Origin of the sequence: Burkholderia sp. Bp9016 (genome assembly GCF_003857765.1) — a bacterium.
Lineage (GTDB): Bacteria > Pseudomonadota > Gammaproteobacteria > Burkholderiales > Burkholderiaceae > Burkholderia.
Genome location: NZ_QTPY01000001.1, coordinates 115,029 through 228,743, shown reverse-complemented (window position 1 = coordinate 228,743; position 113,715 = coordinate 115,029). Strand labels below are relative to the sequence as shown.

Below are 113,715 nucleotides of genomic sequence, written 5' to 3'. Positions count from 1 at the left end.
GCGAGCAGCACGAACCGCATGGTCGCGTACACGAAGGACAAGAACCGCGTGCGGTTCCCGCTCGTGCCGCTGCAGCGCACGCCGCTCGAATATCGCGACATCCGCCAGCTGACGACGTACTTCGGCCGGCTCGGTGTCGTCGAAGTCGTGTATCCGGAAACGATCGGCTACCGCGACGGCGTATAAGGGGACATCATGTCGAAGACGAAGATCTACGTAGCGAAGGCGTTCAAGCTGCTCGGCGCCGACGGCAAGCACGCCGACTTCCCGGTCGGCATGCATACGGTCGACGAGGCCGTCGCCGAAAACTGGTACGTGAAGCATCACCTCGGCGACCCGGGTGATGCGCCGGCGGCGAGCGGCGGCGAGATGACCGCTGCGCTCGCGGCGGCGCGCGCCGAGCTCGAAGCCGAGGGCGGCCGGCTGGCCGAGCAGCGTGCCGAGCTCGATGCGATGTCGAAGGGCATCGATGCTCGTGCTGCTGAGCTCGACGCGCGGGAGGGCTCGATCGCCGCGCGCGAACTGGAGCACGCGTCGAACGTTGCGGCGTTCGAGGCTGCCCAGGCGGCTGCCGCCGAGGCTGCATCGCAGAAGGCGAGCGGCAGCCAGAAGCAGGGCGGCAAGCAGGCATAATGGCCTGAAGGCGGCGCGTCGCAGCTCGGGCGCTGCCGCTGTCTCCAACCGAAGGTGACCCGTGGACATTGCCGATTTCCGCCAGACGTTTCCCGAATTCTCGAATTCGACGTTGTATCCCGATGCGGTCATCCAGATCTGGCTGACCGTGTCCGTGTCGCTCGTGAATCCGGAGCGCTGGCAGGATCTGACCGACATCGGGATCGGGCTCTGCACCGCGCACCACGTCGCGCTGTCGATGCGCGACCAGAATGCGGCGGCCGTCGGCGCGGTGCCCGGGCAGGTGACTGGGCCGCAGTCGGCGAAGTCCGTCGACAAGGTCAGCGCCAGCTACGACACGGCGGCCGTCGCCATCAAAGACGGTGGGTTCTGGAACAGCACCATGTACGGAATTCGCTATCTAAGCCTCGCGATGATGATGGGCGCGGGCGGCATGCAGCTGTAGCGCCGCCGCTGCCCATCGGGAGAATCCCATGGGCAGCATGAAAATCGACCGCCTCGACGAGGTGTTGAAGTCGATCGCCGGTCTCGTGAAGCAGGAAGTGCTTGTCGGCGTGCCCGACAGCACGGCCGGCCGCAAAGATGACGGCGAGCCGCTCAGCAACGCTGAGATCGGCTACATCCAGGAGACTGGATCCCCCGCAAACAATATCCCCGCGCGCCCGCACCTCGTGCCCGGCGTGCAGGACGCGCAGCCGAAGTTCGAGCCGCAGTTGCAAAAGGGCGTCGAGGCGGCGCTTGACGGCGATCTCGAACAGGTCCAACGCCGGCTCAACATGGCCGGCATCGCGGCGCAGAACTCCGTGCGCGCGAAGGTCAACAGCAACATCACCCCCGAACTGGCTGAATCGACGCTCGAAGCGCGGCGCCGGCGCGGCGTCACGCGCGAGAACACGCTGGTCGACACCGGCCAATACCGCAATTCGATCACGTATGTAATTCGCCAGAAGGGGTAACGCATGGCATTCCTCGACGTCACCGACGTCCTGCTCGATCCCGATTTCATGGACACCGGCCTGATCTGCAACCGCATGGCGCAGGTCGTCGATGCGCATGGTCGCGGGCAGAACACGCCGACGGCAACCACGTTCTCCGCCGTCGTGACGAGCGACAAGGGCGACATCCTGCACCGGAATGCGGACGGCAGCCGGATCATCGGCTCGATCACCTTGCACACGATGTTTCGCCTGATGGATGGCAGTCCCGGGCAGGACGCCGACGAGGTGATCTGGTCCGGCCGCACATACACCGTCGTCAACGTGAACGACTACTCGCACTTCGGCCGCGGCTTCGTCTGCGCGACGTGCGACCTGAAACCCCTCTCGGGATGACCCCATGACCGACAGCTCGACCGGCGGATACCTGGCGCCAGCCGTCGATACGCCGCCGGACGAGGACGATGCCCTCGATGACCTGGTGCACGATCTGGTCGCAGGTGTCACGGCCCTGTCTCCCGACCTCGTGCGGCCGCGCTGGCAACCAGTGGTCGCGAAGCAGCCCGAGCCGGGCGTCAACTGGTGCGCATTCGGCATCCAGACGCAGACGCTAGACGCCAGCCCGGCGATCGTTCACAACGGCGCGAACGAGGGCAGCGACACATACATCCGCCATCAGGATCTCGACGTGCTCTGCACGTTCTACGGCCCGCAGGCCAAGGGATACGCGCAGCGGCTCGCGGACGGTCTCTCGCTCCCGCAGAACCGCGAGCAGCTCCAGCTGCTCGACATGGCGTTCGTAGGCGTCTCCGAGATCCGCGCTGCGCCGGACCTCGTCAACCAGCAATGGGTGCGGCGGTACGACATCACCGTGAAGCTACGCCGCAAGATCACGCGCACCTACGCGGTCCTGAACCTTGAATCGGTGCAGGCATCGACGACGACAGATTCGTCGCCGCCCGTCACTTCCACCATAAACGTCAACCTGTAGGGGATCAGCATGTCCAATGGACTGCCGGTATCGCGCCGCATCAACGTGACGCTCAGCCTCGCGGCGCTCGCGGCGCAGGGCGCGAACCTGAACGCCGCGCTGTTTCTGGGCGCATCCACCGTGATCGATACCAACGAACGGATGCGTGCATACACGGGGTCGGACCTTGCCACTCAGGTGGCAGCCGACTTTGGCACGAGTGCGCCGGAATATCTGGCTGCGGTCGAATATGCGAGTCAGTCGCCGCAGCCCACGCAGCTCTACATCGGCCGGTGGGCGAAGACCGCGACGTCTGGCTCGCTGAATGGTGGCGCGCTGTCCGCCGCGCAGCAGGCGCTCGCGCAGTGGCAGGCAATCACCAATGGCGGCTTCAACATCACGATCGACGGCACGGCGCGCAACGTTACCGCGCTGAATTTCTCGGGTGCCGCGAATTTGAACGGCGTGGCCGCGATCGTGCAGGCCGCTCTCGCGTCGTATGCGACGGTCGTGTGGACCGGCAGCCAGTTCCAGGTGACGAGCAAGTCGAGCGGGATCGGCGCTGCCGCGAGCGGCACGGTCACGCTGACGGCGAACCCGGCCGTGAACGATACGGTCACGATCAATGGTACGGCCGTGACGTTCGTCGCTTCCGCGCCGACCGGCAGCCAGGTACTGATCGGCGCCAATGCTGCGGCAACGGCCGCCAACCTGCAGGCGTTCCTCGCCGCGTCGACTGATGCCAATCTGTCGCAATGCAGCTATTCGACGACGGGTGCTGTTACGACGGTGACCGCGATCGCAGTCGGGAACGCCGGCAATGCGATCACGCTCGCGAAATCGAGCACCGCCATCACGCTGTCCGGTGCCACGCTCGCCGGCGGTGTCGCTGCATCGACGGTGAGCTATGCGACGGCGCCCGGCTCCGGCACCGATGTTTCGGCGATGCTCGGCCTGACCAGCTCGCTCGCATCGGCTCCGGTGAACGGCATTTCGGCCGAGCAACCGACCGACGCCGTCTCGATCTTCCTCGACCGCTTCGCGAATCAGTTCCTCGGGCTCGAGTTCGCGGACACCGCGGTGACGGACGACCAGCACGTAGCGGTTGCGGCAATGATCGAGGCCGATCAGGCGCACATCTATGGGATCACGACCCAGAACCCGCAGACGCTTGACCCGACCATCACAACGGATCTGGCTAGTCGGCTGAAGGCGCTCGGCTATAAGTATTCGGTGATCCAGTATTCGAGCGCGAGCCCGTATGCGATCAGCTCGTTCCTCGGCCGTCTGCTGACCGTCGATTTCAACGGCAACAGCACGACGATCACGATGGACTACAAGCAGGAGCCGGGCATCGTCGCCGAGACGCTGTCGACGTCGCAGGCCAACGCGCTGCAGGCGAAGAACTGCAACGTGTTCGTCCAGTACGACAACAACACCGCGATCGTGCAATACGGCGTCACGCCGAGCGGTATCTTCGTCGACTCGATCTACAACGCGATCTGGTTCAAGAACGCAATCCAGACGGCCGTCTACAACCTGCAGTACCAAAGCCCGACGAAAATCCCGCAGACGGATGCGGGCAATGCGCTGATCGCCGGCGCGATCTCGTCGGTGTGCGACGAGGGCGTGACGAACGGCTACCTCGCGCCGGGCATCTGGAACTCGGCCGGCTTCGGTGCCATCGTGCAAGGACAGACGTTGTCGAAGGGGTACTACGTCTACACGCCTCCGATCTCGTCGCAGTCGCAGGCGGACCGCGAGGCGCGCAAGTCCGTGTCGTTCCAGATCGCCGCGAAAGAAGCGGGCGCGATCGGCGATGTAGACATCGCGATCACCGTCAACCGGTAAAGGAAGAAAACCACTATGAGCACCTACAGCTTTGTGGACGTCACCGCGACGATCGTCGGGCCGACGGGCGCGTTCTCGCTCGGCTATGGCGAGGCGACCGCCGAGGAAGGCATCGTGATCGCGCGCGCCGGCGACAAGAACACGATGACCATCGGTTCGGACGGCGAGGGCATGCACAGCCTGCACGCCGACAAGTCCGGCCAGGTGACGCTGCGCTACCTGAAGACTGCGCCCGTCAACGCCAAGCTGATGGCGATGTATGACGCCCAGTCGCTGTCCAGCGCACTCTGGGGCAAGAATCTGATCGAGGTCTCGCAGACGGCGGCCGGTGACGTCATCACGGCGCGCAGCTGCGCGTTCAAGAAGGCACCTGACCTGCGCTACGCGAAGGACGGCGACATCGTCGAGTGGATCTTCGACTCGATCAAGATCGACAGCCTGCTCGGGACGTACTGATCATGGCGACGGAAATCGAACTGAGTGGTAAGCGGTACCAGATCGGCAAGTTGAACGCGATGCAGCAGTTCCATGTGAGCCGTCGCATCGCCCCGATCATCCCGTCCATGATCCCGGTGCTGATGAAGTTCTACGCCGAGGTCGAACGCTCGCGCAACGCTGCCGCGAACGCGGCGCTCGGCGCGCTCGCGGCCGGCGACAATGCGCAGACGGCCGAGCAGCGCGACGTGCTGGGCCTGGTCGACTCGATCGCGCCGGTGCTGCAGCCGTTCGCCGATGCGCTGGCCGGCCTGAAAGACGAGGACGCCGAATACGTGTTCGGCACCTGCCTGTCGGTGGTCGAGCGACAGCACATGAACGGGTGGGCAAAGGTCTGGGCGGCAGCGCAGAAGACGGCGATGTTCGACGACATGGATATCGGCTCCATGCTGCCGTTGGTCGTGCGCGTCGTGGTCGAGAACCTCGGCCCTTTTATCAGCGGGCTGCTTACCAGCCAAGCGAGCAGCCCGGCGGCGACTACGGCTGGTTGAAGTCGCTTCCCGGCGGCGAGGACTGGCTGCTCGCGCCCGTGCACGCGCAGATGTGCAGGTTCGAGTCGCTGAAGGACGGCACGCTCGACCTTGCCGATGTCGCGCTGATGAACGATTCACTCGCCGTCCGGGCGGACAACGAAGCGGCCGCGCGCCGCAGGCAGGAAAGAGAAAATGGCTGAATCGGTCGTCATCCGCGAGTTCCTGGTCGCTCTCGGCTTCAAGGTCGACGAGAAGGGCCTGAAGAACTTCACGGAAGGCGTCGAGGGGGCAACGAAGGGCGTCACGCGGCTGATCACGACGATCTCCGGCGCGGCTCTCACGCTCGGCGCCGGCGTGTCGGCGTTCGCGTCGAAGCTCGAGCGGCTGTACTTCGTATCGCAGCGCACCGGCGCTGCAGCGACAAGCCTGCGCGCGTTCGATTTCGCCGCGCGCAATCTCGGTGTGTCGACCGAAGCCGCATTCGGCACGATCGAGAACCTCGCACGATTCCTGCGTAACAACCCGTCAGGTGAACGCTATCTCGGCAGCCTGGGCGTACAGACGCGCAAGGCGAATGGCGAACTGCGCGACACCGTCGATATCATGTCGGACCTTGGCGGTGCGCTCGCCAAGATGCCGACGTGGCGCTCCAGCCAGTACGCGAGCATCTTCGGCATCGACGAGAACCTGATGCTCGCGATGCGCAACGGGGACTTCGAGAAGTTCCTGAAGCAGTACCGTGAGATGTCAGCGACGACAGGCCTCGACAAGGCGGCCGACGATTCCCATCAGTTCATGGTGCGGCTGCGCGAGCTCGGCACGTCGTTCGAGAACCTCGGCATCCGTGTCGAGGGGGTGATGCTGGAGAAGATCGGGCCGCAGCTCGATCATTTCCAGAAATGGATGGACGAACACGGTGATGAGATCGCACGTCGGATCGGTGACATTGCGAACGCATTCGTCAGTGCGGCCGCTGCCATGGGGCCGCCGTTGAAGTGGCTGGCCGATGAATTCCTCGAGCTCGACAAGGCGACGGATGGCTGGTCGACAAAACTGTTGTTCATGGTCGGCATATTCAAGGTGCTTGGCGGCTTCCAGATCATCGGCGGCATCTGGAAGATGGTTGCAGCGCTGCGCGCGATGGGAGCTGCTACGGCAGCCGCATCTACGGCAGGAGCGGCAGCCGGCGGCGCTGGGCTGCTCGGCCGGCTGCTTCCCTTCGCGATGCGCCTCGGCGGCGGACTCGGGCTGCTGCTGCACAGCGGCGATTTGAATAGCGGCGAGGACGAGGAACTGCGTCGCCGGCAGGCTCTCGGGCCAACGATCGACGGCCAGACGGGCTCAGGTGCGTCGACGCCGGCGCCTACATCGGCACCCAGTGCGCCGGCCGCGGCCGGCAGCAGCAATCTGGCTGCGCCGGGTTTCCTCGATCGAGTGCGCGCTGCGATCGCGGCCGCAAAGGAGTCGGAGCGCAAGTACGGCGTGCCGTGGCTGGTCACGTTCGCGCAGTGGGCGCTCGAAAGCGGCTTTGGTAGCAGCGGCCTGTCGAAGCGAAGCAACAACCCGTTCGGCATGCAGGCAGCGAAGGGCCAGGACTTCGTGTGGGGCCTTGATCACCGGGCCGACGGAACGCCGTACCAGGCGAAGTTCCGGCGCTTCAAGACGCTCGAGGATGCGTTCGATGCGCATGCCCAACTACTGGCGAAGGGCCGACCGTATGCCAACGCCCGGAAGGTGATGGGCAATGCGTTCTCATTCGCCGATGCACTGACCGGAATTTATGCCGAGGACCGCAACTACGGCACGAAGCTCAAGAAGATCATGTCGAACGCGCTGCAGAATCCCGACTGGCTGGCGCCGGCCACCGGCCAGAATGGTGCGTCGAACCGGATCGAACTGCATCAGGACGTCAAGATCCAGGTGAACGGGACCGGCGATCCTGACTCGACCGCGCGCTCGGTGGCGCGCGAGCAGAAGGGCGTGGCCGATTCGACGATCCGGACCATGAAGGGGGCGCTGACGTGAGCACGCTTTCTGACATCCTCGATGTCACGCTGGTCGGCAGCAAGAAGATCGGTAGCGTGACGATCTCGGCCGCCATTGAAGAGGTGTACAGCGACGAGGTCATCGTCACGGAGCATCCCGTCGAAGACGGTGCACCGGTGAACGATCACGCGTATATGCGTCCACGCGAGATCCTGATGAAGTGCGGGTGGAGCAATTCCGATTATCAGGCGTTGCTAGGATCGGCCGTCGTGTCGTTCGACGACACCGGCGCGAACACGATGGCGACTGGCACATACATCGATGCGATCTACAGCCAACTGCTGCAGATCCAGAGCGCCCGGAAGCCGATCGACGTCGTGTCGACGCGCCGAAAGTACTCGAACATGCTGATCACCGGAATCTCGGTCGTCACCGACCAGAAGTCCGGATCGGCGCTGATGCTGACAGCGTCGTTGAAGCAGGTGATCATCGTGAGCACGCAGGCAACGACGCTGCCGCCGCGCGCTAACCAGGCAAACCCGGCTGCTACTGCCGAGACACAGAACGCGGGCGCGAAGTCGGCAGTACCGGCTACGCCCGCGCCGGGAGGCTCGGTTCCTCTCGCGAGCATGTGATGACGACGTTCTACGAAATCCCGCTGACCCCAGATCCGCAGACGTTCACGCTTACGCTGAGCGGTGTCACTTATACGATGACCGTGCAGTACCGCGCGGCGGGCGGAACGGGGTGGATTCTCGATGTCGCTGACGCAAACGGCAATCCGCTTGTCGCCGGCATTCCGTTGGTGACTGGAATCGACCTGCTCGGCCAGTACGCGTATCTCGGCTTCGGTGGCCGCCTATGGGTGCAGGGCGCGGCCAATCCTGACGATGTACCGACGTTCGATGATCTGGGCGTCGGCTCTCACGTTTTCTGGGTAACGGACTGATGGGAACGCAACAATTCGGCCGCAAGGTATCGTTGATCATCGGGCCAGACGCCGGCGACGCGCTGGACCTGTCCAGCTTGCGCATTGTGTTCCGCGTGCAGCGCGGTGACACGCAGACGCCGAACTCATTGCGCGCGCGCATCTACAACGTATCGGACAACACGGCGCAACGGGCCGAGAGCAAAGAGTTCACGCGGATCGTGCTTCAGGCCGGCTACGAGGGCAACTTCGGGATCATCTTCGACGGCTCCATCATCCAGGTGCGCCGCGGGCGCGAGAGCCCGACCGACACGTATATGGACATCACCGCCGCCGACGGCGACATGGCGTACAACTTCGCCGTAGTGAACACAACGCTCGCGGCTGGAGCGACTCAGGCTGACGTTGTCGATGCATGCCTAAAGGCGATGGGGAAATTCGGCGTGACCGCCGGCTATATCGCGGATCTGCCGTCGAACCCGCTGCCACGTGGCAAGGTGCTATTCGGGATGGCGCGCGATCACCTGGAAACAGTCGCACGCACGACGCAGACCCTCTGGTCGATTCAGGACGGGCAACTGCAGATCGTTCCCGAAACGTCGTATGCGCCAGGCGAGATCCCGGTGATCAACGCTCGGTCGGGCATGGTCGGGCTGCCCGAGCAGACAGCGAACGGCATTACCGTGAAGATGCTGCTCAACCCGAGCGTGAAGATCGGCCGTCTGATCCAGCTCGATAACTCGAGCATCCAGCGTTACGAATTCAGTTTGAGTAGCGCCGACGCTGTCGCCAATCAAAACACATCGCTGCAAAACAAGATCAATGGCGATGGCTTCTATTACGTGATGACGAATGAATTCTGGGGCGATACACGCGGGAATGACTGGTACAACGAGGTGATCTGTCTGGCCGTCGACGCGACGGCGCAGGATTTGAGTCTCGTGAACAAAAGCGATCAGGGCGTCAGCGGCGTTGTTCCGCCTAAGCTCGGGGTGATTGATCCCTACGGCTGACGGAACTGCTGTTTGTAGGCCGCGATATTCTTCTGTCGTTCGTCTTCGGTCATAAGCGGCCCGAGGACGCGTCCGTCGCCATTATCGAGAACGTCAACACGATACAGATTCATGAGGTTGACGCTCGGGAGAAACGTTCCGTCGTTACCGACCACGACGGCTTCCGCTCCGGAAGGGTCGTTCGTTCTTGCCCAACATCCAATGACCGGCTTTTTGAATGCTGGATTGAAGATAAACGCGAGTCGCATGTTTGCGTGGTTCGCGATAGCAAGCGGGCATGCGATTTTCGGCTCGAGCATGTAGAGCATCGATGCGTTCTTGATCACGCCATCGATAGGCGGCTTCATCGGCATGACATAAGCCTCGCTAGTTCCAGCAATGGCGTTAGCGCCGGCGAATGCAAGCGCGACAAACGTTGCAGCTGAAATCTTTCTCATTATTCCCCCGATGGATCGAAAAGAACGACTCGACGACGAGCTGGCCTCGTTGCGCACGATGCTGCGTGGCTGGCAGGTCGGCGTGTGGACGGCGCTACCCGGCGTGATCGAGTCGTTCGACGCTGGCTCGCAGACCTGCGTCGTGCAGCTGGCGATCAAAATTCCGATCCGCGGCAGCGACGGCGCGGTCACGACTGTCGCGCTACCACCTATCGTCAACTGCCCCGTGCAGTTCCCGTCTGGCGGGAATTGTACGCTGACCTTCCCGGTCACCCAGGGAGACGAGTGCTTGGTGGTGTTCGCCTCGCGCTGCATCGATGCCTGGTGGCAGTCCGGGGGCGTGCAAGAGCAGGCCGACTGGCGCATGCATGACCTATCCGACGGTTTCGCTCTGCTCGGCTTCCGGTCGCAGCCGCGCGCGCTCGCTGGCGTCAGCACGTCGTCGACGCAGCTGCGTAGCGATGACGGCTCGACCTACATCGACCTGAATCCGACGCTGCAGAAGGTCAAGATCGTCGCCCCCGGCGGCTTCGACGTCGTCGCGCCGCTCTCGACCTTCTCGGCAGCCGTGACGATCACGGGCCTCCTGACGTTCGTCGGCGGCATGGTCGGCAGCGCGCTGAGTGGCGCAGCCGCAGTGTTCAACGGCATCCTCAACGTGATCGGCCAGATCACTGCGAACGGCAAGCGCGTCGATGACACGCACACGCACAACGGCGTACAGCCGGGCAGCGGCAACAGCGGCAACGTCAACTGAGACACCCATGCGATACCGAAAACTCGACGCTGACGGCGACTACGTCTTCGGCGGGTCGGCGAACGACTTCCTCGTGAATACGCCGGACGCCGTCGCACAGGCCGTGATCACGCGCCTGCGCCTGCTGCAGGGCGAGTGGTTCCTCGATACGACCGTCGGCATGCCGTGGGAATCTGCGGTGATTGGCAAGAACACGCAGGGCACTGCTGACGCCGCGATCCGCGCGTGCATCCTCGGCACGACCGGCGTCACTGAGATCACTGCGTACTCGAGCTCGATCGACAGCAACACCCGAACGCTGACCGTCACCGCGACGATCACGACGCTCTACGGCACCACCACCATCGAGACTACCCTGTGACGACGACGCTCACCACAGTCGCGCCGACCATCGACGCGAGCGGCATCACCGCGCCGACGTATGCGGATATCTACACGTACCTCCAGGCGCAATACCAGGCGATCTACGGGGCTGACGCATATATCGATCCTGACAGCCAGGACGGTCAGCTGCTCGCAGTATTCGCGAAGGCAATCGCCGACGTGAACTCGGTGTGCATCGGCGTGTACAACTCGTTCAGTCCGTCGACCGCAGTCGGCGCAGGTCTATCGAGCAATGTGAAGATCAACGGTATCGCGCGGCAGGTCGCGTCGTACTCGACGGCAGATCTGCTGATCGTCGGGCAGGCCGGGACGACGATCACGGACGGTATCGCGAAGGATGGGAACAGCAACCAGTGGGCGCTTCCGTCATCGGTCACCATCCCTCCGGCTGGCGAGATTACGGTGACGGCGACCTGCCAGACGATCGGTGCGATCGAGGCGCTGGCGGGCACGATCAACCAGATCGGTACGCCGACGCGCGGCTGGCAGACGGTTTCGAATGCCGCAGACGCCGCGGTCGGCGCTCCGGTAGAAACGGACGCGGCACTGCGCCAGCGCCAGACAGTATCGACTGCATTGCCGTCACAGACCGTACTCGAAGGCATCGTCGGCGCAGTCGAGAACATCAGTGGCGTCACGCGACTCGCTCCGTACGAAAACGACACGAACCTCACGGATTCGAATGGGCTGCCGCCCCATACGATTTCGCTCGTCGTCGAGGGCGGTGATGCGACGGCGATTGCAAATGCGATAGCGACCAAGAAGACGCCCGGCGGCGGGACGTACGGCACGACGGCCATTACGGTGCTCAATCGCTATGGCATGCCGATCACGATTCAGTTTTTCCGCCCGACAGATGCACCGATCGCCGCCGCGGTATCGCTTCGGGTGCTTCAGGGCTATACGACGTCGACAGGCGCTGCGATCCAGCAAGCGATTTCCGACTACATCAATGCGGTTGCAATCGGCGGCGGGGCTGCGCAGTCCGTCGAGTGGGATTCATGCATTGCAGCTGCGAAGGGAGTTGCTGGGGCCGCGACATTCAAGCTGTCGTCGCTCACGCTCACTGGTCCGCGTGGCGCGGGTACGCCCGATGTGTCGCTGGCATTCAACGAGGCCGCATCCTGCACGCCTGACCAGGTAACCATCACTCCGGTCTGAACATGGCTGAATTGGACGATTACTCCGGGCTGATCACGTCGGAGCACCAGCCGCGCCCGCGCTTCATGGCGGTGGTTGCCGCGTTGACGGCGCCCATCGTCGACCAGATCAACATTGCGCAAGGAATGACGGCGCTGTTCGATCTGGATGAAGCCGTCGGGGACCAGCTCGACACGGTCGCTGAATGGGTAGGTACGAGCCGGCAGGTGAGCACGCCTTTGACAGGCGTGTATTTCTCATTCGACCTTGACGGGCTTGGGTTCGATCAGGGCGTCTGGAAAGGCCCATTCGATCCTGACACGGGCTTGTCAGTTCTCGACGATGACACGTTCCGGATGGTAATCCGTGCGCAGATCGCCGCGAACCACTGGGACGGGACGCCCGGCGCTGCCGCCGACATCCTCGAGTCACTTGCCCCGGCCGGGTCTTTGGTGTTCATCCAAGACAACCAGGACATGTCGATGACGATCGGCGTTGCTGGTAAGCAGCCGTCGGCCCTGTTCATCGCGCTCCTGAATAACGGCCTGCTTGACCTGAAGCCCGAATCGGTACGGATGAATTACTCGATCACGACGATCGATGGTTCTCCGCTTTTCGGGTTCGACTGCGACAACGAATATTGCGCTGGCTTCGATACCGGAGCATGGGGCGCTCCCGTGATCCTCGCGCAGGATCTGCTCGATTACACATTTGTTCTAGACGTATCACTTCTGGGCTGAACAATTCCATGAAAAAGTTTTTCGCTCGCGAGTATCTCGCGCTGGTTGCGATCGCTTGGATCATCACGCTCGTTGGATTGTGCATATCCACGTCGTATGCGCAATTCGCTCCCGGACAACCGCTGACGGCATCGCAGCTGAATAGCCAACTCGGTCAGAAAGTTGATGCCGTTGGCCTTGCCGCGCCGACTGGTGCCGGATTGGTTGGTTTCAACCAGAATCTGACCGGGGCGGCACAGCGCACAGTTCAGCAGAAAGAACGTGAAACTGTATCCGTCACGGATTGGCCGGATACCAATCCGTCTGATCAAGGGGCGATGTTTGCTGCGGCGGTGCAAAATGCGCCGGCGGCGAACAATGTGTCTTCGACATATAGCGCCGTTCCGCTTCCGCTCACGACATACATCAGAGTTCCGGCGCGCTCGCAAGGCTATACGCTGACGAGTCAAGTCCCGCTAAACGGCCGCGATGTCACGTGGCTACTCGATCCGGGCGTGAATATCACGGGTATCCAGTACCTGTCAGGCACGATCGTTCGAGACGGTTTTCGCAAGACCAAGCAGCAGCCCTTCGGGATCATGGACCAGGCCACTGGTCAATATTTTGCGATCGGCAATTCCAATGCAGATAGCAGCCCGCCGGTAACTGGTGTAACAAACACTCAGGGAATGGCGAATTATGGCGAACGCGACGCAGTTGGTTTGGTCGCGGCAGCATATTCGCCGCCTGCGTTGCTCAATGTGGCGACAGCCACGTATACGGCGACGACCGCAACAGTCGGGCCACTTCCGGCGGCTACGGTTGCGCAGTTGCGCGTCGGGATGGTGATCCAAACGGCGCATGCGACGCCGGCATGGGGGATTCTGCAAAGTTGGACAAGCGATGGCTCGGTATTGACTGTCGCTGAGTGGGACGTGTCGGGCGGAACGTCGCCGATCATTCCGGCAGATGGCGTCGGTCTGAACATCGGATCGGACAAGATTTGGGCCATCAACGGCGTCATGAACCTGACGGCGACAGGATCGGCCAAGCAGGGTATCGGTCAGGAATTGTCGATCCGTAACGGATTAGGTGATTCCACGACGGACATCAGTGATCCAACGAACCGTGTATGGGGCTATTTGGCCGCGGCCCCAACACAAGGGACTGCCGGGTATTTTCGTTCGCAGTCCGCGTTTATGGCTCGGGGATATTGGTCCTACGGATTTACGTCTCAAGAACAAGACATAGGCTTTTACTATCGCTCGACAACGAACAAAGTCGGTTACCAGTATTACGGTACTGGCTACGGCATACAGTTCATTAATCCCACAAACGGGTACTTGTCTTTACGGGCGAACTACACGGGCGACCTTGAGCTCGGTACGCGCGAAGCCGCGTCCGCCGGAGGGCGGAAGATCGTTTTTCAGACGAGCGGAAATAGCAATAGTTACGACACGCAGATCCTTAGCCAAGGCGGCAGCACTTCAAACGGTGCTGGCACGCTGCAATTCTCAGCAAGCGGAGGTAGCAGCTTCACCGGACCCGTTTCTGCTACGGGCAGCATGACAATCAACGATGCGACTGGCGCGGCCAACGCATATGTCTCTTATCAAAGCAACGGCGCCACGAACTGGCGTACGTTGTATGGAGCGGGCCCTAGCGGAGCATTTTGTATCCAACGGCTGTCCAGCGGCACGCTCACGGACAGCCCTATGTGTGTGTCGTACACCACCGGCGTCGTGAGCTTCGTCGATGGCATCACGGTCAAGGGTACGGCCGTCAATGGAGATCTCGTCGGAACAACCGGAAGCATAGGTGGGAGCGCATTGGCGGCAGGGGCGTGTGCGACGGGAACTGCCACGGTTTCCGGCGCGACGACGGGGATGGCTATTGTGGCAACTCCGGTTACCTATCCAGGTGCTGGATTCGACTGGCAACGCTCCTATGTTTCATCCGCTAATACGGTGACGGTGCAAGTGTGCGCAGATGTAGCAGGCACTCCGACCGCAACCACCTACAACGTCCGCGTTCTTCAGTGACACTTCAGATGCAGAACATGCCGCCTTCGGGCGGCATTTTTTTGGCCGTTCGCTGGCGGCCGAGGAGAAACGATGTCCGGTACAAACGACTTTCAGCCGTTCGCAGCGGCTGCAGGCGCCAACGTGCTGTCGCAAGCCGACTATCTTGCGCTCGCCGCGCTGGCGAGCGGCTTCCAAGCCGGAACGGCACAGTCCGCGGCGCTCAACAAGGTCTGGCGGCAGTCGAGCATCATGTCGGCAGTCCTGGGGCAGCTGATTGTCGATCTGGTCAGTCAGAACGCAACGGACGACGGTACGACGGCCACGCTGCTTGCGAATCTCAAGCAGGCCATTTGGTCTACGAACGGCATCGCAAAGATCACGTCGACGACAAGCTTCACAGTACCTGCATGGGTTACGGCGTTGATTGTGACTGCCGTTGCTCCTGGTGGTGGCGGAGGCGCCGGTGGCCCTGGGACCGGTGGCGCATGGTCAGGCGGTGGCGGCGGTGGGGGCGCTGGTCAATCGATCGTCCGTCAATCGTATCCGGTCGCCCCGGGATCAGTTGTGACGGTGACGATTGGCTCGCCTGGCGTCGGTGCCCCTGCCGTTACATCCGGAGTTTCGAGCGGCACCGCAGGGGGCACCGTTGTGATCAGCGGCGCAGGTTTCAATGGTGGAGTATCCGTCACCCTGACAGGCGGCAGCGGCGGAGGCGGCGGCAATTCAACGAGTTATGCCGGCGGCAGCGCTGTTGGCGGGGGCGCTGGCGCCGGATCACCGAGCGGAAGTTTCGGAAGCGATACAACGAGTGCCGTTGCAACTGGATCAGGAGGGGTCGGGGCATCAGGGCCGTTTGGCGGTGGCGGCGGCGCTGGACGTTCCGGGACTGCCGGGGGTGTCGCAGGATCAAATGCATCTGGCTATGGGACTGGGGGCGGCGGAGGCGGCGGAGTGTATAGCGCTGGCGCAGGCAACGGAGGGGCGGGCGGCAATGGCTCACCTGGCCTCGTGATCTTTGAATGGTAAGGGGAGTCTATGAATCAGCTCTATGCAATCGTCGAGAAAGGCGTGATCACCAATGTGATCGTGTGGGACGGGAATACTGACGTCGCAACGGGCGGCTGGGAGCCTCCTGCAGATTCGCAGGCAGTTCCTATCCCGGCACAACCCCAGATCGGTTGGGTTGCCACGCAAGCCACCGGCGGTACCTGGTCGTTCGCGGCGCCGTCGCAACAATAAGCAGAACTCCATCGCGCCATCAAAGCCGCCTTCGGGCGGTTTTTTTATTTCCGGGGGATGAATGACTGATACCGCGACGACGCGCATCCGCGTCGAGGAACGGTTGCGCGCCGGCGAGCGACGCTTTTCGAAACTGGAGCAACGGATCGACGAAAGCGATGAGCAGGTCAAGGCTCATTTGCAGCAGCAGGACGAACACCTTCAGCGACAAGACGCGAAGATCGATTCGATCGTCGCCGCGGTGTCGACGATCCAGACGAACACGCAATCGATGGTCGATACGTGGGAGGGTGGGGCGCGTGCTGTGCGCGCGTTGTGTCGCCTCGCCGATGCATGGCGGTTCCTCATCAGGCATGTCGCCGGCCCGACGCTCGCGTTCGGCACGGTCGGCGTGATCGTCTTTCGCTACATGCGGCACGAACCCATTCCCGATTGGGCGAACGCAGTCGTGAAACTGCTTCTGGGATGACCATGACACCTCAAATTCTTTCCACCGCACTGCAGATTCCGCTCGCGCGCGCGACGCCGTGGGCGGATCCGCTGTCGGCCGTCATGGCTCTGTATGCGATCGACTCGCCGGCACGGCAGGCAGCGTTCCTTGCGCAGTGCAGTCACGAGACGGGTGGCTTTCAGTGGTTCCGCGAGATCTGGGGGCCGACGCCCGAGCAGCGCGCATATGAGCCGCCGGCGGCGAAGGCGGTCGAGCTCGGCAACACGCAGGTTGGTGATGGTTTTCGGTATCGCGGTGGCGGCCTGCTTCAGCTCACTGGTCGCTACAACTTCCGCGTGATGGGCCAAAAGATCGGAGTCGATCTGGAGAGCAATCCGGAGTTGATCACGCAGCCCTCAACGGCTGCGCATGCTTCCGCGCAATTCTGGGCCGATCACGCTCTGAGCGCGTTCGCCGATGCGGGAGACTTCCTCGCGATCAGTCGTGGGATCAACTTCGGCAATCCCCGGGCGAGTGCTACGCCGAACGGTATGTCGGATCGTCAGGCGCGCTGGGAAGCCTGCAAGAAGGCGCTCGGCGTCGCCTGACCTTTCAACTTTCGATTTTTCGAAATTTCGCAATCCAGCCCGGCCGCGCGCCGGGCCTTTTCATTTTCGGACCAAACATGACCCGATGCAGCCATGACGTCGCGCTCGAGCAGCGCTGCGAGAAGTGCACGGCCGAGGGCCTTGCCGGCTTGCCGAAGATCGCCGGCGAGCATGCAGTGCGCGTGACCGACGTCGAGATCGAGTACTACCCGGATCACGCTGAACCGCGCTCGGAATCAGCCACCTTTCGCCATACGAAGAAGACCGGGCATGCGGCCGGCCTGCGCTGCGCGATCAGCGGCCAGCCGGCGCCCGAGTATCACCACCTGTTCTGCGAATGGGCAGACTCCGATGCGATCGATTGGGCGGCTGTGCGCGGCATCGCGCTTGGCGAGATCAAGCAGATCCCGGTCCTCGATCCTGTCACTGACCAGCCGACGAAAGAGCTGTATCCGGTCGAGGAATCCTTCATCTGGCTTTTGTGCCGGCTCGTCGAGCTGCGCGGCTTCGATTGGCATGCGTTCGATCCGGCCAAGCCCGAAACCTTCGTCGACGCGATGGTGAACATGCTGCCGCTCTCGGCGAAGTTCCACCGATCGCCGACGCATGGCATCCATCACCGGTCGTTTCCGACCTTCGTGTTCCAGGCGTTCCCGCGCAAAGCCGGGTTCGTTTTCACCCCGGACGAGCTCGTCCAAGATCAGAAGGAGTAGCCATGGCAGCACCCACCTCGAGTATCGTGACCGGCGGCGTCACGATCAGCGCCGCAACGGTTGAGCCCGCCGTCCAATGGGCTCTGACCGCAGTTTTTCATGCGCCGGTCCCGGAGAGCGTCTCGGTCCTCGTCACCGGTCTGTTGTGCGCAGCTGCGCATGCGGTCATCAATCGCCTGATCGCGCGCAACGCCATTTCCGCATCGCCCCAGCAATAACGTTCCCGCCGCACGCCGCGGCACACCTCCGAAGGAATCACCCATGAAGAAGCTCATGCTGCTCGCGGCAGGCATTGTCGCGTCCGTTTCCATCCTCTCCGGCTGCCAGTCAGCGCCCACACTCACGTTCCAGCAGCAGGTCGCGATCGCGTGCGGCGCGGCGAACGGTGAGGTCGCCATCCTGACGTCAGACGGTGTGTTCACCGGTGGCGCGGCCGATACGCTGAGCAAGACCGTGCAGCCGGCGATCAAGAAGGTATGCGCGGCCGGCGCGACCGTGACCGCGCCGGACCTGCAGACGATTGTCGATACGGCGATGCCGGCGATCAAGGCGCTCGTCGACGCGTCGTCGCTCGAGAACAAGGGCGCGGCCGACGCGGCGATTGATTCGGCGGTCCTCGCGTTCAACATGGCGATCTCGATGCACCAGGCTGCTGCGGCTCCCCCGGCGGCCGTGTCGACGCCGCTCGCCGGGAGCGCGCTGCAATGAGCAAGCCGATCCGCGTCGCTCTGAGCGGCAGCGGCTTTCGCCTCGGCGCGCACCTCGGCGCGCTGCAGGCGATCGTCGACGCCGGGCACACGATCGTCGAGCTCGCCGGCACGTCCGGCGGTTCGATCATCGCGGCCCTGTTCGCGAGCGGGATGCCGCTCGACGTCATGCGACAGATCCTGATGGAGCTCGACTGGTCCCGCATGATGGGGTTCTCGCCGTGGGCGCTCATTCGGCGCCAGGCGCTGTGCTCGGGCGACGCGCTGCTGCAGTATCTGCTCAGCGTGACGAATGGAAAGACGTTCGCGCAGCTCGACGTCGATCTGAAGGTGATCGCGGCGAACCTGCTCACCGAGCGCGAGTTTCAGTTCTCGAAGGAGTCGACACCCGACGTGCCGGTCGCGCTCGCCGCGCGCGCGAGTGCATCGATCCCGATCGTGTTCGCGCCGGTCGCAGTGGCTGATGGCCTGATGGTCGACGGGGGTACGTGCGACAACATGCCGGTGAGCGACCTGACGGTCGACAGCGTGCCGCGCGTCGGGATCTATCTCGTGTCCGACGACGATCCGCTGCCGCCCGGCACGTACGGGCTACCGACACTCGCACCGCGCATCATTGACCTGATGCTGGCCGCGTGCGAGGCGACGCATGTCGCGCTTGACACGGTCAAAGGCGCGACGATCGTGCGCGTGCCGACCGGATACGCCAGCTCGTTTGACCGTCACATGGCCGTCGCGACTCGTCAGCGCCTTTACGACGACGGGTACAAGGTGACGGCTGCCGCGCTCGCGCCGTTGCTGGCGGCAGCATAGTCAGTCACATCATGCCGGCGCGCCGCAGTTCCTCGCGCAGCATATGGTAGAGCCGCTGGAAATGGCCGAACGGACCGCCAAGATCGCCCTTATCGCTCCCGGCATCGGACGCCGTTTTCCACCAGTCCATGACCTTCTGCAGCGACTTCCGGAGCATGACGATTTCGAGTATCAGGCGCCGGACCTCTGGGTCCCGACTGGTTCGCCATAGCTCGCGTAATTCGCTTTCTGACGGCGCAACGAAGTCGGGCATCTTGGGCGTCTTGTGCGGTTTGATCGTCGGACGCACCATATTGCGATCGACTTTCGTTTCCTCGATTGCACGTGCGTCCGACTCATCGAGGAATTGGTCCGTAAGGATGAAAAACTCGCCAGCCGTAACGGGAACGTACGTGCGCCGGCGCTCGCCCGACTCGAGGTGCGTGTATTCCCAGATATAGGCCCACTGCGGTTTCATAATGCGATATTATCCTGTATGGATATACAGTGTATCGCGGGGTAAGATGGGCACGTCAAGATCGAAAATTGGGGACGGTGATGTGCGCCACCGATGTCGCGCCCGGCGCGGATCCGGGCTTACGACGTGCTGATCCCATCCAAAACACTTCAGTAAGTGTTTGATTTTGTTACTGCATGGTTGTGTGTTTTAGTGTGGTTTGATTTGGTGCGGCAATCGCATATTCCGTATAAAAATCATTGCTGTAGGCGGATTCGGCTGTTGTTCCTGTACGGCATCCGTTTCAGCACGCGCAAGGATTCGGGCGTGAAGGACTTCGCGGACCTGGCGGGCAAGACGGTCGCGACGACGGCCGGCACGTCGGACGAGCGTCTGCTGCGCAAGCTCAACGAGGAAAAGGGGATGAACATGACGATCATCAGCGCGAAGGACCACGCCGAAGCGTTCATGAACGTCACGACCGGGCGCGCGGTGGCGTTTGTGATGGACGAGCCGCTGCTGTACGGCGAGATCGCGAAGGATCGCAACCCGGGCGCCTACACGGTGACGGGCACGCCGCTCGTTCACGAAAACTACGCGTGCATGATGCGCAAGGACGATCCGGCGTTCAAGCGCGTGGTCGACGACGTGATTGCGAAGATGCAGACGTCGGGCGCGGCCGAGAAGCTCTACGACCAGTGGTTCACGCAACCGATTCCGCCGAAGGGCGTGAGCCTGAACTATCCGCTGTCGCCGGAGATGAAACAGCTGTTCAGGAATCCGACGGATCAGGCGCAGTACTGATCGCGGTATCGTGCCCGCGTGCGGGCCGGCACGTTGAATGTGCCGGCCTGTACGACTGAATCCCGTGAGCGGATCTGCCGCTCCTGTCCGCTACGCAGCACGCAGCACGCAGCCGGCGGCCGGCGGCCATGAAGGTCTTCCGCGCCTTTCGCGCAGGATGTTGAAACCCTGTTCCTGATCTTCCTGCGGCCGCGCCGCATCTCGACGGGCCCCGGCCGGGGCCCCGTTTCCGTCATTCCGTTCCCTTGTTTGCCTGATTCGCTCGCGCATCGAACTGCGGTTTGCGCATGCGCGCCCGGTTCGCGTCCGGTGACGCCGTTTGCCGCGTAAACCCGAATTCAGATTTCAATTTGAACTGGTCAGAATCGGCCGAAATTGTTCAACAATTTTCGGCGAAAAATCCCGGAAAGCCGCGTAGGGCGGCGTGCGGGAGGCGTTGTGATGTTTCAGCGCGGCGCCGAATCACTCGGGAGCTTCGCCATGTCCGCTCGTTTTTCGCTTCGGCATTTCCTCTGCGGTGCGCTTGTGCCGCTGACCTTCGCATGCTCGCTCGCATCGGCGGCTCCGCTGCAGACCGTGCGGCCCGGCACGCTGCTGGTGGGCTCCGACCTCACGTATCCGCCATACGCCTACCTGGAAGCAGGCAAGCCCGCCGGCTTCGACGCCGAGTTCTCGCGAATGCTGGCGCGCCACCTGAAGCTCGAGCCGGTGTTCCTCGATACCCGCTTCCCGGACCTGATCCTGGGGATGAAGGCGCGCCGCTTCGATGTCGTCGCGTCCGCGCTCTACGTGACGCCCGATCGCGAGAAGCAGGTCGATTTCGTGCCGTACCTGAAGACGGGCGCAGCGCTGCTCGTCGCGAAGGGCAGCGCGTTCCTGCCGAAGACGCCGCAGGACCTGTGCGGCAAGCGGGTCGGCTCGATCAAGGGGGCATCGTGGACGCCGAAGTTGCGCACGGTGTCGCAGGACACGTGCAAGGCGGCCGGACGCGGAGAGATCGCGATCCTCGAGTTCCCGACCTCGCCGGAAGCGACGTCCGCGCTGATGTCGAAAGCGGTCGACGTCCAGATCGAGGATGCGGCCGTCGCGCAGGGGATTCCGAAGCAGACGAACGGGCGTGTCGAGATCAGTTCGACGACGCTGCTGTATCCGATCGTGATCGGTCTCGGCGTGGCGAAAGGCGACAGCGGGCTGCAGAGTGCGCTCGAGAGCGCACTGAACGACGCGAAGCGCAGCGGCGAATACGGCGGCCTCGTGAAGAAATACGGCCTGCAGGAGCCCACGCCGGCCGACGTCGCTGGCGCACTGGGTACTGCGAAGTAAGCCTGGAGCAAGCACGATCCGACCACCGCGTGCCGCGCAGGGCGGCCGCATCACCCTCCGGGGTTGAGGAGTCTTCGATGCAGTTCGATTGGCACTATGCATTTCAGCTGTTGTGGGACAAGGATTTCTGGCGTGCTTGCGTCGTGGTTGTCGAACTCAGTGTCGCCGCGTGGGTGCTCGGGGTGGTGCTCGGGTTTCCGGTAGCGCTCGCGAGGCAGTCGCACCAGCCGCTGCTGAAGCGGGCGGCGGCCGTGTACATCTGGTTTTTCCGCAGCCTGCCGTTGCTCGTGCTGCTGGTATTCATCTACAACCTCCCGCAGGTCTTCCCCGCGACCAGCGTGGTGCTGTCGGATCCGTTCACGGCCGGCCTCATCGCGATGGTGCTGAGCGAAACCGCATATTTCGCGGAAATCCATCGTGGCGGGATCCTGTCGGTGCCGCGCGGCCAACTCGAGGCGGGCCGCGCGCTCGGCATCCGTTTCACGGGCATCCAGCGGCTGATCGTGATGCCGCAGGCAATCCGCATTGCGCTGCCGGCGCTCGCAAACGAGTTCATCACGATCGTGAAGCTCACGTCGCTGGTATCGGTGATTTCACTTGCCGAGATCCTGCTCGTCGGGCAGCGGTTGTATACGCAGAACTTCCTCGTGTTCGAAACGATGCTGGCTGTCGCGTTCTATTACGTGCTGATCGTCACGGTGTTCAGCCGGCTGCTCGGCTATCTCGAGCGGCACCTCGACGTCAGTCGCCGCACGCCGGCGCAGGCCGGTCACGCGGCTCTCGAACTGCCGCTGTCGGTGCCCGCCGTCGCGCCGAGGCCGCGGGCGAGCGCCGAGTTCGCGCTGCGCCTGAAAGGGCTGCAGCAATGCTACGGCCGCCACGAGGTGCTGAAGGACATTCGCCTCGACGTCGCGCCAGGGCAGGTCGTGTCGATCATCGGCCCGTCCGGATCCGGCAAGACCTCGCTGATCCGCACCATCAACGGTCTCGCCCCGGTGAACGCGGGCGAGATCGACCTCTACGGCGAGTCGTTCATCCGTGCGTCCGGTGCGCACCCGCCGCGCGTGTCGAACGAGCGAATCCTGGATATCGGCATGGTGTTCCAGAGCTTCAACCTGTTCCCGCACCGCACCGCGTTGCAGAACGTGATGATGGCGCCGTGCTATCACCGGCAGGCCGATGCGGCTGCGATCCGGCTGCAGGCGTTGTCGCTGTTGTCGAAGGTCGGAATGCTCGAGCATGCGAACAAGTATCCGCATCAGTTATCGGGTGGTCAGCAGCAGCGTGTGGCGATCGCGCGCGCGCTCGCCACACGGCCGTCGATCATGCTGTTCGACGAGCCGACGTCGGCGCTCGATCCGGAGCTTGTCGGCGAAGTGCTGAAGGTAGTCGAAACGCTGGCCAAGGAAGGGATGACGATGATCATCGTGACGCACGAGATGAATTTCGCGTTCAAGGTGTCCGACCGGATCGTGTTCATGGAGAACGGACGCATCCTGTACGACGTGCCGCCAGACCGGATTCGCGGCAGCGCGGACGCGCGCGTGAAGGATTTCCTGAAGCACGTTCACTTCGCATGACGAATCACGGGATGGAAGCAGGAATGGATCCGATGGCTTTCCGGCTGGGCGACATGGATGCGCAGGCGTGCGCCGCCGAGCGGCTGCGTGCATGTCTTGAGCGCGCCGGCGCGTATCCCGGCGACATCGGTACGGCGTGGCTCGCGCGTCGCGACGAAGCGGCGGCCGCGGAGGCGCGGGCATGGGATGCGTCGTTGCGCGGCGGCACCGCCGCTGCGCCGCTGGCCGGCACCGTGCTGACGGTGAAGGCCTGTTTCGATTGCGAAGGCTGGGTCACGCACGCCGGTTCGCGCGTGCTGGCAGAAGATCCGCCGGCGAGCACCGACGCCGCACCGGTGTCGGCGCTGCGTCGGGCCGGTGCGGTGCTGATCGCGCAGACGGCGATGACCGAATTCGCCTACGGCGCGCTCGGCGTGAACCACGCTTACGGAACGCCGACGACCCCGCTCGATGCACGGCGCGAACGGGTGGCAGGCGGATCGAGTTCGGGCGCGGCGGTGTCGGTGGCGTTTGGCGCGGCCGACCTGGCGCTCGGCTCCGATACGAGCGGTTCCGCGCGCATTCCGGCGGCACTCTGCGGCGTGACCGGATTCAAGCCGTCACGTGGACGCTATGCGACCGACGGGATGCAGTTCCTGTCGCCCAGCTTCGACGTACCGGGCTTGCTGGCCGCGACGGTCGACCTGTGCCGGCGCGCGGACGCCGTGCTGCACGGCTGCGACGTGCAACGGCCGCGGCCCGCGACCTTGCGTGACCTCGATTTCATCGTGCCCGAGCCGTTCGCGACCGACGACCTGGACCCGGACGTCGGACGCGCGTTCGACGCATGGCTGTCGCGGCTCTCGGCGCATGGCGCCCGCATCCGGCGCCAGCGGCTCGATTGCGTGGCGGAGGCCGGTGTGGTCGCGCGCGCGGGCGGCGTCATCGCGGCGGAAGCGTTCATGCTGCATCGTGCGCGGCTGGCAACGGCGGCCGACCGCTACGATCCGTTCGTCGGCCGGCGCATCGCCGCGGGCGAGCAGGTGCGTGCGCACGACTATGTGGCGGCACTGCTGCGCCTGGCGGCGCTGGCCGATGCGTACCACACCGGGCTTGGCGACGCGGATGCGGTGCTGACGCCGACGGTGCCGATGCTGCCGCCGCGCGTGGCCGATCTGGCGGACGAAACCGTGTACCTCGCACAAAACACGCGTGCATTCCGCCTGACCGAGTTCGCGAACCGGCTCGATCTGCCGAGCATCAGCGTGCCGGGCGACCTGCGGCACCGGCAGCCCATCGGCTTGCTGATCACGGCGCGGCGCGGCGGGGACGCGCGGTTGCTCGATGTCGCTGCACTGGTCGAACGCGCACTGACCGACTCGGCGTGACCTGATTTACGAAGCAAGGGTCGCCTTGTCATTTTTCATCGTTACTATTAAGAGGTACTTATGATCGTCGTAAAATCGGCCGATATCGCCAATACCGAGCGTCACGCACGCGGCCCGGGCTGGGACAGCAAGCGCATGATCGTCCAGCAGGACGGCGTCGGTTATTCCGTCCACGAGACACGCGTGCATGAAGGCGCGGAACTGCATCTGCATTACAAGAACCACTTCGAAACCAACTACTGCGTGGCGGGAGAAGGGGAGGTCGTCGATACGGCGACCGGCGACGTACACCGGATCGCGCCCGGAACGATCTACGCGCTGAACCTCAACGATCCGCATATCCTGCGCGCGACGCGCGGCGACCTGCACCTGGTGTGCGTATTCAATCCGCCGCTCACGGGGCGCGAGACGCATCGGGAAGACGGCAGCTACGCGCTGCCGTCGGGGGAGCAAGCCTGACGATGCGTGATGCCGTACCGTTGCGTGCCGCGCCGTGCGACGCGCAACGGCGGCGCGGCGTCCGGATTCAGGCTGCCTCGCGATGGCTGCGCTTGATGGCCTCGACGAGCATGCGCTCGGAGTCGTCGAGATAGCGCGTGAGCGTGGTGACGGCTTCGCCGCGGCGGTTTTGCGTAAGCAGGTCGTAGATCTGGTATTCGCGCTGGATCCAGTCTGGCGTCTGCACGCGCTTCTCGTCGGGATCCGCGGCGAAGACGAGGCGCAACTGCGCCGAGATGGTTCGGAAGAATTCGTCGAGCAGCGCCGACTTCTGCAGCGCGACGATATGCTGGTGAAACCGCAGGCTGTGCGTGCCGACGGCTTGCCAGTTTTCCTTGGCGAGTTCGCGCTCGGCCGCCCGAATGGCGGTCTGCATCTTTTCGAGCAGTGCTGGCTGCGCGAGTTCGGCCGTGTTCAGCGCATGCAGTTCGAGCGTGCGGCGTGCAACGTAGAGATCTCGCACGTCCTGGCGGTTGAGCGTGCGCACGACGACGCCCTTGTGCCGCACGAACGTGACGAGCCCTTCACGGCCGAGCTGATGCAGGACTTCCCGAAGCGAGTTGCGCGACGTATCGTACTCGGCGGCGAGGTCCATCTCGATCAGTGCCGTGCCCGGCGGCAGCTTGCCGCTGATGATGTGCTCGCGCAATTGATGGCTGATCCGGTCGGCGACCGATTGTCCTCTCGCTTTTTCGCTTGCCATTCCGTTCGTTCGCTCCTCTCCTGATCGTGCGCCGCCAGCGTGACCGGCCGGCGGCGTTTCGCCATTCTACGGGCTGCGGGGCCGGTCAAGCCGTTTTGCCGGACTGCCAGTCAGCCTGTGGCGGCTGCATGCCGTGCATGCCGCGGTACGGTGCGACGGGGGGCGACGCCCAGCCTTCGAGCAGGCTCGGGTCGAGTCGGTACACCTCGACGCCGAGCGGCCGGCATACGTCGATCGGGTCGCGCGCGTCGGGGCCCCACATCGGCACCGACAGATCGCCGCCCGGGCAGGTGGACATCGCGCACAGCACGTCGATTTCCGCGAAGAACTCGAGATAGTCGCCGGGCTTCGCGGGGCAGGCCTTCATGAAGTATTTGTCGTCGTCGTTCAGGCCCGTGCACTGGAACACGTTGAGCACGTCGTGCACGTCGAATTCGGTCAGCCCATACGGCGCGACCGCGCGCACGAGGTTCGAGTGGCAATGGAAATGAAAGTCCTCGCCGGTCAGCAGCTTGTTCACGTAAGGATCGCAGCGCGTGCCGAGCAGATCGTGCACGCGGCCGCCGTCACCGTCGACGCCGTAGCCGGCGAGCGTGTCGTCGGTGATCGTGACCATCGGGCGCAGGTACGGCAGCGTCGACCAGAGCCGGTCGAACGTCGTCACGTGCGCGGCCTGCAACTGGCGCGTGCGCGATGCCCACATGCGCTCGCGCGGATTGTGCAGGTTCCACATGTTGAAATCGGCGACTTGTGGGCCTTCCAGCGTGACGATCCGGAATACGTGACCGGCCGGCACTGTCCACGCGAAACCGCTGCGGATCGGCACGATGTGCGATGCGATGCGCTCGCGCGCGTCCTGGCGCTGGGCAATCGCGGAATAAAAGACCTTGTCGACGTTCAGGACGGAGCCCTTGGTGACTTGGTACGCGGCGGGATAATTCGACATGACGCGGTGCTCTCGGGGAAAATTGGCAGATGCGGCAATCCGGCCGAAGCCCTTTGTGGTGGCCGGTCAGGCGTCAATTACAGTGATTGATTGTTCAACAATTTATTGGCGCTTCGGGGAGTATAGGATGAGGGCGGGGAGGTGTGTCAATGGGTGGAAAGTACCGAGGGCGGGCGGAGGCGGCGGGCTCGCGGGCCGGTGCGATGACGCGGGCAGCGGTCCGGTTGGCCCTACTGAAGGGGGCAGGTCACGTGTTCGCAAATCCCAGTGACAGAAGCACCTCGTAAGCAGCCAGTTAGATAGCAACGAACCGAGCGTCTCTGATGGGTCGTTAGCGGACGATCCTCAAAAGCCTGAGCGTAGGTCTTGGCGTAGCTTTGTGCGCCGAGCCTTGTCAGATAAGGTGCAGGTACTGAGCGGCCACTTCCCGTCGAACGAGGGCGCACTCAAACTGATCTGGCTGGCGCTGCGCAATGTGCTGGCCAAGACCGTACGGGCCGCCTTCGACTGGAAGTCAGCCATGAACCAGTTTGCTATCCTGTTCGGCGAGCGATTTATGCAGGCGCGCGGATAACGCGCTGTTCAACCGCCTCGCCCACAAAAATGCGGACAGGTTCCTCCGCGGCGGTCCGCAAACGAGCTGCGATCGCATATCGTCGAGCGCCGCAACCGCTATCAGGCGGACGCTGATCATGCAGCGGCGTGTCAGCGACAAACCCCTGTACCACTATTCCCCGGATGCCTCGAGCGCGCCTACCATCTCATGCGCAGCGTGCTGCAACTCCGGCAGAAAGCGCCGCACGGCCTCCGCCGGATTGATCGCCTGCTCGAGGTAGATCACGTTCAGTGCCGCGATCACGCGGTCATGCGCGCTGATCGCGACGGCGATCGAACCGATTTTGCGTTGGTCGGTCCAGTCGCCATGATTCGATCCGAAACCGTCGGCGCGCGTTTGCCGCATCAGATTGCGGATGAATGCGTTGTCCGACGCGAGTCGCTGCTGGTGTTCGCCGCCGGCGCCGGCGCGCAGCAGGTCGAGAATATCTTCGCGCTCCGCGTCCTGGCAAGACGCGAAGTAGATGCGGCCCGATGCCGTCAGCAGCATTGGGAGCCGGCGCCCGACCATCGAACGATGAAACGACAGCGGGCTGAACCGATGAGTCGTCTCGCGAATGATCATCGAATCGCCGTCCGGCGTCGTCAGGTCCGACGGCCAGACGATTCGCTGCAACAACCTGGCCATGATCGGCGGCGCGACGGTCGCAATGTGCTCGTCGTCGGTGAACCCTTCGCTCAGCGTGCGCACGCGCAGCGTCAACCGGAACGTGTCGTCGGACTCGCTGCGCCGCACGAATCCGCCCTCGATCAGCGTCTCGAGCAGCCGCCGCACGGTTGTGCGATGCAGCCCCGTGACTTCGCTCAATTGCTGACTCGTCGCACGTCCGTTTTCCAGCGCATTGAGCGCTTGCAGCACCTGCAGGCCGCGTGACAGCCCCCGGACATTTGCATACTTGTTCATTAAAAATATCTTAAAAATCAACGATGTGCATTCCTTGCACATTTGATTGAAATTGTTGAGCGCGCTTCTGCAGCTCCCTAGACTTGCCTTCATCCAAGCGCCACGCGACATGACGCAGCGAACCGCGAATTGTCCCGGCCGTAATCCACCCGAGTACGCAGCGACCGTCGAGTCGCGCGAGGAAGGAGACATATGAACGCCTCATTCACCCCGGCCGCGTCCGACGACCGGCATGACCCGCATACCACCGACGTCGCAATCATCGGCGCAGGTCCCGTCGGCTTGATGATCGCCAACATTCTGGGCCTTCAGGGGGTGCGTGTCACGCTGATCGAGAAGCTCGAACGGATCATCGATTACCCGCGCGCGATTGGTCTGGATGACGAAGCACTGCGCGTGTTCCAGTCCGTCGGCCTCGTCGACCGGCTCCTGCCGCACACGACGCCCGATCACTGGATGCGCTTCGTGACGAAGGATGGTCAGTGCTTCGCGTCGATCGAACCACGCACCAACGAATTCGGCTGGCCGCGTCGCAACGCGTTCATTCAGCCGCTCGCGGATCGCGTGCTGCATGAGGGTCTCGCGCGCTTCCCGCACGTGCAGGTGCTGCTGGGGCACGGCCTGGCGTCGTTCACGCAGGATACCGACGGGGTGAGCATCGAGATCGACGACACGCGCGGCGAACGTCGGACGGTTCGTGCCGCCTACATGGTCGGCGCGGACGGCGGCAACAGTTTCGTGCGCCGGATGCTCAACGTGCCGTTCGAAGGGCGCACGAAGCCGAACCAGTGGATCGTCGTGGACGTGCGCAACGATCCGATCGGCGCGCCGCACATCTATCTGCATTGCGATCACGATCGGCCGTATGTGTCGGCTGCGCTGCCGCACGGCATTCGCCGTTTCGAGTTCATGGTGATGCCCGGCGAGACCGAGGAGGAACTGTCGAAGCCGGACAACATGGCCGCGCTGATCCGCAAGGTGGTCGCGAATCCGGATGCGGTCGATTACATCCGCAAGCGTGTCTATACGCACAACGCACGCCTCGCATCGACGTTCCGCGCGGGCCGCATCCTGCTCGCAGGCGATGCTGCGCACATCATGCCGGTGTGGCAGGGGCAGGGCTACAACAGCGGCATCCGCGATGCGAACAACCTCGGCTGGAAGCTGGCAATCGTCGCGAAGGGGCTCGCGGACGATTGCCTGCTCGACACCTATACCGTCGAGCGCCGCGCGCATGCGCGCTCGATGATTCACCTGTCCGAAGTGGCGGGCGACATTTTTGCGCCGACCACGCGCTTCGGCGCGCGCTTTCGCGACACGTTCGTGCGCGCGCTGAATCTTCTCCCGTCGGTCAAGCGCTACTTCGTCGAAATGCGCTTCAAGCCGATGCCGCGCTACGAGGCGGGCGCAGTGTTGCTGCCTGCGCAAGCGCCGAAGCCGGGCTGGATTGCGCGCGTGCTCGAGCGTTCGGGTACTTCCGCGCCGGGGCGCCTGCTCGGTCTGATGAGCCAGAAACGAGACTCGCTGCTCGGCCGACTCGCATACGGTCGCGATCCGTTTGCGGCATCGCCTGTCGGACGCATGTTCATCCAGCCGCGCGTGCGGCAGGCAGACGGTCGCACGGTGCTGCTCGACGACGCGATCGGGAATGGTTTCATCGTGCTCGGTTGGGGCACGGACCCAACCTTCGGCATGACGTCGCAGGCACGCGCGTTGTGGGCGCGGATCGGTGGCCGCTTCGTTATTGCGAAGCCGGACGTCCAGCTCGCATACGCCGACGACGTACCGCCGGACGTGCTCGCGATCGGCGATGTGGCCGGCTGCCTGAAGGACTGGTTCAGCCGAGTGCCGGAGTCGGTCGTGCTGTTGCGCCCCGACCGGTTCGTCGCGGGCATGTGCTCGCCGCAGCAGGTTTCGGCGGCCATCGTCGAACTTGCCGAGAAACTCGGCGTGGCCGAACGCGAGTGGCACGAATGCGCCGACGCATCGCACATGTCACACGGCCACTCGTTCGATCGCGTCGGGGTCGCACAAACGGCGGGAGCATAAGCATGCCGATTCATCTCGAATGTCTGTCCCATACGCCGTTGCACGGCTATTTCGATCCGGCGCCGGAAGTGATTGCCGAAGTCGAGCGCGTCGGCCGCGCCGCGCGCGAACGGGTTGAGCGTTTCCGGCCTGACCTGATCGTTGTATTCGCGCCCGATCATTTCAACGGCTTCTTCTACGATGTGATGCCGCCGTTCTGCATCGGTGCGCGCGCCGACGCGATCGGGGACTTCCGGAGCCTGGCCGGCAGGCTGCCGGTACCCGGCGAACTCGCGCATGCGCTAGCGGAAAGCGTGCTGGCCGCCGACATCGACGTTGCGCTGTCGTACCGAATGCAGGTCGACCATGGCTGTGCGCAGGCGCTCGAAGTGCTCACCGGCGGACTCGATCGCCATCCGGTGATTCCGGTGTTCATCAACTCCGTCGCGCCGCCGATGGCGACGTTGCGCCGCGCACGCCTGCTGGGTGATGCGATCGGCCGCTATCTCGCACGCACTGAGCGCCGCGTGCTGGTGGTCGGCTCGGGGGGCATCTCCCACGAACCGCCGGTGCCGGAGCTGATCGGCGCGTCGCCCGAAGTGGCGGAGCGGTTGATCGCAGGACGCAATCCGTCGGCCGAGTCGCGCGCGGCACGCCAGGCGAGAACCGTGGCCGCCGCCCGTTCGTTCGCGGCCGGCGACAGTCGGCTGCATCCGCTGAATCCCGAGTGGGACCGTGCGTTCCTTGCGCAGCTCGCATCCGGCGAACTGAGCGCAGTGGACGGAATGACCAACAACGCAATCACGCGTGACGGCGGCAAGTCCGCGCACGAGATCCGCACATGGGTAGCCGCGTTCGGCACGCTCGCCGCATACGGTCCATATCGAGCATCACTTGACTACTACCGCGCGATTCCCGAGTGGATCGCGGGTTTCGCCACCATGCATGCCACACCGTCGACAGTCGTCGCGGCGGTGGCCTGACCGAACTCCAGGAGACCCCGATGTCAGATTCGAACCTCGTGGCGACACTCGCCGCGCGGCTGCGCGAAGCCGAGGCGTCGCGTAGCACGATCGCGCCGCTGCGCGACGCCGCCGCCTCGGGTGGCATTCCGCCCGACGACATGGCCACGGCCTACGCGGTGCAGCAGGCTAACGTCGACCGGCGTGTCGCGGGCGGCGAGCGCATCGTCGGCCGCAAGATCGGCCTGACTTCGCTTGCAGTGCAGAAACAGCTGGGTGTCGACCAGCCCGACTTCGGCGCGCTGTTCGCGTGCATGGCCTGCGGCGACGGCGAGCCGATTTCGCTCGCGCAACTGATCCAGCCGAAGGTCGAAGCCGAAATCGCGCTCGTGCTCGAGCGCGACCTCACGCACGACAAGCACACGTTCGTCGACATCCTGCGTGCGAGCGCTTATGCGCTCGCCGCGATCGAGGTGGTGGACAGCCGGATCCGGGATTGGGACATCCGTTTCGTCGATACGGTGGCGGACAACGCGTCGAGCGCGCGCTTCGTGGTCGGCAGCCGGCCGGTGCCGCTCTCGCAATTGGATCTGACGGGGTGCGCGATGACGCTGGCACGCGAAGGAGAAGTGCTGTCGAAAGGCAGCGGCGCAGCGTGCCTCGGCAATCCGCTCAACGCGGCTGTGTGGCTGGCCGATCGCATGGTGCAGCTCGGTACGCCGTTGTGCGCCGGCGACGTGGTGCTGACCGGTGCGCTCGGCCCGATGGTCGCCGTGCGGGAGCCCGGGACTTATGTCGCGCAGATCGACGGGCTCGGCGGCGTCCGGGCAACTTTCATCGCTTAACTCAGGAATTCGCATGGTTTCCGAAAAACTCAAGGTGGCGATCATCGGCTCCGGCAACATTGGCACCGACCTGATGATCAAGATCCTCCGTCACGGCAAGCATCTGGAAATGGCGGCGATGGTCGGCATCGACGCGAATTCGGACGGCCTCGCGCGCGCGGCGCGCCTTGGCGTCGCGACCACCTACGAAGGCGTCGACGGGTTGACGCGCCTGCCGGTCTTCGACCAGATCGATTTCGTGTTCGATGCGACGTCCGCCGCTGCGCACGTGCGCAACGACGCGCTGCTGCGTGCACTCAAGCCGTCGATTCGCATGATCGACCTGACGCCTGCCGCGATCGGTCCTTACTGCGTGCCGGTCGTGAATCTCGAAGCACACATCGATGCGCCGAACGTGAACATGGTCACCTGTGGCGGGCAGGCGACGATCCCGATCGTCGCGGCCGTGTCGCACGTCGCGAAGGTGCACTACGCGGAAATCGTCGCGTCGATCAGCAGCAAATCCGCCGGCCCCGGCACGCGCGCGAACATCGACGAATTCACCGAGACGACGTCGAAGGCGATCGAGGTGGTCGGCGGTGCCGCGAAGGGCAAGGCAATCATCGTGCTGAATCCCGCCGATCCGCCGCTGATGATGCGCGACACCGTCTATACGCTGTCCGATATCGCGTCTCGTGCCGAGATCGAGGCGTCGATCGAGGAAACCGTCGCGAGAGTGCATGCATACGTGCCCGGCTACCGGCTGAAGCAAAAGGTACAGTTCGACGAGATTCCGGCGAATGCGCCGATCCATATTCCGGGCCTCGGCAAGTTCAGCGGCCTGAAGACGTCCGTGTTCGTTGAAGTGGAGGGCGCGGCGCACTACCTGCCCGCTTACGCGGGCAATCTCGACATCATGACTTCCGCCGCGCTCGCGACCGCAGAGCGCATGGCGCAGGCGCGCGTGAGCGCGTAAGGAGACTTTCACCATGAGCAAGAAGCTGTATATCTCCGACGTGACGCTGCGCGACGGCAGCCATGCCATTCGGCACCAGTACTCGATAGCGAACGTGCAGGATATCGCACGCGCGCTGGATCGCGCGAACGTAGACAGCATCGAGGTCGCGCATGGCGACGGCCTGCAGGGCTCGAGCTTCAATTACGGCTTCGGCGCGCACAGCGATCTCGAATGGATCGAGGCGGTGGCCGACGTCGTCACGCGCGCGAAGATCGCGACGCTGCTGCTGCCAGGCATCGGCACGATTCACGACCTGAAGGCCGCGTACGACGCCGGCGCGCGCATCGTGCGTGTCGCGACGCACTGCACCGAGGCCGATATCTCAAAGCAGCACATCGAATATGCGCGCGAGCTCGGCATGGACACGGTCGGCTTCCTGATGATGAGCCACATGACGACGCCGGAGAATCTGGCCGTCGAGGCGAAGAAGATGGAAAGCTACGGCGCGACCTGCATCTACGTCGTCGATTCCGGCGGCGCGCTGACGATGTCGGACGTGCGCGACCGGTTCCGTGCGGTGAAGGCGGTGCTGAAGCCCGAAACGGAAACCGGCATGCACGCGCACCACAACCTGTCGCTCGGCGTCGCGAACTCGATCGTTGCCGTGGAGGAGGGCTGCGACCGGATCGATGCGTCGCTCGCGGGAATGGGGGCGGGCGCCGGCAATGCGCCGCTCGAAGTGTTCATCGCGGCGGCCGAGCGGATGGGCTGGAACCACGGCACCGATCTCTACGCGCTCATGGATGCCGCCGACGACATCGTGCGACCGTTGCAGGACCGTCCGGTGCGCGTCGACCGAGAAACGCTCGCGCTCGGCTATGCGGGGGTGTATTCGAGCTTCCTGCGTCATTCGGAAGCGGCCGCGAAAAAGTACGACATCAGGACCGTCGATATCCTCGTCGAACTGGGCAAGCGCCGCATGGTGGGCGGCCAGGAAGACATGATCGTTGATGTCGCGCTCGATCTGAAGAAGCGTGGCGAGGCCGCATAGGAACGGACGGCAGGACCGCGCACGCCGCGGTTCGCTACGTGACAGCCGCCGGCAAGAGCGGCCTGCATATCAATCATTGGAGACTCTGGATGAATACGTCAGGAAAGGAAGGCGATACCGCGCGACATGGACGCACGGGACGCGCGACGATCACGTTGTGCCTTGCGATTGCGTTGCTCGAAGGGCTGGACCTGCAATCGGCGGGTGTGGCCGGCCCGCGCATGGCAAAGGAGTTTTCGCTCACCGTCGCACAGATGGGCTGGGCGTTCAGCGCGGGCGCGCTTGGCCTGCTGCCGGGCGCCGCGCTCGGCGGTCGGTTGGCCGACCGGTTCGGCCGCAAGCGCGTGCTGATGTGGTCGGTCGCGATGTTCGGCCTGTTCTCGCTTGCGACGACGCAGGTCTGGAGCTTCGAGAGCCTGCTCATTGCGCGATTGATGACGGGCTGCGGGCTCGGCGCCGCGATGCCGAACCTGATTGCGCTGTGCTCGGAAGCGGCGGGCCCGCGGCAGCGCGGCACGGCGGTCGGCGCGATGTACTGCGGGATGCCGTTCGGCGCGGCGATCGCCGCGGTGATCGGCATCGCGAGCGCAGGCGATGCCAATTGGCGTCACGTGTTTTACGTCGGCGGATTCGGTCCGCTCGTCATGGTGCCGCTGCTCTGGATGTTACTGCACGAGTCACGGCAGTTCGAGGTGAGCCGATCGGCCGTGACTGGCCATGTCGCCGGCCTACCCGGCGTGAGTGACGCGCTGTGGCGACACGGCCGCGCGCGTACGACCATCGCGCTGTGGATCAGCTATCTCGGCACGCTGGTCGTGCTGTATTTCCTGATGAACTGGCTGCCGTCGATGGTGCTGTCGCGCGGACTGACGCGCGTGCAGGCCAACGTCGTGCTGATGATGTTCAACATCGGCGGTGGTATCGGGGCCGTCGCGATCGCGACGCTGATGGACCGCTTCGGACGGCGCGGCACGGTGATCGGCATGTATGTCGGCGTTGCTGTTGCACTGACCACGCTGGCGAGCGCGGGTGGCGCGACGTCGATGGCGATGGGCGGTTTGCTGTGCGGGTTGTTCCTCGTCGGCGGCCAGTCTGTGCTGTATGCGCTGGCCGGCCAGGCGTATCCGACCGAAGTGCGTGGCACGGGCGTGGGTGCGGCCGTCGCCGTGGGGCGGCTCGGTTCGATTTTGGGGCCGTTGGTGGCAGGGCAGTTGTTCGCGCTCGGTCAGAGCCCGTCGATGCTGGTGTCGGCGAGCATCCCGTTGATCGTGATCGCCGCGGTGGCGGCGTTGACGGTGGTGGGAGCGTTTGCGCGGCAGCGCACGAGCGAGCCGCAGCGTGTGTAGCGATTCGGGCGGACCACGCGTGCGTGGCTCGCGATCGACATCATTCATTTTTACGGAAAGGACATCATCATGACTGCCACTACTTCATCGATCACGGAAGCGTCGACGAGCCGGTTTGCGCGCGTGAAGGACGGTGAGCTCGAACTGCAGATCCATTACAACGACACGGGCGCCGGAGCGACGGGCGACACGGTCGTGATGCTGCACGGCTCGGGGCCCGGCGCGAGCGGCTGGGCGAACTTCAACCGCAACGTCGAACCGCTGGTCGCGGCAGGCTATCGCGTGATCCTGATGGACTGCCCGGGCTGGAGCAAGAGCGATCCGATCGTCTGCACGTCCTCGCGTTCCGAACTGAACGGCCGCGTGCTGAAGGGGCTGCTCGACGTGCTCGATATCGAGCATGTGCATATTCTCGGCAACTCGATGGGCGGGCATAGCGCGGTCGCGTTCGCGCTTGGCAATCCCGGGCGCGTGGGCAAACTCGTGCTGATGGGCGGCGGCACCGGCGGCCCGAGCAATTTCGCGCCGATGCCGACCGAAGGCATCAAGCTGTTGCAGGGGCTGTATCGGGACCCGACGATCGAGAACCTGAAACGGATGATGAACGTGTTCGTCTATGACCCGAGCGCGCTGACAGACGAGCTGATGCAGGCACGCCTCGACAACATGCTCGCGCGGCGCGATCACCTCGAAAACTTCGTGAAGAGCCTCGCGGCCAATCCGAAGCAGTTCACCGACTACGGCCCGCGGTTGGGCGAGATCGCGGCGCCGACGCTCGTGATCTGGGGGCGCGACGATCGGTTCGTGCCGATGGATACCGGCTTGCGGCTGATCGCCGGAATGCAGAACGCTCAACTGCATGTGTTCAACCGGTGCGGGCACTGGGCGCAGTGGGAGCATGCGGATGCATTCAACCGGATGGTGGTCGACTTTCTGCAGAATTGAGTGCCGCGATGCGGGTGTTGCCTGCGAAAGGCCTTTCACCGATTTAGGGCTTGCGCGTCGGCCGGATCGTCGCGCTGGCCTGGATTCGAATCGCAACGATCGTTTCCGGCCGCTTCCGCGGCGGGCCCGCCTCGTGGACTGCGTGGCCAGGTTCAACGGGATCATGCTGGATCGCCTTTCACGCGGCCGCCCATGATCCTGCGCGGCCGCGCACGGTCCGGCCACTTCGAATGCAGTGGGCGCGATCTTTGTCCGCCAGGGCTCCGTGTTCAGTCGTTGCGCCTGAAAGTTGCGCGGCGCATCAGGTCCACCAGGGCGCCGAGTTCCCGCGAATGCGGCTCCGCGCGCGTGACCATCAGCAGATCGATGTGGGGAGCTGGACTGGCGAGCGTGCGGCAGCACATCGATTCGCCAACCAGCGCCTCGACATACGCCGGCAGTAGGGCTACGCCGAGCCCCATCCCGACGAGGTTCAGGTTCAGCAGGATGTTCGTCGCGACCTGCACGACATCCGGGTGGATCCCGTTGTCGGTGAAGTACCGGTCTACGATGTCGTACAGCTGCCCCGCGTAGGCCGGGTTGGTCTGGATGAACGACTGGCCGTCGAGCATTGCGGGTTCGATGTTCGCATGCGCGGCGAGCGGGTGATCGGACCGCATCAGCACGATGAGCGGTTCGGTGAGCACCACTTCCGCATGCAGGTTCGGCGCTTGCACGGGTCTACGCATGAACGCGATGTCGATGTCACCGCGCAGCAGCGCGTCCTCCTGTTCCATCGTCGGCATGCTCCGCAGTTCGACGTGCACGCCGGGACACTGCATCCGCAGCTTTGGCAGGATCGCCGGAAAGATGGCCACCTCCGCTGCTGGCACAAATCCGATTCTCACAGTCAGTGCCTGTCGCCGGCCTGTTTGACGAGCCCGTTCGACAGCGCGATCCGCCTGCGCGAGCACGAGCCGCGCTTCCGCAAGGAACACGTGGCCCGCTTCGGTGAGCTCGACCTTACGCTTCGAGCGCTCGAGCAATTGCGTGCCGACCTCGTCCTCGAGATCGCGAATCTGTTGGCTCAGCGACGGCTGTGCCGTGTGCAGCCGTTGCGCGGCGCGCGTGAAGTTCAGCTCATCGGCGACCGCAACAAAATAACGTAGGTGTCGGAGTTCCATTCGGCTGTCATCGCCAAAACGTCTAACGGCAAACAAACAAACTATTTCACAACGAATGCACGGACGGCGATCATCGTCGCGTGCCTGTCCGTATGGAACGGATGGTGCCACGGAGGAGACGCAAATGACAGAGAAGCTTGACATCGACGCACTCGTCGACGCACGCAACGGCCGCGTGACGTCGTCGATCTATACCGATCCGGCGATCTATGCGCTGGAGCTAGAACGCATCTTCGGCCGTTGCTGGCTGTTCCTCGCGCATGTGAGCCAGATTCCGAGGGCCGGTGATTTCTTCAACACGTACATGGGCGAGGATCCCGTCGTCGTCGTGCGGCAGAAGGACGGCTCGGTGAAGGCATTCCTGAACCAGTGCCGGCATCGCTCGATGCGGGTGAGCTTCGCCGACTCCGGCAATGCGCGCTCATTTACGTGCCCGTATCACGGCTGGTCGTACGGCACGGATGGCACGCTGATCGACGTGCCGCTCGAGGCGCGCGCGTTTCCGCACGGGCTGTGCAAGCAGCATCTCGGGCTGCAGGAAGTCACGCGTGTTGCAATCTACAAGGGGCTGATTTTCGGCAACTGGGACCCCGATGCGCCAGATCTCGACGCCTATATGGGCGACATCGCGTGGTATCTCGATGGCGTGCTGGACCGCCGAGAAGGGGGCACCGAGATCGTCGGCGGCGTGCACAAGTGGGTGATCGACTGCAACTGGAAATTCCCGGCCGAGCAGTTCGCGAGCGACCAGTATCACGCGCTGTACTCGCATGCGTCGGCGATCGAGGTGCTCGGCGCGAAGGCCGGTGCCAGCGACAAGGCTCTCGGTGCGGGGCAGACCGCGCGGCCCGTGTGGGAGACTGCAAAGGACGCGCTGCAGTATGGTCAGGCCGGCCACGGCAGCGGCTTCTTCTTCACCGAGGAGCCGGACGCGAATGTGTGGGTGGACGGCGAAGTGTCCCAGTACTTCCGCGATACGTATGAAGAAGCAAAGGCGCGTCTGGGGGAAGTGCGCGCGCGCCGTCTCGCGGGCCACAACAACCTGTTCCCGACGATGTCCTGGCTGAATGGCACCGCGACGTTGCGTGTGTGGCATCCGCGCGGCCCGAATCAGGTCGAGGTGTGGGCGTTCTGCATCGCGGACAAGGATGCGTCGGACGAAGTGAAGTCGGCGTTCGAGCGCAGCGCGACACGCGCGTTCGGCCCGGCCGGCTTCCTTGAGCAGGACGATTCGGAGAACTGGGTCGAGGTGCAGAAAGTGCTGCGCGGCAGCCGCGCGCGCAAGACGCAGCTCTGCGTCGAAATGGGCCTGGGCGGCGAGCGTGTACGCGCAGACGGCATTCCGGGCATCACCAACTACATCTTCTCGGAAACGGCGGCGCGCGGGATGTACCGCCGTTGGGCCGACCTGTTGCTGTCGGACAGTTGGGACGAAGTCGAGCGCCGGACGCGCGACTATGAACGGGAGTTGCTGAAATGAACGACGCCGTCACGATCGAACGGGTGCCGGTGACACCGGCGCTGCATCACGCCATCACGCAGTTCTTGTATCGCGAGGCCGACTGCCTCGATACATGGCGCTTTCGCGACTGGCTCGCGCTGCTGAGCCACGATGTGCAGTACACGATGCGCACGACCGTCAACGCCCAGACGCGCGATCGCCGCAAGGGCGTGCAGCCGCCCACCACCTGGATCTTCAACGACACGAAGGCGCAGCTGGAGCGCCGCATCGCACGGCTCGAGACGGGCATGGCGTGGGCTGAGGAGCCGCCTTCGCGCACGCGGCATCTGCTCGCGAACGTTCGGGTCGAGCCGGCCGACGCCCACGGAGAATACGACGTGTACGTCAACTATCTGCTGTATCGCTCGCAGAAGGAGCGCGACGAGACGTTCTATGTCGGGGCACGCCGCGACCGCGTGCGTCGTGCGGACGACGTCGGTGGCTGGCACATATGCCGTCGCGAGATCGTTCTCGACCAGGCGGTGCTGTCTTCCCATAACCTCAGTGTGCTCTTTTGATCATGGCTCGAATTCTCGTAGGACCCATCGAAGCGCTCGCCGACGGCGACGCGACGCGCGTAAGCGGTGCACACGGCGCAATCGCGGTGTTTCGCGTGCAGGGTGCGTATTACGCGCTGTCCGATCGCTGCACGCACGGCAACGCGTCCATGTCAGACGGCTATGTCGAAGACGACGCGACAGTCGAATGCCCACTGCATGCCGCGCGCTTTTGCCTGAAGACCGGCGCGGCGCTGTGCCAGCCTGCGACCGACGCGCTGCGTACGTTCCCGATCGTCGTCGACGCAGGTGTGTTGTACGTCGACGAGCCGGAGCTCGCATGAGCTGGCTCGATGGAGAAGTCGCGCTGATCACCGGGGGTGGGTCGGGCCTCGGGCTTGCGCTCGTCGAGCGGTTTCTCGCTGAAGGAGCGCGCGTCGGCGTGCTGGAACGTTTGGCGGACAAGGTCGACGCATTGCACGCGCGCTTCGGTGCGGACATTGAGATCGTGCACGGAGACGTGCGTGTGTATGACGACAACCGTCGCGCGGTCGACGCGACCGTCGCGCGTTTCGGCAAGCTCGATACGTTCATCGGCAACGCCGCGCTGTGGGATCACGGTGCCAGCCTGCTAGGCTTGTCGCCGGAGCGGCTCGATAGCGGATTCGACGAACTGTTCGCGGTCAACGTGAAAGGGTACCTGCTCGGTGCGAAGGCGGCTGCCGGCGCGCTGGTTGCATCGCACGGCAGCATGATCTTCACGCTGTCGAACGCGGCGTTCTATCCGGGTGGCGGCGGTCCGTTGTACACGGCGAGCAAGCACGCGGCGGTCGGTCTGATTCGCGAGCTGGCATACGAGCTTGCGCCGCACGTGCGCGTGAACGGCGTGGGGCCGTGCGGGATGGCGAGCGACCTGCGCGGACCCGACGCACTGGGACAGTCGCAGCAGCGCATCATGGATACGCGGACCCCAGAGGCGATCGCCAGTATCCTGCCGCTGCAGTTCTTTCCGGCGCCTGCGGATTTCACCGGACCGTTCGTGCTGCTTGCATCGCGTGCGAACAATCGCACGCTATCCGGCGTGATGATCCAGGCCGACGCGGGGCTCGGCATTCGCGGGATCCGCCATGTCGCAGGGGGCCTCCATGTCTCACATACATGAAGCGGGTGGTGCGGTCAGGGGCGGCGCCTGCGTGATCGTGGGCGCCGGGCAGGCGGGCGCGACTGCGGCAGCCGAGTTGCGGCGGCGCGGCTTCGACGGGCCCGTCGTGCTGATCGGCGATGAACCGCATCTGCCGTACGAGCGACCACCGTTGTCGAAAGAGATGTTGCTGAAACCGGACGGCGCGCGCATTGCGCTTCATCCGGAGACGTTCTACGCTGAACAGCGGATCGAGCTGAGGCTCGGCACGCGCGTCACGGCGATCGATCCGGCGCAACGCACGCTGACGTTCGCCGATGGGACGTCGCTCGGGTTTGGCAAGTTGCTGCTGGCGACGGGTGCACGGGTCAGGAGGCTGCCGATGCTCGACCGGCTGGGTCCTGGTGTGCATACCTTGCGTACGCTTGACGACGCGAAAGCACTGCGTCGAGCGCTTCACGGCGGCATGCGGCTGTTGATCGTCGGCGGCGGCGTGATCGGGATGGAGCTCGCGTCGAGCGCGATCGAGCTTGGCGCGCGGGTGACGGTGATCGAGCAGGCGCCCGACGTGATGGTGCGCTGCGCGCCGCTGCCGGTGCGTTCACATCTGCTCGCGCTGCATCGTGCACGGGGCGTCGATGTGCGGACCGGCGTGAGGCTGCTCGACGCGGCGCGCGACGCCAATGGGTTCGTGTTGACGCTTGAAGATGGCACCGCCGTACGCGGCGATGCCGTTGTCTACGGGATCGGCGTCGAACCGGACGATGCGCTCGCGCGGGACGCCGGCCTGCGCACGGACGGCGCGATTCTCGTCGACCCCGCCTGCCGGACGTCGCATCCAGACATATTCGCAGCCGGCGACAACACAGCCGAAGTCGACCCCCGCGGCGGCCCGCATCTGCGTCAGGAAAGCTGGGACAACGCAAATCGACAGGCCGCGCGTGCGACCTCGGCGATGCTCGGTGAGCCGGACGACTCACCGTACGTGCGGTGGTTCTGGACCGATCAGTGCGGCGTGAACGTGCAGTTTGCTGGCGACATGACAGCGTCCGAATGGATCGAGCGAGGCGATCTCTCCAGATCCACCTGCGTATTGGTTGGGTTGCGCGACGGCGTGGTGACGGCGGGTGTGACGCTCAATCGTGGGCGCGACATGCGCTGCGTACGTACTCTGATCGAGCGACGCGCCGTGCTCCCGGCGGACGTCCTCGGCGATTGTGCGCATGATCTCCGCGCGCTAGCGAATAATGCGTGAAGTAGAACGCGCCCCCGGGCCGGTAGCCCAGCGGCAGTGGCGGCATTTGCCGCGCAGCTTACAGCAAGGTGCGCTCGCTTGCTTGACCTGCGCGACAAGCGGGATCCCGCAGTGAGGCGCGAAGTCAGGAAAGCGAGCTATAGCCTCTTGAATGTGGTCACGTATCTCAACAGTGACGTCGATTCGCTGTGAAGAAAGATGTGCCGCACGGCCTCTTACACAGATGATCTTCTGTTACTGCAAAGTCGTGTTCCCGTAGCCAGTGTGCGAGGTCGACCGACATTATCGGACGTGACCTTTGCGTAGCCTTCTTCGGTCCAGTTTGGAGGGTCGTACTGGCTCTCCAGCTCATGCTCCACTGAGTGAATTTTTAGAAAGCTCGGCAAAATCCGGTGCAACTTTCGGTGCTTTTTTACATTTGCGACGAATGCCCCAGGATTGGCCGCGCATCAAGCCAAATAGCCCGCGTCGTCTTTTATCCAAATATTCACGGTCATCTTTAGCCAATCTCGTTGTGTCAGCACCGCAGTCAAAAAGCGCAGAAGTAGGTCTTGGCGTAGCTTTGTTCGCCGAGCCTTGTCAGATAAGGCGCAGGTACTACTGCATCATTGGGGTGACGGGGCAGGTGCTGCGGTGGGTTGCATGCTCATGTGACCGGGAAAAGTTGCTTTGGCTGCCTGAGCAATACAGCGGTCGAAGTTCGCCGTACGGCCAGTTGTCGGCGATGGCGAGCGGCAGCTATCGGCTGCGGATTCAACCCGTCGATGCAACACACTTGAGGCTGCATAGCAGCAAGGAGTGGACGGTCGACTGCCCTAGTCGGATGTCCGCATCAGACTAACTATTGCCCTTCGATCTGAGCGTACCGAATAGCGCGTTTGGTATATATCGTAAACCCGTTGTTTATCGGCCGGCACGTCGAAATTTGACCGTTCTTAACGATCTGTCATGCCCCGCTGCGATAGTTTAGCAGTCACTAGTTCTCGGCGCGCATGACACGATCTGCAGCATCAGTGCGTGACTACTCGTCGATATCGGTGTGCGACGTTCGTTCGAAACTCTTGTTCTGGACTTCCGATGAATCAGAAAAGCATGCTTTCTCGCCTTGTTAGGGGGAGGCCGAGCGTTCGTGGCGAGGCGTTGGCGTGTTTGTCTCTCGCGCAAACGTTCCGAGTGGTGCCCGTTATGGGCAGCATGTTGTTTCTTACCGCATGCGCATCGGGGCCGGCTTATGTTGACGTCGCCGCATCGATTCCGCATCTAAACTCAAGTGTTGGTCGCATCTATTTCCTCAGGTCTGCGTCGCCGCTGGGTGCCGCGATCCAGCCGGATATACGGCTCAACGGCCGAGTGGTCGGGCAATCCAAGCCAGGGGGATTCTTCTTTGTCGATGAGTCACCTGGATCTTATACCGTGGTTACGACCACCGAGGTCGATCGCAAGATAACGTTCGATGTGGAGGCTGGCCAAACGCGGTATGTACGCACGTCTGTCGGCTTCGGACTGCTCGTCGGGCACGTGACGCCGTCGCTCGTACCCCCAGACGTTGCAGAGACGGAAATCCGGGAACTCCGATACACGGGCGCCCCGCTTTCGACCGCAATCGCTACAGCACACGCGTCCCAAGCGACCGTGGCCACTCCACCAGCGGCTTCGACGGCAATCGTGTCTTTATCGTCCGATAGCGTGTTGAAGCGAGTGACGACCAGCGGTAAGGAAGTCAGGCTTTCGAGGCACGCAACGTGGAACAGGCGATGCGTTAGCGGACAAGCACCCGACTTGATGTTTATTCGTCAACCGGAGCATGGGCGCATAGAAGTACGGGACGAGTCATTTCAGCTTGCCGGTACAGCATCAACATCTAACTCGTGCGACGGAGCCACGGTGCTTGGTAAGGTCGTTTACTACATACCCAGTCCCGACTATCGTGGGCCCGATCAAGTGGACTATCGAATTTCGTCTCAGTATCGCACTTATACACGGACCGTATCCATCGAAGTAAATTAAACGTACACAAGGATAGCCGAGCCGAATTTAGAAGGTGCGACTAAATGGACTACAGTGCATTCAAGGTGCTAGTATTGGACGCCATTGCCACGCGCGACGGTGACTTGAGCTGGTGCTAACTTGATCGGCTTCTTGTTTTGGTAAATCAAAAAATGTCGACATCATTGATGTCTGCTCTAGCTGAACTTGAGAAAGAGGGCAAAATCTGTCGCGTCGAAGATGCGAACCCGTCCCAGCCGCGTTATGCCCGTTCCCCGAATGAATAATGTTAGCCAAGACCAATGCCACGAGCGGGAGTGGTCGAAGTCCGCCATCCGACTAGTTGTCGGTGATGGCGAGCGGCAGCCATGAAGAGCCGTTCAACGCAGTTGTGTCGATCATCGATAATCACGGAGGCAGGGACCGTTCGGTTATTAAATTTTTCACGACAAGCGAAACAAAAGAGTCTGCGATGAAAAAAGTAACCTTGCTGATGTAAATTTTATTTTTTTCATATATGACTGCCGCTTCTGCAAATGCTTATATTACACCCAATTCAACTACACTCGATCGCAATCAACAAATCGACGGAGATCTGATCCAGAGAATGAGCGTGATGAATAAAAATCTGTCTATCATGGTTGGGAGGCGTGAGCGACTGGATCGAGTAATGGCGATGAATCACATGATAATTTACATGTACACACATCGTTAATGTAAATAAATCACTCGTAGGCACTCAGCAGTTTGCCGCGGAGTTGCGTCCGAAATTAATTGGCGCGGTATGTACAGGTGACCTGATGAAGGATGTTAGAGATAATAGCATTCCGGTCACTTACGACTATCGATGGGAAGATAGCACCTCGGTTACGACGATCACGATCAGGCCGGAAGACTGTAAACATTGATGACCGTGTACTTTTTGTTGACAACGCGTCGAACTGAGTCAATCAGCATGCAGCCAGTCGGCCAGTTGGAGATGTTCGATGGAAAGGCCGTTCGTCAGCTTTAGGAGAATCCACATGGCAGCAACGGGTCGGCAAGCGACATCCACGGAATTCCACGAAGAACCAATAAGAAACCGCCGGCGCATGCCGGCGGTTTCGGTTTTCGGCCCGGTCGCTCGCGCGACGGAGCCGGGTATCAGGCCTTGATTTCCGGCCCGCGTGCGGCCGGTCGGGCCGGCGCTGCCTGTGCCGGTGCCGGCCCGATCGACTGCGTGGGCGGCTGCGCCGGCACGATCACGACGACCGGTTCCGGCATTGCCCAGATCGGCATCGCGAAGCCGACCGGTTGCGGCATCGGCATTGCGAGCGCGTCGCCCAGCGTCGCGTGCTGCAACATCATCATCTGCTGCTGCATCGCGATCATCTGCGCCTGGGCTGCCTGGATCTGTCGCAGCGCGGCCGCCGGCGGCACGCCGCCCGACGACGACGTCTGCATCTCGAAGCTCGCGCCGCCATGCGGGCTGTGCCAGCTCCACGAGCTGACCTTCATCGGGCCGAGCGCCGTGTGGACGACGTGCGTTTCGGCTTTCACGGGCACGGCGTGCCCGTCGACATTGACGAACATCGGCTGTGCGGCCGGGGCGTTGGCGGCCTGCCCGGCCAGGGCGAGCACGGGCATCAGCGCCAGCGCGCCCGCTGCCATATACGAACGGAATCGCATAGATCGTATCTCCATCAAACGAAACTGATCGAATCAACAACGAACGAATCGTGCGGCTCACGGATGGAGCCATGAGTGAATATGCGGGCACAGGCTTAAGTCAGGATTAAAAGCGGCGCAGGCCCGCGGCAAGCACCTGTCCCGTGCAGTCGCGACCGATCCGATGCAGGGTGCATAGCCGGTTTCCGGCTGTGCCGCAATCGGCATTCAACCTCGCCCGCGCCATGGGATTCCTGTCGCGTCGCGCAACAACAGGCACAATGTGCGATTGGCCGCGCACCGCTGTTCGTGATTCGAACAAATTGGCGCGTGTTGCCGCCGTCCGAATCCTTCCCGGTTGTCATGAACGCCTCGCTCACTCCTGCGCGCGAATCGAACTCGCCGCGCTTCCTGCTGTTCCTGATCTGCCTGTTCGCCTCCGCCGGCCAGCTCGCGATCGACATCTACGTGCCCGCGCTGCCCGACATGGCGCGCTCGTTCGCGACGACGCCGCAGGCGATCCAGTCGAGCGTGTCCGGCTACATGGCCGCCTATGCGCTCGGCCAGCTGATCTTCGGCCCGATCGCCGATGCGTACGGGCGCAAGCGCGTGCTCGCGTTCGGGCTCGTGATCTACACGATCGGCTGCCTGCTGTCGCTCGGCGCGCCGAACCTCGAGACGTTCGTGCTGGCGCGCTGCCTGCAGGGCTTCGGGATCGCGACCACGAACCTGCTCGCGAAGGCGATCATCACCGATTCGTTCTCCGGCCAGGCGCTGATGCATGCGTTCACGTACATGTCGATCGCGTGGGGCCTCGCGCCGATCATCGCGCCAGTGATCGGCGCGCACCTGCAGGAATGGTTCGGCTGGCGCGCGTGCCTCGTGTTCCTGCTCGTGTATTCGCTCGTGATGTGGGCGTTGTTGTGGCACTACCGCGAAACCTTGCCGAAACCTGTGCATCTCGAGCCGCGCACGCTGATGACGAACGCGGGCAAGGTGCTCGCGAGCCCGGTGTTCCAGAGCTGCTTCCTCGCGCAGGGGCTGTGCTACAGCATCCTGCTGGTGTTCAACATCGTCGGGCCGTTCATGGTACAGACGACGCTGCACAAGCCGCCGACCTTCTTCGGCTATCTCGCGCTCGGGATCGGCCTGATGTATTTCCTCGGCGGGCTGTCGAACCGGATTCACGGGCACGGGCTGCCGAGCGCCGAACAGCGGTTGCGTATCGGCGCGCGCGTGATGGCGGGCGCCGCCGTCGCGATGCTCGTGCTGGCGTTGGTCGTCGGCCTGCGCGTGTGGACGCTCGCGATGCCGGTGCTCGTGATGGGCTTCTGCGCGGGCGCGATGTATCCGACGCTGATGGCCAAGGGCAACTCGCTGTTTCCTCACATCGCGGGGCTGACCAGTGCGATCCTGGGATGCGCGCTGCTGCTCGTGTCGTCCGCGATGATGGGCCTCGCCGGCTTCGTGTCGATCCAGGTGCTGACGCCGCTCGCGGTGTTCTTCGTCGCGCTGTCGTTCATCGTCGTGTGGATGGTGACGAAGCTGCTGCGCTACCTGACGCAGCAGCACGCCGCGACCGTCGCGTGCGGCAGCGGCGAGGCCGCATAAGCGCATCGCTCATGAATGGCGCGATCACGAACGGTGGGCGTTGCCGGCCGATACGGGCGCCGATGCCGACACGGCAATCGCAGCGGGCGCCTGACCGCCCGATTCTTGCCTCGCGGCAGTGCCGCCTATAGCGGCTGCGCCGCGCCCGCCTGAGTCAACAGCGAAACCGCGGTCGCATCCGGCATCCCGTTCGAATCGATCGCGCCGGCCTTCGCCAGCGCGGCGAGATCGCTGTCGACGCCCGGTTGCCCGACCACGAACGGCGTCGTCAGGAACGCGGGCGTCGACAGCGTGACTGCATAGCGCTGCTGCAGATTCGTCACCACCGCCGATTGCGCGGCCTGCACCGTATTCGCGTTGTTCATCACCTGCTGGAAGTGCGCATTGCCCTGGAAGTTGCCGATCAACCCGGCCGTGTTCGTGCCGAGCTGCGCGGCGAGATAGACGAGCAGCAGCTCGGTCTCGGGCGTCGTGTTGAAGGTGCCCCCCGCATACGCGAGCGAGTGCAGGCTCGTGCCCCCCGATGCGACGGTAATCACGCATGGAAGCGCGGCGTTGACGGTGATGCGGTAGTTGCCGCCGCCGTCGGTCAGCGTCGTCGCCGAGCCTTGCGCGCAACTGACCGTCACCGATGCGCTCGCGAGCGCGCCGCCGGTGGCGGCCGTGCCCGACAGCGCGACAGTCTGCGTGTTGTCGTTGAAGCAGACGTCCACGCCGAAGCACGCGTCGCCGTTGCAGGCTGCAACGGTTACGAGGGTTGCGGCGCAGACAGTGCCCAGCGCAGGGCGGATGAAGCGCGGATGACGAAGATTCATGGTCGCGGTCAGTCGCAGGAGGGGGCAACCGTTGGGCGGCACAGGTGCGGCGCCGTTCATATTCTATGTCCCGGATCCGGGCGATGCTTGCCCGTTTTCATGGCGGATCGCGCGCAGGATGCGTTTCCGACGGACACTTTTCGCCACGTTTGCTCACACGAACGGCGCCGCCGCACTGCAGCAACACGGCAACCGCCCGGCTCTGGAACCTTTCGATTCCCTTCACGATTGGTTATGCTGCGGGACGATTAAAAAACGACGAGAGAATGCGCCGTTCCCGACGGAACCGGCGCTTGGTTTCCGACATGAATCTGAAACGACTGACGGGCCGGCCAGGCTTTCCGGATTGCGAGGGCGATCCGGTTTCGATCGCATGTACTTCCCGCACTCCCGTGCGAACCGCACGCCTGCGCGGCAATGCCAGCGGCACGGCCTGGGCGGTGCTGGCTGCCGTGCTGCTGGCGGGCGCGGCGCTCCTTTGCGGCGCGGCTGTCGGCGGCGATGGCAGTGGCGCCACCCCGTTGGTGGCCGGCGCGCCGTCGGCCTGCACGGACGTGGCGGCCGCAGCTTCCTATCCCGTCGCGAACGATCCCGAAGCACCGCCGCCGCTGAAAGGCCGCGTGACCGACATGACGGGCGCGCTGAGCGCCGCGTGCGCGTCGGAGCTGACCGAGCGCCTCGCCGATCTCGAACGTCGCCTCGGCGTGCAGATGGCAATCCTGCTGGTCGGCTCGACCGGCCACTCGACGATCGAGCAATTCGCGACCGCGGTGTTCGAAAAATGGCGTCTCGGCGAGAGCAAAATCGACAACGGGCTGCTGCTCGTCGCCGCGCTCAACGATCACACAGTGCGGATCGAGGTCGGATACGGCCTCGAAGGCGCAATTCCGGACATCGTCGCGGGGCGCATCATCCGCGAGCGCATCGTGCCGGCGTTTCGCGAGAAGCGGATCGAAGCCGGCGTGAGCGACGCGGTCGATGCGCTGGCGCGCGAGATGACGCCGCCGGAAATGGCGGCATCGGACAGCGCGCCGGCCGGCGACGAAGCGGCGCTCGCGTCGTCCCGCGACACGAGGCGGCTGTCGAACGGCTTGCCTGACCAACCCCCGGCCGACACGGGCAGCTTCATGTTCTGGTTGCTGCTCGGGCTGATCGGCGTCGCGCTGGGCGCCGTCACCGAATGGCGCAAGCTGCGCTGGCAGGTGATGTTGCCGGTCAGTTACCTCGTCGCGACGATCGTGCCGGCCGCGATGCTGCCGGTCGGCGCGATCTTCAACGGCGATGTCGAAGCGATCCTGGGCGTGCTGGCGATCGTCCCGACGGGCGCCGGTGCGGGTGCGTGGCTGCTCGGCATCGGCGTCGTTCGTTCCGCACGCATTCGCAAGTACACGGCGATCGTCGGCGGGGCGCTGCTGGCGCTGATCGGGATCGGGCATCTGTTGGGATATTCGCCCGGCGAGGTCCTGGTGGCGGTTTTCTGCGTGGTGGTGGCGATCCTGTGGATCGCCGAAAAACTGACGGGCGGCGGCTCCTCGTCCAGTGGTTCCTCGTCGTCGGGCTTCAAATGGCCGTCGTCCGGCTCGCGTTCGTCCGGCTCCGGTTCGTCCGACTCCTTCAGCGGCGGTGGCGGCTCGAGCGGCGGCGGTGGTGCATCGGGCCGCTGGTAGCCGCCGTATGTGGCGTGGCCGCGCCAGTCCTTTTCATTTACCGCTCCGACTGGGGCATTCAACGGGAAACATCAAGCAATGAAATGGTTTCGAATCCTGCTCGTGTGCTGCGTGCTCGCGCCGCTCGCCGGTTGCGGCTATAACGCGATCCAGTCGTCGGACGAGGACGTCAACGCGGCGTGGTCCGAGGTGCTGAACCAGTATCAGCGACGTGCCGACCTCGTGCCGAACCTTGCCGCGGCAGTGAAGGGGTATGCGTCGCACGAGGAGCGCGTGCTGACCGAGGTCGCGTCGGCCCGCGCGCGCGTGGGCAGCGTGCAGATGACGCCGGAGATGGCGAAGGATCCTGCCGCGCTGGCGGCGTTCGATCAGCGGCAGGGTGAATTGTCGGGCGCGCTGAGCCGGTTGATGGTGGTGTCGGAGCGTTATCCGGAACTGAAGGCGAACGAGGCGTTTCGCGACCTGCAGACGCAGCTCGAAGGCACAGAAAACCGTATCGCGGTCGCGCGCGGCCGCTACATCAAGACGGTGCAGCAGTACAACGTGCAGATCCGCCAGTTCCCCGGTGTCGTGATCGCGCGGATCTTCGACTACCAGCCGCGCCCGAACTTCAGCGTCGGGAACGAAGCGGCGATCTCCACCGCACCCGTCATCGACTTCTCCGCGCCAGCGCCGAAGGCGAATGCAGCCGGCCAGTAAGGCCGGTAAGCGGCCGGCTCACGCGCTCAGGGTTTGCGCGCGGCGGGCTTCGCGAACGCGCCGCGCACCTCGAAGCCGATCGCATCCGCGACGTTGCCGCGTGCATCGACGAGTTCGAGCCGGTGCCGTCCCGGCCACGGCATCCATGCGACGCGGTCGGCATGGCCGATCACCTTGTCGTCGAGCCGCCATGCAAAGCGACCGGCGTGTCCGGACGAACGCTCGAACCAGATCCGCTGGTTTTTCGGCGGAATGTCCGGATCGATCGCGAAGATCGTGCCGTCGGTCGGCGTGCCGATCGTCAGCGGCGCACGTGCGCCGTCCTTGCCCGGCGTGACGGGCGCGGCGAGCCGGATCGTGTCGAGCGCCGTCCCTGCAAGGAACCACTCGTTGCGCGACGGCTCGAGGTCGCGCTCGAACGTGATGCGGCGCATTTCGACACCGGCAGGCGGGCGCGGCGCGCGGCTCGGCAGGTCGCGGTGCAGATAGCCGACGACGGCCGACCAGACCGGTGACGCGCCCGTCACGCCCGACACGTCCCACATCGGCGAGCCGTCCGCATTGCCGACCCACACGCCGACTGTATAGCGCGACGTGAAGCCGACGGTCCAGTTGTCGCGCATGTCCTTGCTCGTGCCGGTCTTGACCGCCGAGAAGAAGCGCGTCGCGAGCGGGTTGTCGAAGCCGAACGTGCGCACGCGCGCGTTGTTGTCCGAGATGATGTCGGTAACGATGAAGGTGGCCGCTTCGCTGAACACGCGCGTGCCGTCATTCGCGCGTGTCGTCGTTGCGGCCGGAGCCGGCGCCGGTGCGCCGGCGGCGGGTGCTGCCGCAGGCAGGTCGACGGTCTTGCGCGCGACGCCGCCGTTCGCGAGCGCGCGATACGCATTGGTCAGCGACAGCAGCGTGACGTCCGCGCTGCCGAGCGCGAGGCTGAAGCCGTAATAGTCGCCTTCCTGCGCGAGCGGCAGGCCGAGCGCGGTCAGCGTGCGCGCGAAGCGGTGCGGCGTGACGAGCACGAGCGTGCGCACGGCCGGCACGTTCAGCGAGCCGCCGAGCGCGCTGCGCACGCTCACCCAGCCCTTGAAGTCCTTGTCGTAGTTCTGCGGAATGTACAGGCCGCCGCCGGCGGCGAGGTTGATCGGCGCGTCGTCGAGCAGCGACGCGGCGGTCAGCCGCTTCTCGTCGATCGCCTGCGCATAGAGGAACGGCTTGAGCGTCGAGCCGGCCTGGCGCGGCGCGAGGACGGCGTCGACGTCGCGCGCGCTCGACAGCGCCCCCGACGAGCCGACCCATGCGCGAATCTCGCCGGTCGCGTTGTCGATCACGACCACCGCGCCATCCTGCACGTTGCGCCGGTGCGCGGGCGCGTTGAGCTCGGTCAGCGCGCGCGTCAGCGTGTCGCGCGCAAAGCGCTGCAGCGGCGCATCGAGCGTCGTGCGTACCTGTGCGCCGGCCTTCGGCCGGACCTCGGCCGCGATGCGCCGCGCGAAGTGCGGGGCGAGCGCGGCGCCGTCGTCGTGCACGGCGTTGGCCGGGCGCGCGGTCACGAGCTGCACGTAGCCGTCGAGCGACGCGCACGCCTGCTCCGCGTGCATGTCGCGCAGGATCCGGCACGCGCGCTCGGCGACTTTCGCGGGTGCCGCGTTGGGCGCGCGCACCAGCGCGGCGGCGATCGCGGCCTCGCGTGCGTCGAGGCCGGACGGCGCCTTGCCGAACAGCACCTGCGACAGCGCGGCGAGCCCGACCGTCTCGCCGCGAAACGGCACGAGATTCAGGTACGCCTCCAGGATCTGGTCCTTGCGCCAGCCGCGTTCGAGCAGCAGCGCGTTCATCGCCTGCGTGGCCTTCTGCGGCAGCGAGCGCTGGCCCGAGCGGCGCGGCGAATCGCTGAGCAGCCCGGCGAGCTGCATCGTCACGGTCGACGCGCCGCGCGTGCGCTCGTTCCACAAGTTGCCCCAGGCCGCGCCGGCAATCCCGCGCCAGTCGACGCCGCTGTGTTCGTAGAAGCGCTTGTCTTCCGACACGACGATCGCTTCGCGGAACGCGGGCGACACGTCGGTGAGCGACACCCATTCGCCGCGGCGTTCGGTCAGATCGACGCGCGTGCGCTGCAGCGGCGTGCCGTCGCGCGCGAGCAGCACCCAGTCGGAACTGCGCCAGTTGCGGCGCACGTCGTCGTAGCCGGGCAGCGCATGCGCGACGAGCGGCACGGAGAGCACGACGGCGACGAATACGCGGCCGGCGAAACGCGCCGGCCGCGGCAATACCTGATCGATCATCGCTTGCTCACGACTTGTTCGTGTCGGCCGGCTTCACGGTCATCGGCGGGTTCGGCCACAGGCCGTACACGGACGGCGCGTACAGCGCTTCGACACGCGTCGGCGGCAACCCGAACGTACCGACGTTGTTCAGCCGCACCGTGTATTCGACCGAGAATTTGCCTTTCGGCAAATAGTCGTAATACGCGCGGTAGCCGTCGAAATCGCGTTCGATGAACGACGGCCACGCGCCGTCCGGCGTTTTCTCGCCCTGGGTCGCGGCTTCCGAATCGCGGCCGAGGCCCGAACCGAGGATCGTCGCGCCGGACGGAATCGGATCGTTGACGACGACCCACGTCATGTCGCTCTGCGCATCGATGTCGAGATGCACGCGCACGACGTCGCCGCGCGTAAGCACACCCTTGACGGCGGGTGACACGGGCGTGATCGTCTTCGTGATCCGGTAGCCGGCCGCGAACGGCGAGCGCAGCGGCACGGCCGCGAGGCTCTCGACGGTCGCCCACGGGCGGCCCGTGCCGTCCTGCGTGACGGACAGCGTGGCCGGTGCCTGCGATGCGCGCGACCACGGCATCAGCACGCTGCGTGCCGTGGCGGCCCGCGTCGCGGCGGTGGCCGACGCGGAGGTATCGGCGGGCGCCTGCGACCACGGGATCGCGCGGTCGTTGCCGCCGAGCGCGATCTTCGTCGTGCCGGTGACGGGCGTGCTCTCGTAGGTGCGTGAGAAGCGCTCGACCGCGAGCAGGCCGAGTGCGTTCGACGTCGTCGTCTGCCATGCGCCCTGGCGCTGCAGCGCCAGCAGGCCGGTCGTCACGCGCGGCATCTCGTCCTTCCATGCCGGGTCGCCCGCGAATTCGAGCGCGAGACGTGCGGCGTTGGTCTCGTTGCTCGTCATCAGCCACCACAGGTCGTCGTCGCGCGCGGTCGAGAACACGAGCTGCGTGCCCTGGTACGTGAGGCGCGCCCGCAGGATCTGCTCGACCTGCGCGCGTTTCTCGTCGCGTTGCGGGATGTCCTTCACGCGCGTGAGGATCGCGTGATAGTCGATCAGCGCCGACGTCGGCCACTGGTTCGGCGCGATCTCGATCGAGCCGAGCATGCGGCCCTGGGCGGCGCCGTAACGCGACAGGGCCTCGATCGCGGCGAGCTTGCGCAGGTCGCGATCCTGGCGCGGCGCCCATGTGTTGCGCTCGATGCGGCCGTCGACGAAGCGTGCGAGCCCGGCTTCCAGCTGCGTGCGCATGTCTTCCGGCAACGCGAAGCGCGGGTCGAGGCGGCTCGCCTCGTCGGACACCACCAGCAGGTACGACGACAGCGTCGGGCTGCCATGGTGCGAATCGTCGGACGACGGCGGAAAGTAGCTCGCGAGCCCGTCGCTGTCGAGGTAGACGGGCATGCGTGCCACCAGCGCCTGCCATTGCGCGGGGTCGTGCAGGCCGATCGCGCGCGACGCCTGCTGCTCGAGGCAGCGGTACGGGTAGCGTTCGAACCAGCGCCGCACGCCGGGCAGGCCGTCCGCCAGCTTCGATTGCAGCGACACGGCGATGCCGCCGCGCGGTGTGCCCTGTGCGTTGTTGACGGCACCGGCCGGTGCCGACACGGGCACCGTCAGCGTGCCGTCGACCTGCGCGAGCGTGGCCTGCTGCACGGTCACCGGCAGCGCGGGCACGACCTTCTGCGTGACGGCCAGCGCATCGGAGGCGCGCTTGCCGCCTTGCTCGGCCGCCTCGATGCGCCAGTTCAGCGCGCCGGCCGCGTCGAGCGCCTGCTCGGGCACGGTGATCGTCCACGCTAGCTCGGTCGCCGCGTTGGCCGCGAGCGATACGGTTTGCGGTGCGACATCGAGGCCCGTCACGCGCGGCGTCACGACGACCTGCATCGCGCGGTCGGTCGTGTTGCGCAGCGTGACCTGCGCGCGGAACGCATCGCCTTCGCGCACGAGCGGCGGCAGGCCGGAGATCAGCTGCAGATCCTGCGTGCTGCGGATCGACGTACTGCCGGTGCCGAAGCGATCGGCGCCGACCGCCGCGATCGCGACGATCCGGAAACGCGTCAGCGCATCGTTCAGCGGCACGTCGACGGTCGCGCTGCCGTTCGCGTCGAGCGTCACACGCGGGTTCCACAGCAGCAGCGTGTCGAACAGCTCGCGCGTCGGCGCGCTGCCGCCACCGCCGCCGGCCGGCACGGCCTTGCGGCCGAAGTGGCGGCGGCCGACGATTTCCATCTGCGCGGTGGCCGTTTCGACGCCGTATGCGCGACGCTGCAACATCGCGTCGAGCAGATCCCAGCTGTTGTTCGGCATCAGTTCGAGCAGCGCCTCGTCGACGGCCGCGACCGCGATCTGCGTGCCGGCCGGTGCGGGCTGGCCGTTCGGCAGCGTCACCTTCACATGAGCCTGTGCCTTGCTGCGCACCGTGTAGCGCGTGGCGTCGGTCGTCACGGTCACGCCGAGACGATGCACGCCCGTGCCGACCTTGATCTCGCCCAGGCCATAGCGGAACGCGGGCTTCGACAGGTCGACGAACGCGGTCGGCGCTTCATAGTGACGGCCTTCGCGCCAGAAGGCGCGCGCCCATTCGACCGGCGCCTTCCAGCCCCACGTGAAGAACGAGTACCACGGCACTTCACGAATCCGGCCGCGCAGTGCGAGCACCGACACGTACACGTTCGGCCCCCACGATTCGCCGACCTTCAGGTCGATGGTCGGGTTCTTGCCGTTCAACTCCACGACGTGCGTTTCCATCACGCCGCCGCGCTCGACCGCGACGAGGGCGGTGGCGTAGCGGAACGGCATGCGCACCTGGAAGCGGGCGGTTTCGCCCGGTTCGTACGACGTCTTCTCCGGAATCACGTCGATCCGGTCGGTGTTGTCGCCGCCGAACCAGAGTTCGTCCTCGCGCGTGACCCACACCGACGTCGACGCGTTCGACGCGCGGCCGTCGCCGTCCTTCGCGACCGCGATCAGCTGCACGTTGCCGGCCTGCTCGAGCGTCGCGTCGCAGGCCATGCGGCCCTTGTCGTCGGTCTTGCCCGAACACAGCACGCCGAGGTCGCGCGTGTCGCTCTTGTTGTCGTATGCGTAGAAGCCGCCGACCATCCGCTTGCGCGACGACGTCGTGACGTGCGCGACGCCCTTGATCTCGATCGACACTGACGCACGCGGCTTGCCCTGCAGATCGACCGCCAGCGCCTGTACGGGCACGCGCTGGCCGACCGACACCCAATGGCCGGCCTTGATGCCGACCGCCACCGCGGCCGGCCACAGGATCGTGTCGCCGCGGATCGTCTGTACTTCACCGTTCGGATCGGCGAACGTCGCTTCGAGCGCGATGCGCTTCGGTGCGTCGACGTCGGGCAGCCCCTTGAGCGTAACGGAGCCCGAACCATTGCGATCGAGCGTCAGCGGCAGCTTGTCCGCGATCAGCTTCGTCGCATCGGGATCGCTGTTCGACGACGACGCGTTGTCGCCGTCCTGCGAATCGTCGTCGGCGTTGCCGTCGCTCGTGTCGGGACGATACGGCGAAAAGCTGAAGTCCTCGAAGCGATCCGCGAACGGCGGCGACGCCCACTTCATCAGCGCCGACACCTGCACGGGCAGGTTCGACGCGCCGCCGCCCGACACGTAGTCGATCTGCACGGCGAGCGGCGCTTCCTTCACGGCGACGAGCGGGCTCTTCTGCGCGTCGCGCGCGCTGATCGACCCTTTCAGCACCGGCAGGCGGAACGCCTCGACGCGGAAGCTGCCGCTGTAGTAGCTGGTGGTCGGCGCATCGTCCGGACCGCCTTCGAGCGACACGCTGTATTCGCCGAGCTTCGCTGCCGGCGGCAGCGTGAACTGCGTGTCGGCGCTATGGTCGGCCGTCCACGTGAGCGGCAGCTTGTACGTCTGGTCCGAGCCGAGATGGCGGATCGTCACGCGCGTCGGGTATTGCGACGGGAACGCGAGGCTCTGCAGCGTCTCGGTGCGCAGGAAATGCTTCATCGACACGGTTTCGCCGGCGCGCAGCAGCGTGCGGTCGAAGACGGTATGCGCGCGCATGGTCGGCGCGCTGTCGTTGTCGGTCGGCACGTTGAAGCGCCAGGATTCGATCCCGCGATTCCAGTTCGAGCTGACGAATGCCATGTCGGGGCCGGTCTTCGGGTCGTCGACGCGAGCGGACACGAAGTAGTCGTCGAAGCGCTGTTCCGACGAACTGCACTCGCGCTTCGGCTCGAACGGGCCGTCGATCTTCAGCAGACCCTGCGCGTCGGTCTTGCCGGCCGCGATCTCGTCGCCGTTGCAATCCGATACGCGAATTTGCGCGTTCGGCACGGGCTTGCCCTTGTCGAGCGTCGTGACCCACACGAGGTTGTTCTCGCGGCCCTGTTTCAGATGCACGCCGAGGTTCGTCACGAGCACCGTGGTGCGCACATACATGCTCGACGGTTTCGCGAGCAACGAGCGGCCGAGCGCGGGCGACGCGAGTTCCAGCACGTAGAAGCCGGGCTTGTCGATCGGCACGCCGACGATCTCGAACGGGCGCAGCGTCTTCGGATCGGCCTTCGGCAGCGTCAGCGCCTGCGCGCCCGGTTCGCCGTCGAGCAGCGACAGCGAGCGCACGTCGATGCGCCGGTCCTGCGGCGCGGGCATCTTTTCGCCGGCTTCGAGCGGCACGTAGACGGGATGCTGGCCCTTGCGCCGCAGCAAACCCGGCACGCGCCCGTCGATCGTGCCGGCCGTCATCGACCAGTTGTCGAAGCGGTCGACGGTTCGCATCCATTGACGAATCGCGGTGTCGTTTTCGACCTTCAGGTTCGCGAATTGCGCGCCGCCCGCGTTGAGCCCGGCGATATGGAGATCGGCTTCGACGTTGCGCAGCGTGACCGGCACGAGCGCAGGCGTATCGGGTTCGGCGAAGCGCTCGACGATGCCGAAGGTGCCCGACGAGAATTTCGCGAGCGGCGGCATCGGCGCGGTGCGCGTCGCGAGCGGGAACAGGTCGGCATTCGCGAGCGAGCGGTCGGTCACGTCTCGCAGCCCGGACGGCAGCTCGATCGTCAGGCTGGCCTGCGCGGGCAGCGGCGGGTTGAACGTGACGGTCGTCACCTCGTCGCCGTGATCGTCCGCGGCGAAGGTCGGCGAAAGCGAACCGTCAGGGCCGCGCAGCTTGATCGCTTCGGCGTTCTTGCGCGAGATCGGCGCGTTGAACGACAGCGTCAGCGGGCGCAGCGGAGTGCAGGGCGCCTTCGCGTTCTCGCGCTCGCACGAGAAGCTCGCGGCGAACGGCGCGCGCACGGTGAAGTCGAAGCGCCGCTCGGTTTCGTTCGCGATGCCGCTCGGGCTTGCCACGCCCTTGCCGTAGACGAGCTGCATCTTCGCGCTGGCCGGCAGCGCCTGCGCGCACGATAGCGTGAGCACGCGCGCGGCGTCCTTCTTGAGCCCGAAGTGGTCGAGCAGCACGTTGCGCGTGTCGTCGGCGGCGGCCGTGACGGGGATGCGATTGCCGATGCCGGCCGCTTCGCACCAGATGTTCGCGAGCGCGGAGCGCGGCTCGGCCGGGCCGTTCAGCTTCAACACGAAGACCTGGCGTTCCTCGATCTCGCGCGAGCCAGGGCGCACCGTCACAGGGAACGGGCCGCCCGTTTGAAACGTGAAGCGGCGCGGGCCGCTCACCGCATTGCCGGCGACCGAGCGCAGCGTGTCGTTGAGCGCGACCGAGCAGCGTACGCCCGGCGGCAGGTCGTTTTCGAAATCGTAGACCCACGTCTTGTCGTCGAGCCAGTGACCCTGGCCGCGCGCGGCAGCGGCATCGTTGCAGGTCATGCGCGCGGGATTCGGCGCGGACGCCGAACCGAACGCAACCATCGCTTCGTCGAACTTGACGACGCTTTGCCGGACCTCGGTGACGGTGCCTTGCGGCGACACGCTCACGGTGCGTGCGGCGAGCGCGTGCAGCGACAGTGCGGCCGCGGCGCCGAGCGCCGCAACCGGGCCGATGCGCAGGAGCAGCCGTGTGGTGTGATTGGAATTGGATTGATTCGTGTTGTTGTGTTTGTCGTGCTGCTTCATCGCTCGATGCCCTCGGAGGGAAGCTTTCTGTTTGATTGCAGGCGATTCTAACCGACGGGCATGTGAGCGGATGACGGAATGCTGCGTGTCGTCGGCTTGCGACACACGGCATCCCGATGCAGAATTGTCGCGTCGACGACACAAAGATGCAGCGAAATGTCGATTGTCTCGGAATGCGGAACATTTAATGGACTATAAAGCCATTGTCCGATCCGATTTGTGCGCGTACATTTCAGGGCCGCGCCAATGTTTGAGAATTATCAAGCGTGGTTTTCCCGAATCCGGTGTTCGAGAGAAGGAAACATGCACAACGACAACACTCCCCACTCGCGTCGCGATGACGACGCAGCCGCAAGCGGCATCACGCGGCGTCAATGGCTGCAGGGCGCACTGGCGCTGACGGCGGCGGGCCTCACCGGCTCACTGGCGTTGCGGGCCCTGGCCGACAATCCCGGCACTGCGCCGCTCGATACGTTCATGACGCTCTCCGAAGCGCTGACAGGCAAGAAAGGGCTGAGCCGCGTGCTCGGCGAACGCTTCCTGCAGGCGTTGCAGAAAGGCTCGTTCAAGACGACCGACGGTCTGTCGCAACTCGCCGGCGCACTCGCGTCCGGTTCGCTGAGTCCCGATCAGGAAGCCTCCGCGCTGACGATCCTCGAAGCGTGGTATCTCGGCATCATCGACAACGTCGTGATTACGTACGAAGAAGCATTAATGTTCAGCGTCGTGTCCGATACGCTCGTGATCCCTTCGTATTGCCCCAACAAACCCGGCTTCTGGGCCGAAAAACCGATCGAGAGGCAAGCCTGATGGCCGATACCGATACGCAAAAAGCCGACGTCGTCGTCGTCGGGTCCGGTGTCGCAGGCGCGATCGTTGCGCACCAGCTCGCGATGGCGGGCAAGTCGGTGATCCTGCTCGAAGCGGGGCCGCGCATGCCGCGTGGCGATATCGTCGAGCGCTTTCGGAACCAGCCCGACAAGACGGACTTCATGGCGCCGTACCCGTCGAGCCCGTGGGCCCCGCATCCGGAATACGGCCCGCCGAACGACTACCTGATCCTGAAGGGCGAGCACAAGTTCAACTCGCAGTACATCCGCGCGGTGGGCGGCACGACGTGGCACTGGGCCGCGTCGGCGTGGCGCTTCATCCCGAACGACTTCAAGATGAAGACGGTGTACGGCGTCGCGCGCGATTGGCCGATCCAGTACGACGATCTCGAACATTACTATCAGCGCGCCGAGGAAGAGCTCGGCGTGTGGGGCCCCGGTCCCGAGGAAGACCTGTACTCGCCGCGCAAGGAACCATACCCGATGCCGCCGCTGCCGTTGTCGTTCAACGAGCAGACGATCAAGAGCGCGCTGAACGGCTACGACCCGAAGTTCCACGTGGTGACCGAGCCGGTCGCGCGCAACAGCCGTCCGTACGACGGCCGGCCGACTTGTTGCGGGAACAACAATTGCATGCCGATCTGCCCGATCGGCGCGATGTACAACGGCATCGTGCACGTCGAGAAGGCCGAGCAGGCCGGCGCGAAGCTGATCGACAGCGCGGTCGTCTACAAGCTCGAGACGGGCCCGGACAAGCGCATCGTCGCCGCGATCTACAAGGACAAGACGGGCGCCGACCATCGCGTCGAAGGCAAGTACTTCGTGGTGGCTGCGAACGGCATCGAGACGCCGAAGATCCTGCTGATGTCGGCGAACCGCGATTTCCCGAACGGCGTCGCGAACAGCTCCGACATGGTCGGGCGCAACCTGATGGACCACCCGGGCACGGGCGTGTCGTTCTATGCGAGCGACAAGCTGTGGCCGGGCCGCGGCCCGCAGGAAATGACGTCGCTGATCGGTTTCCGCGACGGCACGTTCCGGGCGACCGAGGCCGCCAAGAAGATCCACCTGTCGAATATGTCGCGCATCAACCAGGAGACGCAGAAGATCTTCAAGGCCGGCAAGCTGATGAAGCCCGAGGAGCTCGACGCGCAGATTCGCGATCGCTCCGCACGCTACGTGCAGTTCGACTGCTTCCACGAAATCCTGCCGCAGCCCGAGAACCGCATCGTGCCGAGCAAGACGGCCACCGACGCGATCGGCATTCCGCGTCCGGAGATCACGTACGCGATCGACGACTACGTGAAGCGCGGCGCCGCGCACACGCGTGAAGTCTACGCGACGGCCGCGAAGGTGCTCGGCGGCACGGAAGTCGTGTTCAACGACGAGTTCGCGCCGAACAACCACATCACCGGTTCGACGATCATGGGCGCGGACGCACGCGACTCGGTCGTCGACAAGGACTGCCGGACGTTCGATCATCCGAACCTGTTCATCTCGAGCAGCTCGACGATGCCGACCGTCGGTACGGTGAACGTGACGCTGACGATCGCGGCGCTGGCGCTGCGGATGTCGGACACGCTGAAGAAGGAAGTCTGACCGTGCGGAAATCTACTCTCACCTTCCTCCTCGCCGGGTGCCTGACGCTGCCCGGTCTCGTGCGCGCGGCCGACTCGGCCGATCCCGCGCAAATCAAGCGCGGCGAATATCTGGCGATCGCGGGCGACTGCATGGCCTGCCACACCGCGAAGGGCGGCAAGCCGTTCGCAGGCGGTCTCGGGATGCCGGTGCCGATGCTCGGCAAGATCTATTCGAGCAACATCACGCCCGACCCGGACACCGGTATCGGCAACTGGACGTTCGAGGACTTCGAGCGTGCGGTGCGCCATGGCGTCGCGAAGAACGGCGACAACCTGTATCCGGCGATGCCGTACGTGTCGTACGCGAAGGTCGACGACGACGACGTGCAGGCGTTGTACGCGTACTTCATGCACGGCGTCGAGCCGGTCAAGCAGGCGCCGCCGAAGAACGAGATTCCCGCGCTGCTGAGCATGCGCTGGCCGCTGAAGATCTGGAACTGGCTGTTCCTGAAGGACGGCGCCTACCAGCCGAAGCCGGCGCAAAGCGCCGAGTGGAATCGCGGTGCGTACCTGGTGCAGGGCCTCGCGCACTGCAGCACGTGCCACACGCCGCGCGGTGTCGCGATGCAAGAGAAGTCGCTCGACGAGACGGGCGGCAGCTTCCTGTCGGGTTCGGTGCTCGCGGGCTGGGACGGCTACAACATCACGTCCGACCCGAACGCGGGGATCGGGGGCTGGACCCAGCAGCAGCTCGTCCAGTACCTGCGTACCGGCAGCGTGCCGGGCGTCGCGCAGGCGGCCGGACCGATGGCCGAGGCGGTCGAGCACAGCTTCTCGAAGATGACCGACGCCGACATCGGCGCGATCGCGACGTACATCCGCACGGTGCCGGCCGTGGCCGACGGCAGCACGAAGCAGTCGCGTTCGTCGTGGGGCAAGCCGGCCGAGGATGGGCTGAAGCTGCGCGGCGTGGCGCTCGCGTCGTCGGGCATCGATCCGGCGCGGCTGTATCTCGGCAACTGCGCGACGTGTCACCAGATGCAGGGCAAGGGCACGCCGGACGGTTACTACCCGTCGCTGTTCCACAACTCGACGGTGGGTGCGTCGAACCCGGCCAACCTGGTCCAGGTGATCCTGAATGGCGTGCAGCGCAAGGCCGGTAGCGAGGATGTCGCGATGCCTGCATTCCGTAACGAGCTGTCGGATGCACAGATCGCCGCGCTGACGAACTACCTGACCGCTCAGTTCGGCAATCCGGCCGTGAAGGTGACCGAGCAGGACGTCGCGAAGGCGCGCTGACGCCGGCAGCACGCGACACGAAGCAGGGCAACACTGACAAGAGGAGGAGCACAGCACATCGGGCGGGCCCCGATGCCGGTTGTTGCAGAGGAGGGCGGGCGGCGCAGGCGGCTGCCCGTCCTGGTTCGTTGGCAATCCGGTGCGCGCGCTTCGCGCATCGTTTTCGTTGATCACACCATGACACCGAATCAACCGTTTCTCGCGTCCCAGCGCGATGTGCTGCTGCTGCTGTCCCGAATCCTGCTCGTGATCCTGTTCGTGATGTTCGGCTGGAAGAAGATCGTCGACTTCTCCGGTACGATCGCGTTCATGGGAACCGAGGGTGCGCCGGCGCCGATCATTTCGGCCGCGATCGCCGTCGTGATGGAATTGTTCGTCGGCATCGCGCTCCTCGTCGGCTTCCAGACGCGGCCGCTCGCGCTGCTGCTTGCGCTGTACACGATCGGCACCGCGCTCATCGGCCACCGCTACTGGACGATGACGGGCGGCGAGCAGATCAACAACATGATTCATTTCTACAAGAACATCGCGATCTCGGGCGGCCTGCTCGCGCTTTGCGCGGCCGGCCCCGGACGTTTTTCGATCGATCGCGGGTGAACGGGCCGCCGGCGCGCGCATGGGGTGCGCGCCGGACGGTCGAGACTCCGAGGGGGCATCATTTTGCGACTCAAACATTTCGCATGGCTGATTGCGGCTGCCACGCCCGCAGCCGCATTCGCGCAGACCAGCGTGACGCTGTACGGCCGGATTGACGGCGGCGTCGAATACCTGAACCACATTGCCCAGCCGAACGGCGGTAGCGCGACACGCTGGAGTGCCGAAAGCGGCGACTGGGGTACCAGCATGTTCGGCCTGAAGGGTGTCGAGGATCTCGGCGGCGGCATGTCGACCGTCTTCAACCTCGAAACCGCATTCCAGGTGATGAACGGCCAGACGGGCGGCGGGCGCATGTGGTCGCGCCGCGCGTATGTCGGGTTGAAGAGTGACACGTGGGGCCAGCTGCAGGCCGGCCGCAACCTCTTCATCGACAGCGACGGCGTGTGGGAATTCGATCCGTTCGTCCAGCAGGCGTTTTCGTCGGCATCGCTCGTGCGCGGCCGGAACTGGCAGCAGAGCAGCAACAACATCGAATATCACAGCCCGGTGATCGGCGGCTTCGACGTGCAGGCGCAATACGCGTTCGGCAATCAGTCGCGCGGTTTCAACTACGGCGCGGCCGACGACTTCGGCCGCTCGGACGGGATCATGCTGTCGTATCACTCGGCGCTGCTCGACGTGCGCGGCATCTATGACGAACTGCGCGACAACAACGGCAAGTTCAGCAACATCTTCACCGCGTCGCGCGAGTATTTCGTCGGCGCGAACGTGAAGGTGGCGAAGTTCAAGATTCAGGGCGCCTATACGCACTACCAGGCGCCGGACAGTCCGGCCGGCGTCGCCGATCGTGCCGATCACTACTGGCTCGGTGCGACCTATGCGGCCAATCCGCAGTGGGCCGTGACGGGGGGCGGGTACTACGTGAAGGTGGGCGACGGCGGCGGCGATGCGTCGCACGATCCGTCGGGCCACGCGATCATGTACGTGCTCGGCACCACGTACAACCTGTCGAAACGCACGTTCCTGTATGGGACGGTTGCGTATGTGCGTAACGGCGGGAATTCGAACTTCTCGCTGCTCGCGTCGCCGCGGGATGCGACGTCGGGTACCAGTCCGATGACGGGCGAGTCGCAGACGGGCGCGTATGTGGGGATGATGCATACGTTCTGAGCGGGGTGGACAGCTGAGGGGAAAGGCACAGGCGGAGAGACCCGTGCCTTTTTGTGTTTACAGCGATTGCGAAGATCATCGCGGCAAACAAATGGGTGTCGGCGGGCGGATTCGGACGCGTCGTGCCAGCCGCGGCCGCTGTTATATCGCTGCCTGCATGTCGCTCGGTCGCCGGTTCGCCGCGGGAGGTGCAGGGCGTGCTCGAGCATTGCGTCGCGGGTAGTACGCGCTCGATGGATTCACATTCTCTGACGTTTATGGACTGGAAACCACCGTCATACGCGACGATCCGTGCGCGGGCGCTTTGCCGCGACATCGTTGTGCTCGACAGCATGATGTAAGCCACGCGGGAGTTCCGACGCGCTGAGGCACTGAATGTGACACATCATCGGTGTATGCCGGGATAGATCACGATTCGATATGGTGAATTCCGGCTGGGCGCGATTCAGCGGTTTGAACCGCGTCGAGGCTGAAGGCCCCAGCAGCGGCGGGAATTCTGGGCCTTTTATTGTTTTGATGAAAAATACCAATCTGCCGCCCGGCGCTGCCCGGCGGCTGTTTTTGTTACAACCCAGCACGGGGTAGCCCGATGGTTTCCGATCTCCTGAACAAGACACTGCGCGCACAGTACGTGGAACATGGACGCATTGTCCGCCTCGATACGCCGCTTGGTGAAGACTGGTTGGTCCCGCTTTATGTCTGGGGCGCGCATGTCTGGGGCGAGACTTCGAATTCACGATCGACGTAACGTCGACGCGGCTCGAAGCGATTCGGGCCAACGCGCTGATCCGGCAATCCGTGACGCTGTGGGTTCGGCAAACGGACGGCAGTGAAATGCCGATTCACGGTTATGTAACTGCGTTCAGTCGCTCGGGTGCGGACGGCGCGAACACCTACTACCAGCTTCGATTCAACTCGTTCCTCGCGCTGCTTCGACTCGGCAGCGACCGGCGCGACTGGATCGAGACCCCCGCGCAGCAAACCGTATCTGACGTGCTCGGAAAGTATCCGCAAGCATCCGGTAACGTGACGTGGCAAGTGCGCCAAGCGCTGCGCTCGTATTCTCAACGGATGCAATGGGAGTCCGACTGGAACTACGTTCACCGTACATTCGAAGAACTCGGCCTCTTTCCGCGGTTCGATATCGCGAAGGACGGCAAGTCGCACAAGGTCGTCATCATGGACGATCTGTTCTCGGTTCCCGAGTTGATGCGCAAGAACATTTCGTTCAGCGGTGCGGTGCAGGACGAGGAATTTGACGGCCTTGGGGAGTGGATCGATTCGCAAGAAATCCAGTCCGCCGAACTCGACACGGGCACATTCGATTACAAGCGCCCGGACCTTTCCAAGCACGTCACGATGCCCGCGTTCGATCTTGACGACGTTCCGGGCTTGGGCGAGCAGTATGAATACACCGGGTCACATACGTGGTCGGATCGCGATATGGGCGAGAATCAGGCAAACTTTATCGCAGAGGAATGGCGCTCGCGCGCGCAGCGCTTCTACGGGGTGGGTGCGCTGCGTTGCGCATGGCCGGGCCGCTATGGCGTGCTGACAGGGCACCCCGTGCACGATGCGCAGTCGGAGCAGGATCGAGAGATGGCGATTCTCTCGGTGAACTGGCTTATCCAAAACAATGTGCCGGGTATTGAGAACTTGACGCGCTTTCGCAAGAGCCTGCGCGCGGAGGTCGAGCAAGCGCGGGCGACTGGCACGGGTTCGGCCGTGCGCCACGACTGGTATCCCGGCAATGGGTATCGAGCGTCCGCTGTCGTCCGCTTCGACGAATGCGCCCCGGACACGCAGCAGGACCGTATCCAGCAGCGCCACGACTGTCTGGCGTTCTCCGGTGAAGTGGACGCGCAGCGCGTCGGGCGAAACCGCTTCGAGCGGCGCGGCGGCGCCGCTCGACTCAATCGTGATGGAGATGAAGCTGGTTGTGTTCGGCGGTAATGCGACGTATGCCGGTGCGACGGTACTGCTTGAGAATCGGGCGCTTGCGATGTGGACCGGCGCAAGCGTTACATCATAGGCGGTCCGAAAGCGAACCTCCCCGCCGCGCGACGTGAGTTCCATGCCACGCGGCAAGACGACCGGCTTGTTCGGTAAATCCTTGACCGGATCGAGGCGAGCGATCGAGCATGCCGGGAACGGCCGCAGGTAGTGCGGGTGCAAGACATGAAGCAACGCTTCGGTGAATTTCGGCGCGCCGTCGTCGACGGTTGACCCGGATTTCGGCTGCAATCAACGCGAACGCCTGCATCATTCGCTGGACATGTGGGTCGCCCGTCTGCCCGCTTGTAAAGCTCAGGCGAGCGGCAACGCGTGGATACTCGTTGGAGAAGGTTGCGAACTGATTTTTCAGCTTCGCCATTTCCTGTTCATAGTAGCCGCGCAGCTTGTCGTGCATATCCAACGTCGTAGGGTCTCTGCGGTTCACGACGAGCGCTGTATTGTCTTGCGGTCATCGTAGCCGATTCTTCATCCTCAGCGTTAGCCACCGCCCGATAGTCCGACGCTAAAATATGACGACGGATCAGGCTGCATAGAAATGCATGATTGCGCGGTTGGCGCTCGTGCCCGGGCCTGTCGATAGGAGGGAACAGGGCCGGAAAGTCGCGTGTGAGGCTGAAAAGCGTCCACGAGTGTTGCTGGCCGAGGTGATCCAAAAGTGATTGATATTCAGTGGTTCATATTGATGGATTCTGCGTAGGCCTTGGCTTCTTCGATCTCGACATGAATATGCTTCGCAATGTGAACATCGAGAGGAATCGGCCAAGGATCGCCATTCCGATCCCAGCTTGTGATGCCCGAATTTCCATATGCTTCGCGGACTCTCGGGCGGGCTGCTCGCACTTTGCGCGACCGGCCCTGGACGTCTTTCAATCGATATCGGGTGAACGGGCCGCCGGCGTGCGCCGAACGGTCGAGACTCCGAGGAGGTATTGTTTTTCGACTCAAACATTTCGCATGGCTGATTGAGGCGGTCACGCTGCATGACGCTACCGAGAGAGTGCTCGATATGTTCACACGTCTCTGACGTTCATCGACCGAAAAGTCTGCGGCGAAGGGCGGCTATGCGATTCATCACCATCGGACTGACGTGAATTGAGACGGGAACATGAAGGTTTGCATTGTAGGCCCATCGGGCGCTGGGAAAACGACGATCACCAGGGAATTGGCGCGCAAGTTCAATATCGCCAGGTACGAATTCGATGACGTGTATTGGGACAGGAGCGGCGAAGCGTTTTCGAAGAGATCGGATGAGTCGATGGCGGCAGCCATCGAAAGGATCATCGAGCAGGGCAACTGGTTTGTCGAAGGTGCGTACGACAAACGGATGTATCCGCTGCTCGCCGAATGTTCGCTGATCCTGAGGGTGGAGGTTTCGTTCAGTGTGAGAGCGATACGCTTGATCAAGCGCTTCATTTGGTCGACGGTGACAGGCAAACTGCCCAAGGAGACCTTCCGGAACACCGTCGATCTGATCAAGTTTTCATTTCGCTTCGAGAGACGGCTCAGCGAATTTTTATCCGCAAACGTGATGCTCTCGAAGAAGGTCGCTTCAGTTCGCGACACATCGTCGTGCATCGAAGCGATGCGCGCGGCCGGTCTTTGCTGACGCTGTTGCGAGGCGTGCCGTTATGCGCCGTAGTCTGAGCGGTGTCGTGCATCAGAACCCGCACGCTTCCGTCGTCGTCAACATCGCAAACGGCCCGCCAAGCGTCGCATTGTGATGCGCGACGATCCGCTCGGCCGGCAACTCCAGCGTGTCCATGCAGGTATGCGCATCAGCAACGAGCACCGCACGCAAGCCGAGATCGCCGGCCGCACGGCAGGTCGTATCGATGCAGTACTGCGTCTTCATCCCCGCAACCACGATTTCGCCGATCCCGGCCGCGTGCAGCCACTCCGCGAGCCGCGTGCCGGCGAAGCAGTTGGGCCGCGTCTTGTCGAACACGGTATCGCGTTGCACATCGATCTCGAGCGCCGGCAACAACGCGGCGAGCGGTGCGTCGGGCGCGATCGGCGAGCCGGCCGGGCCGATGTGACGCACCGCGTACACGGGTGCGCCGGCTTCATGTGCGCGGCGAATCAGCCGGTTGATGTTGGCCAGCACGCGTTCGCCGTCATGCGGACGGTCGGGGCCGTGAAACAACCCGACCTGCATGTCGACGACGAGCAGCGCACGTTTGGGCGAACGGACTTCGGACATTGCGTTTCTCCTGAATGACCGGTGCGGACGGAGAAACGAAGAGACCCCGTCCGGAACCGGCGGGGCCTGCGGGAATCGGTGACGCTACGATCTTGCGCGCACTCGCCGCACGGGCCCGCCGGAGGCGGTCGTGCGCGTGGTCGTCGAAAGCGTGGTCGTGGCGTCGTGCATGAAGCGATCATGCACGATGCGCGAGTGCCGCGTCAATGGCACGGGCCATGCACAACGCACCGCCCACCATTCAATCAAGCGCCTTCCCTGCCTTCTCATCCATGCAACGAATCGCAAGCAGCGTGAATACGCCGCAACCGATCGCATACCACGCGGGCGCATTCGGATTGCCGGTCGCGGCGATCAGCCACGTGACGAAGAATTGCGCGAAGCCGCCGAAGATCGCGACGCCCACGCTATAGACGAGCGCGCCGCCGGTGGCGCGCACCGCTCGCGGGAACAGTTCGCCGAGCATGGCGCCCGTCGCGCCGATGTTGATCGCGTGCACGATCGACAACGCGGCGATGATCGACAGCAGCGAGGTGGCGCCTGGCCAGCGGTTTAACGCGACGAACGCGGGATAAATCGCGGCCATCAGCGCGATGCGGGTCCACCAGACGATCCGGTTGCGCCCGAACACGTCGGACAGGTGGCCGCCGATCGGCGTCACGAGCATCAGGATCGCGCCGGCGATGCAGCCTGCCGTCATCGACAGCCAGGTCGGCAGGTGCAGCACCTGCACGCCGTAGATCGCCATGTAGAACACGATGATGTAGTGGATCGACGTGCCGCCGATCGTTACGCCTAGCCCCGCGAATACGGCCTTGCCGTGATGGCGCAGCACGTCGGCGAGCGGCAGCGACGCGACCGGTTCTTCATGCGCGGCGGCCGGCACTTCCTCGACGGTGCGGCGCAGCCAATAGCCGATCGGCACGAACAGCGTGCCGATCACGAACGGCACGCGCCAGCCCCAGCTTTCGAGTTGCGCGGCATTGAGCGTCGACGTCAGCGCGACCCCGGTCAGCGCGCCCGCGAGTGCGGCGAGCCCCTGGCTCGAGAACTGGAACGATGCATAGAAGCCGCGGCGATGCTGTGGTGCCTGTTCGAGCAGCAGCGTCGTCGATGCGCCGACTTCGCCGCCCGATGCGAACCCTTGCAGCAGGCGCGCGAGCACGAGCAGCAGCGGTGCGGCGATGCCGACCTGCGCGAAGGTCGGCGCGACCGCGATCGTCAGGGTGCCGAGCGCCATCAGCAGGAGCGTCAGGATCATTGCCTTCTTGCGGCCGGCGCGATCGGCGTATATGCCGATCACGAGACCGCCGAGCGGACGCGTGACGAAGCCGACACCGAAGCTCGCGACCGCGAGCATCAACTGCCCGAACGACGAATGCACGGGAAAGAACAGCTTGCCGATCAGGATCGCAAAGAAGCTGTAGACCGTGAAGTCGTAAAACTCGAGCGCGTTGCCGACGGCGGCGGCCGCGATCAGGCGGCGTTTCTTCGCGGCGGTGCGGGCATCGGCCGGCGAGCCGGCGAGCGAAAGAGCGGACGTTTCCATGGGGTTCCCCCGGTAAGCGCGGAACTGCGTGATGAAGAGCCGTAAGGAACGGCCGTCAGGCCGCGAGCCACGCTTCGGCGACGCGCACCCAGTAGCTCGCGCCGATCGCGAGGATGTCGTCGTTGAAGTCGTAGCCGGGGTTGTGCACCATGCAGCCGCCCTTGCTGCCGATCCCGTTGCCGATGAACGCATAGCAGCCGGGGCGCGCTTCGAGCATGAACGCGAAGTCCTCGCTGCCCATCAGCGGCGCGGCCTCGGTTTCGACGCGCTCGGCGCCGAGCATCTGGCGCGCGATGTCGGCCGCGAAGGCGGTCGGCTCCGGATGGTTGACGAGCACCGGGTAGCCGTAGTCGTAATCGACTTCCGCAGTGACGCCGAAGCTTTCCGCCTGACCTTTGGCAAGTGCTTCGATGCGGCGTGCGAGCAGCGCGCGCACGTCGGCGTTCAACGCGCGCACCGACAGCTTCATCACGACGGTTTCCGGAATGATGTTGAAGGTCTCGCCGGCCTGCACGCTGCCAACCGTGATCACGGCTGCATGCTGCGCGTCGACCTCGCGCGCGACGATCGTCTGTAGCGCGACCATGATGCTACCTGCGGCCGACATCGGATCGCGCGCGAAGTGCGGCATCGCGCCGTGGCCGCCGACGCCGCGCAGCGTGATCGTCACGCGGTCGGCCGACGCCATCGCGGCACCGGTGCGGAACGCCATGTCGCCGGCCGCACGGCCCGGCATGTTGTGGATCGCGAAGATCGCATCGCACGGGAAACGGTCGAACAGGCCGTCGTCCATCATCGACTTCGCGCCGCCGAAGTTTTCCTCGGCCGGCTGGAAGATCAGGTTCAGCGTGCCGGAGAACTGGCGCGTGGCCGCGAGGTGGCGCGCCGCGCACAGCAGCATTGCCGTATGGCCGTCGTGGCCGCAGGCATGCATTTTGTTCGCGTGACGGCTTGCGTACGGCAGGCCGGTGGTTTCCGCGAGCGGCAGTGCATCCATGTCGGCGCGCAGGCCGACGGTGCGCGTGCCTTGTCCTTCGCGCAGCACGCCGACGACGCCCGTCTTGCCGATGCCGCGATGCACGTCGTAACCCCAGCCCGTGAGCAGTTCGGCGACGAGGTCGCTCGTCAGCGTCTCCTCGAACGCGAGCTCCGGGTGCGCATGGATGCGGCGGCGCACCTCGATCAGGTCGGGGGCGATCGCGGCGATGCCGGGGATGACGGGGTTCACGGCTTGCAGCATGGTCTCTCCTGTGGGGGCGGTGGGCGTTTGACGCGCATATGACGTGCAAGCATATAAATTTCTTTTGCGCACCAGAAGCTGATAAATTGCTTTGGTGCACACCACTGGTTGCCGCTCGGGAATACCCTGATTCGGCATGCGTCGCGGCACACAGGGTTTCCACGAATCACGCATGCCGTCATGAAATACCATCAGTTGAAAGCGTTCGTCACCGTCGCGGAAGAAGGGAGCATTCGCGCGGCCGCGCGGCGCCTGAACGTGTCGCCGGCGGCGTTGACGAAGGCGGTGAAGGAGCTGGAGATCGCGCTTGGCGTCTCGCTCGTCGTGCGCACCGCGCGCGGCGTGCAGCTCACCGCGTTCGGCCAGCAATTGCAGGTGCGTGCGCGGCTGATCGTCGCCGAGATGCAGCGTGCACGCGACGACATCGAGCAGGCGCAGGGCGCGATGACGGGCTCGGTCGCGGCGGCGATCACGCCGGCCGCCGCCGTAACGATCCTGCCGGATGCATTCCGCGCGTTCCGGCGGCGCTTTCCGGTCGCGCGCGTCAACCTCATCGAAGGATTTCCGGGCGTTGCGCTGCCGCGGCTGCACGACGGCTCGCTCGATTTCGCGGTGGCCGTCGTCGTGCCGGAACTGCTCGCGGCCGAGTTCGATCACGCGGAACTCTATGCGAGCCGATCGCTGATCGTCGCGCGCAAGGGGCATCCGCTCGCGTCTGCCACGTCGCTCGCAGATCTCGTCGAAGCCGACTGGCTGATGAATCCGTCGCCGGAAAGCTCGACCCAGGTATTGTTCAATTCATTCGTCGCATACGGGCTGCCGGTGCCGCAGCGGGTCGTCGAATGTCCGAGCTTCGGGCTCGCCCACAGCCTGATGACGGGTTGCGACCTGATCGCGTCGATGCCCGAGCAACTGCTGCAAGGGGAGTGGGCGCGCGACCAGCTCGTGGTGCTGCCGATCCGCGAGCGGCTGCCGGGCGTATCCGTGCAGGTCGTCACGCGCCGCGACAGCCCGCTCACGCCGGCCGCGGCGATGCTGCTGGACTGCCTGCGCGATTCCGCGCGGCGCAAGGGATTGCGGTGAGCGGAGCGCATGCGGGATCGAGCAATCTATAACGTAGTGATCCTGATTATCGGTCGTGCGCCTTCGTCGTTTCCCGCGTGCGATTGCGGGTTTGCGGCAGGTGTACCGCGAGCCGGTATCATATCGGCCGGCCCGCCGACCCGGCCGGCTTCCAACAACACGCCATCCGGCATCCAGCAATCAGAGGCATCACATGACCAGTGCAACCCAATTCGACAACGTATCGGTCGTCAAGCGCGCGAACGTCTATTTCGACGGCAAGTGCGTGTCGCATACCGTGCTCTTCCCGGACGGCACGCGCAAGACGCTCGGCGTGATCCTGCCGTGCGCGCTCAACTTCGGCACGGACGCGGCTGAATTGATGGAAGTGCAGGCCGGCAAGTGCCGCGTGAAGCTCGACGGCAGCAGCGAATGGCAAACCTACGGCGCGGGCGAATCGTTCTCGGTGCCGGGCAAGAGTCGCTTCGACATCGAAGTGCTCGAGACGCTCGATTACGTCTGCAGCTACCTGTAAGCTCCTTCGCGCGGGTACGCTGAGGCGTGAAACACGCACGCACGGGCCTGGCGGCCGGTGCGCATAAAGCGACAAGCCCCGCCGAAGCGGGGCTTGTCGCATGCGGGCGGCGCGATGCCGCCCGGCACGGCGCTCACAGGCAGGCGCTGATGTCGCCCGCGGAAGCGGCGTCGCCGCGAACGCCGACCCACGTCTTCGCGCCCGGCTTCCACGACGGGCGGACCATCGCGGCGGCGCCGTTCGGCGGCTGCTGGCCCGGTGCGTAGACGTCGGTCGCGAGGCCGTTGGCGAGCACGTTCTGCGAGATCACCTGTTGCTGCGACTTGTCGGCCCAGGTCTTCGCGATACATGCGGAGACGTCCTGGGCGGGCTTCTGGCTTTGTCCCACATTCTGCACGGCCGGATCGGCGGCATGAGCAGAAATTGCCACGGTCAATGCGATGAGCGGTAAGTATTTCACGTTCACGTTTTATCTCCCTCGAGTCGTGATTGATTGAGTGGGATGCGCAGCATAACTGCGTGCCTGTGAGATTGCATCGAGCGAGCGCGGTTCCGGCGAATCGGAAACAAGTTGTTAATGCGCTTGCCGGACGACAGCTCGAGTGCTGTGCGTTTTATGGCGGTGCGACATGCGTCGTGCGCGGCCCGAACGAGCCGGGGGACGCGGGGACGACGTCATGCGCCGTGTGGTCTGCTCGCTGTCCGGCGGTGTGGCGAATCGACGATCGCGGCGTGCTGCATGTCTTCGCATGTTGCGCCGCGACGCTTCTTTATTGGCTGCCGAAGTGGAATGGCTGAATGGTGGCCCCGTCGCATGCATTCCATGATGACAAACTTTCGTCCGTTGAATTGTCAACGAAGTTTAAACACGGAGCGCGCGGAATGTAAAACGGCGCGCGGTGCGCGCCGTTTCGTGAGTCGGAGTGAAGGGGGGAGCGCGGTGCGCGACGCTGCACCGCGCACGCTGCCGGCGTCAGCCGGGCCTGCGGATGCCGATGTCGCGCAGGTTGGCCGGCACGACCGGACGGAAGCGTTCGCGCTTCTGCTCGTCGTCGAAGTGCTGGAGCGCGGGCTTGATGAGGTCGCTGCGCGACACGATGCCGGTGATGCGCAGCGATTGCGGATCGTCGACGACCGGCAGGCGTTCGAGGCCGAGCATCGCGAGGCGCGACGCGACGACGCGGCACGTTTCGTGTGCGAGCGCGACAGCAGGTGCGCGATCGGCGAACGCGCTCGCGAGCGTCGCGCCGGCACCGGCTTGCGCGCGCTGCGCATCGAGCGTCGCGCGATCGACGAGGCCGAGCAGGCGGCCGTTCTGCACAACCGGGTAGGCACGGTGCGTCTGCTTCGCGCCGAAGTACTGCGACTCGACCGCGTCGAGCGTCGTTGCGCCGTCGATCGCGACGAGCGCATCGGCGGATGTCATCACTTCCCCCACGTCATGTCGCTCGAGCGGATCGACGCCGTATTCGCGGTAAATGTGATAGCCGCGCCGCGCGATCTTTTCGGTCATGATCGAGCGCTTCATCACGACGGTCGCGAAGCCGTGCGCGACGAGCGTTGCCGCGAGCAGCGGCAGCAGCGCGTTCGCGTCGTGCGTGAGGCCGAACGCGAACACGATCGCGGTCAGCGGCGCGCCGAGCGTTGCGCCGAGCGTCGCGGCCATGCAGACGAGTGGCCATAGCGCCGGATCGCCGCCGGGCAGCACCGGCGACAGCACGGTGCCGAGGCCCGCGCCGAGCATCAGCAGCGGGGCGAGCACACCGCCCGACGTGCCCGAGCCGAGCGCGACCACCCACATCACGGCCTTCACGATCAGCAGCGCAAGCGCGATCCTCAGCGCGATGTGCTGGTGCAGCAGGTCGCCGATGACGTCATAGCCGACGCCGAGCGCGCGCGGCTCGAGCCAGCCGCCGACGCCGATCACGACTGCGCCTAGCGCGGGCCACCACATCCAGTGCACCGGCAGTTTCGCGAAGCCGTCTTCGACGCGGTACAGCGCAGCCGACAGGCCGCATGCGAGCATGCCCGACAGAAGGCCGGCGACAATGCACGACAGTAGCGCGACGGGCGTCGGCGCGGCAGTCGTCAGCGGAAACAGCGGGCCGGCCCCGAAGAACACGGCGCGCGCAAAACCAGCCACCGCACACGCGAGCGCGACGGGCAGGAAACTGCGCGGACGCCATTCGAACAGCAGCAACTCGACCGCGAGCAGGACGGCGGCGACAGGCGTGCCGAACACGGCCGTCATGCCGGCGGCCGCGCCGGCGACGAGCAGCGTCTTGCGCTCGGCGGCGGTCACGTGCACGCATTGCGCGATCAGCGAGCCCAGCGCGCCGCCCGTCATGATGATCGGGCCTTCGGCACCGAACGGGCCGCCGCTGCCGATCACGATGCCGGACGACAGCGGCTTGAGCACGGCGACCTTCGGCGACATGCGGCTCTTGCCGAACAGGATCGCCTCGATGGCTTCCGGAATGCCGTGGCCGCGGATCTTCTCCGAACCGAAGCGCGCCATCAGCCCGACGATCAACCCGCCGATCACCGGCACGACGATCACCCATGCGCCGAGCGTGTTGTCGGCAGGCGAGCGGTCGGCGAACGAGAGCTGCTGGAAGAAGAACAGGTTCGTGAACAGGTGAATCAGGCTCAACAGCAGGAACGCCGCCAGCGTGCCGAGCAAGCCGATCACGGCAGCGAGCAACGCGATCCTGGGCAGGCGTTCGTTGGTCGAGAAATCGCGTTTGTGTGGTGCGTTCATCGGAATTGAAAAGGTCGGTAAAGCTTGGGTCAGTAATCGATCTGCGGAACCTGGAAGGTGCCCTTGAGCGATGTCAGCTCGGCACGATGCATCGCCGCGAGGCGGGCCAGCAGCGTTTCACCGGCCTGCTCGAGGTGAACCTCGACCTGCCGGCGGTCCGCTTCGCTCGTCTTGCGCTTCACGAGGCCGAGCGCCTCGCAGCGGGTCACCAGTGCGACGACGCCGTGATGCTGCGCCTGCAGGCGTTCCGCGATTTCTCCGATGGTTGCCCATTCGCGGTGCGGGTAGCCCTTGATGTGCAACAGCAGCAGGTATTGCAGCGGCGTCACGCCTTCGCTTTGCGCGGCGCGTTCGGAGAAGCGCTCGAAACGGCGCATCTGGTAGCGGAACTCGGACAGTTGCTGAAAATCGCTTTTGGTCAGTGCACGTCGGGTGTCGGTCATTGCAGTCGGTCGGGCAGGCGGTTTCGGTAGCATTAAATATATCACAATATGATATAAATGGCCGAATTTTCGCGAAAAGATCTGCATTGTAGATTGCGCCGGCGTTACGCGGCGTCGAGCATCTGCGTCTGCCGATACAGGCCGGTGACGAGATCCGTCTGGGTAATGATTCCGACGAGCCGGCGCGATGCGTCGACGACCGGGATGTGGTGGTGGCCCGAATGCGTGAACAGCGGCACCATCGCGGTGATCGGCATGGTCTGCGGCACGGACGCGACGTCGCGCGTCATCACGGTCGCGACGCTGGCGGGTTGGCCGCCGAACGACTGCGGCAGCCGCGCGGACAGCCGCTGCCACAGCGGCGTCGGGCGGCGCAACTGGCGCGTGAGGTCGGCGCGCGTGACGATGCCGACCAGGCGATCCTCACCGTCGACGACCGGCAACGCCTTCACGCGATGGCGCTCGAGCAGCGCGAGCGCGGTCGGCACCGGCGTCGACGGCGCGACTTCGATCGCGTTTTTCGTCATCAGGTCGGCACACGTGAGCTGGCCGAAGGTGCGCGTATACGCTTGCATTTCGGTTTCGCGCAGCAACATTTCGAGGTCGTCCGGATCGACGTCGAGCCATTCGCCGCGGCGCTTCAACACCGCGTCGAGGTCGCCGCGCGTGAAGCTGCCGCGTGCCGGCGCAATTGTGCCCGCTTGCGGCTTCGCGTCGGGTCGCACGCCGCCGTGCGGGTAGCGGTGGCCGGTCAGCGCGTGGTACAGGAGCGCGGCCGACAGCAGGATCGCGGACTGCAACGCGATCGGTTCGACCACGAAGCCGAAGCCGAGCGAGTGGATCGCCGGGCCGCCCAGCACGGCGGTCAGCGCAACCGCGCCCGACGGCGGGTGCACGCAGCGCAGCGCGAACATGCCGCCGATCGCGAATGCGATCGCGACCGCGGCGGCCGTGATCGGATCCGCGATCCACTGCGCACACGCAACGCCGACCGTCGCCGCGACGAGATTGCCGCCGACGATCGACCACGGCTGAGCGAGCGGACTCGCGGGCACCGCGAACAGCAGCACGGCCGACGCGCCCATCGGTGCGACGAGCAGCGGCACGAGGCCCGGCACGCCGGGCAGCAGCCGCATCGTGACGCCGACCGTCGCGATGCCGACGAGCGCCCCCGCGCACGAACGCATGCGTTCGCGCCAGCCGAGCGTCATCGGATGGGGAATGAAGCTGTGCAGCCACTGCCGGAATGTGCGGCGCGATGGGGAGGGGCCTGACGACATGGACGGGTAAGCGGTAAGAATGACGGCGCGAGCTGGCGCATCGCGGACAAGCGCGGAATTATATCGCGTTGTGATACAAATTGTCGTGCCTCATCAAGACGGTGCAGGCGCGCGACGCACGTGTCTTGCGAGAACCTTTCGTCGGATGAAAGCCTGAAGGCCGCATGAGTGCGCAAATTTGTCTGCAGCGGCGTACAATTCGGCCCACCGAATCCCCCGATATGTCAGAACCACGTACGCGATGCCCGCTCTCACGCCTGTTTCACGGCACGGTGATCGCTTTGGCGTGGTTCGCGCGCGCGTCCCGTTTCTGCTCTGACGCGAACGCCGCCGCCTTTTCTCCACCGACACTCCCCAAGCCAATTCAATGGACATGCTCGAAAACATGCGCCTGTTCGTGCGCGTTGTCGAAGCCGGCAGTTTTACCGCGGTCGCCAAGGAAATCGACGCGACCACCGCGCAGGTGTCGCGCGCGGTATCGAATCTCGAGGCGCACGTGCAGACGCGTCTGCTGCATCGCACGACACGCCATCTGGGTCTCACCGAAAGCGGCGAACGCTATTTCGAGCGTGCGAAATCGATCCTCGCCGAAATCGACTACGCGAACGCGGAGGCGCGCAACGCGCTGCTGAGGCCGAGCGGCAAGATGCGCATCCATGCGATGACGGGGCTCGGGCAGAGTCACGTCGTGTCGTCGATCGTGCGTTACCAGGAAGACAACCCGGACGTGTCGGTCGAGCTGACGCTCGCGCAACGGATGCCGAATCTCGTCGAGGAAGGCTACGACGTGTCGATCGTGACCGCGTCGCAGTTGCCCGATTCGGGCTACGTCGCGCAGACTTGCGGCACGAGTTGCAGCGTGCTCGTCGCATCGCACGACTATCTGGCGCGCCACGGCACGCCGAAGACGCCGGAAGACCTGCCGAACCATGTATGCCTGCGCCTCGATACGCCCGCGTCGCCGGCCAGCGAGTGGCGGCTCGAGCGCAACGACGGCGAGGAGGCGGTGTATGAACTGCAGCCGGCGCCGTTCCAGGTCAACGTGCCGGACGCGCTGTGCGTCGCGGTGCGGGCCGGGCGCGGAATCGCGTGCGTCGCGCTGTACACCGTGCTCGACGACATCCGCGAGGGCCGGCTGATTCGCGTGTTGCCCGAGTACCGGCTGCAGACGGTCAGTGTGTATGCCGTCTATGCGACGCGCCGCTATCTCGACGCGAAGATCCGCACGTTCCTGGATCACCTGCGCACGACGCTCACGCCGGCGCTGGAAAACGATCTGCGCGAACTCGACCGGCTGGCGGTCGGGGAGGCGCCGGCCATGCACCGCGCATAACACGGTGCGCGATCGCCGCGCGAGCAGGATCGCGCGGCGTGCCGACGCTCATGCGTCCGGCGTCACGCTAATCCGCTCGAAGCGGCCCGCGAGCCACGCGTACGCGGCGATGCCGATCAGCCCGTGCGCGGCGACGAACCACAGTGCGCCCGCGAACGAGCCGGTGTGCGCGACGAAGTAGCCGATCACGAGCGGCGTGACGATTCCCGCGATGTTGCCGAGGCCGTTGAACACGCCGCCGCTCAGGCCGACCATGCCTTCCGGCGCGGTATCGGCGAGCACCGCCCAGCCGACCGCCGCAAGCCCCTTGCCGAAGAACGCGATCGTCATCAGCGCGATCACGACCGTGTTCGACGAGGCGCCGTTCGCGAGCACGAGCAGCGTCGCCATCGACATTCCCACGACGAACGGTGTCTTGCGCGCCTTCGACGGATGCACGCCGCGCCGGATCAGCCAGTCCGACAGCACGCCGCCCAGCACGCCGCCCGTGAACCCGCAGAGCGCGGGGAGCGCGGCGACCCAGCCCGCTTCCATGATCGTCATCCCGCGTCCCTTGATCAGGTAGATCGGGAACCAGGTGATGAAGAAGTAGGTGAGCGCCGTGATGCAGTACTGACCGATATAGATCGCCCACAGGTTGCGGTGGCGGAACAGTTGCGATGCATCGCGCCACGACACGCGTGCGCGGTGACGGACGCGATTCGCCTCCAGATCGACGAGCGCGCCGTGTGCACGCAGATAGTCGCGCTCGGCGTCGCTCACGCGCGAATGGCCGTGCGGCTCGCGATACCACGCAAACCACAGCGCCGCCAGCGCGACACCGAGCAGCCCCATCCACAGAAACACGTGCTCCCAGCCGAGCGTGTGCGTGAGCCACGCCATCGCTGGCGTGAACAGCACCACGGCCATGTATTGCGCGGAATTGAACAGTGCCGACGCGGTGCCGCGCTCGGCCGTCGGGAACCAGCACGCGACGATGCGCGAATTGGCCGGGAACGCCGGCGATTCGACGAGGCCGAGCATGAAGCGCATCGCGAACAACGCGAGCGTCGCCGCCACGCCCTGCACGGCGAACCATCCGACCGTGCCCTGCAGCATCGTGAAGACCGACCACAGCAGCAGGCTCAGGCCATACACGCGGCGCGCGCCGAAGCGGTCGAGCAGCCAGCCGCCCGGGATCTGGCCGATCGCATAGGCCCATGCGAACGCCGAGAAGACGATGCCGAGCTGCACGGGCGTCAGCCCGAGATCGTGCGCGACGCCGGTGCCGGCGATCGACATCGTCGCGCGGTCCGCATAGTTGACGACGGTGACCGCGAAGATCAACGCGAGCACCGTATAGCGGACACGGCCGATCGTGCGCGATGCGGCGGGGGAAGTGGGTGAGGCGGGCGACGCGGTGGCGGCTGCGCCGCCGCTGGATCGATTGGACATGCGTGTCTCCTGGCCTCCGTCGTGCGGAGGCATCCGGTTTGGTGTTCTCGTGCGGGCGGGCGTGTCGCGATCAGCGCGTGACGCTGGTCGGCGGCCGCTGGCCAGCGAAGCAGGCGGCGAGGTTGGCGAGCACGATGCGTCCCATTGCTTCGCGCGTCTCGTGCGTGGCGCTCGCGCGGTGTGGCTGCACGACGACGCGCTCGAGTTCGAGCAGCGCGGCCGGCACGTGCGGTTCGTTGGCGAACACGTCGAGACCGGCGCCGGCGATCGTGCCGTCGGCGAGCGCGCGCACGAGCGCGGCTTCGTCGACGAGCTTGCCGCGCGCGACGTTGATCAGGAATCCTTTTCTACCGAGTGCGGCGAGAACGTCGGCCGTCACCAGCACGTTGCCGTGATCCGCGGATGCCGCCAGCACCAGCACGTCGCTGTCCCGTGCGAGCGCGATCAGGTCGGGCTCGTAGCGATAGCCGCTGTCGCGATGCTCGCGTGGGCCGAAATAGCTGACGGGCATCCGGAACGCCTGCGCGCGTTGCGCGATCGCGCGCCCGACGCGGCCAAGGCCGACGATGCCGAGCCGCTTGCCGGTCACCTGCGTCGCGAGCGGCTGCGCGGCCTTGCCCCAGCGGCCGGCGCGCACGATGCGCTCGCCGGCGCCGAGGTCGCGCAGCGTCATCAGGATCAGTCCCATCGCCATGTCGGCGACGTCGTCGGTCAGCACGTCGGGCGTCGTCGTGACGTGGATGCCGCGCGTGCGGGCGCGCTCGAGGTCGACGGCGTCGGTGCCGATCCCGCTGATCGCGACGATTTCGAGTGCGCTCAGCCGGTCCATCAACGCGGTGGACAGCCCGTTCGCGCCGCCCGTGACGACGCCGCGGATGCGTGGCGCGACACGATCGAGCAGCGCGTCCGGCTGGTCGGCCGCATACAGGCGATGCACCGCGTAACGGGCGGACAGTTCGGCGTCGATGATGTCGGGAAGCGGCTGGGTGAGCAGGATATCGATGGTCATGAAAGTCTCGGTCGTCGTGCGCGGCGTGGGCCGCGCATCAGGTGCAACCGAGTATAGAAATCGTATCGATATCCGTCTAACATCAAACGACTATCGATTGATTCAATAATTGAATGATTGAACTGAACCAGCTTCGCTGTTTCGTCGCGGTGGCCGAGGAACTGCACTTCGGTCGCGCGGCGAAGCGGCTTTTCATGACGCAGCCGCCGCTCAGCCGGCAGATCCAGTTGCTCGAGCATGCGCTCGGCATCGCGCTGCTCGAACGCAGCAGCCGGCAGGTCAGGCTGACCGCGGCCGGCGAGCGCTTCCTGCGCGATGCGCGACACATCCTCGAATTTTCCGCGCGGGCGGAACAGGCCGCGCAGCGCGTCGCGCATGGCGGCGCGGGGCGCATCACGCTCGGCTTCACGGCCGTCAGCGCATACCGGATGATTCCGGTGCTGCTCGCGCATGCGGCGCACGCATTGCCTGACGTCGATGTCGAACTGCGCGAGATGGTGTCGACCGTGCAGATCGACGCGCTCGCGTCGCGCATGCTCGATGCGGGTTTCGTGCGCCAGCGTGCCGCGCGCCACCCGCTCGAATACCGGCTTGTGCAGCGCGAGCCGATGCTCGTCGCGGTCGCGCAGGGCGCACCGCTCGCCGCATATGAACGGATCGGCCCCGACGAACTCGACCGGCAGCCGTTCATCGCGTATTCGCCGAACGAGGGGAAGTACTTCCACGACATGATCTCGGGGATGTTCGCCGGCGCCGGGCGCCTGCCGAACTACCTGCATTACGTCGGGCAGACGCACACGATCCTCGGCCTCGTGCGTGCCGGGCTCGGCGCCGCGCTCGTGCCCGCATCGGCGCGCGAACTGCATGTCGACGGGGTGGTGTTCCGCCCGCTCGCGGGCGTCGACGTGGCGGCCGAACTGTACCTCGCCTGGCGCGCGGACAACGACAATCCGGCGCTGCCGGTGTTCAACGCGATGGTCGAGCGGTTTCTGACGGAGGGGGCGGACGGCGGAATCGTGTAACGCCCGAGTCTCAACCGAAAGTCAGTTGTCTGACGATATGGGCGGTGATTGGGCCGGACGCTGCGCCCGCGGCGCCAGAAGCCGCATGATCCTGCGTTCCATCCCGGGTTCGGGCCGGAAATAGCCCCGCATCCGTCGAATTTTCATCCGCAAACAGGGGAAACCCTCATTTTGTTCTCGTCGGTCGTCGTATTACTGTATCGATACACTAAATCGATACAGTGCGCCGGGAGGCGCAATCGCAAAGGAGACGTCCATGACTACCTTCACCCGGCGGCGCTTTCTGCAAACGGCGTCCGCAGCCACGCTCGCGGTCGCGGGCGGTTTGCCGAACCTCGCCCGCGCGGCACAGCCGACCGTGACGCTGCGCTGCTCGTCGTCGATGCCGGCCGACCAGAACGCCGCGCACTACGTGTGGTACGAGCGCCTCGTCGCGAACCTGAAGGCGAGCGTCGGCGATGCGATCCGGATCGACTACTTTCCGAACAGCCAGCTCGGCAAGGAGAGCGACGTCGCGCAGCAGGTGAAGATCGGGGCGATCGACATGATGATCGCGGGGTCGTCGATCTGGGCGACGGTCGCGCCGGAGCTCGGCATGCTCGATCTCGGCTACCTGTTCGACAGCTATGCGCACGTCGCGAAGGTGCTCGACGGTCCGGTCGGCGCCAGCCTGAACGCGCTCCTCCAAAAGCGCTCGGGCTGTTCGGTACTGACGTGGGGCTCGCACTTCGGCGGGCGCTGCGTATTCACGAAGCAACCCGTGACGGCGCTGCAGGGCGTGAAGGGCACGAAGCTGCGCGTGCTGCCGACGCCGGCGTTCATGGACACCTTCAAGGTGATGGGCGCGGTGCCGACGCCGATTCCGTTCGGCGAGTTGTACATGGCCGTGCAGACGGGCGTCGTCGACGGGCTCGAGCACGATCCGGCCACCGTGCTCGCGAGCCGCTTCGACGAGATCGTCAAATCGTGCTGGCAATCGCACCACGTGTTCGCGGCGATGACCGTGGTGATGGGGCGGCGCGCGCTCGACCGGATTCCCGCGAACCTGCGCCCGGCGTTCGACCGCGCGGTGGCCGATGCGACCGTGCAGCAGCGCGCGATTGCCACGCAGAAGGCCGCGCAGGCGGAGCAGGCGCTGAAGCAGCACGGGATGACGTTCCACCCGATGGCGGACGCCGAGCGCACGGCGCTGCGGCAGGCGATGCACGACCGGCTCTACGTCGCGTTCGCGAAGCAGTATCCGGCGACCGCGTCGCTGTTTCCGGCGATCGCCGCCGCGCGGAGTTGAGCGATGGATACCGGTTCCGTTTCGCGCGCCACGCCGGCTGCCGGCGCAAGCCGTCCGGCCCGCGTCGCGTCGCGCACGCTGGACGCGGCGATGCGCTGGATCGAATACGTGTCGGCGGCGGTGCTGGCCGCCGACGTGCTGGTCGTGTTCGTGTCGGTCATCTTCCGCTATTTCCTTCACGATCCGGTCGACTGGGCCGAGGAGGTCGCGAGCGCGCTGATGATCGTGCTGGTGTTCTTCGGCGCGGCGACGGTGCTGGGGCGCGGCCAGCATGTCGGCATCGACCTGTTCCGCGGCTGGCTGCCGGCAAGCTGGCAGGGCGCGCTCGTGCAGATCGGGCACTGGATCGTCGCGGCGGTTTCGCTGAACCTGCTGGTGTCGTCGTGGCAGTTGCTCGGCGACTCGTACGACCAGTTGACCACCGGTGGCCTGCCGGGCTGGATCAACGTGTATCCGATGATGTTCGGCGCGCTGTTCATGAGCGTGTTCGCGCTGGCGAACGCACTGAACGCGCCGCGCCGCCGCGTGATCGGCACGCTCGCGTGCTGCGCAATGCTTGCGGGTGCCGTGTACGGCTGGAATGCGCTGCAGCCCGAGCATGCGATCGCACCGGGGGCGCTGCTGATCGCCGGCTTCGTCGGCGGGCTCGTGCTGGGCGTGCCGATCGGCTTCGTGCTCGCCTTCTCGGCGCTGCTGTATTTCCTCGCCGATCCGACGTTGCCGCTGCTCGTCTACTCGCAGCAGGTGATGGCCGGCGCCGATCATTTCGTGCTGCTCGCGGTGCCGTTCTTCGTTCTCGCCGGCCTGCTGATGGAGTCGAACGGGATGTCCGCGCGGCTTGTCGAATTGCTGCTGCGGATGTTCGGCCGCGTGCGCGGCGGCCTCGGGCTGATCGTGATCTTCGCGACGGCGTGCTTTTCCGGCGTATCGGGTTCGAAGCTGGCCGACATCGCGGCGGTAGGCGGCGTCGTGATGCCCGCCGTGCGCCGCGCACGCCAGGACCCCGACGAAACCGCGGCGCTGCTCGCGTGCAGCGCGGTGATGGCCGAGACGATTCCGCCGTGCGTGAACATGATCATCATGGGCTTCGTCGCGAACATCTCGATCGCGGGGCTGTTTCTCGCGGGGATCGTGCCGGCGGCCGTGCTGGCTGCGTCGCTGGCCGTCGTGACCGTGATCTGCGGACGCCGGATCGACATCGACTCAGTGTTCACCGAGCGTCGCGCATGGCTGCCGCTCGCGGGCGGCGCGCTCGTCGCGCTGATCATGGTCGCGATGATCGGCAAGGGCGTGACGTCGGGCATCGCTACGTCGACGGAAGTGTCCGCGTTCGCGGTGGTCTATGCGCTCGTGGTCGGCTGGGCGGCGTTCCGCGAACTGACCTGGCGTTCGGTCGGCCGCGTGTTCGTGCGTGCGGCGTCGATGGCGAGCGGTATCCTGTTCATCGTCGCGGCGGCGTCGAGCGTGTCGTTCGCGCTGTCCATCGAGCAGATACCGGCGCTCGTCTCGGGCACAATGACCGCGTTCGCCCATCAGTACGGCTCGACGGCATTCCTGTTGCTGGCGGCGCTGTTGATGATCGTGTTCGGCGCGGTACTCGAAGGCGCGCCCGCGCTGATCATCTTCGGGCCGCTGCTCGCGCCGATCGCGCTGCAGCTCGGCATCAACCCGCTGCACTTCGGCACGGTCGTGGTGGTGGCGATGGGGCTCGGATTGTTCGCGCCGCCGGTCGGGCTCGGCCTGTTCACGACCTGCGCGATCACGGGAACCGAGGTCGGGCGCGTGGCGCGGCCGATGGTGAAATACCTGCTGGTGCTGTTCGCCGCCCTGGTGGCGCTGATCTTCGCACCGGCGTTTTCGTTGTGGCTGCCGGCCCATTTCGGCCTGTAGCCCGTTCAATGCAAGACGACATGAGTACGATTCAGGACGTGGCCCGTCATGCGGCCGTTTCGGTCAGCACGGTTTCGAACGTGCTCAACGGCCGCACCGATCAGATGAAGCCCGAGACGCTCGAACGCGTGAAGGCGTCGATGGACGCGCTGCAATACCGGCCGAGCACGCTCGCACGCCAGCTCAAGACGGGGCAGACGCCGCTCGTCGGGCTGCTGGTGCCGTCGATGGCGAATCCGATGTACGGCTACATCGCGCGCGAGATCGAGGCCTGTGCGCAGGAACAGTACGGTCATCGCGTACTGATCGGCAACACGTATCGAGATGCCGGCAAGGAGGCGTCGTTCTTCGAAGACCTGTTCGCGCACGGCGTGCGGCGCGTGATCGTGATCTCGTCGCTCGCCGACGAAAGCCACCTCGAGCGCGCGGCCGAACGCGGGATGACGGTCGTCAGCTACGACCGCCGCGCGACGCCCGGCGAGCAATCGCAGGTCGATCACGTGACGGCCGACAACGAGGCGGCCGCGCGGCTCGCGACCGGCTGCCTCGTGGCCGCCGGCCATACGCGGCTCGCGTTCGCGACGGTGGCCGGCATCACCTTGAGCCGCAGCGACAAGATTCGCGGCTTTCTGGCGGTGGCGCGCGATGCGGGCGTCGACGCGCACGTGCTCGACGGCGGCCCGGCGAACGAATACGGCGACGCGGTGATCGTCGACGTCGGGCGCGCGCTCGGCGCCGCGCTCGCGGCCGACCCGGCGCGGCCGACCGGCATCGTCGCGGTCAACGACCTGTTCGCGCTCGGCCTGATGGCCGGGCTGCGCGACGGCGGATTGCGGGTGCCCGACGATGTGTCGGTCGTGGGGATGGACGGTCATTTCCTGTCGGCGATTTCGTCGCCGGCGCTGACCACGGTGCAGTTGCCCGTCCCCGACATGGCCGCGGAAATGGTGCGACGCGTGATGCGGCACGACGGCGATGCGTCGTCGGTGCCCGGGCAGTGCGTGTTTCCGGGCGTCACGCTCGTGGAGCGCGCGTCGGTTGCGCCGCCGCCGCGTGCAGTGGACGCTGACGGAGGCCCGGCATGACCCGCGTCTATGTCACCCATCCGTCGGGGATGCTCGATCACTACTTCGGCGCGAAGGCGCTGCGCGCGCTGCAGGCGATCGCGGACGTCACGTGCAATCCGCTGGACCGCGAACTCGGCACGGACGAGCTGATCGCCGCCGCGCACGGATGCGACGCGATCATCGCGTACCGGCAGACGCCGGCGCCGCGCGCGCTGTTCGAGGGGTTGCCCGCGCTCGCCGCGTTCCTGCGCTGCGCCGTCGACATCCGCACCGTCGACGTCGGTGCGGCGAGCGCATCCGGCGTGCTGGTCACGCAGGCGAGCCCAGGCTTCGGACCGGCCGTCGCGGAGTGGGTGATCGGCGCGATGATCGACCTCGCGCGCGGCATCGGCGGCTATGCGAACGCGTACCACCGCGGCGCACCGCCGGTGCCGCTGATGGGCCGCGAATTGCGCGGCAGCACGCTGGGCGTGATCGGTTACGGACAGATCGCGCGCCGTCTCGCGCCGATCGCGACCGCACTCGGCATGCGTGTGCTGGTGAACGACCCGTACGCGCGGGTTGACGCGCCGTCGCTCGAACAGGTCGATTGGGCGACCTTGCTGCGCGATGCCGATTACGTCGTATGCCTCGCGCCGGCGACGCCGGCAACCGCGAACCTGTTCGATGCGCGTGCGTTCGCCGCGATGAAGCCCGGTGCGTGCTTCGTTAATGCGTCGCGCGGCGAGCTCGTCGACGAGCAGGCGCTCGCCGAGGCGCTCGACGGCGGCCGGCTGGCCGGTTGCGCGCTCGATGTCGGCCGTGCGGCGGACCAGATGCCGACTCCCGGACTTGCCGCGCATCCGCGCGTGATCGCCACACCGCATATCGGCGGGCTGACGCGGCCGGCGGTCGAGCATCAGGCGCTGGAGACGGTCGAGCAACTCGCCGCGCTGCTCGACGGGCGCGTGCCGAATGGCGCGGTCAACGCGGCACATGCGACGCGGCTCGAACGCTGGCGTTCGACCGACACGTCCGCCGTGCAGGGCGACGCACGATGACGCGCGACGACGACGACGGCCTGCAGCCGTCGCACGCGTGCGATTGCCATATCCACATCTACGACGATGCGTATCCGCTCGCGCCGACGGCGACGTTCCGGCCGCCGCACGCGCCGGTGGAGGCGTATCGGCGCGTGCGACGAGCGCTCGGTCTTGCGCGCGTAGTCGTGGTGCAGCCGACCGGCTATGGCTTCGACAACCGCTGCACGCTCGCTGCGCTGGCCGCGCTCGGCCCGCAGGCGCGGGGCGTGGCGACGGTGCCGGTCGACGTGCCGGACGTCGAACTCGAGCGGCTGCACGCGGCGGGCATCCGCGGCGTGCGGTTCATGATGCTGTCGGGCGGCACGTCGCGATGGGACGAACTGGAACGGATGGCCGCACGGATCGCGCCGCTAGGCTGGCACGTCGACCTGCAGCTCGACGGCCGCACGCTGCCGGACGTCGAGCCAACGTTGGCGTCGCTGCCCGCGCGCGTCGTGATCGATCATACGGGCAAGTTCCTGACGCCGGTTGCGCCGGATGCACCCGCGTTCGTCGCGCTGCGGCGCCTGCTCGATTGCGGCCACGTATGGGTGAAGCTGTCGGCGCCTTACGAGACGTCGCAATCCGGTGCGCCGGGTTATGACGACGTCGCACGCCTCGCGACCGTGCTCGCGCACGCGCATTCGGCGCGCTGCGTGTGGGGCAGCAACTGGCCGCACCCGAACGCCGTGCCGGTGCCCGACGATGCGCGCCTGCTCGACTGGTTGCACGCATGCACGGCGAACGATGCGGTCGGCCGCGCGATTCTCGTCGACAACCCGGCGGTGCTGTACGGATTCGATCCGAATGCCGCGAATGGCCGCGAATCCGATCGAGACGCCGGTTGACGCGCTCGCGCAAAAGTGCCGGGCGGAGCGGCAATGCGCGGATAGCATCGCCGCGTTGCGCGCCGAAGCAAAGAATCCGGAGCGCGAGACCGGGCTGTTCGAGAAGCCGCGTCCGGACGACGCGCCACGCTTTCGCTTGCGTCCCGGCACGATGAGGCCGCTGCTCGCATCCCTTGCGCTCGGCCTTGCTGGCGGCCGGCGCAAGCCCGTTATTGGCGTGCCGTGGTTTCCGCGTGAAGCGGGAAAGCGACGCAGGGGTAGGTGAAGCGATGCGCGGGGCTTCGGCGCGGCGCGTTCGCCGGGCCCCGCGCCGTTTTGCGTCAGTGGGTAATCGACAGGAACAGGTAGGCCGCGAACAGCGACAGGTGCACGACGCCGTGCAGCACCGTCGTGCGTCCCTGGCTGAGCGTCAGCGTGCTGACCAGCAGAGTCAGCGACAGCAGCACGGTTTCCATCGCGCCGATGCCGAGCGTGAGCGGCTGGCCGACCCAGATGAAGACGGCCGCGACGGTCGGAATCGTGAGCCCGATGCTCGCGAGCGCCGAGCCGAGCGCGAGGTTCATGCTGGTCTGCAGACGGTTCGCGCGCGCGGCGGTCACGGCCGCCAGCCCTTCGGGCAGCAGCACGAGCGCGGCGATCACGATGCCGACCGCGGCTTCGGGGGCGCCGAGCTTCATCACCGCGTGCTCGACGGCCGGCGACAGCAGCTTCGCGAGCAGCACGACCGCGACGAGGCTTGCGAACAGCAGCACCATGCTGATCACCGCTGTGCGGCTACTCGGCGGTGCCGCGTGGACCGATTCGTTCGCGCTGTCGTGCCCGGTGAGGAAGTAGTCGCGGTGGCGCACAGTCTGCACGAACACGAATGCGCCGTACAACACGAGCGACGACACGCCGGCGAAGGCAAGCTGCGATTTCGAAAAGAACGGGCCCGGCGCGGCGCTCAGGTAGTTCGGCATCACGAGCGACAGCACCGACAGCGACGCGAGCACCGCGAGCGCCTTGCTCGCGCCGCGCCCCTGGAAATCCTGTTCGCCGTGCTTCCACGCGCCGACCAGCAGGCAGAGGCCGACGATCCCGTTGCAGATGATCATCACGGCGGCGAACACGGTGTCGCGCGCGAGGCCCGACTTCTCGGGGCCGGCGCCGAGCATGACCGACACGATCAGCGCGACTTCGATAATGGTGACGGCCACCGCGAGCACGAGCGTGCCGAACGGCTCGCCGACGCGGTGCGCGACGACTTCGGCGTGATGGACCGCGGCGAACACGGCGCCGGCGAGGGCGGCGGCGAACAGCGCGATGACAAGGCCTTCGGCCGGCACGACGCGCGACAGCGCGAGTACCAGCCATGCGGCAAGCGGGGCCCAGAGGGTCCAGCGCGGGAGCTGGTTGGACGAGAGCGGCATGGACGGTTTCCTATGCGGGTGGCGGCGCGCGACGCGCCGTCACGGGTTGACGAAGCCCGGCCGGATGATCCGCCGAACGAGGACGATGAAACGAATGAGCGGGTGCTGCCTGGGGTTCGCCGCGATGAGGCGGCGAGGGGCGCGGGCGGGCCGAAGCCCGTCGCTGGATGAAACTGGAACGGTTCGATGCGGTCGGCCGCCGATGACGGGGGGCCGGTACGTGACGACCTGCAGGCCGAAGCCTGGATCCGACCCCGGACGGGCGGCGGGCCATGGACGACAGCGGTAGCTGTGACACGCGGTTTCCCCCTGAAATCCGGCGGTTTGTCGAATTTTATCAGGCGTTCGGGGGCTACTATCTCACATTAGATTGCTTTCATTGACCTTTCGGTTTGCAAAAAGTGCCCCGATCGTTCGATTTTTTGTTTTTGCAGTTTCCGTAACGGTCTATTGCACGACAAATTCGGGCTCACCCTGACATAAATCTACCGACCGGTCGGTTTATAATTGCTCGCACTTCCACTTCATGACGGATCGCAAGCGATGGCTGTTTCTTCTGCACATTCGGTGAATTCGGGCGCGCTGGCGCCGTCGGCGGTCGTCGGCGTGATCGGCGCGGGCGCGATGGGCGCGGGCATCGCGCAGGTCGCGGCGGCCGCAGGCCATACGGTGCTGCTGTACGACCTGAACGAAGCCGCCTGCGACAAGGCGCTCGCCGGGATCCGCGCGCAGTTCGCGCGGCTTGCGGAGAAGGGCCGGATGGCGCCGGCGCAGGCCGAGGCGGCCGGGAGCCGGATCCGTGCGGTGCGGGCGCTGGCCGATTTCGCGGGCGTCGCGCTGATCGTCGAGGCGGCGGCCGAGCGGCTCGACGTGAAGCGCGAGATCTTCGCGACGCTCGAACGTCACGTCGACGATACCTGCGTGCTGACGACCAACACGTCGTCGATCTCGATCACGTCGATCGCCGCCGGGCTGCGCGCGCCGCAGCGCGTGGCCGGCCTGCATTTCTTCAATCCGGCGCCGCTGATGGCGCTCGTCGAGGTGGTCAGCGGGCTTGCCACGGCGCCCGAGATTGCCCGGGCGCTGTACGACACCGCCGCCGCGTGGGGCAAGAAACCGGTGATGGCGAAATCGACGCCGGGCTTCATCGTGAACCGCGTCGCGCGCCCGTATTACGCGGAGGCGCTGCGTGTGCTGAACGAGCAGGGCGGCACGCCGGCATCGATCGACGCGGTGATGCGCGACGCGGGCGGCTTCCGGATGGGGCCGTTCGAGCTGATGGACCTGATCGGCCACGACGTGAACTTCGCGGTGACCGAGTCGGTGTTCCGCGCGTACTTCAACGATCCGCGCTTTACGCCGTCGCTGATCCAGCAGGAACTCGTCAACGCCGGTTTCCTCGGGCGCAAGTCGGGGCGCGGCTTCTATTCGTATGCGGACGGCGCGACGCCGCCCGCGCCCGATCTCGAACCGCCGCGCGATGCGCCGGCCGACGTCGCGCTGTTCACGCAGGACGGCCCGGCCGCCGCGCTGCAGGCGCGCTTCTCCGAGCGCATCGCCGGCGCGCGGCAGAGCGGCGCGCACGCCGACGAACTGCTCGCCGTGGCCGGCCGCGCATCGATCGCGCTGACCGACGGTCGCACCGCGACGGTGCGCGCCGCGCAAACCGGCGTGGCCGATCTCGTGCTCGTCGATCTCGCGCGCGATTACGCACAGGCCGGGCTCGTCGCGCTCACGCGCGCGCTGCAGTGCAGCGACGCGGCGTATGCGGATGCGGTCGGCCTGTTCCAGCAAGCGGGTTTCCGTGTCGTCGGCATCGCCGACGTGCCGGGAATGGTCGCGATGCGCACCGTCGCGATGCTCGCGAACGAGGCGGCCGACACGGTCAACCAGGGCGTGTGCTCGCCCGCCGATCTCGATCTCGCGATGGAAAAAGGCGTGAACTACCCGTGCGGCCCGCTCGCGTGGGCCGATGCGATCGGCATCGGCCGCGTGCATCGCGTGCTGTCGAACCTTGCGGCGAGCTACGGCGAGGACCGCTACCGCGTGTCGCCGCGCATGGCCGCGCTGCACGCAGCCGGCCGCACCTTCCGCTAGCCGCCGGCGCGCCACCCCGATTACGACAACGACATCACTCCACTGGAGGAGCACCCCGATGACTCACCCGACGCATCCTGCCGCCGCGCTCGACCCGATCGAGACCGCCAGCCGCGACGAACTGCAGGCGCTGCAGCTCGAGCGCCTCAAATGGTCGCTGCGCCACGCGTACGACAACGTTGCGCACTATCGCCGGACGTTCGACGCTGCGGGCGTGCATCCCGAGGATCTGAAGACGCTCGCCGATCTCGCGAAATTCCCGTTCTCGACCAAGAACGACCTGCGCGACAACTACCCGTTCGGGCTCTTCGCGGTGCCGCGCGAGCAGGTCGTGCGCGTGCATGCGTCGAGCGGCACGACGGGCAAGCCGACGGTGGTCGGCTACACGGCGCGCGACATCGACACGTGGGCGAACGTGACCGCGCGTTCGATCCGCGCGGCCGGCGGCCGCCCGGGCGACACGCTGCACAACGCGTTCGGCTACGGGCTCTTCACGGGCGGCCTCGGGATTCACTACGGTGCGGAACGGCTCGGCTGCATGGTCGTGCCGATGTCGGGCGGCCAGACCGAGAAGCAGGTGCAGCTGATCCGCGATTTCGAGCCGAAGATCATCCTCGTCACGCCGTCGTACATGCTGAACCTGATCGACGAGATGGTGCGGCAGGGGATGGACCCGGCAGCGTCGTCGCTGAAGATCGGCATCTTCGGCGCCGAGCCGTGGACGCAGGCGCTGCGCGAGGAGGTGGAGACGCGCGTGGGCATCGACGCGCTAGACATCTACGGGCTGTCGGAAGTGATGGGCCCGGGCGTCGCGTGCGAATGCGTCGAGACGAAGGACGGCCCGGTGATCTGGGAAGACCATTTCTATCCGGAGATCATCGATCCCGTGACCGGCGAAGTGCTGCCCGACGGCAGTGCAGGCGAGCTGGTGTTTACGTCCCTGACGAAGGAAGCGATGCCGGTGATCCGCTACCGCACGCGCGACCTCACCGCGCTGCTGCCGCCGACCGCGCGCGCGATGCGCCGGCTCGCGAAGATCACGGGGCGCTCCGACGACATGCTGATCGTGCGCGGCGTGAACGTGTTCCCGAGCCAGATCGAGGAGATCGTGGTCGCGCAACCGAAGCTGTCGGGGCAGTTCCAGATCACGATCTCGCGCGACGGCCACATGGACCGGCTCGATCTCGCGGTCGAACTGCGTTCCGAGGCCGTCGCATGCGTGACCGACGGCGAGCGTGCGGCAATCGCGCGTGAGTTGCAGCACCGGATCAAGACGATGATCGGCGTGTCGGCCGGCGTGACGGTGCTCGCGGCGGGCGGCATTCCGGCCAGCGCGACCGGCAAGGCGCGCCGCGTGATCGACCGCCGGCATGTGGCCTGAGCGCGTCCGTTCCCTGTTCTACCCCGAGGAAACCTGTTCGATGGATGGATTGAAGACCCTGGCCGTCGCCGTCGATGCGCGCGGCATTGCGACTGTCGCGCTGCAGCGCGGCGACGTGCTCAACGCGTTCGACGAGACGATGATTGCCGAGCTGACCGACGCGTTCACGACGCTCGGCCGGCGCGACGACGTGCGCGCGATCGTGCTGCGCTCGGACGGCCGCGCGTTCTGCGCGGGCGCCGACCTGCAATGGATGCAGCGTGCGAGCGCGAACGATGCGGCCGCGAACCTGCGCGACGCGGAACGGTTCGCCGCGATGATGCGCGCGATCCGGCAGTGCCCGAAGCCGACGGTTGCGCGCGTGCAGGGCCACGCGTTCGGCGGCGGCGTCGGCCTGTGTGCGGCCTGCGACATCGTGATCGCGAGCGATCACGCGCGCTTTTCGGTGAGCGAGGCGCGTTTCGGGATTCTGCCGTCGGTGATCGGCCCGTATCTGGTCGAGGCGGTCGGCCAGCGCCAGGCGCGCCGGCTCGCGCTGACCGCGACGCAGCTCGCGGCCGGCGAAGCCGTCGCGATCGGGCTGATTCATCAGGCCGTGCGGCTCGACGCACTCGACGAAGCGCTCGACAAGACGCTCGCCGAGCTGAGCCGCAACGGCCCGAACGCGCTGATGGAGATCAAGCGCTTTTTCGACGCGATCGGCGAGTATCCGCCGTCGGACGAACGCGCGGCCTTCACCGCACAAACGATCTCCCGCGTGCGGGCGACGCCGGAGGCGAAGGAGGGCTTCGCCGCGTTCTTCGCGAAGCGGCCGCCGGCATGGGAGCCGGGCGCGGAATAACGCGCGGCAGCGGCGTGCGGCGGGCGTGTTGCGCGCGGGCCGCGATTTGCGTCTCGGGCGCCGGCGCTTGCTCTACAATGCGTGACCCCCGGCGCCCCGCCGGCCCAGCCCTGACCGTTGCTTCGCTTCGATGATCGTCAACCGCCTTATCTCCGAGATCCTGTTCGGCTTCACCGGCCTGATCGGCATCATCAACCCGATCGGCATTGCGTTCCTGTTTCTCGAACGCACCGAGGCGTTGACCGAGCACGAGCGGAACCTGCTCGCGAAGAAGGTCGCGTTCAACGCGTTCATCGTGCTGCTGGTCGCATTCTTCGCCGGCACGCCGGTGCTGCATTTCTTCGGGATCTCGATGGAAGCGCTGCGGATCGGCGGCGGTTTCGCGGTTGCCGTGGCGGGCTGGCAGATGCTCAACGAGCCGGACGGCCCGGGCGGCGGCGACACGCCCGTGAAGCCGATCGACGCGAACGCGATCATGACGCGCGCGTTCTTCCCGCTGACCATGCCGCTGACGGTCGGCCCCGGCTCGATCGCGACCGCGATCGCGCTGAATGCGAACCGCACGCACAAGCTGTCGGAGTTCATGCTGTCGAGCATCGTATCGGTCACCGTCTCCGTACTGGTTGCGATCGTGATCTGGCAGGTCTACAGCCGCTCCGCGCTGCTGTCGCGCTACCTCGGCAGCGAAGGCACCAAGGTCGCGAAGCGCGTGTCGGCGTTCCTGCTGCTGTGCATCGGCGTGCAGATCATGCTGACCGGCTTCTCCGAATTCCTGCAGCCGCTCGCCGACCAGATCAAGTAACCGGTCGTCCTGCGATTCGCGGCCCGGCGCTACGCGTCGGGATAGTCGGCGCCGCGCGGCACGTCGGCCCAGCCGTCGAAGTCGTGCCTGAGCGCGTCGAGCTTGCTGTTCGCGTTGGTCAGCGCAACCTTGCCGAGCAGCAGGCCCAGCGGCAAGCCATACGCGTTGGCGCGCCGCGCGATACCATGCGACGTCTGGCGGATGCGTGCCGCACCGTTTATGCCCGGTGCGCCGAAGCGCGTCACGCATCCGGCCGCAAACCCAACTTCAATGACGAGGCGTGCAATGGAATACGTGAAATTCGGGTCGACCGGGATGGACGTGTCGAAGCTGGTGCTGGGTTGCATGACGTTCGGCGAGCCGACGCGCGGTACGCATCCGTGGACGCTGCCGGAAGCGGAAAGCCGCCCGATCATCCAGCGCGCGATCGAGGCCGGCATCAACTTCTTCGACACCGCGAACATGTATTCGGACGGCACGTCCGAAGAGATCGTCGGCCGTGCGCTGCGCGACTTCGCGAAGCGCGACGAGGTGGTGATCGCGACCAAGGTGTTCTACCGGATGCGCCCGGGGCCGAACGGCGCGGGGCTGTCGCGCAAGGCGATCATGACCGACATCGACCAGAGCCTGAAGCGGCTCGGCACCGACTACGTCGATCTGTACCAGATTCACCGCTGGGATTACGGCACGCCGATCGAGGAGACGCTCGAGGCGCTGCACGACGTCGTGAAGGCGGGCAAGGCGCGCTATATCGGCGCGTCGTCGATGTTCGCGTGGCAGTTCGCGAAGGCGCTGTATACATCGAAGCAGAACGGCTGGGCCCGCTTCGTCAGCATGCAGAACCACCTGAACCTGCTGTATCGCGAGGAGGAACGGGAAATGCTGCCGCTGTGCGAAGCCGAGGGTGTCGCGGTGATTCCGTGGAGCCCGCTCGCGCGCGGCCGGCTCACGCGCAACTGGGACGAATCGACGGGGCGGCAGCAGAGCGACGACGTTGGCCAGCGGCTGTACGATGCGACGGCCGATGCCGACCGGGCGGTCGTCGACGCGGTCGCGGCGATCGCCGCCGCGCGCAACGTGCCGCGTGCGCAGGTTGCGCTCGCGTGGGTCGCGCACAAGCGCGGCGTGACCGCGCCGATCGTCGGCATCTCGAAGCCGCACCACCTGGACGACGCGCTCGGCGCACTGCGGTTGAAGCTGACAGACGACGAAATCGCGGCGCTCGAAGGCCCGTACGTGCCGCACGCGGTGGCGGGGTTCAACTGAGCGACGCCGGCGGGAGTTGGCCGCTGCGCGCGGTGTTCAGCGCGCGGCGGCGAGCATCGGGTAGGTGAACAGCCCGAAGTGGATGACGTTCAGCCCCGCATGCGCGAGCGCGGCCGCGAGTAGGCCGCCGCGTCGCCACGCGAGGCCGTAGCCGACACCGGCCATCGTGCCGAGCACGATCCACGGCCAGCCGCCGGCTGCGTGCGCGGCGCCGAACAGCACCGCGCCGATCGCCAGCGCGGCCCACGGCCCCCACGCGAAACGGCTGAGGATGCGCGTCAGCCCGCCTTGCACGTAGCCGCGGAACAGCGCTTCTTCGGCGAGCGTCACGAGCAGCATATTGTTGACGAGCCATATCCAGCCCGACGCCGGCCATTTCGGTGCCCAGCCGACCATCCCGAACAGAAGCGCGCCGGCCAGGCAGGCCGCCGCGGTCCCTGCGGCCGCCACGGCGCCGGTGCGCAGCACGCGCGACAGCGGGACGTCGGGCGCGACCCACGGCAGCACCCACAGCAGCCACAGGCCGACGAGCGGCTTGTCGAAATTCAGGTACATCGTGAACGGCACCGCATCCGGCGTGAACCGCGTCGGTTCGATCACGCGCGGATTGTGGAAGCCGGGGATCAGGTGCAGGCTCAGCGCGATCACGAGCGCGGCAAACCCGAGGTGGGCGGCGATGCGAACCGCGAGCGGGCGGCCGGGCGCGACGCCCCAGGCGGCGGCCGCGAGCAGCGCGAGCGGTGCCAGCACGACGGGCGACAGCGAGCCGAACGCCAGCGCACCGGCATAGCCGAGCGCAGCGAGCGCGATGCCCGGCCCGTGCAGCGGACGATGCCACGCGAGCGCGGCGGCCGCGAACAGGGCGAGCCAGATCGTGGCGCTCGGGAGAAGCGAAAGGGACATGGGGCGGGGCATTCGTCGGACGAGACGCCGCGCATCATACCGTAGCGACCGCGACATACCGTCCGGCCGCGCACGCCGGGGCGGCGCTCAGCGGCCGACGATTTCGGTCGCGCCGTCGCGGGTCGGGATGTCGACGCTATTGCGCTCGCGTACCCGCCGCCGATACCAGAAGGTCCACAGCAGCAGGGCGCCGAACACCGTGTAGCCGATGATCGGCGACACGACGAGCACGCGCTCGACGGGCCAGGTGATGACCATCCACAGGCGCAGCAGCATTTCCAGCGTCATGCACCCGCCCCAGACGAACGTCATCAGCCGGAGCATCCGGCGCAGCTGGGGCTGCTCGGCCCAGACCGTCTCGAAACGCGCGGCGCCGCCGGCCATCTCGCGGGCCACCGTCGCGCGTGCGAGATAGAAGATCAGCGGACGGTCGCGGAACAGCGACAGCAGGAAGGCGACGCCGATCGAGCCGGACGCGAGCGATTCGCGCATCAGCAGCGTGCGCGCGCTGCCGCCAAGCGCCATCCCGGCGATCGACAGCGCGATGCCGAGCAGCACGACGGCAGCGACCGCGTCGATGCGGCGCGAGCGGATGAACTCGACGATGGACCAGACGATCGGCGGAACCGCCGACGCGTACAGCGCGCCGGTTTCGCCGACATACGGATGCGCGACCCGGTAGGCGACCCAGGGCAGCAGCAGGTTGACGACGAGTTCGAGAATCAGGCCGGCTCGTGGTTTCACGGGAGCGGGCGCGCGGGTGGCGCGCGTAGCGGTGATGTCGATTCGAGTATATCGAAGTCGGACCCCGAGTGTGGCGGAGCCTGCCGTTGCGCGCGCATCGACAACGGGCGCGGACGCACGCCGGCCGGGGCGGCCGGCGTACCCGTCACGCACGCGTCATGCGGTTGCGGGCTGGACGATGATCTTCACGTTCCGGTCCTTGTGGTTGACCAGCTCCTCGAAGCCGTGCGTGACGATGTCGCCGAGCGCGATGCGTCCGGTGATCAGCGGCTGCACGTCGATGCGGCCGTCCGCGATGAAGCGGATCACGTCCGCGAATTCGCCGTTGTACGCGAGCGAGCCGATCACTTCCTTCTCGGTCGACACGATGTCGAAGAAGTTGAACGACGTCGGCTCCTCGAAGATGCCGACCATCACCGACTTGCCGGCCTTGCGGATCACGTCGATCGCGAGCTTCGCGGTGGTCGTGTGCCCGATGCACTCGAACGACACGTCGGCGCCGTAGCCGCCCGTCAGTGCCTTGACCTCCGCGATCGCGTCGGACGACTTCGGGTCGATCACGGCCGTTGCGCCGACCTCGAGCGCCTTCTGCTTGCGCGCGGCCGACATTTCCAGCGCGATCACGCGTCCGGCACCCGCGGCCTTCGCGCACATGATCGTGCACAGGCCGATCGTGCCCGCGCCGACCACGACGACCGTCTGACCGACGATGTTGCCGGCTTTCTTCACGGCATGCAGCCCGACCGCGAGCGGCTCGATCAGCGCGCCGGCTTCGGTCGGGAAGTTCTCCGGCAACCGGTACAGCAGTTCGGCCGGCACGTTCACGTATTCGGCGAATGCGCCGTTGTTCATCAGGCCGGTGAACGCGAGGTTCTCGCAGATGTTGTACAGCCCGTGCGTGCAATACCAGCACTTGCCGCAATGCTGGCAGGCGTCGGCCGTCACGCGGTCGCCGGGCGCGAAGCCGGTCACGCCCGCGCCGAGCGCCGCGATTTCGCCGCTGAATTCGTGACCGAGGATGCACTGGCCCTTCAGGCCCGTCAGCGGATGCGGGGCGTCGACGGGAATGAACACGGGCCCCGCGACGTATTCGTGCAGATCCGAGCCACAGATCCCGCACCAGTGCACGCGGATCTGGACCCACCCGGCCGGCGGGTGCGCCGGAACGGGAACCTCTTCGACGCGGATGTCGCGGCGGCCGCGCCAGACGGCGGCCTTCATGCTCGGTGCGGTGTTCGGTGCCGGTGTACTCACGTTGCTGTCTCCGTCAGGTTGTCGTCGGGCGCGGGGCGAGGGGGCCGCTGCGTCCGTCGCGCGATTGCGCGAGCGACCGATATGCAGGAACGGGGCCAGCATGAATGCGGGGCCGGGCGGCAGCGAATCAAGGTGTTTCGTGTGCAATGCAGCGGGCTGGCTGACGGCTATCGTCGGCGGCCGGCGCGAAATTGCACATCGAATTTGCTGCGCTTGCGAAAACCCGGTTCCAGTGAGACGGCGGGACATTCGTCTCACCGATATGAGACGAATTGCGAGACGCATGGGGCGTGCGGCACGCGTGGGCGTACCGATCGATTGCCTCGATCGGCGAAACGCATTGTTGCGCAAGTTTCCCCTTTACTTGAAGTCAACTTCAATTTGTATCATTTGCGACGGTGCGATCGCGTTCGGCGCGCGGCGGTGGCAACGGAGGTGGGCGTGACTGGCTTGCCGGTTGTCGCCGGGCTTGTCGTGCCGCCGCCGCGAGCGTCGCATCCGCGTTGAACGTCGGAAGGGGATTGGCGCGAACGTCCGCGCGTTGAGTTGCCCGCTCGGCCCGCGCTGCTGCACGTACCGCGGGAACGGCGCCAGGCGCGGCGCCATTCACTTGAAACCACTCGTCAAGCATGCCTGACACCATGGATAGCCTGATCTGCGAAGAAGACCTGTCGTGTGTTGTGTCGGCATCCGGCGCGCACGACCCGATGCGACGGCCCGGAGACGATCCCGGATCTCCAGCGGCCTGCATGGCGTTCGACAGCGAACCCGCGCCCAAACACGCCGCAGCGGCACGGTCGCCGTTGCGTCCGCAACTGTTCGTCACGGTGCTCGAGGCGGGGGAAGAGGGCCTGCTCGTGCGCTGGGTCGAGAGCGGGCGCTGTCACTACGGCGAGCAGCGGTGGCGATTGCGCGTGGCGCTGATGCCCGGCCGCTGCGCGATCTCCGGACGGCCGATCGAGCCGGGCGAGCCGGTGTTCCGGCCGGTGCGGCGGCCCGTGCCGGCGAACGGCGACGAGATGATCTGCCCGGCGTCGGTGCCGGGCCTGGGCGGTGCCGCGCGGGCCGGCGTGCCGGAGCCGGACCACGACGCGACGGATCCCGCCGACGTGGCAGGCTGAACGCCGGCCGGCCGCGGTTGCGCGTTACTTGAGATCCTTCCGGTACTGGATGAACCCCGCGTTGTTCGCGAGCTTGTCGTACAGCGCGCGGGCGGTCGTGTTGGTGTCGTGCGTGAGCCAGTACACGCGGCTCGCGCCGGCTTCGCGGGCCCGCTCGTATACGGCCTCGATCAGTGCGCCGCCCGCGCCTTGTCCGCGTGCGTCGGCCGCCGTGAACAGGTCCTGCAGGTAGCAGTACGGCCCTTCCGTCCAGCACGAGCGGTGGTAGATCGCGTGCACGATTCCGATCAGCGTCCCCGACGCATCGAATGCACCGAGCACGAACATCGGCTCGGCGGGATCCATCAGCCGTGCCCACGTGGTCGCGAACACGGCGTCGCTCAGCGCGGTCTCGTAGAACTTCTGATAACCCTGCCACAGCGGGCGCCATGCGGCTTCGTCGGCGGCGACGAGCGGGCGGACCGTGACGCGCGTCGCGTCCTTCGCGCGGCCGGCCGCATCGCGGGCCTGCGCCTGCGCGTGACGGATCGCGACGAGCGACTCGCGCTGCACGCCTTGCGCATCGAAGTTCTCCGGTGCGAGCCAGGTTTCGAACGCGGCCCGCACGGCCGGCCATTCGCCGTCGATGATCGAGAACCACGCGGTGTCGCGGTTGCGGCCCTTGTAGATGATCGCCTGCCGGAACGTGCCTTCGTAACGGAAACCGAGCCGCGCGGCCGCCTTGCGCGACGGCTCGTTTAGGTCGTCGCACTTCCATTCGTAGCGCCGGTAGCCGAGCGTGTCGAACGCGTACTTCATCAGCAGGTACTGCGCTTCTGTCGAGATCGGCGTGCGCTTGAGCAGCGGCGAGAACGTGACGGAGCCGACCTCGATCACGCCGTTGGCCGGATCGATGCGCATCAGCGCGAGCGTGCCGACCGCGCGGTTCGTCGCACGGTCGATCACCGTGTAGTGCAGCGGATCGGTGCTCGCCGCCGCGCCGCGCGCGTAGTTGCGGTAGCCCGACTCGTCGGCGTACGGGCCGTGCGCGAGATAGGTCCAGTCGGCGCCGTCGGGCGCCTGCGCGTACGCGGCATACAGGTCGGACGCGTGGCGGTCGGCGTCGAGCGGTTCGAGCCGGCAGTAGCGGCCTTCGATCACGATGCGCTCGGGGCGCGGGCGGGCGGACCAGTCCGGAACAGGGTGGCCGATGGGCTGCTGGAAGGCGTTGGTGAGCGTGGACAAGGTCGATCTCGCTTCGGTTGGCGGCCGGCGACATGCCGGCATGCAGACGATCGTAGTCCTGGCGAGGTACCATGAGAAGCGCCAGACTGCGCTGAATTTATGGTGCCACGATGGGGCCATGATGGCGCCATGCCCGAGACTTTCACGCCGCGATATCCCGATGACGAATGCCTTTCCTTCCGGCGCCGCGCCGCTGTTGCCGCTCGACGCGCCACTCGCGCGCACGGCCGGTGCGCCTTCGCTGCAGCGCCAGTTGCTGCGCCGCGTGCGCGACGCGATTCTCGGCGGCGCGATGCCGGCCGGTACGCGATTGCCCGGCACGCGCGCGCTGGCCGAGACGCTCGGCGTGTCGCGCAACACGACGGCGGCCGTCTACGAGCAACTCGTCGCCGAAGGCTTCCTGCAATCCGATCGTCGCGGCACGCGGGTGGTCGGGCTGTCGCGGCCGGCCGCGCCGCGTCGCCGGGCGGCACCGCCGGCTGTCGCGCAGCGGCTCGGGCGGATCCGTCCGAGCCTGATCGGCACCGGCGAGTCGGAGGGTTTCCGGCCGGGCGTGCCCGCGTTGTCGCATTTCCCGGTGGACGCGTGGCGGCACGCGATCGACCGCGCGTTGCGCCGCGAGGGCCGCGACCTGCTGGCGTACGGCGATCCGCTCGGCGAGCGCGCGCTGCGCGAATCGATCGCGCGCCATCTGGCCGTGACGCGCGGCGTGCGCTGCGATCCCGAGCAGATCGTGATCACGGAAGGCGCGCAGGGCGCGATCGCGCTGTGCGCGCAGTTGCTGACGAACCCCGGCGACACGGTTTGGGTGGAGGAGCCCGGCTATCGCGGCGCGCGCAGCGCGATGCAGGCGGCCGACCTCGACGTCGTGCCGATGCCGGTCGACGCGGAGGGGCTGCGCGCGGAAGACGCCGACTGGCGAGAACGGACGCCGCGGCTCGTCTATACGACGCCGTCGAACCAGTTCCCGACCGGCGCGGTGCTGTCGATCTCGCGCCGTCTCGCGCTGATCGACGCCGCGCGCCGGCATCGCGCATGGATCATCGAAGACGATTACGACAGCGAGTTCCGCCACACCGGCGAGCCGATCGGCGCGCTGCACGGGCTCGCGGCCGATTCGCCGGTCGTCTATCTCGGCTCGTTCAGCAAGACGATGTTCCCGGCGCTGCGAATCGGCTTTCTGGTGCTGCCCGACGCGTTGCTGGCCGCGGTGCGGCCGGCACTGCCGGAGATGCTGCGCGGCGGCACGCGCCACGTGCAGCTTGCGCTTGCCGATTTCATCGAGACGGGGGAGTACGGGCGGCATCTCGGGCGGATGCGCCGGCTGTATCGCGACCGTCGGCGGTCGCTGCTCGCCGCGCTCGACGAAGCATTCAGCGTGCCGCATCAGGTCGAGGGCGGGCCGTGCGGCCTCCATCTGGCGCTGCGCTTGCCGGCGCGCTATCGCGACCGTGCGATCGTCGAGACGGCGTGCTCGCACGGCATCGGGCCGTTCCCGCTGTCGGGGTTTTCGATCCATGCGACGTCGGCGGCCAACGGGCTCGTGCTCGGGTTCGGCAATACGTCGGCCGATGCGTTCGCGCCGATGCTGCGGACGCTGTCGGCGATCGCGCACCGGGTCGCGGGAGATTGAGACGGGCGCAGCGTGCGTCGATCGCCGCTACCCGCTACTTCTTCAGCATCTCGAGCGCTTCATCGACCATCGGGTGATGCCGGTTCGTGTTCCATACCGCGGCGGCCGTCACGACCATTATCTTTTCCTTCAACGGCCGGACGACGACGTTCTCCGGCGCGAGCTTGCGCATCGAGGCCGGCACGAGCGCCACGCCCTGACCGCAGCCGACGTAGGCAACCTGCGACGTCACCGAACGCACTTCGTGAATCACGCGCGGCGTCAGTCCGTGCGTGCGGCAGACGGATGTCAGCATGTCGAAGTAGACCGGGCTGACTTGCCGCGACGACATGATCAGCGGCTCGTCCATCAACGCGCGCAGCCGCACTGTCGACATGGCGGCCAGCGGATGTTCCCGCGGCAGCGCGACGGCCAGCCGGTCCTCGGCCAGCGGCATCGTCGCGATGCCGTTCGCGACCTCGCCGTCGACGCGCGCGAACGCGAGATCGAGCTCGCCGGCCTCCAGCGCCGGAATCGCGTCGACGCTGTCGATCTCGTTGACGAACACGGTCAGGTTCGGATGCGCGCGCTTGAGTGCGTCCAGTAGCGGCGGAACGGTATCGAGCATCGCGGACGTGATCGCGCCGACATGCAGCACGCCGGACTGGCCGGCCGCGACCTCGCGCACGACGCGTTGCAGCCGTTCGGCCTGACCGGCGAATTGCCTGACAGCCGGCAGGATCGCGGCGCCCGCCGGGCTCAGTTGCGTCCCTTGTCGCGAGCGGTAGAACAACTGGATCTTCAGCGATTGCTCGAGCACCTTGATCTGTTCGGTCAACGGCGGCTGCGACATGTTCAGCCGCTTCGCCGCCCGCCCGAAATGCTGTTCCTCGGCGACGGCGAGAAACATCCACAGCTGCCGAATCAGCCGGTAGTCGATCGTGTTGTTCATGGCGGGGCACCCAGGACGAGATAGCACGCAAGCGGCGGCGGGGCGGGCGCTGCGGCGCGCCATGATGGGGGCTGGCCCTGCCGCGAGCCACGCTTTCAGTGATCCGTAAATCGTATCACGCAGATACGAAATACGAAATTTACATACCACGCTGCCGAGGCGACGATTGCCGCACTTGTCAACCGGGATCAGCGTGATGAACCAGCCTTCCATTCTCGAGCGCCTTGCATCGCTCGACACGAACACCTTATCCGATGCACTCGACTTTCTCGGCCTGCCCGGCGCGACGGTCGGCCTGCGTCCGCTGTGGAACTGCCCGAAGGTCGTCGGGCGTGCCAGCACCATCCAGCTCGGTCCGAAGACCGATGCCAAGCCGACGGTGCACCTGATTTCGCCGGTTGTCGATGCAGTCACGACGGACGACCGCGTACTGGTGATTGCCGGCGGTACCGACGGCATTTCCTGCTGGGGCGACATCCTGGCCAATGCGGCGACCGCGAAGCGGATTCGCGGCTCGGTGATCGACGGCTGGAGCCGCGACATCGAGGGCAGCGAAGCGGTCGGTTATCCGGTGTACGGGCGCGGCGTCACGATGATCAGCGCACGCAACCGCGTGGTGCAGATCCTGTCCGGCACGCCAGTGCAGATGGCCGGCGTGACGGTTAATCAGGATGACTACGTGATTGCCGACCGTTGCGGCACGGTGTTCGTGCCGGCCGCGCGTATCGACGACGTGCTCGATCTCGGCGAGCGGATCGGGACGCGGCAGGCCGGGATGGTCGCCGCCGTGCGCGCCGGCCGCCCGGTCGCCGACGTAATGCACGACAAGGAATTCGAAGCCATTGCGGTGCGCTGAACGCCGACCTCATACGGAGCATTTGACATGACGAATTCACACAAGGCCGCGGCCGACGACCAGGAGCTGGTCGCGCTGTTCGAAGGTCTCGATACGCCCGGCGTGTCGGACGCGATGGACAAGCTCGGGCTGCACGGACAGGCGCTCGGCATCATGCCGCTGGCCGATTACACGAAGGCCGTCGTCGGCCCCGCATTCACGGTCAAGTACGTACCGGCCAGCGTGCCGCCCGGCACCGTCGGCGACTTCATCGACGACGTCGCGTCAGGCGATGTCGTCGTGATCGACAACGACGGCCGCACCGACTGCACGGTGTGGGGCGACATCATGACCCAGTACGCGGGGCTGCACGGCATCGCGGGCACCGTGATCGACGGCGTGTGCCGCGACGTGAACAAGGCGCTGGGCGACAACTATCCGCTGTTCACCGCGGGTCGCTTCATGCGGACCGGCAAGGATCGCGTGCAGGTCGAAGCGGTGAACGCGACGGTCGGGATCGGCACCGTGCGCGTGGCGGCGCGCGACATCGTCGTCGCGGATGCGAACGGCGTCGTGATCGTGCCGCGCGGCCGTGCGCGGGAAGTGGCCCGGGTTGCTCGCCAGATCGAAGCAGTCGAATCGCGCATCCGTGAACAGATCGCGCAGGGCAAGACGCTGGGCGACGCGCGCGCGGCGCTGGGCTATCACACACTGCAAAGCAAGGCCTGAACGATGAACCCGACCCGGACGTATGATGCGGCGCTGCTCGAGCAGGCCTGCAAACTCGGCACGTCGACGCTTCACGAAGCGTCGGGTGTCGCCACCAGCTCGGTCGATCCGGCCATTCGCACGGTGTGGCCGGGCGCGTCGATCGCCGGCCCCGCGTATCCTCTCGAATGTTCGCCCGGCGACAACCTCGCGATCCACATCGCGATGGAGAGGGCACCGCGCGGCAGCGTGCTCGTCGTGTCGACCGGCGGCTTCGTGTCCGGCTATTGGGGCGAGGTGCTGACGGTGGCGGCGGAAGCGGCAGGCGTGGCCGGCCTGATCATCGACGGCGGCGTGCGCGACATCGCGGCGCTGGTGGCCCGCCGTTTCCCCGTGTTCACGCGTGGCGTGTCGATGCGCGGCACGATCAAGGCGAGCGCGCCGTCGGTCGGGCAGCCGATCAGCTTCGCGGGAACGCCGGTGGCGGCCGGCGATCTGGTCGTGGCCGACGACGACGGCGTGCTCATGATTCCCGCCGTATACGTCGAAGCGACGTTGGCCGACGGGCAGGCGCGCGCCGACAAGGAAGCGAAGATGATGGACGCATTGCGCGAAGGGCGCAGCACGCTCGAGCTGATGGGGCTGACGCACTGGAGGAACGGGCAATGAACGCGCCGATCGATACGCTGAACCGCTTCCTCGCCGCCGCTCGCCCGTCGGCGACCTACAAGGTGATGGATCGCGTGGCCGCCCGGCGCGCAAGCGGCGCCGAGGTGATTTCGCTGAGTGCCGGCGAGCCGGATTTCGACACGCCCGAGCACGTGCGTGAAGCCGGTATCGCCGCGATCCGCGCAGGCTACACGCGTTACACGCAGGTGGCCGGGCTGCGCGCGCTGCGCGAGGCGATCGCCGACAAGTTCCGCCGCGAGAACGGGCTGGACGTTGACTGGCACGACACGCTCGTATGCAGCGGCGGCAAGCAGGTGATCTTCAACGCGCTGGCCGCCACGCTGAACGAGGGCGACGAAGTGATCGTCCCGGCGCCGTACTGGGTCAGCTATCCGGAGATCGTGCAGCTGTGCGGCGGCCGGTCCGTCACGATCGCGAGCGGGGCGGAGAGCGGCTTCAAGCTCACGCCGGATGCGCTGCGTGCGGCGATCACGCCGCGCACGCGGTGGCTGATCCTCAACTCGCCATCCAATCCGACCGGCGCGGTGTACAGCCGTGCGGAACTGCAGGCGCTCGCCGACGTGCTGCTCGCGCATCCGCATGTGCTGGTGCTGTCCGACGACATCTACGAACACCTGATCTTCGACGGCATCGCGTTCTTCACGATCGCGCAGGTCGAACCGCGACTGCGCGAGCGCGTGCTGACGATGAACGGCGTGTCGAAGGCATATGCGATGACCGGCTGGCGCATCGGTTTCGGCACGGGCCCGCGGTGGCTGATCGATGCGATGGAGAAGCTGCAGGGGCAACAGACGTCCGGTGCTTCGACGATTTCGCAGCACGCGGCGCTGGCCGCGTTGACGGGCCCGCAGGATTTCATCGCGGATTCCCGCGCCGCGTTCGAGCGCCGCCGCGATCTGGTCGTCGGGCAACTCAATCGGGCGTCGGGTCTGCGATGCGACGTCCCGCAGGGCGCGTTCTATGTGTTCGCGTCGTGCGAGGCATTGATCGGCAAGACGACACGCGCGGGTACGCGCCTCGATAGCGACGAGGACGTGGTAAACGCGTTGCTCGACGAAGCGGGCGTGGCGACCGTGCATGGCAGCGCTTTCGGGCTGGGCCCGTACATCCGGATTGCCTACGCGCTGGACGACAAGTCGCTGCTGCGCGCGTGCGCCGCGGTCCAGGAATTCTGCCGGACGCTGGCGGGCTGAGCGCCGTTGTCCGGCATCTGCGTCCCGCCTCGGTCGCGCGTGTCGCGTCGAGGCCGGCGATTCCTTCAGTCGCACTGACGCAGAACGTGCCCGAAACGGGCGGCGATCGACGGATGACGCTGCACCATACTGGCGGGATCCGCTGGAGAAGCGCGCGAGGTGGCCACGATGGCTTGCCACCTCGAAAGATCGGATGTCAGCGTGCCGGGGAGCCCGATCGGGAGTCCATCGAACTTACCGCACCCGTTCGGCCCGAATGATCCGATGCGCGGCCACCAGGCTGAGCACGAGCAGTACCGCGACGAACACGACGACGGCGTTCCACGCACCGTGTTGCCAGAACGTGCCGCCGGCCGAGCCGAGCACGCTCGACCCGAGGTAATACGCGAGCAGGTAGAGCGACGCGGCGTGCCCCTTCGCGGAACCGGCAAGATGCCCGACCCAGCCGCTCGCGACCGCATGGGCGACGAAGAAGCCGATCGTGATCAGCACGATTCCGACGACGATTGTCACGAGCGAATGCGACAGCGTCAGCGCGAGGCCGGCCGCGAACACGAGAATGCCGCTCACGAGCACCGGTGCCCGTCCGAGGCGATCGGCGAGCGCGCCCGCGCTCGACGACGAAACCATCCCGAACAGGTATGCGCCGAAGATCAGCCCGCACGCCGTTGCGCTCAGGTTGAACGGTGCCGCCGTGAGCCGGAACCCCGCATAGTTGTAGACGGTCACGAACGAACCCATCACGAGAAAGCCGATCGCGAACACGAACGGCAACCGCGCGTGATGCAATTGCGCGCTCCACAGCCGCAAGTGGTGACGCAGCGTCAGGTCGGTGCGCTTCACGAAGCGTCGCGATTGCGGCAGCAGCATCACGAATGCGATCGCGGCGAGCAGATCGACGACGCCGATCGTCAGCATCGCGGTCCGCCACGAGAAATACTCTTCGAGCGCGCTCATCCCGATTCGCCCGATCATGCCGCCGAATGCGGTCCCGCCGACGTACAGCCCCATCGATAGCCCCAGCCCTTCGGACGCGATTTCTTCCGCAAGATAGGCCATCGCGACCGCCGGCACGCCGCCGAGCGCGAAGCCTTCGAGCGCGCGCCAGACCAGCAGCAGGTTCCAGCTCGGCGAAATCGCCGCGAGCAGGTTGAACAGCGCGGCGAGCGTCATCGACGCGAACATCAGCCCGCGTCGCCCGACGCGCTCGGACAATGCGCCGGCGCACAGGATCGAGAGGGCCAGCATCCCGGTCGACAGCGACAGGGACAGCGAACTCGACGCTGCGCCGATGTTGAATTCGCGCGCGAACGCGGGCAGCAACGGCTGGACGCAGTACAGCAGCGAGAAGGTGGAGAAGCCGGCAAGGAACAGCGCCAGCGCGATGCGCTTGTAAGCTGCCGAGCGCGGCGACACGCCGGCGGGCAGCGCATCGGCCGTCGCGTTCGGGATGCGCGCGGCGGCAGGCGAAATCGCAGGAGAGGACATGGTATGCACCCGATGTGCTAGGGAATACCCGGATTCTTGCGCATGGTCAAACATATGTCCAATATATGAAATGAACCGTTGCGATACGTTTCGCATCTGGCTGTGAAGCCGTTTCCGTTGACCCCGGGATCACATCGCGCATGGAACTCCGACATCTCCGCTACTTCCTGGCCGTGGCCGCCGCGTCGAACTTCACCAAGGCCGCGGAAGCGCTCGGCATGGGGCAGCCGCCGCTGAGCCAGCAGATCAAGGCGCTCGAGAGCGAGCTGGGCGTCGAGCTGTTCAAGCGGACCGCGCGCGGTGCCGAGCTGACTGTCGCGGGAGAGGTGTTCGCGGAAGAGGCGCGGCGCGTGCTCGACGATGCGGAGCGCGCGGCGCGGGCGGCCAGGCGGGCCGCACGCGGCGAAATCGGGCAACTGCGGGTCGGCTTCACCGGCACGGCGGCGTTCAATTCGAAAGTGGCCGACCTGATTCGCCGCTTTCGCGAAGCGTTTCCGGACACGGAACTGACGTTGCAGGAAGCGACTTCCGGCGTGCTGCTGGAGGCGCTGGAAGCCGGGCGGCTCGACGTGGCGATCGTGCGTCCGGAGCGTCGCATCGCCGACACGTTGCTGGCGGCGGACTGGGACGAGGAGCCGATGTTCGTCGCGCTGCCCGTCGCGCATCGGCTGGCGCAGCGGCGCCGGATCGATCTGGCGGAACTGGTCGACGAAGCGTTCGTCCAGGTGCCGCGCGAAGCGGGCAGCGCGCTGTTCGACGACATCGTCGCCGCATGCAATGCGGCCGGCTTCCAGCCGCGCATGGCGCAGCCGGCACCGCAAATCGCATCGGCGGTGACGCTCGTCGCGGCCGGCCTCGGCGTGTCGATCGTGCCGAAGGCGATCACGCAGGTGCAGGTCGCGGGCGTCGTGTATCGGCCGGTCGCGGGCCATGGCCTGCGCGCGCGGCTTGCGATTGCGTCGCGACGCGATGATCCGTCGGCGGTGGTGCGTAATTTTCTGACGCTGGCGTGGTAGTGCGGCTTGGCGATTTCCATCGACTCGCGTGAACGCCGAATGAGGCTGGCCGCTCGTTGCCCATTTCGTCGATGGACCGGATGCGACCCGCGGTGAATATTCGGATTGACGAATCGCCCACTTTGTCCGGAATGCCCGCTGTCGCGGCTTCCCGGTCGCGCGGCCACCCGGCATCCGGGTTTCGATTCGTATGTTCGGCGATGCGGCGTGGACTATAAATGGAGCGTGTACCGGTGCTTGTCGGGCGTCCGCGCGTCTCGCGCCGGGCGTCGCGCGACTGCCGGGGGAGGTGCACCGTGGTTCGCCAGACGCTTGCTCGCGCCGTGCTTCGCACCGCGTTGATCGGGGGCGTGTTCGCCGGCTTTTTGTCGTCCCTGCCGCCCACCGTTGCCGCGACCGCCGCGCCGCCCGCCACACCGCCCCTCGCGAAGGCTCGACCGGCCACGCCGCCTTACTCGATGCCGGTCGACTTCCCCGCGATCGTCGACCGCTACGGCCCGACGGTCGTGACCATCATGACCGCCGCTCCCGACCAGCAGGCGGCAGGCCCGTCGTTCGCGATCCTCGATCCCGACGATCCGATCGCCGCGTTCTTCCGGCGCGGCGCACCGCCGCCGTCGACCCAGGGGCCGCAGGCGCCGGCGCCCGACACGTCGCCGCGCGCGGTGTCCGGCAGCGGCTCGGGCTTCATCGTCAGCGCCGACGGGCTGATCCTGACATCCGCGCATGTGGTCGGCGATGCGAGCGACGTGACGGTGCGGCTCACCGACCGCCGCGAATTCAAGGCGACGGTGCTGGCCGTCGATCCGCAGAGCGACGTCGCTGTGCTGCACGCCGACGCGGCGAAGCTGCCTTTCGTGCGCATCGGCGATTCGTCGCGGGTGCGCGCGGGAGAGCCGGTGATGACGATCGGCGCGCCGGACGGCTCGGGCAACACGGTAACGGCCGGCATCGTCAGCGCGACGTCGCATGCGTTGCCCGATGGCGGCGTGTTTCCGTTCTTCGAGACCGATATCGCGGTGAATCCCGACAATTCCGGCGGCCCCGTGTTCAACCGGGCGGGCGACGTGATCGGCATCGCGGTGCAGGTGTACACGGGCGCCAACCGCTACGCGAGCATGACGTTCGCGATTCCGATCGCGCTCGCGGCGAAGGTGCGCGCGCAGGTCCAGGCGCAGATGCGGGCCGATGCGCAGGCCCAGCGCGCGTCGTCCGGCAACGCGCTGGGCGTCGACGTGCAGGACGTCGGCATCGGTCTGGCCGCCGCGTTCGGCCTGCCGCGTCCGGCAGGCGCGCTCGTCAACGGCGTCGATCCCGGTTCGCCGGCCGCCGCGGCCGGCGTGAAGCCCGGCGACGTGATCGTGCGGTTCGGCGACAAGCCGATCGGCCGGTCGGCCGAGCTCAACGACCTGGCCGCTGCGTTGCCGCCCGGCGGGAAGGTGCCGCTGCGGCTCGTCCGCAACCGCGTGCCGATGGTGCTGTCGGTCACGGCGGCGGGCGATGCGATCGGCAACGCCGCCGCCGCGGGCAGCGCTGGCGCGGCCGGCGCTGCGGGTGCTGCGGGTGCTGCCGGTGTGGCCGGTGTGGCCGGTGTGGCCGGTGTGGCCGGTGTAGCCGCGGCGGCCGCACGGCCGGCCGACGGCGGCGATCGCCTCGGGCTGACGATGCACCCGCTGAGCGACGATGAACGGCGCTCGACGGGGCTCGCGGTCGGAATGATGGTCGACGCGGTGCACGGCCCGGCGGCGAGTGCGGGGATCCGGCCGGGAGACGTCGTCCTCGAACTCAACGACACGCTGCTCGAAACGCCGGACGACGTGCAGACACTCGAAGCGAACGGCGGCAGCGTGATCGCGGTGCTGATCCAGCGCGACAACGCGCGCAAGTTCGTGTCGGTGCATGCGAGATAGGGCGTTGACGCGGGCTGCGTCATGCGCCTACCATCGTTCGACATCGTCGCCCGTGACTCGGGCATTCAGGAGCCATCCGGCATGAAAATGGACATGAAAACGGCAAGCTTCATCGTAGTAGTACACAGGCGCAGGGTCCGGTAGCGGCACCGCGCCGGCACCCATGCGCCCCCGACTGGTTCGGGGGTTTTTTTTGCGTTGCGCACGGCCATGCGGCGCGTGCGCGGAGGGCATCCGCTTGCAATCGAACCTGCCGATCGCTTCCGAACCGGCTGCGCCGCGACACGTGACGCTGCTTTTCTTGTGCGCGTTCTCGGTGCTGCCGTTGAGCCTGTTCCTGCCGTCGCTGCCGGCGATCGCGCGCGACCTGCGCGCCGGCTACGCGACGGTCGCGCTTTCGCTCGGCGGTTACGCGGCGGTGGCCGCGTCGCTGGAGTGCGTGATGGGGCCGCTGTCGGACCGGTTCGGGCGGCGGCCGGTCGTGCTGACGAGCGTCGGCGTGTTTACGATCGGCTCGCTCGGTTGCGCGATGGCGACCGATATCCGCGTGTTTCTCGGCTGCCGGCTGATGCAGGCGGCGATCACGTCGGTCTATCCGGTGTCGATGGCGACGATTCGCGATACCGGCGGCGGTGCGCGGGCGGCAAGCCGGATCGGCTATGCGGCGATGGCGGCCGCGTTCGCGCCGATGTTAGGCCCGACGCTCGGCGGCGCGCTCGATCAGACGGCCGGCTGGCGCGCGAGCTTCTGGCTGCTCGGCGCGGCCGGGATGGCGTTGCTCGGCTGGTGCGCGTTCGATCTCGTCGAAACCCATACGAACCGGTCGTCGTCGCTCGCGCGTCAGCTTCGCGCGTATCCGGCGTTGCTGCATGCGCGCCGCTTCTGGGCCTATGCGCTCTGCATGGCGTTTTCGACGGGGACGTTCTACGCGTTCCTGGCCGGCGCGCCGCTCGCCGCGAAAACGGTGTTCGGCCTTCCGCCGGCGGAGATCGGTGTCTGCATGGGGGCGGTCACGGCAGGGTTCGTGTGCGGCAGTTTCCTCGCCGCGCGGCGCGCGCGCGGTTATCCGCTCGCCACGACGATCCTGTGCGGGCGGGTCGTCGCGTGCCTGGGGCCGGTGATCGCGCTCGCGCTGTGGTTCGGCGGGGCGACGCACGCGATCGCGTGGTTCGGGCCGTGCGTGCTGATCGGCGTCGGCAACGGGCTGTCGAATCCGGGCGCGCATGCCGGCGCGATGTCGGTGCGGCCGGAACTGGCCGGGAGTGCGTCAGGGCTGGCAGGCGCGATGACGATCGCGGGCGGGGCCGCGTTGTCGGCGTTGACGGGCGCGGTGTTGACGACCGGCAACGCGGGTTATGCGCCGCTGGTCATGATGCTGCTGTCCGCCGCGCTCGCGCTCGCGGCCGCCATGTGCGTGCGCCGGTTCGATGCACGCGAAGACGACGTGTAATCGACGACGGCATGCGAAGGGCGTGCCGATCCGCAGCGCTTGGCGGCAGGCGGCGCAACGCGGCGGCCCTTGAATGGGCTGCCCGTCGCGCGCGCCTGCGGATGCGTTACGGCTTCGTGCCGACCACGAACTCGAACGAAGCCACGCCATCGACGCCGCCCGTCACGCGGTCGCCCGGCTGCAGCGCGCCGACGCCGGCCGGCGTGCCGGTGAAGATCAGGTCGCCGGCCTTCAGTTCGACCGAGCGCGATACATATGCGATCACGTCGGGCACGGCCCAGATCATGTCCGCGAGATCGCCTTGCTGGCGCGTTTCGCCGTTGACGTCGAGCCAGATCCGGCCGCTCGCCGGGTGGCCGGTCGCGGTGGCCGGACGCAGCGCGGTCACGGGACCCGACGCGTCGAAGCCCTTCGCCCAGTCCCACGGACGGCTCAGCTTCTTCGCTTCGG

105 protein-coding genes and 5 pseudogenes (2 of these 110 running past the window's edge) are annotated in these 113,715 nt (G+C 65.9%); 79 read left to right on the top strand and 31 right to left on the bottom strand.

Annotation, left to right across the window (positions count from 1 at the left end):
• The 14 genes from DIE13_RS01105 to DIE13_RS01040 form a co-directional block, all read left to right on the top strand.
• A protein-coding gene (locus tag DIE13_RS01105) for a DUF2184 domain-containing protein (RefSeq protein WP_124825416.1) crosses the window boundary here: on the top strand, positions 1-186 show its 3' portion. The gene continues 852 nt to the left of window position 1, outside the view; only the last 186 of its 1,038 coding nucleotides appear in the window; its start codon lies beyond the left edge, outside the window; the stop codon is at positions 184-186.
• A 9-nt stretch (positions 187-195) separates the two neighbouring features.
• Positions 196-633 (top strand): hypothetical protein, encoded by a 438-nt coding sequence (locus tag DIE13_RS01100; protein WP_124825415.1) that lies wholly within the window; start codon positions 196-198, stop codon positions 631-633.
• A 61-nt stretch (positions 634-694) separates the two neighbouring features.
• The gene (locus DIE13_RS01095; protein WP_124825414.1) at positions 695-1,078 is read left to right on the top strand and encodes a DUF4054 domain-containing protein; all 384 of its coding nucleotides are present in this window, start codon (positions 695-697) and stop codon (positions 1,076-1,078) included.
• Positions 1,079-1,106: 28 nt separating this feature from the next.
• A complete protein-coding gene (locus DIE13_RS01090) occupies positions 1,107-1,589 on the top strand; it encodes a hypothetical protein (RefSeq protein WP_124825413.1) in 483 nt (160 codons plus the stop codon).
• 3 nt (positions 1,590-1,592) lie between these two features.
• Complete coding sequence (locus DIE13_RS01085) at positions 1,593-1,964, top strand: hypothetical protein (RefSeq protein WP_124825412.1); 372 nt, start codon at positions 1,593-1,595, stop codon at positions 1,962-1,964.
• Between the two features lie 4 nt (positions 1,965-1,968).
• A complete protein-coding gene (locus tag DIE13_RS01080) occupies positions 1,969-2,559 on the top strand; it encodes an LIC_12616 family protein (RefSeq protein ID WP_124825411.1) in 591 nt (196 codons plus the stop codon).
• Positions 2,560-2,568: 9 nt separating this feature from the next.
• Positions 2,569-4,389 (top strand): DUF3383 domain-containing protein, encoded by a 1,821-nt coding sequence (locus DIE13_RS01075; RefSeq protein ID WP_124825410.1) that lies wholly within the window; start codon positions 2,569-2,571, stop codon positions 4,387-4,389.
• A 15-nt stretch (positions 4,390-4,404) separates the two neighbouring features.
• Positions 4,405-4,845 (top strand): phage protein, encoded by a 441-nt coding sequence (locus DIE13_RS01070; RefSeq protein WP_124825409.1) that lies wholly within the window; start codon positions 4,405-4,407, stop codon positions 4,843-4,845.
• 2 nt (positions 4,846-4,847) lie between these two features.
• Positions 4,848-5,375 (top strand): phage tail assembly chaperone, encoded by a 528-nt coding sequence (locus DIE13_RS01065; RefSeq protein WP_124825408.1) that lies wholly within the window; start codon positions 4,848-4,850, stop codon positions 5,373-5,375.
• A complete protein-coding gene (locus DIE13_RS01060; RefSeq protein WP_124825407.1) occupies positions 5,372-5,557 on the top strand; it encodes a DUF6889 family protein in 186 nt (61 codons plus the stop codon). The genes DIE13_RS01065 and DIE13_RS01060 overlap by 4 nt, the downstream gene beginning before the upstream one ends.
• The gene (locus tag DIE13_RS01055; RefSeq protein WP_124825406.1) at positions 5,550-7,382 is read left to right on the top strand and encodes a glucosaminidase domain-containing protein; all 1,833 of its coding nucleotides are present in this window, start codon (positions 5,550-5,552) and stop codon (positions 7,380-7,382) included. The genes DIE13_RS01060 and DIE13_RS01055 overlap by 8 nt, the downstream gene beginning before the upstream one ends.
• A complete protein-coding gene (locus tag DIE13_RS01050) occupies positions 7,379-7,978 on the top strand; it encodes a phage baseplate protein (RefSeq protein WP_124825405.1) in 600 nt (199 codons plus the stop codon). Before DIE13_RS01055 ends, DIE13_RS01050 begins: the two co-directional genes overlap by 4 nt.
• On the top strand, positions 7,978-8,292 hold the full coding sequence (locus DIE13_RS01045; protein ID WP_124825404.1) for a phage baseplate plug protein: 315 nt from the start codon (positions 7,978-7,980) through the stop codon (positions 8,290-8,292). Before DIE13_RS01050 ends, DIE13_RS01045 begins: the two co-directional genes overlap by 1 nt.
• Complete coding sequence (locus tag DIE13_RS01040) at positions 8,292-9,284, top strand: phage protein (protein WP_124825403.1); 993 nt, start codon at positions 8,292-8,294, stop codon at positions 9,282-9,284. Before DIE13_RS01045 ends, DIE13_RS01040 begins: the two co-directional genes overlap by 1 nt.
• Here DIE13_RS01040 and DIE13_RS01035 read toward each other — a convergent pair.
• Complete coding sequence (locus DIE13_RS01035) at positions 9,275-9,721, bottom strand: hypothetical protein (RefSeq protein WP_185731194.1); 447 nt, start codon at positions 9,719-9,721, stop codon at positions 9,275-9,277. The genes DIE13_RS01040 and DIE13_RS01035 overlap by 10 nt on opposite strands.
• A gap of 10 nt (positions 9,722-9,731) precedes the next feature.
• On the opposite strand from DIE13_RS01035, the gene DIE13_RS01030 reads away from it, so the two are divergent.
• The 12 genes from DIE13_RS01030 (at position 9,732) to DIE13_RS00970 (ending at position 19,255) form a co-directional block, all read left to right on the top strand.
• The gene (locus DIE13_RS01030) at positions 9,732-10,478 is read left to right on the top strand and encodes a Gp138 family membrane-puncturing spike protein (RefSeq protein WP_124825643.1); all 747 of its coding nucleotides are present in this window, start codon (positions 9,732-9,734) and stop codon (positions 10,476-10,478) included.
• A gap of 7 nt (positions 10,479-10,485) precedes the next feature.
• The gene (locus DIE13_RS01025; RefSeq protein ID WP_124825401.1) at positions 10,486-10,839 is read left to right on the top strand and encodes a hypothetical protein; all 354 of its coding nucleotides are present in this window, start codon (positions 10,486-10,488) and stop codon (positions 10,837-10,839) included.
• Positions 10,836-12,023, top strand: a complete 1,188-nt coding sequence (locus DIE13_RS01020; RefSeq protein WP_124825400.1) for a baseplate J/gp47 family protein — start codon at positions 10,836-10,838, stop codon at positions 12,021-12,023. Before DIE13_RS01025 ends, DIE13_RS01020 begins: the two co-directional genes overlap by 4 nt.
• Before the next feature lie 2 nt (positions 12,024-12,025).
• Positions 12,026-12,742, top strand: coding sequence for a DUF2612 domain-containing protein (locus DIE13_RS01015; RefSeq protein ID WP_124825399.1), 717 nt, complete (start codon positions 12,026-12,028; stop codon positions 12,740-12,742).
• Between the two features lie 8 nt (positions 12,743-12,750).
• The gene (locus tag DIE13_RS01010) at positions 12,751-14,763 is read left to right on the top strand and encodes a hypothetical protein (RefSeq protein ID WP_124825398.1); all 2,013 of its coding nucleotides are present in this window, start codon (positions 12,751-12,753) and stop codon (positions 14,761-14,763) included.
• Positions 14,764-15,780: 1,017 nt separating this feature from the next.
• The gene (locus tag DIE13_RS01000) at positions 15,781-15,984 is read left to right on the top strand and encodes a hypothetical protein (protein ID WP_124825397.1); all 204 of its coding nucleotides are present in this window, start codon (positions 15,781-15,783) and stop codon (positions 15,982-15,984) included.
• A 61-nt stretch (positions 15,985-16,045) separates the two neighbouring features.
• On the top strand, positions 16,046-16,453 hold the full coding sequence (locus tag DIE13_RS33205; RefSeq protein ID WP_244097684.1) for a hypothetical protein: 408 nt from the start codon (positions 16,046-16,048) through the stop codon (positions 16,451-16,453).
• On the top strand, positions 16,417-17,022 hold the full coding sequence (locus DIE13_RS00990; RefSeq protein WP_409333465.1) for a glycoside hydrolase family 19 protein: 606 nt from the start codon (positions 16,417-16,419) through the stop codon (positions 17,020-17,022). The genes DIE13_RS33205 and DIE13_RS00990 overlap by 37 nt, the downstream gene beginning before the upstream one ends.
• A 77-nt stretch (positions 17,023-17,099) precedes the next feature.
• A complete protein-coding gene (locus DIE13_RS00985; protein WP_124825395.1) occupies positions 17,100-17,735 on the top strand; it encodes a hypothetical protein in 636 nt (211 codons plus the stop codon).
• Between the two features lie 2 nt (positions 17,736-17,737).
• Positions 17,738-17,953 carry a hypothetical protein gene (locus tag DIE13_RS00980; RefSeq protein ID WP_124825394.1) on the top strand — a complete coding sequence of 72 codons (216 nt, stop codon included), beginning with the start codon at positions 17,738-17,740 and terminating at the stop codon, positions 17,951-17,953.
• Between the two features lie 43 nt (positions 17,954-17,996).
• Positions 17,997-18,443: a hypothetical protein gene (locus DIE13_RS00975; RefSeq protein ID WP_124825393.1), complete on the top strand. Its 447-nt coding sequence runs from the start codon at positions 17,997-17,999 to the stop codon at positions 18,441-18,443.
• Positions 18,440-19,255, top strand: a complete 816-nt coding sequence (locus DIE13_RS00970; RefSeq protein WP_124825392.1) for a patatin-like phospholipase family protein — start codon at positions 18,440-18,442, stop codon at positions 19,253-19,255. Before DIE13_RS00975 ends, DIE13_RS00970 begins: the two co-directional genes overlap by 4 nt.
• Positions 19,256-19,259: 4 nt before the next feature.
• Here DIE13_RS00970 and DIE13_RS32720 read toward each other — a convergent pair whose 3' ends face one another.
• Positions 19,260-19,712 (bottom strand): hypothetical protein, encoded by a 453-nt coding sequence (locus tag DIE13_RS32720; RefSeq protein WP_185731178.1) that lies wholly within the window; start codon positions 19,710-19,712, stop codon positions 19,260-19,262.
• Between the two features lie 261 nt (positions 19,713-19,973).
• On the opposite strand from DIE13_RS32720, the pseudogene DIE13_RS00960 reads away from it, so the two are divergent.
• From DIE13_RS00960 to DIE13_RS00940, 5 genes and pseudogenes are all read left to right on the top strand, one after another.
• Positions 19,974-20,495: pseudogene (locus DIE13_RS00960) on the top strand (transporter substrate-binding domain-containing protein); the annotation flags it as partial.
• Between the two features lie 480 nt (positions 20,496-20,975).
• On the top strand, positions 20,976-21,818 hold the full coding sequence (locus tag DIE13_RS00955; protein WP_124825391.1) for an ABC transporter substrate-binding protein: 843 nt from the start codon (positions 20,976-20,978) through the stop codon (positions 21,816-21,818).
• 77 nt (positions 21,819-21,895) lie between these two features.
• Positions 21,896-23,398, top strand: coding sequence for an amino acid ABC transporter permease/ATP-binding protein (locus tag DIE13_RS00950; protein WP_124825390.1), 1,503 nt, complete (start codon positions 21,896-21,898; stop codon positions 23,396-23,398).
• 23 nt (positions 23,399-23,421) lie between these two features.
• Positions 23,422-24,765 (top strand): amidase family protein, encoded by a 1,344-nt coding sequence (locus tag DIE13_RS00945; RefSeq protein WP_124825389.1) that lies wholly within the window; start codon positions 23,422-23,424, stop codon positions 24,763-24,765.
• 60 nt (positions 24,766-24,825) lie between these two features.
• Entirely contained in the window at positions 24,826-25,224 is a 399-nt protein-coding gene (locus DIE13_RS00940) for an ectoine synthase (RefSeq protein ID WP_124825388.1), read from the top strand.
• A gap of 67 nt (positions 25,225-25,291) precedes the next feature.
• On the opposite strand, the gene DIE13_RS00935 is transcribed toward DIE13_RS00940, so the two are convergent.
• Positions 25,292-25,966 (bottom strand): GntR family transcriptional regulator, encoded by a 675-nt coding sequence (locus DIE13_RS00935; RefSeq protein ID WP_124825387.1) that lies wholly within the window; start codon positions 25,964-25,966, stop codon positions 25,292-25,294.
• A gap of 85 nt (positions 25,967-26,051) precedes the next feature.
• The gene (locus DIE13_RS00930; protein ID WP_124825386.1) at positions 26,052-26,912 is read right to left on the bottom strand and encodes a DUF1989 domain-containing protein; all 861 of its coding nucleotides are present in this window, start codon (positions 26,910-26,912) and stop codon (positions 26,052-26,054) included.
• Positions 26,913-27,327: 415 nt separating this feature from the next.
• Between DIE13_RS00930 and DIE13_RS00925 the strand changes: the two are divergent.
• A pseudogene (locus DIE13_RS00925) lies at positions 27,328-27,486 on the top strand (IS256 family transposase); the annotation flags it as partial.
• A gap of 153 nt (positions 27,487-27,639) precedes the next feature.
• Here DIE13_RS00925 and DIE13_RS00920 read toward each other — a convergent pair.
• The gene (locus tag DIE13_RS00920) at positions 27,640-28,431 is read right to left on the bottom strand and encodes a DNA-binding transcriptional regulator (RefSeq protein WP_124825641.1); all 792 of its coding nucleotides are present in this window, start codon (positions 28,429-28,431) and stop codon (positions 27,640-27,642) included.
• 192 nt (positions 28,432-28,623) lie between these two features.
• Here DIE13_RS00920 and DIE13_RS00915 point away from each other — a divergent pair, with 192 nt between their 5' ends.
• From DIE13_RS00915 to DIE13_RS00885, 7 genes are all read left to right on the top strand, one after another.
• Positions 28,624-30,480 (top strand): bifunctional 3-(3-hydroxy-phenyl)propionate/3-hydroxycinnamic acid hydroxylase, encoded by a 1,857-nt coding sequence (locus DIE13_RS00915; RefSeq protein ID WP_124825385.1) that lies wholly within the window; start codon positions 28,624-28,626, stop codon positions 30,478-30,480.
• Positions 30,481-30,482: 2 nt separating this feature from the next.
• Positions 30,483-31,442, top strand: a complete 960-nt coding sequence (locus tag DIE13_RS00910) for a 3-carboxyethylcatechol 2,3-dioxygenase (protein WP_124825384.1) — start codon at positions 30,483-30,485, stop codon at positions 31,440-31,442.
• Between the two features lie 20 nt (positions 31,443-31,462).
• Complete coding sequence (locus DIE13_RS00905) at positions 31,463-32,266, top strand: 2-keto-4-pentenoate hydratase (protein WP_124825383.1); 804 nt, start codon at positions 31,463-31,465, stop codon at positions 32,264-32,266.
• Between the two features lie 13 nt (positions 32,267-32,279).
• The gene (locus tag DIE13_RS00900; protein ID WP_124825382.1) at positions 32,280-33,221 is read left to right on the top strand and encodes an acetaldehyde dehydrogenase (acetylating); all 942 of its coding nucleotides are present in this window, start codon (positions 32,280-32,282) and stop codon (positions 33,219-33,221) included.
• 13 nt (positions 33,222-33,234) lie between these two features.
• Positions 33,235-34,254 (top strand): 4-hydroxy-2-oxovalerate aldolase, encoded by a 1,020-nt coding sequence (gene dmpG / locus DIE13_RS00895; RefSeq protein WP_124825381.1) that lies wholly within the window; start codon positions 33,235-33,237, stop codon positions 34,252-34,254.
• An 89-nt stretch (positions 34,255-34,343) separates the two neighbouring features.
• Positions 34,344-35,600 (top strand): 3-(3-hydroxy-phenyl)propionate transporter MhpT, encoded by a 1,257-nt coding sequence (gene mhpT / locus DIE13_RS00890; RefSeq protein ID WP_124825380.1) that lies wholly within the window; start codon positions 34,344-34,346, stop codon positions 35,598-35,600.
• A 69-nt stretch (positions 35,601-35,669) separates the two neighbouring features.
• Positions 35,670-36,545, top strand: a complete 876-nt coding sequence (locus DIE13_RS00885; protein ID WP_124825379.1) for an alpha/beta fold hydrolase — start codon at positions 35,670-35,672, stop codon at positions 36,543-36,545.
• 269 nt (positions 36,546-36,814) lie between these two features.
• Here the strand turns inward: DIE13_RS00885 and hcaR are convergent, their stop codons facing one another.
• Positions 36,815-37,852 carry a DNA-binding transcriptional regulator HcaR gene (hcaR, locus tag DIE13_RS00880; protein WP_233410015.1) on the bottom strand — a complete coding sequence of 346 codons (1,038 nt, stop codon included), beginning with the start codon at positions 37,850-37,852 and terminating at the stop codon, positions 36,815-36,817.
• Between hcaR and hcaE the strand changes: the two genes are divergently transcribed.
• The 6 genes from hcaE (at position 37,833) to DIE13_RS33655 (ending at position 44,109) form a co-directional block, all read left to right on the top strand.
• Positions 37,833-39,188, top strand: a complete 1,356-nt coding sequence (gene hcaE / locus DIE13_RS00875) for a 3-phenylpropionate/cinnamic acid dioxygenase subunit alpha (protein ID WP_124825378.1) — start codon at positions 37,833-37,835, stop codon at positions 39,186-39,188. The genes hcaR and hcaE overlap by 20 nt on opposite strands.
• A complete protein-coding gene (hcaF, locus tag DIE13_RS00870; protein WP_124825377.1) occupies positions 39,185-39,727 on the top strand; it encodes a 3-phenylpropionate/cinnamic acid dioxygenase subunit beta in 543 nt (180 codons plus the stop codon). The genes hcaE and hcaF overlap by 4 nt, the downstream gene beginning before the upstream one ends.
• A 2-nt stretch (positions 39,728-39,729) precedes the next feature.
• Entirely contained in the window at positions 39,730-40,050 is a 321-nt protein-coding gene (gene hcaC / locus DIE13_RS00865) for a 3-phenylpropionate/cinnamic acid dioxygenase ferredoxin subunit (RefSeq protein ID WP_124825376.1), read from the top strand.
• Entirely contained in the window at positions 40,047-40,868 is an 822-nt protein-coding gene (gene hcaB, locus DIE13_RS00860) for a 3-phenylpropionate-dihydrodiol/cinnamic acid-dihydrodiol dehydrogenase (RefSeq protein ID WP_124825375.1), read from the top strand. The genes hcaC and hcaB overlap by 4 nt, the downstream gene beginning before the upstream one ends.
• A complete protein-coding gene (gene hcaD / locus DIE13_RS00855; protein WP_244097687.1) occupies positions 40,852-42,102 on the top strand; it encodes a 3-phenylpropionate/cinnamic acid dioxygenase ferredoxin--NAD(+) reductase subunit in 1,251 nt (416 codons plus the stop codon). Before hcaB ends, hcaD begins: the two co-directional genes overlap by 17 nt.
• Before the next feature lie 1,077 nt (positions 42,103-43,179).
• Positions 43,180-44,109 carry a DUF2846 domain-containing protein gene (locus DIE13_RS33655; RefSeq protein WP_311768309.1) on the top strand — a complete coding sequence of 310 codons (930 nt, stop codon included), beginning with the start codon at positions 43,180-43,182 and terminating at the stop codon, positions 44,107-44,109.
• A gap of 1,122 nt (positions 44,110-45,231) precedes the next feature.
• On the opposite strand, the gene DIE13_RS00845 is transcribed toward DIE13_RS33655, so the two are convergent.
• Positions 45,232-45,756 (bottom strand): hypothetical protein, encoded by a 525-nt coding sequence (locus DIE13_RS00845; RefSeq protein WP_124825374.1) that lies wholly within the window; start codon positions 45,754-45,756, stop codon positions 45,232-45,234.
• A gap of 342 nt (positions 45,757-46,098) precedes the next feature.
• On the opposite strand from DIE13_RS00845, the gene DIE13_RS00840 reads away from it, so the two are divergent.
• The gene (locus DIE13_RS00840) at positions 46,099-47,346 is read left to right on the top strand and encodes a multidrug effflux MFS transporter (RefSeq protein ID WP_124825373.1); all 1,248 of its coding nucleotides are present in this window, start codon (positions 46,099-46,101) and stop codon (positions 47,344-47,346) included.
• 125 nt (positions 47,347-47,471) lie between these two features.
• Here DIE13_RS00840 and DIE13_RS00835 read toward each other — a convergent pair whose 3' ends face one another.
• The gene (locus DIE13_RS00835) at positions 47,472-48,161 is read right to left on the bottom strand and encodes a hypothetical protein (protein ID WP_124825372.1); all 690 of its coding nucleotides are present in this window, start codon (positions 48,159-48,161) and stop codon (positions 47,472-47,474) included.
• A gap of 83 nt (positions 48,162-48,244) precedes the next feature.
• Between DIE13_RS00835 and DIE13_RS33195 the strand changes: the two genes are divergently transcribed.
• On the top strand, positions 48,245-49,828 hold the full coding sequence (locus DIE13_RS33195) for a YgcG family protein (RefSeq protein ID WP_175769916.1): 1,584 nt from the start codon (positions 48,245-48,247) through the stop codon (positions 49,826-49,828).
• Positions 49,829-49,906: 78 nt separating this feature from the next.
• Positions 49,907-50,527, top strand: coding sequence for a LemA family protein (locus tag DIE13_RS00825; protein ID WP_124825370.1), 621 nt, complete (start codon positions 49,907-49,909; stop codon positions 50,525-50,527).
• A gap of 26 nt (positions 50,528-50,553) precedes the next feature.
• On the opposite strand, the gene pbpC is transcribed toward DIE13_RS00825, so the two are convergent.
• The gene (pbpC, locus tag DIE13_RS00820; RefSeq protein WP_124825369.1) at positions 50,554-52,809 is read right to left on the bottom strand and encodes a penicillin-binding protein 1C; all 2,256 of its coding nucleotides are present in this window, start codon (positions 52,807-52,809) and stop codon (positions 50,554-50,556) included.
• Positions 52,810-52,816: 7 nt separating this feature from the next.
• Positions 52,817-58,855, bottom strand: a complete 6,039-nt coding sequence (locus tag DIE13_RS00815; protein ID WP_124825368.1) for an alpha-2-macroglobulin — start codon at positions 58,853-58,855, stop codon at positions 52,817-52,819.
• A gap of 303 nt (positions 58,856-59,158) precedes the next feature.
• On the opposite strand from DIE13_RS00815, the gene DIE13_RS00805 reads away from it, so the two are divergent.
• The 6 genes and pseudogenes from DIE13_RS00805 to DIE13_RS00780 form a co-directional block, all read left to right on the top strand.
• Entirely contained in the window at positions 59,159-59,665 is a 507-nt protein-coding gene (locus DIE13_RS00805) for a sugar dehydrogenase complex small subunit (RefSeq protein ID WP_124825367.1), read from the top strand.
• A complete protein-coding gene (locus tag DIE13_RS00800; RefSeq protein WP_124825366.1) occupies positions 59,665-61,284 on the top strand; it encodes a GMC family oxidoreductase in 1,620 nt (539 codons plus the stop codon). Before DIE13_RS00805 ends, DIE13_RS00800 begins: the two co-directional genes overlap by 1 nt.
• 2 nt (positions 61,285-61,286) lie before the next feature.
• Positions 61,287-62,564 carry a cytochrome c gene (locus DIE13_RS00795; protein WP_124825365.1) on the top strand — a complete coding sequence of 426 codons (1,278 nt, stop codon included), beginning with the start codon at positions 61,287-61,289 and terminating at the stop codon, positions 62,562-62,564.
• A gap of 177 nt (positions 62,565-62,741) precedes the next feature.
• On the top strand, positions 62,742-63,161 hold the full coding sequence (locus DIE13_RS00790; protein WP_096499770.1) for a DoxX family protein: 420 nt from the start codon (positions 62,742-62,744) through the stop codon (positions 63,159-63,161).
• A 63-nt stretch (positions 63,162-63,224) separates the two neighbouring features.
• On the top strand, positions 63,225-64,331 hold the full coding sequence (locus DIE13_RS00785) for a porin (RefSeq protein ID WP_124825364.1): 1,107 nt from the start codon (positions 63,225-63,227) through the stop codon (positions 64,329-64,331).
• A 678-nt stretch (positions 64,332-65,009) separates the two neighbouring features.
• A pseudogene (locus tag DIE13_RS00780) lies at positions 65,010-65,909 on the top strand (phage late control D family protein); the annotation flags it as partial.
• A 213-nt stretch (positions 65,910-66,122) separates the two neighbouring features.
• Here the strand turns inward: DIE13_RS00780 and DIE13_RS33760 are convergent.
• The 3 genes and pseudogenes from DIE13_RS33760 to DIE13_RS00770 all read right to left on the bottom strand — a co-directional run.
• Positions 66,123-66,506 (bottom strand): annotated as a pseudogene (locus tag DIE13_RS33760) (type VI secretion system baseplate subunit TssF); the annotation flags it as partial.
• A gap of 61 nt (positions 66,507-66,567) precedes the next feature.
• Positions 66,568-66,741 (bottom strand): annotated as a pseudogene (locus DIE13_RS33755) (type VI secretion system baseplate subunit TssF); the annotation flags it as partial.
• A 272-nt stretch (positions 66,742-67,013) separates the two neighbouring features.
• Entirely contained in the window at positions 67,014-67,217 is a 204-nt protein-coding gene (locus DIE13_RS00770; protein ID WP_124825362.1) for a hypothetical protein, read from the bottom strand.
• 235 nt (positions 67,218-67,452) lie between these two features.
• On the opposite strand from DIE13_RS00770, the gene DIE13_RS00765 reads away from it, so the two are divergent.
• Positions 67,453-67,953: an AAA family ATPase gene (locus tag DIE13_RS00765; RefSeq protein ID WP_124825361.1), complete on the top strand. Its 501-nt coding sequence runs from the start codon at positions 67,453-67,455 to the stop codon at positions 67,951-67,953.
• 51 nt (positions 67,954-68,004) lie between these two features.
• On the opposite strand, the gene DIE13_RS00760 is transcribed toward DIE13_RS00765, so the two are convergent.
• The 3 genes from DIE13_RS00760 to DIE13_RS00750 all read right to left on the bottom strand — a co-directional run bounded on the left by DIE13_RS00760 (position 68,005) and on the right by DIE13_RS00750 (position 71,336).
• Positions 68,005-68,547, bottom strand: a complete 543-nt coding sequence (locus DIE13_RS00760; RefSeq protein WP_124825360.1) for a cysteine hydrolase family protein — start codon at positions 68,545-68,547, stop codon at positions 68,005-68,007.
• Between the two features lie 241 nt (positions 68,548-68,788).
• Positions 68,789-70,096: an MFS transporter gene (locus DIE13_RS00755; RefSeq protein WP_124825359.1), complete on the bottom strand. Its 1,308-nt coding sequence runs from the start codon at positions 70,094-70,096 to the stop codon at positions 68,789-68,791.
• A 55-nt stretch (positions 70,097-70,151) separates the two neighbouring features.
• A complete protein-coding gene (locus DIE13_RS00750; protein WP_124825358.1) occupies positions 70,152-71,336 on the bottom strand; it encodes a M20 aminoacylase family protein in 1,185 nt (394 codons plus the stop codon).
• Between the two features lie 180 nt (positions 71,337-71,516).
• On the opposite strand from DIE13_RS00750, the gene DIE13_RS00745 reads away from it, so the two are divergent.
• Together DIE13_RS00745 and DIE13_RS00740 are read left to right on the top strand one after the other, a co-directional pair.
• The gene (locus tag DIE13_RS00745; RefSeq protein ID WP_124825357.1) at positions 71,517-72,419 is read left to right on the top strand and encodes a LysR substrate-binding domain-containing protein; all 903 of its coding nucleotides are present in this window, start codon (positions 71,517-71,519) and stop codon (positions 72,417-72,419) included.
• Between the two features lie 193 nt (positions 72,420-72,612).
• Positions 72,613-72,933, top strand: a complete 321-nt coding sequence (locus DIE13_RS00740) for a pyrimidine/purine nucleoside phosphorylase (RefSeq protein WP_012366195.1) — start codon at positions 72,613-72,615, stop codon at positions 72,931-72,933.
• A 133-nt stretch (positions 72,934-73,066) separates the two neighbouring features.
• Here DIE13_RS00740 and DIE13_RS00735 read toward each other — a convergent pair whose 3' ends face one another.
• The 4 genes from DIE13_RS00735 to DIE13_RS00720 form a co-directional block, all read right to left on the bottom strand.
• On the bottom strand, positions 73,067-73,399 hold the full coding sequence (locus DIE13_RS00735) for a hypothetical protein (RefSeq protein ID WP_175750440.1): 333 nt from the start codon (positions 73,397-73,399) through the stop codon (positions 73,067-73,069).
• Positions 73,400-73,906: 507 nt separating this feature from the next.
• Positions 73,907-75,694: a chloride channel protein gene (locus DIE13_RS00730; RefSeq protein WP_185731177.1), complete on the bottom strand. Its 1,788-nt coding sequence runs from the start codon at positions 75,692-75,694 to the stop codon at positions 73,907-73,909.
• A 29-nt stretch (positions 75,695-75,723) separates the two neighbouring features.
• Positions 75,724-76,137: a MarR family winged helix-turn-helix transcriptional regulator gene (locus DIE13_RS00725; protein ID WP_124825355.1), complete on the bottom strand. Its 414-nt coding sequence runs from the start codon at positions 76,135-76,137 to the stop codon at positions 75,724-75,726.
• A gap of 104 nt (positions 76,138-76,241) precedes the next feature.
• Positions 76,242-77,417 (bottom strand): HPP family protein, encoded by a 1,176-nt coding sequence (locus DIE13_RS00720; protein WP_124825354.1) that lies wholly within the window; start codon positions 77,415-77,417, stop codon positions 76,242-76,244.
• A gap of 367 nt (positions 77,418-77,784) precedes the next feature.
• Here DIE13_RS00720 and DIE13_RS00715 point away from each other — a divergent pair, with 367 nt between their 5' ends.
• Positions 77,785-78,750 carry a LysR family transcriptional regulator gene (locus tag DIE13_RS00715; RefSeq protein ID WP_124825353.1) on the top strand — a complete coding sequence of 322 codons (966 nt, stop codon included), beginning with the start codon at positions 77,785-77,787 and terminating at the stop codon, positions 78,748-78,750.
• Between the two features lie 48 nt (positions 78,751-78,798).
• Here DIE13_RS00715 and DIE13_RS00710 read toward each other — a convergent pair whose 3' ends face one another.
• Together DIE13_RS00710 and DIE13_RS00705 are read right to left on the bottom strand one after the other, a co-directional pair.
• Positions 78,799-80,184, bottom strand: coding sequence for an MFS transporter (locus DIE13_RS00710; RefSeq protein ID WP_124825352.1), 1,386 nt, complete (start codon positions 80,182-80,184; stop codon positions 78,799-78,801).
• A gap of 70 nt (positions 80,185-80,254) precedes the next feature.
• Positions 80,255-81,193 carry a 2-hydroxyacid dehydrogenase gene (locus DIE13_RS00705; RefSeq protein WP_124825351.1) on the bottom strand — a complete coding sequence of 313 codons (939 nt, stop codon included), beginning with the start codon at positions 81,191-81,193 and terminating at the stop codon, positions 80,255-80,257.
• Between the two features lie 113 nt (positions 81,194-81,306).
• Here DIE13_RS00705 and DIE13_RS00700 point away from each other — a divergent pair, with 113 nt between their 5' ends.
• The 7 genes from DIE13_RS00700 to DIE13_RS00670 all read left to right on the top strand — a co-directional run bounded on the left by DIE13_RS00700 (position 81,307) and on the right by DIE13_RS00670 (position 88,634).
• Positions 81,307-82,215, top strand: coding sequence for a LysR substrate-binding domain-containing protein (locus DIE13_RS00700; protein WP_124825350.1), 909 nt, complete (start codon positions 81,307-81,309; stop codon positions 82,213-82,215).
• Positions 82,216-82,471: 256 nt separating this feature from the next.
• Entirely contained in the window at positions 82,472-83,503 is a 1,032-nt protein-coding gene (locus tag DIE13_RS00695; protein ID WP_124825349.1) for a TRAP transporter substrate-binding protein, read from the top strand.
• 3 nt (positions 83,504-83,506) lie between these two features.
• Positions 83,507-85,393, top strand: coding sequence for a TRAP transporter large permease subunit (locus DIE13_RS00690; protein ID WP_124825348.1), 1,887 nt, complete (start codon positions 83,507-83,509; stop codon positions 85,391-85,393).
• Positions 85,394-85,401: 8 nt separating this feature from the next.
• A complete protein-coding gene (locus DIE13_RS00685; protein ID WP_124825347.1) occupies positions 85,402-86,478 on the top strand; it encodes a LacI family DNA-binding transcriptional regulator in 1,077 nt (358 codons plus the stop codon).
• On the top strand, positions 86,475-87,500 hold the full coding sequence (locus tag DIE13_RS00680; RefSeq protein WP_124825346.1) for an NAD(P)-dependent oxidoreductase: 1,026 nt from the start codon (positions 86,475-86,477) through the stop codon (positions 87,498-87,500). Before DIE13_RS00685 ends, DIE13_RS00680 begins: the two co-directional genes overlap by 4 nt.
• A complete protein-coding gene (locus tag DIE13_RS00675; RefSeq protein WP_124825345.1) occupies positions 87,497-88,369 on the top strand; it encodes an amidohydrolase in 873 nt (290 codons plus the stop codon). The genes DIE13_RS00680 and DIE13_RS00675 overlap by 4 nt, the downstream gene beginning before the upstream one ends.
• Positions 88,338-88,634 carry a hypothetical protein gene (locus DIE13_RS00670; protein WP_124825344.1) on the top strand — a complete coding sequence of 99 codons (297 nt, stop codon included), beginning with the start codon at positions 88,338-88,340 and terminating at the stop codon, positions 88,632-88,634. Before DIE13_RS00675 ends, DIE13_RS00670 begins: the two co-directional genes overlap by 32 nt.
• Before the next feature lie 55 nt (positions 88,635-88,689).
• Here the strand turns inward: DIE13_RS00670 and DIE13_RS00665 are convergent, their stop codons facing one another.
• Positions 88,690-89,778, bottom strand: coding sequence for a calcium:proton antiporter (locus DIE13_RS00665; RefSeq protein WP_124825343.1), 1,089 nt, complete (start codon positions 89,776-89,778; stop codon positions 88,690-88,692).
• Between the two features lie 543 nt (positions 89,779-90,321).
• Between DIE13_RS00665 and DIE13_RS00660 the strand changes: the two genes are divergently transcribed.
• The 4 genes from DIE13_RS00660 (at position 90,322) to DIE13_RS00645 (ending at position 94,899) form a co-directional block, all read left to right on the top strand.
• On the top strand, positions 90,322-91,875 hold the full coding sequence (locus DIE13_RS00660; RefSeq protein WP_124825342.1) for a 3-hydroxyacyl-CoA dehydrogenase: 1,554 nt from the start codon (positions 90,322-90,324) through the stop codon (positions 91,873-91,875).
• Positions 91,876-91,933: 58 nt separating this feature from the next.
• Complete coding sequence (gene paaK, locus DIE13_RS00655) at positions 91,934-93,256, top strand: phenylacetate--CoA ligase PaaK (RefSeq protein ID WP_124825341.1); 1,323 nt, start codon at positions 91,934-91,936, stop codon at positions 93,254-93,256.
• A gap of 40 nt (positions 93,257-93,296) precedes the next feature.
• Positions 93,297-94,097: an enoyl-CoA hydratase-related protein gene (locus DIE13_RS00650; protein WP_124825340.1), complete on the top strand. Its 801-nt coding sequence runs from the start codon at positions 93,297-93,299 to the stop codon at positions 94,095-94,097.
• A 130-nt stretch (positions 94,098-94,227) separates the two neighbouring features.
• Entirely contained in the window at positions 94,228-94,899 is a 672-nt protein-coding gene (locus DIE13_RS00645) for a MarC family protein (RefSeq protein WP_124825339.1), read from the top strand.
• Positions 94,900-94,928: 29 nt separating this feature from the next.
• Here DIE13_RS00645 and DIE13_RS00640 read toward each other — a convergent pair whose 3' ends face one another.
• Complete coding sequence (locus tag DIE13_RS00640; protein WP_124825338.1) at positions 94,929-95,144, bottom strand: hypothetical protein; 216 nt, start codon at positions 95,142-95,144, stop codon at positions 94,929-94,931.
• Between the two features lie 40 nt (positions 95,145-95,184).
• Here DIE13_RS00640 and DIE13_RS00635 point away from each other — a divergent pair, with 40 nt between their 5' ends.
• Positions 95,185-96,165 carry an aldo/keto reductase gene (locus DIE13_RS00635; RefSeq protein WP_124825337.1) on the top strand — a complete coding sequence of 327 codons (981 nt, stop codon included), beginning with the start codon at positions 95,185-95,187 and terminating at the stop codon, positions 96,163-96,165.
• Positions 96,166-96,201: 36 nt separating this feature from the next.
• Here DIE13_RS00635 and DIE13_RS00630 read toward each other — a convergent pair whose 3' ends face one another.
• The 3 genes from DIE13_RS00630 to DIE13_RS00620 form a co-directional block, all read right to left on the bottom strand.
• Positions 96,202-97,068: a CPBP family intramembrane glutamic endopeptidase gene (locus DIE13_RS00630; RefSeq protein WP_124825336.1), complete on the bottom strand. Its 867-nt coding sequence runs from the start codon at positions 97,066-97,068 to the stop codon at positions 96,202-96,204.
• A gap of 87 nt (positions 97,069-97,155) precedes the next feature.
• Entirely contained in the window at positions 97,156-97,812 is a 657-nt protein-coding gene (locus tag DIE13_RS00625; RefSeq protein ID WP_124825335.1) for a VC0807 family protein, read from the bottom strand.
• 156 nt (positions 97,813-97,968) lie between these two features.
• A complete protein-coding gene (locus DIE13_RS00620) occupies positions 97,969-99,033 on the bottom strand; it encodes a 2,3-butanediol dehydrogenase (protein WP_124825334.1) in 1,065 nt (354 codons plus the stop codon).
• 662 nt (positions 99,034-99,695) lie between these two features.
• Between DIE13_RS00620 and DIE13_RS00610 the strand changes: the two genes are divergently transcribed.
• Positions 99,696-100,187 (top strand): DUF3331 domain-containing protein, encoded by a 492-nt coding sequence (locus tag DIE13_RS00610; protein ID WP_124825333.1) that lies wholly within the window; start codon positions 99,696-99,698, stop codon positions 100,185-100,187.
• 24 nt (positions 100,188-100,211) lie between these two features.
• Here the strand turns inward: DIE13_RS00610 and DIE13_RS00605 are convergent, their stop codons facing one another.
• Positions 100,212-101,411 (bottom strand): GNAT family N-acetyltransferase, encoded by a 1,200-nt coding sequence (locus DIE13_RS00605; RefSeq protein WP_124825332.1) that lies wholly within the window; start codon positions 101,409-101,411, stop codon positions 100,212-100,214.
• 160 nt (positions 101,412-101,571) lie between these two features.
• Here DIE13_RS00605 and DIE13_RS00600 point away from each other — a divergent pair, with 160 nt between their 5' ends.
• A complete protein-coding gene (locus DIE13_RS00600) occupies positions 101,572-103,044 on the top strand; it encodes a PLP-dependent aminotransferase family protein (RefSeq protein ID WP_124825331.1) in 1,473 nt (490 codons plus the stop codon).
• Positions 103,045-103,078: 34 nt separating this feature from the next.
• Here DIE13_RS00600 and DIE13_RS00595 read toward each other — a convergent pair whose 3' ends face one another.
• A complete protein-coding gene (locus tag DIE13_RS00595; RefSeq protein WP_124825330.1) occupies positions 103,079-103,975 on the bottom strand; it encodes a LysR substrate-binding domain-containing protein in 897 nt (298 codons plus the stop codon).
• 196 nt (positions 103,976-104,171) lie between these two features.
• Here DIE13_RS00595 and DIE13_RS00590 point away from each other — a divergent pair, with 196 nt between their 5' ends.
• Genes DIE13_RS00590 through DIE13_RS00575 form a run of 4 tightly spaced genes read left to right on the top strand, consistent with a single transcriptional unit; the run spans position 104,172 to position 107,401 of the window.
• Complete coding sequence (locus DIE13_RS00590; protein WP_124825329.1) at positions 104,172-104,831, top strand: RraA family protein; 660 nt, start codon at positions 104,172-104,174, stop codon at positions 104,829-104,831.
• A gap of 27 nt (positions 104,832-104,858) precedes the next feature.
• Positions 104,859-105,539, top strand: coding sequence for an RraA family protein (locus tag DIE13_RS00585; RefSeq protein ID WP_124825328.1), 681 nt, complete (start codon positions 104,859-104,861; stop codon positions 105,537-105,539).
• Positions 105,540-105,542: 3 nt separating this feature from the next.
• The gene (locus DIE13_RS00580; protein WP_124825327.1) at positions 105,543-106,187 is read left to right on the top strand and encodes an RraA family protein; all 645 of its coding nucleotides are present in this window, start codon (positions 105,543-105,545) and stop codon (positions 106,185-106,187) included.
• Positions 106,184-107,401 (top strand): pyridoxal phosphate-dependent aminotransferase, encoded by a 1,218-nt coding sequence (locus tag DIE13_RS00575; protein WP_124825326.1) that lies wholly within the window; start codon positions 106,184-106,186, stop codon positions 107,399-107,401. The genes DIE13_RS00580 and DIE13_RS00575 overlap by 4 nt, the downstream gene beginning before the upstream one ends.
• A gap of 234 nt (positions 107,402-107,635) precedes the next feature.
• Here the strand turns inward: DIE13_RS00575 and DIE13_RS00570 are convergent, their stop codons facing one another.
• Positions 107,636-108,889, bottom strand: a complete 1,254-nt coding sequence (locus tag DIE13_RS00570; RefSeq protein ID WP_124825325.1) for an MFS transporter — start codon at positions 108,887-108,889, stop codon at positions 107,636-107,638.
• A 140-nt stretch (positions 108,890-109,029) separates the two neighbouring features.
• Here DIE13_RS00570 and DIE13_RS00565 point away from each other — a divergent pair, with 140 nt between their 5' ends.
• The 3 genes from DIE13_RS00565 to DIE13_RS00555 all read left to right on the top strand — a co-directional run bounded on the left by DIE13_RS00565 (position 109,030) and on the right by DIE13_RS00555 (position 113,265).
• Positions 109,030-109,905: a LysR family transcriptional regulator gene (locus tag DIE13_RS00565; RefSeq protein WP_124825324.1), complete on the top strand. Its 876-nt coding sequence runs from the start codon at positions 109,030-109,032 to the stop codon at positions 109,903-109,905.
• A 296-nt stretch (positions 109,906-110,201) separates the two neighbouring features.
• Positions 110,202-111,815: a trypsin-like peptidase domain-containing protein gene (locus DIE13_RS00560; RefSeq protein WP_124825323.1), complete on the top strand. Its 1,614-nt coding sequence runs from the start codon at positions 110,202-110,204 to the stop codon at positions 111,813-111,815.
• Between the two features lie 238 nt (positions 111,816-112,053).
• Entirely contained in the window at positions 112,054-113,265 is a 1,212-nt protein-coding gene (locus DIE13_RS00555) for an MFS transporter (RefSeq protein WP_124825322.1), read from the top strand.
• 106 nt (positions 113,266-113,371) lie between these two features.
• On the opposite strand, the gene DIE13_RS00550 is transcribed toward DIE13_RS00555, so the two are convergent.
• A protein-coding gene (locus DIE13_RS00550; RefSeq protein ID WP_124825321.1) for a fumarylacetoacetate hydrolase family protein crosses the window boundary here: on the bottom strand, positions 113,372-113,715 show its final stretch. 355 nt of this gene lie beyond the right edge of the window; only the last 344 of its 699 coding nucleotides appear in the window; its start codon lies off the right edge, out of view — the gene reads right to left on this strand; it ends in the stop codon at positions 113,372-113,374.

What these genes read in the sequence shown, in the direction of transcription:
- DIE13_RS00945 (WP_124825389.1), top strand. Translation starts at nt 23,422, where the DNA reads ATGGATCCGATGGCTTTCCGGCTGGGCGACATGGATGCGCAGGCGTGC.
- DIE13_RS01075 (WP_124825410.1), top strand. Translation starts at nt 2,569, where the DNA reads ATGTCCAATGGACTGCCGGTATCGCGCCGCATCAACGTGACGCTCAGC.
- DIE13_RS01035 (WP_185731194.1), bottom strand. Translation starts at nt 9,721, where the DNA reads ATGAGAAAGATTTCAGCTGCAACGTTTGTCGCGCTTGCATTCGCCGGC.
- DIE13_RS00620 (WP_124825334.1), bottom strand. Translation starts at nt 99,033, where the DNA reads ATGAAGGCCGCCGTCTGGCGCGGCCGCCGCGACATCCGCGTCGAAGAG.
- DIE13_RS00745 (WP_124825357.1), top strand. Translation starts at nt 71,517, where the DNA reads ATGAAATACCATCAGTTGAAAGCGTTCGTCACCGTCGCGGAAGAAGGG.
- DIE13_RS00565 (WP_124825324.1), top strand. Translation starts at nt 109,030, where the DNA reads ATGGAACTCCGACATCTCCGCTACTTCCTGGCCGTGGCCGCCGCGTCG.
- DIE13_RS00985 (WP_124825395.1), top strand. Translation starts at nt 17,100, where the DNA reads ATGACCCGATGCAGCCATGACGTCGCGCTCGAGCAGCGCTGCGAGAAG.
- DIE13_RS00790 (WP_096499770.1), top strand. Translation starts at nt 62,742, where the DNA reads ATGACACCGAATCAACCGTTTCTCGCGTCCCAGCGCGATGTGCTGCTG.
- DIE13_RS00670 (WP_124825344.1), top strand. Translation starts at nt 88,338, where the DNA reads ATGGCCGCGAATCCGATCGAGACGCCGGTTGACGCGCTCGCGCAAAAG.
- DIE13_RS00900 (WP_124825382.1), top strand. Translation starts at nt 32,280, where the DNA reads ATGGTTTCCGAAAAACTCAAGGTGGCGATCATCGGCTCCGGCAACATT.
- DIE13_RS01100 (WP_124825415.1), top strand. Translation starts at nt 196, where the DNA reads ATGTCGAAGACGAAGATCTACGTAGCGAAGGCGTTCAAGCTGCTCGGC.
- DIE13_RS00935 (WP_124825387.1), bottom strand. Translation starts at nt 25,966, where the DNA reads ATGGCAAGCGAAAAAGCGAGAGGACAATCGGTCGCCGACCGGATCAGC.
- DIE13_RS00805 (WP_124825367.1), top strand. Translation starts at nt 59,159, where the DNA reads ATGCACAACGACAACACTCCCCACTCGCGTCGCGATGACGACGCAGCC.
- DIE13_RS00705 (WP_124825351.1), bottom strand. Translation starts at nt 81,193, where the DNA reads ATGACCATCGATATCCTGCTCACCCAGCCGCTTCCCGACATCATCGAC.
- DIE13_RS01080 (WP_124825411.1), top strand. Translation starts at nt 1,969, where the DNA reads ATGACCGACAGCTCGACCGGCGGATACCTGGCGCCAGCCGTCGATACG.
- DIE13_RS00665 (WP_124825343.1), bottom strand. Translation starts at nt 89,778, where the DNA reads ATGCCGCTCTCGTCCAACCAGCTCCCGCGCTGGACCCTCTGGGCCCCG.
- DIE13_RS33205 (WP_244097684.1), top strand. Translation starts at nt 16,046, where the DNA reads ATGACTGATACCGCGACGACGCGCATCCGCGTCGAGGAACGGTTGCGC.
- DIE13_RS00650 (WP_124825340.1), top strand. Translation starts at nt 93,297, where the DNA reads ATGGATGGATTGAAGACCCTGGCCGTCGCCGTCGATGCGCGCGGCATT.
- DIE13_RS01040 (WP_124825403.1), top strand. Translation starts at nt 8,292, where the DNA reads ATGGGAACGCAACAATTCGGCCGCAAGGTATCGTTGATCATCGGGCCA.
- DIE13_RS00700 (WP_124825350.1), top strand. Translation starts at nt 81,307, where the DNA reads ATGATTGAACTGAACCAGCTTCGCTGTTTCGTCGCGGTGGCCGAGGAA.
- DIE13_RS00715 (WP_124825353.1), top strand. Translation starts at nt 77,785, where the DNA reads ATGGACATGCTCGAAAACATGCGCCTGTTCGTGCGCGTTGTCGAAGCC.
- dmpG (WP_124825381.1), top strand. Translation starts at nt 33,235, where the DNA reads ATGAGCAAGAAGCTGTATATCTCCGACGTGACGCTGCGCGACGGCAGC.
- DIE13_RS00675 (WP_124825345.1), top strand. Translation starts at nt 87,497, where the DNA reads ATGACGCGCGACGACGACGACGGCCTGCAGCCGTCGCACGCGTGCGAT.
- DIE13_RS00720 (WP_124825354.1), bottom strand. Translation starts at nt 77,417, where the DNA reads ATGTCGTCAGGCCCCTCCCCATCGCGCCGCACATTCCGGCAGTGGCTG.
- DIE13_RS00835 (WP_124825372.1), bottom strand. Translation starts at nt 48,161, where the DNA reads ATGAATCTTCGTCATCCGCGCTTCATCCGCCCTGCGCTGGGCACTGTC.
- DIE13_RS01030 (WP_124825643.1), top strand. Translation starts at nt 9,732, where the DNA reads ATGGATCGAAAAGAACGACTCGACGACGAGCTGGCCTCGTTGCGCACG.
- DIE13_RS00940 (WP_124825388.1), top strand. Translation starts at nt 24,826, where the DNA reads ATGATCGTCGTAAAATCGGCCGATATCGCCAATACCGAGCGTCACGCA.
- DIE13_RS00970 (WP_124825392.1), top strand. Translation starts at nt 18,440, where the DNA reads ATGAGCAAGCCGATCCGCGTCGCTCTGAGCGGCAGCGGCTTTCGCCTC.
- DIE13_RS00825 (WP_124825370.1), top strand. Translation starts at nt 49,907, where the DNA reads ATGAAATGGTTTCGAATCCTGCTCGTGTGCTGCGTGCTCGCGCCGCTC.
- DIE13_RS01000 (WP_124825397.1), top strand. Translation starts at nt 15,781, where the DNA reads ATGAATCAGCTCTATGCAATCGTCGAGAAAGGCGTGATCACCAATGTG.
- DIE13_RS33655 (WP_311768309.1), top strand. Translation starts at nt 43,180, where the DNA reads ATGAATCAGAAAAGCATGCTTTCTCGCCTTGTTAGGGGGAGGCCGAGC.
- mhpT (WP_124825380.1), top strand. Translation starts at nt 34,344, where the DNA reads ATGAATACGTCAGGAAAGGAAGGCGATACCGCGCGACATGGACGCACG.
- DIE13_RS00920 (WP_124825641.1), bottom strand. Translation starts at nt 28,431, where the DNA reads ATGAACAAGTATGCAAATGTCCGGGGGCTGTCACGCGGCCTGCAGGTG.
- DIE13_RS01025 (WP_124825401.1), top strand. Translation starts at nt 10,486, where the DNA reads ATGCGATACCGAAAACTCGACGCTGACGGCGACTACGTCTTCGGCGGG.
- DIE13_RS00740 (WP_012366195.1), top strand. Translation starts at nt 72,613, where the DNA reads ATGACCAGTGCAACCCAATTCGACAACGTATCGGTCGTCAAGCGCGCG.
- DIE13_RS33195 (WP_175769916.1), top strand. Translation starts at nt 48,245, where the DNA reads ATGCTTGCCCGTTTTCATGGCGGATCGCGCGCAGGATGCGTTTCCGAC.
- DIE13_RS00730 (WP_185731177.1), bottom strand. Translation starts at nt 75,694, where the DNA reads ATGAACGCACCACACAAACGCGATTTCTCGACCAACGAACGCCTGCCC.
- DIE13_RS00680 (WP_124825346.1), top strand. Translation starts at nt 86,475, where the DNA reads ATGACCCGCGTCTATGTCACCCATCCGTCGGGGATGCTCGATCACTAC.
- DIE13_RS00570 (WP_124825325.1), bottom strand. Translation starts at nt 108,889, where the DNA reads ATGTCCTCTCCTGCGATTTCGCCTGCCGCCGCGCGCATCCCGAACGCG.
- DIE13_RS01070 (WP_124825409.1), top strand. Translation starts at nt 4,405, where the DNA reads ATGAGCACCTACAGCTTTGTGGACGTCACCGCGACGATCGTCGGGCCG.
- DIE13_RS00660 (WP_124825342.1), top strand. Translation starts at nt 90,322, where the DNA reads ATGGCTGTTTCTTCTGCACATTCGGTGAATTCGGGCGCGCTGGCGCCG.
- DIE13_RS00575 (WP_124825326.1), top strand. Translation starts at nt 106,184, where the DNA reads ATGAACGCGCCGATCGATACGCTGAACCGCTTCCTCGCCGCCGCTCGC.
- hcaC (WP_124825376.1), top strand. Translation starts at nt 39,730, where the DNA reads ATGGCTCGAATTCTCGTAGGACCCATCGAAGCGCTCGCCGACGGCGAC.
- hcaR (WP_233410015.1), bottom strand. Translation starts at nt 37,852, where the DNA reads ATGTCAAGCTTCTCTGTCATTTGCGTCTCCTCCGTGGCACCATCCGTT.
- DIE13_RS00600 (WP_124825331.1), top strand. Translation starts at nt 101,572, where the DNA reads ATGACGAATGCCTTTCCTTCCGGCGCCGCGCCGCTGTTGCCGCTCGAC.
- DIE13_RS00635 (WP_124825337.1), top strand. Translation starts at nt 95,185, where the DNA reads ATGGAATACGTGAAATTCGGGTCGACCGGGATGGACGTGTCGAAGCTG.
- DIE13_RS00760 (WP_124825360.1), bottom strand. Translation starts at nt 68,547, where the DNA reads ATGTCCGAAGTCCGTTCGCCCAAACGTGCGCTGCTCGTCGTCGACATG.
- hcaE (WP_124825378.1), top strand. Translation starts at nt 37,833, where the DNA reads ATGACAGAGAAGCTTGACATCGACGCACTCGTCGACGCACGCAACGGC.
- DIE13_RS00725 (WP_124825355.1), bottom strand. Translation starts at nt 76,137, where the DNA reads ATGACCGACACCCGACGTGCACTGACCAAAAGCGATTTTCAGCAACTG.
- DIE13_RS00800 (WP_124825366.1), top strand. Translation starts at nt 59,665, where the DNA reads ATGGCCGATACCGATACGCAAAAAGCCGACGTCGTCGTCGTCGGGTCC.
- DIE13_RS00595 (WP_124825330.1), bottom strand. Translation starts at nt 103,975, where the DNA reads ATGAACAACACGATCGACTACCGGCTGATTCGGCAGCTGTGGATGTTT.
- DIE13_RS00710 (WP_124825352.1), bottom strand. Translation starts at nt 80,184, where the DNA reads ATGTCCAATCGATCCAGCGGCGGCGCAGCCGCCACCGCGTCGCCCGCC.
- DIE13_RS00690 (WP_124825348.1), top strand. Translation starts at nt 83,507, where the DNA reads ATGGATACCGGTTCCGTTTCGCGCGCCACGCCGGCTGCCGGCGCAAGC.
- DIE13_RS32720 (WP_185731178.1), bottom strand. Translation starts at nt 19,712, where the DNA reads ATGAAACCGCAGTGGGCCTATATCTGGGAATACACGCACCTCGAGTCG.
- DIE13_RS00885 (WP_124825379.1), top strand. Translation starts at nt 35,670, where the DNA reads ATGACTGCCACTACTTCATCGATCACGGAAGCGTCGACGAGCCGGTTT.
- DIE13_RS00905 (WP_124825383.1), top strand. Translation starts at nt 31,463, where the DNA reads ATGTCAGATTCGAACCTCGTGGCGACACTCGCCGCGCGGCTGCGCGAA.
- hcaD (WP_244097687.1), top strand. Translation starts at nt 40,852, where the DNA reads ATGTCTCACATACATGAAGCGGGTGGTGCGGTCAGGGGCGGCGCCTGC.
- DIE13_RS00840 (WP_124825373.1), top strand. Translation starts at nt 46,099, where the DNA reads ATGAACGCCTCGCTCACTCCTGCGCGCGAATCGAACTCGCCGCGCTTC.
- DIE13_RS01010 (WP_124825398.1), top strand. Translation starts at nt 12,751, where the DNA reads ATGAAAAAGTTTTTCGCTCGCGAGTATCTCGCGCTGGTTGCGATCGCT.
- DIE13_RS01090 (WP_124825413.1), top strand. Translation starts at nt 1,107, where the DNA reads ATGGGCAGCATGAAAATCGACCGCCTCGACGAGGTGTTGAAGTCGATC.
- DIE13_RS00955 (WP_124825391.1), top strand. Translation starts at nt 20,976, where the DNA reads ATGTCCGCTCGTTTTTCGCTTCGGCATTTCCTCTGCGGTGCGCTTGTG.
- DIE13_RS00750 (WP_124825358.1), bottom strand. Translation starts at nt 71,336, where the DNA reads ATGCTGCAAGCCGTGAACCCCGTCATCCCCGGCATCGCCGCGATCGCC.
- hcaB (WP_124825375.1), top strand. Translation starts at nt 40,047, where the DNA reads ATGAGCTGGCTCGATGGAGAAGTCGCGCTGATCACCGGGGGTGGGTCG.
- DIE13_RS00950 (WP_124825390.1), top strand. Translation starts at nt 21,896, where the DNA reads ATGCAGTTCGATTGGCACTATGCATTTCAGCTGTTGTGGGACAAGGAT.
- DIE13_RS00590 (WP_124825329.1), top strand. Translation starts at nt 104,172, where the DNA reads ATGAACCAGCCTTCCATTCTCGAGCGCCTTGCATCGCTCGACACGAAC.
- DIE13_RS00645 (WP_124825339.1), top strand. Translation starts at nt 94,228, where the DNA reads ATGATCGTCAACCGCCTTATCTCCGAGATCCTGTTCGGCTTCACCGGC.
- paaK (WP_124825341.1), top strand. Translation starts at nt 91,934, where the DNA reads ATGACTCACCCGACGCATCCTGCCGCCGCGCTCGACCCGATCGAGACC.
- DIE13_RS00610 (WP_124825333.1), top strand. Translation starts at nt 99,696, where the DNA reads ATGCCTGACACCATGGATAGCCTGATCTGCGAAGAAGACCTGTCGTGT.
- DIE13_RS01085 (WP_124825412.1), top strand. Translation starts at nt 1,593, where the DNA reads ATGGCATTCCTCGACGTCACCGACGTCCTGCTCGATCCCGATTTCATG.
- DIE13_RS00685 (WP_124825347.1), top strand. Translation starts at nt 85,402, where the DNA reads ATGCAAGACGACATGAGTACGATTCAGGACGTGGCCCGTCATGCGGCC.
- DIE13_RS00585 (WP_124825328.1), top strand. Translation starts at nt 104,859, where the DNA reads ATGACGAATTCACACAAGGCCGCGGCCGACGACCAGGAGCTGGTCGCG.
- DIE13_RS01065 (WP_124825408.1), top strand. Translation starts at nt 4,848, where the DNA reads ATGGCGACGGAAATCGAACTGAGTGGTAAGCGGTACCAGATCGGCAAG.
- DIE13_RS01045 (WP_124825404.1), top strand. Translation starts at nt 7,978, where the DNA reads ATGACGACGTTCTACGAAATCCCGCTGACCCCAGATCCGCAGACGTTC.
- DIE13_RS01055 (WP_124825406.1), top strand. Translation starts at nt 5,550, where the DNA reads ATGGCTGAATCGGTCGTCATCCGCGAGTTCCTGGTCGCTCTCGGCTTC.
- DIE13_RS00755 (WP_124825359.1), bottom strand. Translation starts at nt 70,096, where the DNA reads ATGGAAACGTCCGCTCTTTCGCTCGCCGGCTCGCCGGCCGATGCCCGC.
- DIE13_RS00980 (WP_124825394.1), top strand. Translation starts at nt 17,738, where the DNA reads ATGGCAGCACCCACCTCGAGTATCGTGACCGGCGGCGTCACGATCAGC.
- DIE13_RS00580 (WP_124825327.1), top strand. Translation starts at nt 105,543, where the DNA reads ATGAACCCGACCCGGACGTATGATGCGGCGCTGCTCGAGCAGGCCTGC.
- hcaF (WP_124825377.1), top strand. Translation starts at nt 39,185, where the DNA reads ATGAACGACGCCGTCACGATCGAACGGGTGCCGGTGACACCGGCGCTG.
- DIE13_RS00915 (WP_124825385.1), top strand. Translation starts at nt 28,624, where the DNA reads ATGAACGCCTCATTCACCCCGGCCGCGTCCGACGACCGGCATGACCCG.
- DIE13_RS00975 (WP_124825393.1), top strand. Translation starts at nt 17,997, where the DNA reads ATGAAGAAGCTCATGCTGCTCGCGGCAGGCATTGTCGCGTCCGTTTCC.
- DIE13_RS00910 (WP_124825384.1), top strand. Translation starts at nt 30,483, where the DNA reads ATGCCGATTCATCTCGAATGTCTGTCCCATACGCCGTTGCACGGCTAT.
- DIE13_RS00930 (WP_124825386.1), bottom strand. Translation starts at nt 26,912, where the DNA reads ATGTCGAATTATCCCGCCGCGTACCAAGTCACCAAGGGCTCCGTCCTG.
- DIE13_RS00630 (WP_124825336.1), bottom strand. Translation starts at nt 97,068, where the DNA reads ATGTCCCTTTCGCTTCTCCCGAGCGCCACGATCTGGCTCGCCCTGTTC.
- DIE13_RS00815 (WP_124825368.1), bottom strand. Translation starts at nt 58,855, where the DNA reads ATGAAGCAGCACGACAAACACAACAACACGAATCAATCCAATTCCAAT.
- DIE13_RS00695 (WP_124825349.1), top strand. Translation starts at nt 82,472, where the DNA reads ATGACTACCTTCACCCGGCGGCGCTTTCTGCAAACGGCGTCCGCAGCC.
- pbpC (WP_124825369.1), bottom strand. Translation starts at nt 52,809, where the DNA reads ATGATCGATCAGGTATTGCCGCGGCCGGCGCGTTTCGCCGGCCGCGTA.
- DIE13_RS00845 (WP_124825374.1), bottom strand. Translation starts at nt 45,756, where the DNA reads ATGCGATTCCGTTCGTATATGGCAGCGGGCGCGCTGGCGCTGATGCCC.
- DIE13_RS01015 (WP_124825399.1), top strand. Translation starts at nt 12,026, where the DNA reads ATGGCTGAATTGGACGATTACTCCGGGCTGATCACGTCGGAGCACCAG.
- DIE13_RS00765 (WP_124825361.1), top strand. Translation starts at nt 67,453, where the DNA reads ATGAAGGTTTGCATTGTAGGCCCATCGGGCGCTGGGAAAACGACGATC.